We start from the raw sequence: 113,371 nt of genomic DNA, 5'->3' as shown, positions 1-113,371 counted from the left end.
TAAGTGAGCGTGTCATTGATCGCTTCCGACCAATTCCGCATCGTTGTCGGCCTCGGCAAGAGCGGCATGTCCCTGGTTCGCTTCCTGGCGAGCCGGGGCATTGCCTTTGCGGTCGCCGATACCCGCGAGCAGCCGCCGGAACTGGAAACCCTGCGTCGTGAATATCCGCAGGTGGAAGTGCGCTGTGGCGAGCTGGACGTGGACTTCCTGTGCCGCGCCAACGAACTCTATGTCAGCCCTGGCCTGGCCCTGGCCACCCCGGCCCTGCAGCAGGCTGCGGCCCGCGGCGTGACGCTGTCCGGCGACATCGAGTTGTTCGCGCGTCATGCCAAGGCGCCCATCGTGGCGATCAGCGGCTCCAATGCCAAAAGCACCGTGACCACCCTGGTCGGCGAAATGGCCGCCAAGGCGGGCAAGCGTGTGGCGGTGGGCGGCAACCTGGGTACGCCGGCGCTGGATCTGCTGGATGACACGGTGGAACTGTATGTTCTGGAGCTTTCCAGCTTCCAGCTGGAGACCACCGACCAGCTCAACGCTGAAGTGGCCACTGTGCTGAACATCAGCGAAGACCACATGGACCGCTACAGCGGCCTGCCGGCCTATCACCTGGCCAAGCACCGGATCTTCCGTGGCGCTCGCCAGGTGGTGGTCAACCGCCAGGATGCCTTGAGCCGGCCGTTGCCGGTCGAGGGCCGCCCGTGCTGGACCTTTGGCTTGAACGTTCCAGACTTCAAGGCTTTCGGCCTGCGTGAAGTGGACGGCGAGAAGTACCTGGCCTTCGAATTCCAGACCCTCATGCCGGTGCGTGAACTGAAGATCCGCGGTGCCCACAATCAGAGCAACGCCCTGGCCGCCCTGGCCCTGGGTCATGCCGTGGGCCTGCCGTTCGCGCCGATGCTCGAAGCGCTGCGTGAGTTCACCGGGCTCGCCCACCGTTGCCAATGGGTGCGTGAGCGCAACGGTGTCAACTGGTACGACGACTCCAAGGCCACCAACGTCGGTGCTGCCCTGGCGGCGATCGAAGGTCTGGGAGCGGATATCGACGGCAAACTGGTGCTCATCGCCGGTGGCGACGGTAAGGGAGCGGACTTCTCGGCATTGCGTGAGCCGGTGGCGCGTTTCTGCCGCGCCGTGGTCCTGCTGGGGCGGGATGCCGAGCGCTTGGCCCAGTCGCTGGGCGAGGGCGTGCACCAGGTTCGGGTCAAGACCCTGGATGAAGCCGTGCAGCAATGCGCCGAGCTGGCCGAGCCAGGCGATGCCGTGCTCTTGTCGCCGGCCTGCGCCAGCCTCGACATGTTCAAGAACTTCGAAGAGCGCGGACGTCTGTTCGCCCGGGCAGCGGAGGGGCTGGCATGATCTTCGGCATCCTCAAGCCTTATCCATCGCCGCTGATCAGCGGCCGCGGCATCGACCTGGACTTCGCCTTCCTCGCCGGTTGTCTGGCGCTGCTGGGCCTGGGCCTGGTGATGATCACCTCGGCCTCCTCGGAAGTGGCCGCAGTGCAGTCGGGCAACCCGCTGTATCACATGTTCCGCCATCTGGTGTACGTGGCCCTGGGCCTGGTCGCCTGTGGCGCGACCATGATGGTGCCGATCGCCACCTGGCAGCGCATGGGCTTCATGATGCTGGTCGGTGCCTTTGGCTTGCTGTTCCTGGTATTGGTGCCAGGCATTGGCCGGGAAGTGAACGGTTCCATGCGCTGGATCGGCTTCAGCTTCTTCAACGTCCAACCCTCCGAGATCGCCAAGGTTTTCGTGGTCATCTACCTGGCCGGCTACCTGGTACGTCGCCAGCAGGAAGTCCGTGAGAGCTGGATGGGCTTCTTCAAACCCTTCATCGTCCTGCTGCCCATGGCCGGCCTGCTGCTGATGGAACCGGACTTCGGCGCCACCGTCGTGATGATGGGCGCAGCCGCAGCCATGTTGTTCCTCGGCGGGGTGGGGTTGTTCCGCTTCAGCTTGATGGTGGTGCTGGCGGTGGTGGCGGTGTTCATTCTGGTCCAGGCCCAGCCCTACCGGATGGCGCGTCTGATCACTTTCACCGACCCCTGGGCCGACCAGTTCGGCTCCGGCTACCAGCTGACCCAGGCACTGATTGCCTTCGGGCGCGGCGAATGGCTGGGCGTGGGCCTGGGCAACAGCGTGCAGAAGCAGTTCTACCTGCCTGAAGCGCACACCGACTTCGTGTTCTCGGTCCTGGCCGAGGAACTGGGCGTGGTCGGCTCGCTGTGCACCGTGGCGCTGTTCGTCTTCGTCACCGTGCGGGCCCTGTACATTGGCCTGTGGGCGGAAAAGGCCAAGCAGTTCTTTGCCGCCTACATGGCGTTCGGCCTGGCGTTCCTGTGGATCGGCCAGTTCCTGATCAACATCGGCGTGAACGTCGGCCTGCTACCGACCAAAGGCCTGACCCTGCCGTTCCTCAGCTACGGCGGCAGTTCGCTGGTGATCTGCTGTGCCTGCGTGGGATTGCTGCTGCGCATCGAGTGGGAAAGCCGCACGCACCTGGGCAGCGAGGAGCACGAGTTCAAGGAAAGCGATTTTGCCGAGGAGACCTACCATGGCCGCTGACGGCAAAAACGTTCTGATCATGGCCGGTGGCACCGGGGGGCATGTCTTCCCGGCCCTGGCCTGCGCCCGTGAATTCCAGGCCCGTGGCTACAGCGTGCATTGGCTGGGTACCCCGCGCGGTATCGAGAACGAACTCGTGCCCCAGGCAGGTCTGCCCCTGCACCTGATCCAGGTCAGCGGCCTGCGCGGCAAAGGCAAGCTTTCGCTGCTCAAGGCGCCGTTCACGCTGGTCAAGGCAGTGCTCCAGGCGCGACGTATCATCCGTCAGCTCAAGCCGGTCTGCGTGCTGGGCTTTGGCGGCTACGTGACCGGCCCGGGCGGTGTTGCCGCGCGGCTGTGTGGTGTGCCGCTGGTCATCCATGAGCAGAACGCCCGCGCCGGTACCGCCAATCGGCTGCTGGTGCCGCTGTCGGCGCGAGTCTGCGAAGCTTTCCCGGACACGTTCCAGGCCAGCGGCAAGCGCCGCACTACCGGCAATCCGGTGCGCCCGGAGCTGTTCTTGGAGGCGCCACGCGCCCCGTTGGCCGAGCGCCGCGCACGCCTGTTGGTGCTCGGTGGCAGCCTGGGTGCGGAACCATTGAATAAATTGCTGCCTAAGGCCCTGTCGGAAGTGCCTGCGAGCCTGCGCCCCGAGGTGTTCCATCAGGCCGGCAAGCAACACGCGCCGATCACCGCCGAGCGTTATCGCGAGGCGGGGGTCGAGGCTCAGGTAGAGCCCTTCATCAAGGACATGGCCCATGCCTATGGCTGGGCTGACATGGTGGTATGCCGGGCGGGTGCCCTGACCGTCAGCGAACTGGCTGCGGCAGGCCTGCCCTCGGTGCTGGTGCCTTTGCCCCACGCCATCGACGACCACCAGACCCACAACGCCCAATACCTGGCTCGTGAAGGCGCTGCCTTCCTGATGCCACAAGCGACAACTGGCGCAGCGCAGCTCGCTGAACGCCTGAACGAGGTGCTGATGCAACCCGAGAAACTCAACACCATGGCCAGCACCGCACGGCGCCTGGCCAAACCTGCCGCAACCAGCACCGTGGTCGATATCTGCCTGGAGGTGGCCCATGGTTGAGAGCCAGAAAGCCATGCCCCAGCCGAAAATGGGCCGCATCCGTCGCATCCACTTCGTCGGTGTCGGCGGCGTGGGCATGTGCGGCATCGCCGAAGTGCTGCTGAACCTGGGCTACCAGGTGTCCGGTTCGGACCTCAAAGCGTCCCCGGTCACCGAGCGCCTGGAGTCGTTCGGCGCCGAGATTTTCGTCGGCCACCGTGCCGAGAACGCCGCCAACGCTGATGTACTGGTGGTGTCCAGCGCCATCAATCCGGCCAACCCGGAAGTCGCCACCGCCCTCGAGCGGCGCATTCCTGTGGTGCCGCGCGCCGAAATGCTCGCCGAGCTGATGCGCTACCGTCATGGCATCGCCGTGGCCGGTACCCATGGCAAGACCACCACCACCAGCCTGCTGGCATCGGTGTTCGCCGCCGGCGGCCTGGATCCGACCTTCGTCATCGGTGGGCGCCTGACCGCAGCCGGCACCAACGCCCAGCTCGGCACCAGCCGCTACCTGATCGCCGAGGCCGATGAGAGCGACGCCAGCTTCCTGCACCTGCAACCGATGGTCGCGGTCGTCACCAACATCGATGCCGACCACATGGCCACCTACGAAGGCGACTTCAACAAACTGAAGAAAACCTTCGTCGAGTTCCTGCACAACCTGCCGTTCTACGGTCTGGCCGTGATGTGCCTGGACGATCCGGTGGTGCGCGAGATCCTGCCACAGGTCAAGCGTCCGACCGTCACCTACGGCTTCAGCGAAGAAGCTGACGTGCGCGCCATCAACGTTCGCCAGGAAGGCATGCAGACCCACTTCACCGTGTTGCGCCGCGACTGCGAGCCGTTGGAGGTTTCGGTCAACATGCCGGGCAACCACAACGTGCTCAATGCCCTGGCCACCATTGCCATCGCCACCGACGAAGGCATCAGCGACGACGCCATCGTCCAGGGCCTGTCCGGCTTCCAGGGCGTGGGCCGGCGTTTCCAGGTGTACGGCGAGCTGCCGGTCGAAGGCGGCAGCGTGATGCTGGTCGACGACTACGGACACCACCCGACCGAAGTGGCCGCGGTAATCAAGGCCGTGCGTGGCGGTTGGCCGAGCCGGCGTCTGGTGATGGTCTATCAGCCGCACCGCTACAGCCGCACCCGCGACCTGTACGACGACTTTGTACAGGTACTGGCCGACGCCAACGTATTGCTGCTGATGGAGGTCTACCCGGCCGGCGAGGAGCCGATCCCGGGGGCCGACAGTCGCCAGCTGTGCCACAGCATCCGTCAGCGCGGCCAACTGGACCCGATCTACATCGAACGGGGTGTCGATCTTGCGCCGCTGGTCAAACCATTGCTGCGCGCCGGCGACATCCTGCTGTGCCAAGGCGCCGGTGACATCGGCGGCCTGGCCCCGCAACTGATCAAGAGCCCGCTGTTCGCTGGCGCCGTCGCCAGCCAGGAGAAGTCGAAATGAGCAGCGCCTACGACCAATTGCACTCGACCCTGGACGTAAAAGCCTTCGGTCGCGTCGCTGTGCTGTACGGTGGCAAGAGCGCCGAGCGCGAGGTGTCGCTCAAGTCCGGCAAGGCGGTGCTCGAAGCGCTGACCAGCGCCGGTGTCGACGTGGTCGGCATCGATGTGGGCGATGACCTGCTGGCACGCCTGCAGAGCGAGAAGATCGACCGCGCCTTCATCATTCTCCATGGCCGTGGGGGAGAAGATGGCAGCATGCAGGGCCTGCTGGAGTGCCTGGACATTCCCTACACCGGCAGCGGCATCCTGGCGTCTGCGCTGGCGATGGACAAACTACGCACCAAGCAGGTCTGGCAGAGCCTGGGCATTCCGACCCCGCGCCATGCCGTGCTGGGCAGCGAGCACGATTGTGTCGAGGCCGGTAAGGAACTGGGCTTCCCGTTGATCGTCAAACCGGCCCATGAAGGTTCCAGTATCGGCATGGCCAAGGTGAACAACGAGCAGGAGCTGGTCGCTGCCTGGCGCGATGCCGCCCGCTACGACTCCCAGGTGCTGGTCGAGCAGTGGATCCATGGTCCGGAGTTCACCGTGGCCGTGCTGCGCGGTCAGGTGCTGCCTCCGATTGCCTTGGGCACGCCGCACGTGTTCTACGACTACGACGCCAAGTACCTGGCCAACGATACCCAATACCGCATCCCGTGCGGCCTGGACAACGCCAAGGAACAGGAACTGATCGAACTGACCGCACGCGCCTGCGATGCCATTGGCATCGAAGGCTGGGGGCGTCTGGACGTGATGCAGGACGAGCAGGGCCGGTTCTGGCTGCTCGAAGTCAACACCGCACCCGGCATGACCGACCATAGCCTGGTGCCGATGGCGGCCCGCGCGGCCGGTCTGGACTTCCAGCAACTGGTGCTGGCGATCCTGGCCGAAAGCGTAGCGACGCGAGGTTAAGAGCCATGCACGGCGCGATGATACGTCAGCAGCAACCCGTTACCGGCCGTAGCAAGCCGGTGCCGCGTGGTGCCAGCCGACTGGTGGCCGACGAGCCCGTATCGGCGCGCCTGCCGCGGCCCAGCCTGGGCGGCCTCAAACGCTTGCTGTGGCCGGTGTTGCTGGTCGCTGCAGGCTTCGGGGCCTATGAAGGCGCCGTGCGCCTGATGCCGTATGCCGACCGGCCGATCACCAAGATCGCCGTGCAGGGCGACCTGAGCTACATCAGCCAGCAGGCAGTGCAGCAGAGGATCGCGCCGTACGTGGCCGCAAGCTTCTTCAGTGTCGACCTGACGGCGATGCGCCTGGAGCTCGAACAGATGCCATGGATCGCCCATGCCGAAGTCCGCCGGGTATGGCCGGACGAGGTGGTGATCCGCCTGGAAGAACAGTTGCCGGTGGCGCGCTGGGGCGACGAAGCCTTGCTCAACAACCAAGGCCAGGCCTTCACCCCGCGCGAACTGGCCAACTACGAGCACCTGCCGCAGCTGTTCGGGCCGCAGCGCGCTCAGCAACAAGTCATGCAGCAGTATCAAGTATTGAGCCAGATGCTGCGCCCCCTGGGCTTTTCCATCGCTCGCCTGGAGCTGCGCGAGCGAGGCAGTTGGTTCCTCACCACCGGCGCGGGTAGCGCCGGGCCTGGGATCGAGCTGCTGCTGGGGCGCGACCATCTGGTGGAGAAGATGCGCCGTTTCATTGCCATTTACGACAAGACACTCAAAGAGCAGATCACCAACATCGCCCGCGTTGATCTGCGGTACGCCAACGGGCTTGCCGTTGGCTGGCGGGAACCGATTGCACCGACGACGGCCCAACCCGCCGTTGCGAAGAATTAGAGAGAGGCAGGACCATGGCAAACGCGCATAGCGGCAAAATGATCGTCGGGCTGGACATCGGCACCTCCAAGGTGGTGGCGCTGGTGGGTGAGGTAGCCGCTGACGGCACACTGGAAATCGTGGGCATCGGTACCCATCCCTCCCGCGGCCTGAAGAAAGGCGTGGTGGTGAACATCGAGTCCACCGTGCAGTCGATCCAGCGCGCGGTGGAAGAGGCGCAGCTGATGGCCGGCTGCCGCATTCACTCGGCGTTCGTCGGCGTCGCCGGTAATCACATTCGCAGCCTCAACTCCCACGGCATCGTCGCGATTCGCGATCGCGAAGTCAGCACCGCTGACCTCGAGCGCGTACTGGACGCCGCCCAGGCCGTGGCCATCCCGGCAGACCAGCGGGTGCTGCACACCCTGCCGCAGGACTACGTGATCGACAACCAGGAAGGCGTGCGCGAGCCTCTGGGCATGTCCGGTGTGCGTCTGGAAGCCAAGGTCCACGTGGTCACCTGCGCAGTCAACGCCGCCCAGAACATCGAAAAGTGCGTGCGCCGCTGTGGTCTGGAAATCGACGACATCATCCTCGAACAACTGGCGTCGGCCTATTCGGTGCTGACCGATGACGAGAAGGAACTGGGCGTGTGCCTGGTGGACATCGGTGGTGGTACCACCGACATCGCCATCTTCACCGAGGGTGCCATCCGCCACACCGCGGTGATCCCGATCGCGGGCGACCAGGTGACCAACGATATCGCCATGGCCCTGCGGACCCCGACCCAGTACGCCGAGGAAATCAAGATCCGCTACGCCTGTGCCTTGGCCAAGCTGGCCGGCGCTGGCGAGACCATCAAGGTGCCGAGCGTGGGCGACCGCCCACCGCGCGAGCTGTCGCGCCAGGCCTTGGCCGAGGTGGTGGAGCCCCGTTACGACGAGCTCTTCACCTTGATCCAGGCCGAGCTGCGTCGCAGCGGCTACGAGGATCTGGTGCCGGCCGGCATCGTCCTGACCGGCGGCACCTCCAAGATGGAAGGCGCTGTGGAACTGGCCGAGGAAATCTTCCACATGCCGGTGCGCCTTGGCGTACCGCACAGCGTTCGGGGGCTCAGCGATGTCGTGCGCAACCCGATCTATTCCACCGGCGTGGGCTTGCTCACCTACGGCCTGCAAAAGCAGACCGAGGACCTGCCCCTGACCGGCAACAGCAGCAACAACAGCTATGGCGATGAACCGAAGGCTCCGGTGCTTGAACGATTCAAGCGTTGGGTCCAGGGCAACTTCTAAGTTTCAAAGCAGTAGTGGTAGGCGCAAAAACTAGAGAACAGTTAAGGAGAGGGAAAATGTTCGAGCTCGTAGACAACGTCCCGCAAAGTCCGGTCATCAAAGTGATCGGTGTCGGTGGTGGTGGTGGCAACGCCGTCAACCACATGGTCAAAAGCAACATCGAAGGCGTCGAGTTCATCTGCGCCAACACCGATGCCCAGGCGCTGAAGAACATCGGCGCGCGCACCATCCTGCAGCTGGGTACCGGTGTCACCAAGGGCCTGGGTGCCGGTGCCAATCCGGAAGTCGGCCGTCAGGCCGCGCTGGAAGACCGTGAGCGTATCGCTGAGGTGCTGCAGGGCACCAACATGGTCTTCATCACCACTGGCATGGGCGGCGGTACCGGTACCGGTGCTGCGCCGATCATCGCCGAAGTGGCCAAGGAAATGGGCATCCTCACCGTTGCGGTGGTGACCCGTCCGTTCCCGTTCGAAGGTCGCAAGCGCATGCAGATCGCCGACGAGGGCATCCGCATGCTGGCCGAAAGCGTCGACTCGTTGATCACCATCCCCAACGAGAAGCTGCTGACCATCCTGGGCAAGGATGCTAGCCTGCTGTCGGCCTTCGCCAAGGCCGATGACGTACTGGCTGGCGCCGTGCGTGGTATCTCCGACATCATCAAGCGTCCGGGCATGATCAACGTCGACTTCGCCGACGTGCGCACCGTAATGGGTGAGATGGGCATGGCGATGATGGGTACCGGCTGCGCCAGCGGTCCGAACCGTGCCCGCGAAGCCACCGAGGCGGCGATCCGCAACCCGCTGCTCGAAGACGTCAACCTGCAGGGCGCCCGCGGCATCCTGGTGAACATCACCGCAGGTCCGGACCTGTCCCTGGGCGAGTACTCCGACGTCGGTAGCATCATCGAAGCCTTCGCCTCCGACCATGCCATGGTCAAGGTCGGCACCGTGATCGATCCGGATATGCGCGACGAGCTGCACGTGACCGTGGTTGCCACTGGTCTGGGCGCACGTATCGAGAAACCGGTCAAAGTCGTCGACAACACTCTGCAGAGCGCGGCCGCCGCCTACGAGGCGTCCAACCCTGCACCGGTGCGTCAGGAGCAGCCTGCCGTCAATTACCGCGACCTGGAGCGTCCGACCGTGATGCGCAACCAGGCCCACGGAGGTGCCGCAGCAGCGGCTAAACTCAACCCACAGGATGATCTGGACTACCTCGACATCCCGGCGTTCCTGCGTCGCCAGGCCGATTAATGGAATTTATCAGGGGTATAGGGGTGATTGGTGTTCAGCAAAGGCCGGGTCTGTTATCATCCCCAGCCTTTGTTGATACCTGTTCGCAATTTGCGCTGAAGCGGCCAAAGCCATGATTAGACAACGCACCCTGAAGAATACCATCCGTGCCACAGGTGTCGGCCTGCACTCCGGGGAGAAGGTCTACCTGACCCTCAAGCCAGCGCCTGTGGACACCGGCATCGTCTTCCGCCGTGCCGACCTCGACCCCGTCGTCGAGATCCCGGCCCGTGCGGCCAACGTCGGCGAGACAACCATGTCGACGACGCTGGTCAACGGTGACGTAAAGGTCGATACGGTCGAGCACCTGCTCTCCGCCATGGCGGGCCTGGGCATCGATAACGCCTACGTCGAGCTCTCCGCCTCGGAAGTACCGATCATGGATGGCAGCGCGGGCCCCTTCGTATTCCTGATTCAATCCGCCGGCCTGGAAGAACAGGACGCCGCCAAGAAGTTCATCCGCATCCTGCGCGAAGTGACGGTGGAGGAGGGCGACAAACGCGCCACCTTCCTGCCTTTCGACGGGTTCAAGGTGAGCTTTGAGATCGACTTCGATCATCCGGTACTGCGCAACCGGACCCAGAGCGCCAGTGTCGACTTCTCCAGCACGTCGTTCGTGAAGGAAGTCAGCCGCGCCCGTACCTTCGGTTTCATGCGTGACATCGAGTACCTGCGCAAGCACAACCTTGCGTTGGGCGGCAGTGTGGAAAACGCCATCGTGGTCGATGAGGACGGCGTGCTCAACGAAGACGGCCTTCGTTACGAAGACGAATTCGTCAAGCACAAGATCCTCGATGCCATCGGCGATCTCTACCTGCTGGGCAACAGCCTGATCGGCGAGTTCAAGGGCTACAAGTCCGGACACGCGCTGAACAACCAGTTGCTGCGCAAGCTCATCGCTGAGAAGGACGCCTGGGAAGTGGTCACTTTCGAAGATGCCAGCACGGCACCGATCTCCTACATGCGCCCTGTTGCGGCCGTGTAAGTTCGAACACTCTCTAGTTCATTGAGGCCACCTTCGGGTGGCCTTTTTTATGGGGCGTTTTCAGCCCTTTTCCTTGCCTTGGGCATGCGCTGCCAGCCGTTCCAGGGCTGCCCGCAGCTTGGGGTCGGCGATGCCCTCGGCCGAATCGCGGATACTCTCGGCGGCCTTGCAGGACAGCTCCACACCTTGGCCATCCCGTTTGGCCGGCACCAGCGGGGGTTGCACCTTGAACAAGATGCGCTGCAAATTGCCGAATGCCTCCAGTGCCTGAAGCTGGCGTTGCAGGCGCTTCTGCTGATAGCGCAGACGCGTAGCCCAGTGACCGTCCGTCACCACCAGCAGCAAGGTGCCATCTCGCCAGGACGCCACATGGCAATGCTCGCGAGCGGCCGGTTGCAGCTGGCTTTCCAGCAGACGCTGCAAATGGGCCAAGCGCTCGGCCTGGTTGAGCAGCAGGCGCAGTGGCCTGGCCTGACGCAACAGCGCGGCCGGAGGCTGGGCGGGGGAGGGCTTGTAGGCCATGGGGGTACGCAGGTGGTTACAGATTGGCCATCTTAACAGAAGCCATGGCGCTGGACTGACCGCAGGACACTCCCGCTGTGGCGGTTTTATAGCTCAATTGAGAGGGCAGGCTGACCTGCAAGGGCGGCAACCCCATGATCTCTTTGGGAAATGTCCCTGAGACGTTTCATCTTCCAGCACCTTGAACTTGTTCGAAAAGGCCTTATGTTAGGAGGGCCCCCGCCAAAGCGCTGTGCCAGCATCGTGGAAATCCACCACTTTCCTCACCATCGTTTCCGGGTAGAATGCTCGTTCGCATGCGGCCTCAGGGCTGCACGGGCGACTCATGGGGCCGCCCTCCATCCCTACGTGTGGAAGATCCTGCCGATATGTTTGCGCCTTTGTTAAAAAAACTTTTTGGAAGCAAGAACGAGCGTGAAGTCAAACGCATGCTCAAGACGGTGAACATCGTCAATGCCTTCGAAGAGAAGATGGTGGCCCTCTCCGACGAGCAGCTGCGGAGCAAGACCGCAGAGTTCAAGGAGCGCCTGGCCAAAGGCGAGACCCTCGACCAACTGCTGCCGGAAGCCTTCGCCGTGGCCCGCGAGGCCGGCAAGCGTGTCATGGGCATGCGTCACTTCGACGTGCAGCTGATCGGCGGTATGACCCTGCACGAAGGCATGATCGCAGAAATGCGTACCGGTGAAGGCAAGACCTTGGTCGGTACCCTGGCGGTCTATCTCAACGCACTGTCCGGCAAGGGCGTGCACGTGGTGACCGTCAACGATTACCTCGCCCGCCGCGATGCCAACTGGATGCGCCCGCTGTACGAGTTCCTCGGTCTGTCCGTGGGCATCGTGTCGGCTTTCCAGCCGCCGGAAGAAAAGCGCGCTGCCTACGCCGCGGACATCACCTACGGCACCAACAACGAATTCGGTTTCGATTACCTGCGCGACAACATGGCGTTCAGCCTGGAAGAGAAGTTCCAGCGTGAGCTGAACTTCGCCGTGATCGACGAAGTCGACTCGATCCTCATCGACGAAGCCCGTACGCCGCTGATCATCTCCGGCCAGGCCGAGGACAGCTCCAAGCTGTACATCGAGATCAACCGCCTGATCCCGCGCCTGAAGCAGCACATCGAGGAAGTCGAAGGCCAGGTCACCCAGGAAGGCCACTTCACCATCGACGAAAAGAGCCGTCAGGTGGAGCTCAACGAAGCCGGTCACCAGTTCATCGAGGAGATGCTGACCCAGGCCGGCCTGCTGGCCGAGGGCGAGAGCCTCTACTCGGCGCACAACCTGGGCCTGCTGACCCACGTCTATGCCGGTCTGCGCGCCCACAAACTGTTCCATCGCAACGTCGAGTACATCGTCCAGGACGGCCAGGTCCTGCTGATCGACGAGCACACCGGTCGTACCATGCCGGGCCGCCGTCTCTCCGAAGGCCTGCACCAGGCCATCGAAGCGAAGGAAAACCTGAACATCCAGGCCGAGAGCCAGACCCTGGCTTCGACCACCTTCCAGAACTACTTCCGCCTCTACACCAAGCTGTCCGGTATGACCGGCACCGCTGACACCGAGGCCTTCGAGTTCGCCCAGATCTACAACCTCAACGTGATGGTCATTCCGCCGAACAAGCCGTTGGCGCGCAAGGACTTCAACGACCTGGTGTACCTGACTGCCGACGAGAAGTACGCCGCGATCATCGCCGACATCAAGGAAAGCATGAAGCAGGGGCGTCCGGTGCTGGTCGGTACCGCCACCATCGAGACCTCCGAGCACATGTCCAACCTTCTGAAAAAAGAAGGTATCGACCACAAGGTGCTCAACGCCAAGTACCACGAAAAAGAAGCCGAGATCATCGCCCAGGCCGGTGCGCCAGGTGCGCTGACCATCGCCACCAACATGGCCGGCCGTGGTACCGACATCCTGTTGGGCGGCAACTGGGAGGCAGAAGTCGCCGCCCTTGAGAACCCGAGCGCCGAGCAGATCGCCCAAATCAAGGCCGACTGGCAGAAGCGTCATCAGCAGGTGATCGAGGCCGGTGGCCTGCACGTGATCGCGTCCGAGCGTCACGAGTCCCGCCGTATCGACAACCAGCTGCGTGGTCGTGCCGGTCGTCAGGGCGACCCAGGCTCGAGCCGCTTCTACCTGTCTCTTGAAGACAGCCTGATGCGTATCTTTGCCTCCGACCGCGTGAAGAACTTCATGAAGGCGCTGGGCATGCAGTCCGGCGAGGCCATCGAACACCGCATGGTCACCAATGCCATCGAGAAGGCCCAGCGCAAGGTCGAGGGTCGCAACTTCGACATCCGCAAGCAGTTGCTCGAATACGACGATGTGGCCAACGAACAGCGCAAGGTGATCTACCACATGCGCAACAGCTTGCTGGCCGCCGAGAACATCGGTGACACCATCGCCGAGTTCCGCCAGGAAGTGCTCGATGCCACCATCAGCCAGCACATCCCGCCGCAATCGCTGCCTGAGCAGTGGGACGTGGCAGGCCTGGAGGCCGCGCTGGCCAGTGATTTCGCCATCAAGCTGCCGATCCAGCAGTGGCTCGACGAGGACGAGCGCCTCTACGAAGAGACCCTGCGCGAGAAGCTGCTCCACGAAATCACCACTGCCTATAACGAGAAGGAAGACCAGGCTGGCATCGAGGCCCTGCGCACCTTCGAGAAGCAGATCCTGCTGCGCGTGCTGGACGATCTGTGGAAAGACCACCTGTCGACCATGGACCACCTGCGCCACGGTATCCACCTGCGCGGTTATGCGCAGAAGAACCCGAAGCAAGAGTACAAGCGCGAATCCTTCACCCTGTTCCAGGAACTGCTGGAGTCGATCAAGCGCGATACCATCCGCGTGCTTTCCCACGTCCAGGTTCGCCGCGAGGATCCGGCCGAAGAAGAGGCCCGTCTGCGCCGCGAAGCCGAGGAACTGGCTCAGCGCATGCAGTTCCAGCATGCTGCTGCCCCTGGCCTGGAAAGCGAGCAGCAGCTCGCCGAGGAAGGCGCCGAGGTGGCTGTGGCTGCCGCGCCGGTACGCAACGAGCAGAAGCTGGGTCGCAACGAGCCGTGCTGGTGCGGTTCGGGCAAGAAGTTCAAGCACTGCCACGGCCAGATCGAGTGATCGGATAGCCCTGGCGCTGACTGTTGATTAGGGCTGCTTTGCAGCCCACCGCGACACAAGGCCGCTACCACAGGTGCAGCGCGTGACTCCAAAACGCTGCAACCTTGTGATAGCGGCCTTGTGTCGCAAAAGGGCCGCATAGCGGTCCCGCTCTTCCATCCGCGCGTTGGCCGCTATTAAGATCGTGCGGCATCGCCACATCCCCTTTGGTTTCTCTAGGAGCGCTTACATGGCTGTTGGTCTTGGTCCTTTGCCCACCCTGCACCCGGTTCCCGGTTTCGAACTCGGCATCGCCTCGGCGGGTATCAAGCGCCCTGGGCGCAAGGACGTGGTGGTGATGCGTTGCGCCGAAGGGTCCAGCGTCGCCGGTGTGTTTACCCTCAACGCCTTCTGCGCAGCGCCTGTGATCCTGTCCAAGCAGCGCGTGCAGGGCACCGTGCGCTACCTGCTGACCAACACTGGCAACGCCAACGCAGGTACCGGCGCACCGGGCCTGGCCGCTGCCGAGCGCACCTGTGCCAAGCTGGCGGAACTGGCGGGCGTGGAGGCCAGCGCTGTGCTGCCGTTTTCCACTGGCGTGATCGGCGAGCCGCTGCCGGTCGAGAAGATCGAGGGCGCGCTGCAAGCTGCCCTGGATGACCTGTCGGAAAACAACTGGGCCGAGGCCGCCACCGGCATCATGACCACCGACACCCTGCCCAAGGGGGCCAGCCGCCAGTTCCAGCACGACGGCGTGACTGTCACCGTGACCGGCATCAGCAAGGGCGCCGGGATGATCCGTCCGAACATGGCCACCATGCTCGGCTACATCGCCACCGACGCCAAGGTGGCTCCTGCGGTGCTCAAGGACCTTCTGCTCGATGGCGCCAACAAGTCGTTCAACCGCATCACCATCGACGGCGATACCTCGACCAACGACTGCTGCATGTTGATCGCGACCGGCAAGGCCGATCTGCCGGAAGTCACCCAGGCCAGCGGTGCGCTGTTCGAGGCCCTGAAAAAGGCTGTCTTCGAGGTGTGCATGGAAGTGGCCCAGGCCATCGTTCGCGACGGTGAAGGCGCGACCAAGTTCGTTACCGTTCAGGTCAACGGTGGTGGCAATCACCAGGAGTGCCTGGACGTCGGCTACGCCGTAGCCCACTCGCCGCTGATCAAGACCGCGCTGTTCGCCTCCGACCCCAACTGGGGCCGCATCCTCGCCGCCGTCGGCCGTGCCGGCGTGCCCGCGCTGGATGTCAGCCTGATCGACGTGTTCCTCGATGATGTGTGCATCGCCAGCAAGGGCGGCCGCAGCCCGAGCTACACCGAGGATCAGGGCGCCAAGGTGATGGCCCAGGAAGAAATCACCATTCGCATCGAGCTTGGTCGTGGCCAATGCAGCGAAACCATCTGGACGACCGACCTGTCCCACGAATATGTGAAGATCAACGCCGAATACCGCACCTGATGGCCTCTTCGCGGGTAAATCCGCTCCCATGCAGCATATGCAAACGTTGTGGGAGCGGGTTCGCCCGCGAAGCGCTGCACAGCAGTCCCTAGTATTCTGATCCAATGGAGCCGAACCATGAGCTATCACCTGATCATCGGCGACAAGCTGTACTCATCCTGGTCGCTACGCGGTGCCCTGGCCCTTGAGCTGGCTGGCGTGCCGTATGAAGAGACGCTGATCACCCTGAACCAGCCCGATACCCGCAAACGTATCCTCGAATTCTCCGCTACCGGCAAGGTGCCGCTGCTCAAGACCGAGCACGGCGTCATCGCCGACTCCTTGGCCATTGCCGAATACCTTGCCGAACGTCATCCCGAGGCCCAACTGTGGCCGGCGGACATCGCTGCCCGTGCCCAGGCGCGTTCAGCGTGTGCGCAGATGCACAGTGGTTTCATGGCGCTGCGCAGCACGATGCCGTTCGATCTGTCTCGCGATGAAGCGTTGGAGAACATGCCGCTGGACGTGCAAGTCGATATCGACCGAATCGTTGCCCTGTGGTCTGAGTGCCGACTGGCGGCCAAGGAGCCTGGGCCGTTCCTGTTCGGCAAGCCGAGCCTGGCCGATGCGTTCTTCGCGCCGGTGGCGGTGCGTCTGCGCACCTACCGCGTCGAAGTTCCGGCCGAAGCGGCCGCTTACATTGAAACCATTTATCAATGGCCGGCCTTCCAGGCCTGGCAGAAGGCTGGCCTGGCGGAGCGAGAAGGGTGAAACGGATTCATGTTGTTGCGGCGGTCATTCGTGGCGCAGACGGGCGCATCCTGATTGCCCGACGCGCCGATACCCAGCACCAGGGCGGCCTGTGGGAGTTCCCTGGCGGCAAGGTGGAAGAGGGTGAGGCCGTCGAGGTGGCGCTGGCGCGTGAGTTGCGCGAAGAGCTGGGTATCGAGGTGACGGGCTCGCGACCACTTATCAAGGTCAGCCACGACTACCCGGACAAACAGGTGCTGCTGGATGTCCGTGAGGTGGACGCCTTCACCGGCGAACCCCATGGCGCCGAGGGCCAGCCCCTGGCTTGGGTAGCGCCACGGGACTTGGGGCAATACGAGTTCCCTGAGGCCAACAAGCCGATCGTTGCTGCCGCGCGACTGCCGGACCAGTACTTGATCACCCCCGATGGCCTGGAGGCGCCCGAATTGCTGCGCGGCATCCAGAAGGCCATCGCAGGCGGCATCCGTCTGATCCAGCTGCGTGCGCCGGACATGTACGATCCCAAATACCGTGATGTGGCAGTGGATGCGGTCGGGCTGTGTGCCGGCAAGGCCCAGCTGATGCTCAAGGGACCGCTGGAATGGCTGGGCGACTTCCCGTCGGCGGGGTGGCACCTGACGTCCGCACAACTGCGCAAGTACGCCGCCAATGGGCGACCGTTCCCGAAGACGCGCTGGTTGGCGGCTTCGTGCCACAACGCTGAAGAGCTGGCCTTGGCCGAGCAGATGGGAGTGGATTTCGTCACCTTGTCGCCTGTGCAGGCGACCCAGACTCATCCAGAGGCTACCCCGTTGGGTTGGGAGGAGGCTGGGCGGTTGATCCAGGGGATCAATCATCCGGTGTTCCTGCTGGGAGGGGTTGGCGCCGGGGAGCGTGAGCGTGCCTGGGAAGCTGGTGCCCAGGGCGTGGCAGGTATCCGGGCGTTCTGGCCGCAGTCCTGATCTCGGTCATTGGCCGGTAAACCCGCTCGTACACGGTCAACACCTTCCCTGTATGAGCGGGTTTAGCTGCGATATCAGGCCTGCGGTTTGGCCGCAGCCTGCCACAGCACCTCTGCGACCCCTTGGCGACGCCCGATGATCCGCGCTGCGACGAACAACAGATCGGACAGCCGGTTGATGTACGCCAAGCCCACCCCATCCAGCGGCTCGATGGCATTCAACTGCTGGCACCGACGCTCTGCGCTGCGCGCCTGGCTTCGACACACGTGGGCCTGGGCCACCAGCGCCGAACCACTGGGCAGGATGAAGTTCTTCAGGGGGCCGAGCTCCTCGTTCCAGCGATCGATGGCCGCTTCCAGCCGCTCTACTTCGACTTGGTCCAAGGCTTGATAGCTGGGCATCGCCAATTCGCCGCCCAGGTCGAACAGCCGGTGCTGACAAGGCGCCAGAATCTCGATCAACTCCTCCAGCCCTTCGCTCTGCAGCCCGGCGAGCAGCACGCCCAGTTGACTGTTGAGGCTGTCCACCTCGCCGATCGCCTCGATCCGCGGATGATCCTTGGGTACCCGGCGACCGTCGCCAAGGCCTGTTTCGCCCTTGTCGCCGGTGCGGGTGTAGATCTTCGACAGCCGATAGCCCATGTCATGCCTCCGAGTTGGCCGACGCCATCGGTGCCGGCTGACCAAGGGGCAGGCGCAGGGTGAAACAGGTGCCCTGGCCGGGTGCGGAGTGAACCTCCATCTGCCCCTTGTGGTTGTTGGTGATGATGAAGTACGAAACCGACAGGCCAAGCCCTGTGCCCTGGCCGATCTCCTTGGTGGTGAAGAATGGTTCGAAGGTGCGTTTGCGCACCGACTCCGGCATCCCGACGCCGTTGTCTTCGACCTGGATTTCCGCCCAGGGCGGGTTGAGCCGGGTACGCAGGACGATACGCCCAGGTTCGGCTGGTTGTGGCCGTTGATGGATGGCCTGGGCTGCATTCTTGAGCAGGTTCAGCAGCACTTGCTCCAGCTCGTTGGCGGTGCAGGGCACCGGCCCCAATGCGGGGTCGAACTGGCGCACGATGTTTTGCCCTTTGAAGTCGAAACCGACCGTCAGGTCGAAGTCGTTGCCCGCGATTTCCACCGCCTGGTCGATCAGGGCCGGCAAGTCGCAGGGCACCAGTTGTCGGTTGCTGCGGCGGCTGAAGCTGAGCATGTGGGTAACGATTTTCGCCGCCCGTGCACCGGCCTGCTGGATGCCGTCGAGCAACTGCGGTACGTCGCGGCTTTCGAGGTAGCGGTTGACGGTCGCCAGGTCGATGTCCAGCTCCGCGGCCTGCTCCTGGTTGCGTGGCAGTTCAGGCGATAGCCGTCGGCGAATGTTCTGTACGTTGTGCAGGATGGCCCCGAGCGGGTTGTTGATCTCATGGGCCATGCCGGCGGCCAGCCCCCCCACCGACAGCATTTTTTCCGATTGCACCATCATCTCTTCGAGCGACAGACGCTGGGTGATGTCGTCGATTCGAATCACCACCCCCCGGCCTCCGCCGCCGGTCAAGGGGTAGAAGGTCAGGGCATAGTGGCGCAGGTCCTCGCCCTTGGGCCAGGTGACCCGTTCGATTTTCGCCACCCGGTGTTTCTCGACGCTTTCCTTGAGCTGCGGGAGGAACGGCTTGAGCGGTTCGAAGGCGATGAAGATCGGCTGGTTCAACGCCTCATCCAGGGGCGTGCCCGAGAGCACGGTCGCTTCGTGGTTCCATTGGGTCACGTAGAGCTGCTCGTCCAGGGCGATCAGGGCCGAGGGCATGGAGTCGATGATGCTGTTGAGGTAGTTCTGGAAGCCTGTGAGTTTTTTCTCGATCTTGCTGCGCACCTGGACTTCCAGCTCCAGCTTGCGGTTGGTATGGCGGGTTTCCTCGGCCAACCCCTGGGCTTGGTCATAGGCCATCTGGAACTCGTCACGCGTGCGCTTGAGCTGCTGCTCGCGCGCCTCGATGCGCGAGAGCATGGTATTGAACGCCTCGGCCAGGCTGCCGATCTCGTCGTCGTTGCCACGCTGGGCGCGCAAGGCGTAGCTCTCCTCGCGGGTGACCTGACGGCTGAGCTCCTCCAGCTGGTTGATCGGTTGGGTGATGAGGCGCTTGATTTGCCGGGCAATGACCATCCACAGCAGGATGCTGAACACCAGGATCGCCAGGCTGGCGGTCAGAGTGCCGGTGTAGAAGGCCACGGGCAATTCGCTGCTGGCCACCAGCAGCAGGTGCGCTGGCGGGCCGCCGTCGCGAGGCAGGCGGATCAGCTGGGTGCTGCGAAACTCCATCAGGCGCCAGCCATCGATGTTGCGAAAGCGTTTGGGCAGCGCCAGCGGCTCGCCGTGTTGCAGTTGGGCCAGCATGCGTCCGTCACTGCCGTACAAGGCCGCCGCACGCAACGGGGTGTAGCTGTCGAGCTCCTTGAGCAGTGCCGTGGCCGTTTGCGGTGAGTCGCCGGCGCGGGCCGACAACTGCGGGTTGGACACCAGCCGGCCGATGGTCTGCAGCGCTTGGGGCGCCATGCTTTCCTGGGTGATCCAGTAGGCGGCGCTGATGAACGTGAGGTTGGCCACCAGCAGGATGGTGACCAGCAGTACCAGCAGGGCCGCCAGCAGTTTCTGCCCGACCGGGAGATTTTCCAGGCGTTGGCGCAAGGTCATGGGCGAGGGTGCGTCCTCTGTGCGGTTGAAGGGCCAGCGTCAGTCGCTGGGCAGGCCACGGGCCTTCAAGTTATCGACCAGGCGCTGGTGCAACTGTTCCAGGTGCGGCAGCTCCAGGCCATGGCGGGCAGCGGCCCGGCAGGCGTGGCCAAGCAGGTAGTGCACTTCGGTGCGACGGCCATGGCGAACATCCTGGTACATGGAAGAGTAGTTGGCCGCGGTGGCCAGAATCACCCGTTGCACCTGTTCATCCAGGCCCTCGGCGGCTTCTGGCTGGCCGCAACGACGCAGCAGATCGGCCAGTTCGACGCACAGGGTGGAGACTTGCTCCAGGTGTGCCAGCAGACCACCGTTGTGGCAGTCGTGAAGTACAGTCAGCGGGTTGATTGCGCAATTGAGCGCCAGTTTGCGCCACAGGCGGGTGAGGATATCCACCGTCCATTCGGCGGGGATGGCGGCATCGTGCAGATCGTCGAACCATTGCGGCACGGACGGGTTCACGGGATCGCCCAGCCAGTTGAAGCCTTGCCCGGCAAAGCGTACGCGCCAGTCGTCCTCGCGGAAGGCGCCTTCGGTACTGGAGGCGAAGATGCACCGGGCGTGAGGCACCTGATCGGCCACTTCATCCTGGCTGCCCAGGCCGTTTTGCAGCAGCACCAATTCGGCGCCCGCGGCCAGGCGAGGCGCCAGACGGGCGATGGCAGGCGCGGCGTCATACGCCTTGCAGGCCACCAGTAGGCGGTGGATAGGCGCGTGGGCCTGGTCGGTTTCGGCGGGAATCGCGTAGTGGCTGGTCAGGTCCTGCTCCAGCAAGGTCAGGCCGCCGGCGGCCTGGTACGCGGCCAGGCGCTGCTCGTCACGCAGGATCAGGCGGACCGCCTTGCCCGCGCGGGCCAGGCGACAGGCCCAGAGGCTGCCGAGGCTACCGGCGCCGAGAATATGCCAGGTGCTGCTCATCTGCGTTTCGCAACCCGTTATAATGAGCCCGCATTTTAACCGTCAAACCTGGCGCGCTCCATCCGACCGAGCGCGCTTTTATTTTTGGAGAACAACCATGCCTTCGTTCGACGTGGTATCGGAACTGGACAAGCACGAAGTCACCAACGCCGTGGACAACGCGGTGAAGGAACTGGACCGTCGCTACGACCTCAAGGGCAAGGGCAGCTTCGAGTTCAAGGACAAGGAGCAGACCGTGCTTCTGACCGCCGAGGCGGAATTCCAGCTCGAGGCGATGATCGAGATCCTTCGCCTGGCACTGGTCAAGCGCAAGATCGACGTCAAGTGCCTGGAAGTCAAGGACGCCTACCCTTCGGGTAAGGAAATGAAGCAGGAAGCCAAGTTCCGCGAGGGCATCGACAAGGATCTGGCCAAGAAGATCGTTGCCACCATCAAGGACGGCAAGCTGAAGGTCCAGGCCGCCATCCAGGGCGAGCAGGTGCGCGTCACCGGGAAAAAGCGTGACGACCTGCAGGAAGCCATCGCCCTGCTGCGCACCAAGGAGTTCGACATGCCGCTGCAGTTCAACAACTTCCGCGACTGATCAGGTATCGCAGGAACCTTGATGGCGTATTGATGTCCATGAGGCCCTGAGGCCGCGGAATTTCCGCGGCCTGTTTTTTCGTGTATGTGTCATCCGGCATCAGGAGATGAATATGGATTTGAACGCTGAAGTCGATCAGCTGGTCCGCCAATCGCAGACCTGGATCCCTTTGATCATGGAATACGGCAGCCGTGTAGCGCTCGCGCTGGTGACCCTGGCCATCGGTTGGTGGGTCACCAACAAGCTCAGCGCTCGCCTGGGCAAGCTGGTTGGGATGCGCAACCCTGATCCGGCGCTGCAAAGCTTCATCAGTACCATCGCCAATATCGTGCTGAAGATTCTGCTGGCGATCAGTGTGGCTTCGATGATTGGCATCGAGACCACCTCGTTCGTGGCGGCCATCGGTGGTTCTGCCCTGGCCATCGGCCTGGCCCTGCAGGGTAGCCTGGCGAACTTCGCGGGCGGCGTGCTGATCTTGCTGTTCCGCCCGTTCCGTATCGGCGACTGGATCGAAGCCCAGGGCGTCAGCGGCACCGTCGACAGTATCCAGATCTTCCACACCGTGCTGCGCACCGGTGACAACAAGACCGTGATCATGCCCAACGGCAGCTTGTCCAACGGTATCGTCACCAACTTCAACCGCCAGCCCACCCGCAAGGTCGTGTTCGATGTGGGCGTCGATTATGACGCCGACCTGCAGAAAGCCCGCAATGTCCTGCTGGACCTGGCCAAGGATCCACGGGTCCTGCAGGATCCCGCCCCGCAGGCGGTGATCTCCACCTTGGGCGACAGTGCGATCACCGTGTCCCTGCGTGTGTGGGTCAAGACCGCCGATTACTGGGACGTGATGTTCATGCTCAACGAGCATGCTCGCGATCGCCTCAAGGCCGAAGGTATCGACATTCCCTTCCCGCAGCGGGTCATCCGCGTGGTGCAGGAGCCGGCTGTGCAGTAAGCTGCACCGCACGACGTACTGTCGCGGGGCAAGCCCGCTCCTACCGATGCAGCGCAAGTGGTCAGCGCGCATACGATCGGTGGAGTGGGGCTTGCCCCGCGATGCGTTTTCTCTCCATTACACTTGTTCACAGCCTGATCCTGTCATTTCTGGCATATAGGCTGATCCCTCCTGTTTCCAGCTGTTTTTCATCATGAAGCCATTGCTGCATATCACGCCCCTGCGAGCCTTGCTGTTCGCACTTACCCTGGCCCTGTTCGAATTGCTGACGTATCTCGCCAGCGATGCGGTCATGCCCGCCATGCCCGTGGTGGTCGACGACCTCAAGGCCAGCCCCGAGTACATTCCCCACGCCCTGAACTTGTACCTGCTCGGCGGTGTACTGTTGCAATGGCTGATCGGTCCGCTGGCCGATCGCTACGGTCGTCGCCCGCTGTTGCTGGCTGGTTGCGCGTTCTTTGGCGTGGCTTGCCTGGCCACGTACTGGGTACACGACATTGGCCTGTTCAATCTGCTGCGCTTGTTGCAGGGCGTAGGTCTGGGCTTCGTCGTCACGGTCAGCTACCCGGCGCTGAACGAGGCCTTCAGCGAAGCCGATGCGGTACGCATGATGGCCTTGTTGGCCAACATCGCCCTGCTATCGCCGCTATTGGGCCCATTGGTGGGCACCTTGCTGTTGCAATGGCTGGACTGGCGCTGGTTGTTCCTGGCGTTCGCCGCTGGCGCGGTGCTGACCTGGCTGCTGCTGTACCGGTTGATGCCGGAGACTCTGGGCGTAGAGCGGCGCGATGGCTCGCGGTTGCCCTTCACGCCGATTCACCTGTTGCCGCTGCTGGCGGGTTATGGCCAGTTGCTGGCCAACCGCCGCTTCGTCGCGGGCAGCGCGGCGCTGGGTTTGGTGGGCTTGCCACTGATCGGTTGGATCGGCCTGTCGCCTGTGCTGTTGATCAGTGACGAGGGCCTGAGCACGATGGAGTATGCGCTGTGGCAATTGCCAGTGTTTGGCGGGCTGATTCTGGGCAACTTGATCATCAACCGCATCGCCGACCGCTATCCGTTGCCCAGCCTGGTACGCGGTGCGCTGTGGCCCTACCTGGCGGGGCTGTGCCTGATGGTCGTGGCCACCTGGACCTGGCCGACGGTGACCAGCCTGGTCGCGGGGATGTCCCTGTATGCCTTGGGCCTGGGGGTGGCCAATGCGGTCCTGTACCGCATGACCCTGTTCTCCAGCGAGCAGAGCAAGGGGCTGGTATCGGCCATGCTGGGCATGATCACCATTGCCCTGTTGGGGCTCGGTGGCGCGTTGCTGGCGATGTTGGGGGCGGGGGCGAGCCTGCTGCACTTCGCGTTGGCGGCAGGTATTGCCGGGGCGCTGGCGCTGTGGCCGTTGTGGTACGTGGTGGGTGGGCGCCGGGACGAAGGAGCCGTGGCCTAGGCGCTGTACGAAATATTTCCGTACTCACTCACTGGAAAGCAAACCCTGGGTTTGGGGGGCCGCAAGGCGGCCCCTGTTCCTCAAGGGCGCTCGGCCGCGGAGTCTTCCACCGGCGCCTGTTTGCCTCGACCGGCTTCCTGATGCCAGTGCAAGGCGATCAGGATCAGGGTCGGCACGCCGAGCAGGGCGGTGATCAGGAAGAAGTCATGGTAGCCGAACTTCTCTACCAGCACGCCCGAATAGCCACCGATCAAACGTGGCAGCAAGAGCATGATCGAGCTCAGCAGGGCGTACTGGGTCGCCGAGAACTTCAGGTTGGTCAGGCTCGACAGATAGGCGACGAAGGCCGAGGTGGCAAGGCCCGAGCTGAAGTTGTCCAGCGAGATGGTGACCACCAGCATCTCCAGGTTCGGACCCATATCGGCCAGCATCAGGAACAGGATGTTGGTCGCTGCCGATGCCGCACCGCCGATGAACAGGATCGGCAGGATGCCGAAGCGTACGATCAACAGGCCGCCGATACCCGCGCCGACCAAGGTCATGATCAAGCCGAAGATCTTGCTGACGCTGGCGATCTGGTCCTTGGTAAAGCCTTGGTCGATGTAGAACACGTTGGCCATCACACCCATCACGGTATCCGACATGCGATAGGTGGCGATCAGGCCCAGCAGCAGCAGCGCCTGCCAGCGATAGCGCAGGATGAAGTCGTTGACCGGTGTCAGCACAGGCGCCAGGCCCCGCCGGCCCAGGGACGACAGGCAGGCCCAGGTCAGCAGCACATAGAGAATCAGGCGCAGGAAGGCACGGTCCTCGATCAGCAGGTCCAGAACCGTCGCGTCGCCGGAAATCACGCTCGACCATCCGGTATTGAACATCTGGGTGAAACTCGCCGGTACCGATACCAGCAGGATGATCAGCACGAACACCGACGCCAGCTGGTGTACCAGACCATAGCGCGCCGCCGACAGCTGGGTGCGCATGGGCACCGGCGGTTCGCGCATCACCAGCGTGGTGAACACAGCTGGCAGCATCAGCACGCCGAACAGTACGTAGGTGCCGGTCCAGGCCTGATGCAGGTAGCTAAAGCCGGTGGAACCGAACCATTCGGCGAAGAACAGGGCGCCGGCGGTGGCGAGCAGGGCGGCGACCCGGTAACCGGCCATGTAACTGGCGGCGAGGGCGGCCTGGCGCTGGTCATCGGCGATTTCCAGGCGGTAGGCGTCGACGGCGATGTCTTGAGTGGCCGAGGCAAACGCCACCAGCACGGCCAGGGCAATCAGCCAGGAAAGGTGCTTTTGCGGGTCGCACAGCCCCATGCCGACCAGGCCGATCATCACCAGCATCTGTGAAAGCAGCAGCCAAGAGCGGCGACGGCCCAGAGCGCCGAGCACTGGCAGGCGCCATTGGTCGAGCAACGGTGACCAGACCCACTTGAAGGCGTAGGCCAGGCCAATCAGGCTGGCATAGCCGATGGTTTCGCGGGCAACGCCGGCTTCCCGGAGCCAGACCGACAATGTCGAAAACACCAGCATGTAGGGCAGGCCGGCGGCGAAGCCGAGCAACAAAAGCACCAAGGTCGACGGGCTGGCATAGGCAGCGAGCGCAGCGCGCCAGGTTTTACGGGGCATGGGCCAACATCTGCCTCAAGTTTGCGAAAACAAAACGCGCACTCTAACCGCTGTGCTCCATTGGACGCCAGCCGTGACGCGACATATCCACGCGATTGTTCCTGACTGTCACGCCTTCTGCACGCAATCGTGCGCGCTGTTCGTCTCCTGACGGGGTGCCCAACGCCAGGCTCAGGCGACCGCCGGCTCCGAGCACCCGATGCCAGGGCAAGCGGGTGTCTGCAGGCAGTTGTCCGAGAGTGCGACCCACCCAACGCGCCGCGCGGCCGAGCCCTGCGAGCTCGGCCAGCTCACCGTAGCTGACCACCTTGCCGGGTGGAATCTCGCCGAGCACCGAGTACAGCGCCATTCGTCGGGCCTGGGCCTCGTCGGTGGAGGCGTGTGATGAACCGGACATCAAAGGCCCCCTGGCCTGCAGATGAAAGCGGACCAACGGTCGGGATAAATGAGAGTGGAACTCAACGGCATGGTCTGGGTCTGTCCTTGCTCTGGTCGTGGCGATCTGGATAATGCCCGGCTTTTTTCGTCAAATCGAACCTGTAGTCAGCTTATGTATTCTAGAACCCTGCTTTTCATTCTCGCTGTCTTGTCCTGCGTGCCGGCGTTTGCCGACACGGTATGGATGAAAAACGGCGACAGGCTCAGTGGCACGATCAAGGTCTTCGATGGTGGCAAGCTGTTGTTGCAAACCACTTACGGCGGTGCCATCGCCTTGGACTGGAAGCAAGTGCAGACCCTGGAAAGCGACCAGGAACTGCTGGTCAAGCAGGACGCCTATAGCGGTGAAAAGGCCAAGTCGCTCAAGGCCGCCGAGCCCGGCAAGGTCACCCTGGCCAATGGCGATGTCCCCAAGACCGTGGACCTTGCCAGCATCGAGCAGATCATGAAGCCTCAGCCGCTGGTCGAAGACTTCCTGTGGAAAGGCAATGTGGACCTGGCCATGGACTACAAGCGCGCCGAGAACGATACCGACGACTACGACATCAGCTTCAAGACCACCGCCCGCCATGGCCGCTGGCGGCACAACGCCGAAGGCGAGTACAACCGCGAGACCAAGGACGACGTCACCACCACCAATAACTGGAGCGCCGAATACGCACTGGACCGCTTCATCACCGACAAGTGGTTCTGGCAGGGGCGTATGGAATACAAGCGTGACCATGTCGAGGACCTGGCTCGCCAGCGCACCGTGGGTACTGGCCCGGGCTACCAGTTCTGGGACGACGAGTTGGGGGCTTTCTCCCTTGGCTCGCTGATCAACCGCACGGATTTCGAATACCGCGATGGCGGCAAGGACAATTTCTATTCCGCTGCCGTGAAGTGGGACTACAACCGCTATCTGATCGGCAAGAGTGTCGAGCTGTTCACCCGCGGCGAGGTGGGTAAACCGCTGGGCGGTGTGGCGAACTATGCGCTGGATGCCGAGGCAGGCCTGCGCTACAAAGTCACCGAATGGGCCTCGCTCAACCTCAAGGCAGAGAAAGACATCATCAGCGGCACGCGTGACAGCGACCTGGACAAAACCCGCTACACCGCAGGCTTTGGCGTGACCTGGTAAGCGCCTGGGCTGCCACGCAGCCCTTCGCGAACAGAGCGCCAGGGAGCAAGGCAGTGCGCCTTGGCGCGTGGGGAATCTATGGCACCCGACAGGGATAATGCTTATCTTGTCAGCCAACCAGTCCGCCACCAGGAGCGCCTTTCGTGAGTGACAACGCCCTGCGCCCCGCCCGAGAACTCCTGCTCAAGGAATACCGCGGCGTGCTTTCGACCCATTCCAAATCCATGCCCGGCTATCCGTTCGGCTCCGTGGTACCGTACTGCCTTGACGCCGAGGGGCACCCGCTGATCCTCATCAGCCGCATCGCCCAGCACACGCATAACCTGCAGAAAGATGCCAAGTGCTCTCTGCTGGTGGGCGAGCGCGATGCCGAGGATGTCCAGGCGGTAGGGCGCCTGACGGTGATGGCCGAGGCGCACAAGCTCACCGACGAGGCCGCCATCGAAGCGGCGGCCGAGCGTTATTATCGTTACTTTCCCGAAGCGGCCAACTACCACAAGGCCCATGATTTCGATTTCTGGGTCCTGCAGCCAGTGCGCCACCGCTACATCGGTGGTTTCGGCGCAATCCATTGGCTCGACCAGGTCACCTTGGCCAACCCCTTCGCCGGCAAGGTCGAGGCGAGCATGATCGAGCACATGAACAGTGATCACGCCAATGCCATTGCGCATTACGTAGCGCTGACCGACCTGCCGCGCACCGCACCTGCCGAGCTGGTCGGCATCGACAGCGAGGGCATGCACCTTCGCATCGGCCAGGGTATCCACTGGTTGGCTTTCCCCCAGGTTTGCAATACGCCGATACAGGTTCGCGAAGCCTTGGTCTTGCTGGCCCGCGCCGACCAATGGCCGGTTACGGCGAAAGTCGAGGGTTGAAATGCCGAGTCCACGCATCCATCTGGTGGTCGTAATGGAAGGTTTTCTTCCGCCGAGGATCCTTTGATGCGTGCTTTTCTATTGCTGTTTCTGATTTTTCCGGTGCTGGAGTTGTTCGTCTTCGTCAAGGTCAGTGCCGCCATCGGTTTCTTCCCGGCGCTGCTGCTGATCATCGCCGGTTCCGCTTTGGGTGTGCTGGTCATGCGGGTGGCCGGGCTGGCCACCGCCCTGCGCGCCCGTGAGAGTCTGCAGCGCGGCGAACTGCCCGCCGAGGACATGTTCCAGGGCATGATGCTGGCGCTGGGCGGTGGCCTGCTGTTGCTGCCGGGCTTCATCAGCGACGTGTTGGGCCTGCTGTGCCTGTTGCCTTTCACCCGTCATCTCGCCGCACGCAAGATGCGTCAGCGCGCCGAAGCCCAGGCCATGCGCCAGCGGGCCTTCCAGGATGACCCGTTCCAGCCTCGTCCCAACGATGCCGGCCATCGCCCCAATGTGATCGAGGGTGAGTACGAGCGGCACGACAAGTAACGTTCCAGGGGCCGCATCGCCTTCGATCGCAGGTAAAGCTGCGATGGAAGGCGATGCGGCCCTCGCTTTTTTCAAGTCGATGAAAAATTTTCCGAGCCAAGCCTTGTAATTGATTTTGCCGACCACATGTATGGGTCACCGCAAGGTTTCTGGTGGCGACACCAGACATATATACGGGGCTCGTCCCGTGCGAGCCCTGACCGGCAACGCCGGACCGTATCAACCCGCCGGTATCGACACCGGCCGATGAAAACCACAATTTGGGAGAGATCGACAATGAAGCTTCGTCCTCTGCATGACCGCGTCGTCATCCGTCGCAGCGAAGAAGAATCGAAAACCGCTGGCGGTATCGTCCTGCCGGGTTCGGCCGCTGAAAAACCAAACCGCGGCGAAGTCGTCGCCGTCGGCACCGGTCGCATCCTGGACAACGGCGAAGTTCGTGCCCTGGCCGTCAAAGTGGGCGACAAAGTGGTCTTCGGCCCTTATTCGGGCAGCAACACCGTCAAAGTCGACGGCGAAGACCTGCTGGTGATGAGCGAGAACGAAATCCTCGCTGTCGTCGAAGGCTGATTCCCCTCCCGGTTTCCAGAAGCATTCTAGAATTCAAGGATTAAACGATCATGGCTGCTAAAGACGTAAAATTCGGCGATTCCGCCCGTAAAAAAATGCTGGTTGGCGTTAACGTTCTGGCTGACGCAGTAAAAGCGACCTTGGGCCCGAAAGGCCGTAACGTTGTCCTGGCCAAGAGCTTCGGCGCTCCGACCATCACCAAGGACGGCGTTTCCGTTGCCAAGGAAATCGAGCTGAAAGACGCCTTCGAGAACATGGGCGCCCAGCTGGTCAAGGAAGTCGCTTCCAAGGCCAACGACGCTGCCGGTGACGGCACCACCACCGCTACCGTTCTGGCTCAGGCCATCGTCAACGAAGGCCTCAAGGCCGTTGCCGCCGGCATGAACCCGATGGACCTCAAGCGCGGCATCGACAAGGCCACTGCTGCCATCGTCGCCGAGCTGAAGAACCTGTCCAAGCCTTGCGCCGACTCCAAGGCCATCGCCCAGGTAGGTACCATCTCCGCCAACTCCGACAGCTCCATCGGTGAAATCATCGCCGAAGCCATGGAAAAAGTCGGTAAAGAAGGCGTCATCACCGTCGAAGAAGGCTCGGGCCTGGAAAACGAACTGTCCGTCGTAGAAGGCATGCAGTTCGACCGCGGCTACCTGTCGCCTTACTTCGTCAACAAGCCGGACACCATGGTTGCCGAGCTGGAAGGCCCGCTGCTGCTGCTGGTCGACAAGAAGATCTCCAACATCCGCGAACTGCTGCCAGTGCTGGAAGCCGTTGCCAAGGCCGGCCGTCCGCTGCTGATCGTTGCTGAAGACGTCGAAGGCGAAGCCCTGGCTACCCTGGTCGTCAACAACATGCGCGGCATCGTCAAGGTCGCGGCTGTCAAGGCACCTGGCTTCGGCGACCGCCGCAAGGCCATGCTGCAGGACATCGCCACCCTGACTGGCGGCCAGGTCATCTCCGAAGAAATCGGCCTGACCCTGGAAACCACCACCCTGGAGCACCTGGGTAACGCCAAGCGCGTCATCCTGTCCAAGGAAAACACCACCATCATCGACGGCGCAGGTTCCGACGCTGACATCGAAGCACGCGTCAAGCAGATCCGTGCCCAGATCGAAGAAACCTCTTCGGACTACGACCGTGAGAAGCTGCAAGAGCGTCTGGCCAAGCTGGCTGGCGGTGTTGCCGTGATCAAGGTCGGTGCTGGCACCGAAGTCGAGATGAAAGAGAAGAAAGCCCGCGTTGAAGACGCCCTGCACGCTACCCGCGCAGCCGTCGAAGAAGGCGTGGTGCCTGGCGGTGGTGTTGCCCTGGTTCGCGCTCTGCAGGCCGTTGCCGAACTCAAAGGCGACAACGAAGACCAGAACGTCGGTATCGCCCTGCTGCGTCGCTCGGTCGAAGCACCGCTGCGCCAGATCACTGCCAACGCCGGCGACGAGCCAAGCGTTGTCGCTGACAAGGTCAAGCAAGGTTCGGGCAACTACGGCTACAACGCCGCTACCGGCGAATACGGCGACATGATCGAGATGGGTATCCTGGACCCAGCCAAGGTCACCCGTTCGGCTCTGCAAGCCGCAGCTTCGATCGGTGGTCTGATGATCACCACCGAAGCCATGGTTGCCGACCTGCCGGAAGACAAGCCAGCTGCAGGCGGCATGCCTGACATGGGCGGCATGGGTGGCATGGGCGGCATGATGTAAGCCAGCCTCACCCCTGCATGAAAAAGCCCCGCCTAGTGCGGGGCTTTTTCTTGGGCGTGTGTTTTGCTCCGGTGGCGCAGCTTCTCGCGGGTAAACCCGCTCCCACAGATCGATGTGGCAGCTGGCGACAGCTTGCGATGGGGCGCACAGTGCTCCTTCAGGCCACGCTGCGTTGAGGCACTGCCTCCAGCGCAATGCCTCGGCGATACAAGACCAGGTAATAGCAGCCCAGCCCGATCAACCAGCAGAAAACCGCCGTCCATACGTTGTGCGACAGGAAGTGTGCCCCTTGCAGCATGCGGCCGATGGACAGCACGGTACCGGTCACGAACGCTACGGTGAAGGCTGCACGGGCCAGACGTGGTCTGCGATCGCGCAGCATGAAGAACAGCGCAAACAGGCTGAAACCCGTTGCCGCGTGGCCGCCTGGCCAGCAGCGGCCAGGCTTGTCGGTTTGCGGACGATGCTCCATCAATTTGCTATAGGTTTCCTTGCCGCCGAACTGGCTCAGGCTCCAGGGGCACTGGACTTCGGTCACCGCCTTGAGTGGGGTGACGAAGGAGGTGGAGAGCGCCAGCGCCAGTACCAGGCAACCCAGTTCGCGACGCCAGCCGAACAGGCGCGACCAGAAGAAGCTGGCGATGAAGGCGACAATGGACAGCAAACCCATGACGATCACGATCTGCTTGACCCGGTCATGCAGGATGTTTTCCAGAAAATAGCTATGACGGCCGATGAATGCCCCAGCCACTGGGTCGAAGGCCAGATTGGCCACGTCCATGTCCAAAGAGGTCCACTCACTCAGGAGCAGGGCCACCACGGTGGCCAGCGGAATACCCAGGTACAACCAGAGGTTGATCGGGCGGGGGCGGGTGGTTTCTTGCATGACGACTCCAGGGACGATAAATGCCGGGCATTGTCGGCCTGCGGCTATCCTGGGTTCGTGAAGGATCAGTGAAAAATACGTCAGCAACGGCCAAATGCCCTAAGGCTGGCGCGGCGCGGGCGATGGCCTTAAGCTGCGCCTGCCGCGCAGAGCGAAAGCGTCGTACAGGAGAAACCGATGCGCATTCTACTGGTTGAAGACAACCGCGATATCCTCGCCAACCTGGCCGACTACCTTGGGATGAAAGGCTATACCGTCGACTGCGCTCAGGATGGCCTGTCAGGGCTGCATCTTGCCGCGACCGAACACTACGACCTGATCGTGCTCGATATCATGCTGCCTGGGATCGACGGTTACACCCTGTGCAAACGCCTGCGCGAAGATGCCCGCCGTGATACCCCGGTGATCATGCTCACCGCCCGCGATCAGCTCGATGATCGCCTGCAGGGCTTCCGTTCCGGTGCCGACGATTATCTGCTCAAGCCTTTTGCCCTGTCGGAGCTGGCAGCGCGTATCGAGGCAGTGCTGCGACGCTCCCAGGGGGGCGGCCGACGCACGTTGCAGGTCGCTGATCTGAGCTATGACCTCGACACCCTGGAGGTCACTCGCCAGGGCCGCCTGCTCAAGCTCAACCCGGTCGGCCTCAAGCTGCTGGCCGTGCTGATGCAGAAGAGTCCGCACGTGCTGCGCCGCGAGGTGCTGGAAGAAGCCCTCTGGGGGGACGACTGCCCCGACAGCGACAGCTTGCGCAGCCATGTACACCAGTTGCGTCAGGTCATCGACAAACCCTTCGAGAAACCGTTGCTGCATACCGTCCATGGCGTCGGCTATCGCCTCGCCGAGGGCCGTGATGGAGTTTAAGCAAAGTCTTGCCCAGCGCATCATCATCGCCTTTGCGTTGATGAGCGCCCTGGTGGCCGGAGCCTTCGCTTTCGGCATCGTCGCCACGGTCCACCTGGTCGAGGAGCGTTTGATCTCCGCCGTGCTCGGTGGCGATCTGCAGCGCTTGTTGCGCATGGACAGCATCAGCGACTGGAGCCATCGGCCCCGTCCTGACCAGCTGTTCTACTTCAGTGGCGGGCGTGACGATTTCGAACTGCCCAAGGACTTGCGGCACCTGACGCCGGGCTTTCACGAGGTGTTCCGCGACCAGCTTTCCTATCACGCGATGGTCGAGATCGTCGATGGCCGGCGCTACGTGCTGCTGCAGGACCAGAGCGATTTCGAAGAGCGCGAGCGGGTGCTGTTCGCGGTCGTGGTGGTGGGCTTCGTGCTCAGCCTGGTATTGGCGGTGACCCTGGGCTGGCTGTTGGCAAGGCGAGTGATGGCCCCGGTGATCCGCCTGGCCCGGCAGGTCCGCCACCGGGACCAGTTGCTGGGCCTGGCACCCCCGCTGGCCCCGGACTATGCCGCGGACGAGGTCGGGCAGTTGGCCGTGGCCTTCGACGATACGCTCGGCCGCTTGCGCGATGCACTGACCCGCGAGCGGTTGTTCACCAGCGATGTCAGCCATGAGCTGCGCACGCCGCTGATGGTGCTCGCCACCTCCTGCGAACTGCTGATGGAGAATCCCAACCTGGACAGCCGTTCACGCAGCCAGGTGGAGCGCATCGCGCGGGCGACCGAGGAGATGCGTGAGCTGGTCAAGACCTTCCTGATGCTGGCCCGTGCCCAGCGCGATGAAGGCGCCGTCGCTTCGCAGGCGACCTTGAGCGAAGTGGCCGACGACCTGGTAGGGGTTTGGCGCGATACCATCGAACAGAAGGGCCTGACCCTTTATTACGACGGCCGGGTCAGTGCGAGCCCGGTGTTGTACAACGCGACGTTCCTGCAATCGGTGATGGGCAATCTCCTGCGCAATGCCGCCCACTACACCGACAGTGGCTACATTCGTCTGAGCCTGGAACCGAACGGTTTCAGCGTCGAGGACAGCGGTGTGGGGATCCCTGAGGAGCAGCGCGAAGCGATGTTCCGCCCCTTCGTGCGCGGTGACGAACGCCGTGGCGAGGGCCTGGGTCTGGGCTTGTCGCTGGTGCAGCGGATCTGCGACGACCAGGGCTGGCGCGTCACCCTGACGGCGACGTTGCCTCATGGCTGTCGCTTCCAGGTGGACCTGAGCAGGGGCAAGGCGATTACAGCGGACAGCGAGGCCGGCGACCAAGCCCCACTGTTGGGGTGATACCTGAAATATGCTGTTGCAGGCATGACGGATTTTTCACATGGGCATAACCTGATTCCAACGCTTCGCTCCGTAGAGTGGGTGGAATTGAATCAGGAGATGCCCAATGCGGAGCCCGATCAAACTCCCATTTTCCGAGAAGTATGACCGTCAGCATGCCCAGGAGTACTTCCTCAAGCATCAAGATGGTCTGGCACGCCGCCTTTCCCATTACCGTGACGAACAACTGGCCCGCCGCGCCCTGGCGCTTGCAGGGGAGCCTGGCCTGGTACTCGACCTGCCGTGTGGTGCAGGGCGTTTCTGGCCGCTATTGGCGGAAAAGCCCAATCGGGTGATCATCGGCGCCGACAATTCCGCCGACATGATCGAGACCGCCTGTACTTCCCAGCCGCCAGAGGTGGTTGCCCGGGTGCGACCCTTGCAGACTTCCGCATTCGCTATCGATTTGCCGGACAACGCGGTTGACAGCATTTTCTGCATGCGCCTGTTCCACCACATCGGCGATGCCGACCACCGCAAGACGATCCTCTCGGAGTTTCATCGGGTCAGCCGCGACAGCGTGATCCTGTCGCTGTGGGTCGATGGCAACTTCAAGGCCTGGCGACGCAAGAAGCTCGAGCATCGGCGCAGTGCGAAGGCCGCGCAGGGCAGTTATCAAAATCGCTTTGTGTTGCCGGTCGATACCATCGAAAATGAGTTTGTTACAGCCGGTTTCAGAATTCAGGACCGTCTGGATTTCCTGCCGTTGTATGCGATGTGGCGGGTATACGTATTACGCAAGGGGTAGGTGTTCATGGCAGTGGCCGGCAATGCGATGTCCGATTTCGAGTACTACTGGCAGCAACAGGGTGAATGGGTGGAGGAGCCCAACCAGCGGCGCGGTGGGGAGAGTGGTGTGCAGCGTCTGAGCGACGCGAAGGGCAAGGTCCTGTATGCCAAGCGTCAGGTCGGTCACATCTATCGCAGCCTGCGCCATCCGTTCGGCCGCCCGACGGTACTGCGTGAGCTGGATGCCCTGAACAGTTTCGAGCAGCTTGGCGTGCGTGTGCCGCGGTTGGTGTTCGCTGGCGCCGAGCGCGGCGCCGATCACCAATGGCGAGCCCTGCTGGTGAGCGAGGCGCTCGACGGGTTCGTCGACCTGGACACCTGGCATGCCGAAGGCGCCCGCGAGCGTTACCCGCAAGTGCTGCACGAACGCATGCTCAAGGAGCTGGCCGACAATCTGGCGCGCATGCACTTGGGCCATTGGCAGCACGGCTGCCTGTATGGCAAGCATGTGTTCGTCAAGGTCATCGGCGAGGGCGAGAAGGCCCGGGCCGAAGTCGCGCTGCTGGACCTGGAAAAGTGCCGCCGGCGCATCAGTTGCCAGCGCGCAGCCGCCAAGGACCTGCGCCAATTGCGGCGCCATTCGTCACTCAACGATGCACAGTGGCAGAGCCTGCTCTATTTTTACCAGATGGCGTTTGGCAGCGCTGTCAAAGGGTTAGAGCAATGAAACTAGAAATCGCTCGAGCTTTGTTCCTGGTCGCGGCACTGGCAGTGACCACCGCTGCTGTGGCGGCGTGGGAAGAGCCTAGACCGGCGGTGTTCAGCAAGGCCGAAATCGGTGGCCTGTGCGCGGTGCCCCGCGAAGTGAAGCAGCAGAATACGGCCCAGCCGGATCATGACCTGTTGCTGTTCCTGTTCGGTATGCGCCAAGGGCTGCGACCGTTCGGTTGATCGAGCGCGTGATGGTGAAGCGCCAGGGGCCCAATGAAGGGTCCCTGGCGTTTTTTATTGCCCGCCAATTTTGTTTGTGTCGACCGCATCGCGGGTAAAACCCGTTCCCACAGGGATCAGGGCGGACCTGGTGGCACCGGGGTTACCCGTGAAGACGTCGCCACGGTCCGGTGCGCCAAAAGCGTGTAGATGCTGGGCAACACGAACAGGGTAAACAGCGTGCCGATCGACATGCCGGTGGCGATGACCATGCCGATGTCGAAGCGGCTGACCGCACCGGCCCCGGTCGCCAGGATCAACGGCACCATGCCGAATACCATAGCTGCGGTGGTCATCAGCACCGGCCGCAGGCGTATGGCTGCGGCGACTTCTATGGCCTCGCGGGCATCCACGCCCATCCGCTCGCGCAACTGGTTGGCGAACTCGACGATCAGAATGCCGTGCTTGCTGATCAGGCCGATCAGCGTCACCAGCCCCACCTGGGTGTAGATGTTCATGCTCGAAACGCCGAGGAACAGCGGCAACAGGGCGCCGCAGATGGAGAGCGGCACCGTGACCAGAATCACCAGCGGATCCCTGAAACTTTCGAACTGCGCCGCCAGCACCAGGAAGATGATCGCCAGCGCCAGACCAAAGGTGACCCACAAGGCGCTGCCTTCCTGGACGAACTGCCGTGCGGTGCCAGCGTAATCGAACGAGAACCCTTCCGGAGCCTCCTCTTTGGCGATCGCCTGCACGGTCTGCAGCGCCTCGCCGACACTGACCAGTGGAAAGCCCTGGATGATCGCCGAGTTCAGTTGCTGGAACTGGTTGAGCTGGCGGGGCCTTGCGCGGTCGCTGACGGTGATCAGGGTCGACAAGGGCAGTAACTGGTCCTGATCGTTCTTCACGTAGTAGTTGTTCAGCCAGCCGGCGTTGTCCCGGTAGGGCCGTTCGACCTGGGCGATGACTTTGTAGCTACGCCCCTCAAGGGTGAAACGGTTGATTTCGCCCTCGCCCAGCAACGTTGCCAGGGTGCCGCCCAGATCATCCATGGACACGCCCATCTGCGCTGCCTTGTCCCGGTCGATGTCCACTACTACCTCGGGCTTGTCGAAGGCCAGGTCGATGTCGAGGAAGGCGAACTTGCCTGATGCCTGGGCGCGGGCCTTGATCCGTTCGGCCACCTCCAGCAGGGCAGGGTAGTCGCCTGCGGTATTGATCACGAACTGGAACGGCAGGCCTTCGCCTGTGCCCGGGAGCGACGGCAAGTTGAAGCCGAAGATCTGCAGTCCGCCGATTTCTTCCAGTTTGGCTTGCACCAGCGGCAACAACTCCATCTGGGTGCGCTCGCGTTCGTTCCAAGGCTTGAGCAGAAAGCCCCCGATACCGCTCTGCACCCCATTGAAGCCGTTGATCTGGAACGATGAGTAGTACTCGGGGAAGGTCTTGAACACCGGTGTGAACTGATCGGTGTAGGCGTTGAGGTAGTCCAGGTTGGCCGTTTGCGGGGCATTGCTCATCATGAAGATCACCCCCTGGTCCTCGTCCGGCGCCAGTTCGTTATGGGTGAACATCAAGAGCACCGGGATCAGGCACAACACGATCACGGCGAACACCAGCACCACCGGCCGGCTGTTCAGGGTGCCGTGCAGCAGGCGTTGGTAGCGGACCTTGAGGCCGTCGAACAGCACGTCCAGGCGATGGGCAAGACCGCTGGGGTTCTGTTCGTGGCGCAGCAGCAGGGCGCACATCATCGGCGACAGGGTCAGGGCGACGATGCCGGAGATGACTACCGCCCCGGCCAACGTCAGCGCGAACTCCTTGAACAGCGCGCCGGTCAGGCCTGTGAGAAAGCCGATGGGGGCATAGACCGCCGCCAGGGTGATGGTCATCGACACCACCGGCATGGCGATCTCCCGAGCGCCTTCCAGGGCGGCCTCGAAGGGCGTCTTGCCTTCTTCCATGTGCCGGTGGATGTTCTCCACCACGACAATGGCGTCATCCACCACCAGGCCGATGGCCAGCACCATGGCCAGCAAGGTCAAAAGGTTCAGCGAGTAACCCATCATCTGCATGAAGAACAATACGCCGATCATCGACAGCGGAATGGTCACCACCGGGATGAGCACCGAGCGCAGGGCACCCAGGAACAGGAACACCACGACAATGACGATCAGCACGGCCTCGCCGAGGGTCTTGATCACCTCATCGATGGAAGCCTGGATGAACAAGGTCGCGTCGTAGGCGATGGAGACCTTGAGATTCGACGGCAACTGCGCTTCCAGCGTCGGCATGATCCGCCGGACTTCCTTGATCACCTCCAGCGGGTTGGCGGCGGGGGTGGCCTTGATGCCGATGTACACCGAAGGCGTACCGTCGAAGGAGCTGACCGTGTCGTAGTTCTCCGCGCCCATTTCCACCCGCGCTACATCGCCCAGCAGCACACGCCTGTCGCCGACGGTCTTGACCGGCAGCTTGGCAAAGGCCTCGGCGGATTTGAGCTCGGTGGTGGCATTGATGCTGGTGACCACGTACTCGCCTTTGACTTCGCCGGCAGCGGAGAGAAAGTTGTAGCGGCGGACCGCGTTGGTCACGTCGGTGGCCGCCAGGCCAAAGCCTGCCAGCTTCACAGGGTCCAGCCAGATGCGCATGGCGAACACCTGGTTGCCGAGGATTTCCGCCTCGGCCATGCCAGGCAGTGTGGCCAGCTTGGGCTGGATCACACGCGAAAGGTAATCGGTGATCTGTGGGTTGCTCATCTGCTGGCTGTAGAAGCTGATGTACATCAGGGCCGAGGCGTCGGCGGCCTCTTTGCTCAGCACCGGGTCTTCGGAGTCCTGGGGCAGCTTGTTACGTACCTCGTTGGCCTTGGCCAGCAGTTGCGTGAACAGGCGGTCAGTGTCAGCGCCGATGCGTGCATAGACCGAGATCACCGAGAAGTTCTGGCGGCTCACCGAGGTCATGTAGTCGATGCCGTCGGCGCTGGCCAGGCTCTGTTGCAAAGGTTGGGTGATATAGCCCTGAATGGTCTCGGCATTGGCCCCGGGATAGGCGGTGGTCACCGTGATCAGGGCGTTTTCCATCTGCGGGTACTGGCGGATCTGCAGCTTGCTCCAGGCCTGGAAGCCCAGCAGCAGGATCAACAGGCTGACCACGCTGGCCAGGACCGGGCGGCGGATGAACGGGTCGGTGAACGCCATGCCAGCCTCCTGATCAGTTGGCGCCGGAGGCGCGCTGGCCATCCAGCTGGAGGGCTTCGTCGTGGCTGATGCGGATGGCCGTGCCAGGCGTGAGCTTCAGCTGGCCGGCGGTCACCACCTGTTCACCCGCCTTGAGGCCTTCGCCCACCACCACTAGACCATCACGACGTTCTCCGGTCTTGACGGTGCGCTGTTCGGCGACCAGTTGCGGCTGGCCGTCGGCGGCCTTTTCCACCTGGCCGTTCTTGTCCTTCTTCTGGGCGACCACGTACACCGAGTTGCCATAGAGCGTGTAGGTAATGGCGCTTTCCGGTACCACCACTTGAGGACGCGGGTCGGGCAACAGCACCAGCAAACTGGCGAACATGCCAGGCAGCAGCTTGCCGTCGGGGTTGGCCAGGGTGGCGCGCAGCAACAGGTTGCGGGTGCTTTCCTCGACCTTGGGGTTGATGGCGCTCAGGCTGGCAGGGAAGGTCTGGCCCGGGTAGGCCGCCACTTGCACCAGCACCTGCTGGCCGAGGCTCAGTTGGGGCAGGGTTTGCTCGGGCACGTTGAAGTCGACATACAGGCTGGAGAGATCCTGCAGGGTGGCGATCACTGTGCCGCTGGCGAGGTAGTCGCCCACGTCCACCTGGCGAATACCGATGGTGCCGCTGAAGGGCGCGCTGATGCTTTTCTTGGCCAGGGAGGCCTTGAGCTGGTCGACGACGGCCTGGTTGCGTCGGTACTGGGCGGTGAGGCGGTCGAACTCGCCGCGGGAAATCGCCGAATCGCCAACCAACTGGCTGCCCCGGCCGAAGTCCACCTTGGCCAGGCCCAGGTCTGCCTGGGCTGTGCCGAGCAGTGCGGTCTCCTGGTCGTGGTCCAGTTGCAACAGAAGCTGGCCGGCCTTGACCTTCTGGCCCGACTCGAAATGCAGCGATTTGACTGTGCCGGCCACTTCCAGGCTCAACTCGACGCCCTGGAACGCCTTGAGACTGCCGATCGCAGGCAGACGCTCCTGCCACTGGCGCTCTTCGGCCACTGCCGCAGCGACGCTGACCGGCGGTTTCGGTGCGGAGAACATCTGGATCTGCTTGTAGATCGAGAACGCCTTGATGCCACCTAAGGTCAATACGATCAGCAGGACCACGGCCAACATGATCAGCATGCGGCGGCGCAGCATAGTCCGGTTCCTTGGATAGTTGTTGTTCGTCTGGCACGACAACGGGCGATCCTGCCCACGTGCGGATGGGAGAAGTATTGCCTGTTTTTCAGGGATGGGGGAAGGCGGGGATGGACAGGTGGTCGCCGATGGGCGAACACGCAGGTTTGCAGCCCTTTCGCGGGGTGGCCGCGAAAGGGCCGTGCGGTCCCCTAGGCCAGGTGCAGGTGGTTGTCCCAGAACCCAGACGGCAGGTTCAGCGGCTGGGCGACCAGCTCTGCTTTGCGGCAGTCATAGAACCGGCAGCGCCCTTGGCCTGAGGTGACCACGAAACCGTCCTTCACCGCGCCCACGCCCGCACAGTCGGGCATCGGCGCGTCGAGCTTGACCGCACCGCTGTCCAGGTCCCAGATGAACAAGCGGTTGGCCCGTGGTGCGGTCAACGCCACCAGGCGCAGGTCGCTGTGGATGGCGACGCTGGCGGTGTACTGGGCCATCGACTGCAACTGTCGCTCGGGCACCGGGAAGGCCTTGAACGGTTCGCCTGGACGCTTGATCGCGAGCAATTCGGCGGTCTCGTGGGCATCGCCCATGAACTGCTGGCAGGCGGCGATGGTGCCGTCGCTGCCGACGGCCAGATGGCGCACGCTGTTCATCTGCTGGGCGAGGGTTTCCTTGCTCAGCAGGGTACCGTCGCGCCGCATCAGCACCAGGCTGGGCTCCATGGCGTCGAGGTTCATTTCCACCCGGCTTTCGGCCTCGGTGCGGATACCGCCGTTGGCCACCACCAGGGTTTCGCCGTCCGGCAGCCAGGATACCTGGTGCGGGCCGATGCCGTGAGTAGGGATCTCACCGCTGTGGACCAGGCGATCACCTTCGAAGCGGTAGATGCCCAGCACGCCACGCCCCGGATCGGTGGTGTCGTTCTCGGTGGCGTACAGCCACTCACCGCTTTTATGAATCACCGCGTGGCCGTAGAAGTGCCGGTCCGGTTGCGAGGTGACGGTCTGCAGCAGGCGCCCGTCGCGCAGGTCGATCAGGTAGCTTTCGGTGCCTGGTCGACGTGCCACGAACAGGGCGATCGGCCGCTCGGGGTGGTTGATGATGTCATGGCAACGCTGGGCCACCTGGGTGGCGAACACCTGGGTGCCGTCCAGACGGTAACCGACGGCATAGTGCCTGCCGTCGCCATCGTCGCGCGCCGAGAGCAGCAGGGGTTCGCTGGCGCTGTTGCGAAACAGGCTCCAGCCGCCCAGGGTGAGGGCGCTGAGCACGACGCTACCGAGTTTGAGGGCCTGGCGTCGCAGCATGATCAGTCACCGTCGTTGGCATTGAAGCCCAGCTGGATGTTGAGTGCCTTGGCCAGGTCACCTTCGTGCAGGCGGTGGACGGCGTTGAGGCTGTCGTAGATCTGGTCGAGGGTCTGTTTGCCAGCGTCGTCGGCCAACAGTTCGCCCAACGGCTTGTCGTTGGCCTCCAGCAGCTTGAGCGAGGCGGCGTAGGCGTCGTCGATCTTCTGCGCCAGGGCAGCCTGGTCCTTGCCCAGCAAGGCGCGCAGGCCCTGGTTGTCGACGCCGACCCAAACCGCCTGGGCGGCCTTGAGGCTGGCTTCCAGGCTCTTGAGCGAGGACTGGCTGCGCCAGGCTTCGGCCTGCAGCGGCTGGGCGATGCCCTTGCTCTGGCGGCCCATCGGAGCGCCAAGCTTCTTCTTCAGGGTGTCCAGGGCGGTGACCTGGGCACGCAGCAGGTCGGCGATCGCCTCGTGGGAATCGGCGTAGCGCTGGTTGGGGAACTTGGTCATCTGCGAGAGCATGCCATCGGTGCTGTTCCAGCCTTTGAGGATCTCCTCGGCCAGGGCCTTCTGGTGCTCGCCGATGGCCACCAGCAATGGGCAATAGCGGGCCTTCTGCTCAGGCGTGGCGACGTCCGGCTTGCTGTCGAACAGGATGTATTCGTAGGCGGACAGGCCGCGCACCACGACGCTGGACTTGCCCAGTGTCTCGGCGTCGATCGGCTTGTCGCCGGCGACCAGTTGCTCGACCTGACGGCCGACCAGGTTTTTCTTGTCGGGCCAGAACTGCACTTGCCAGGCGCGGTTACCTTCGGCCAGCGGGCCGACCAGCAGCGGTTGCAGCTCGGCCCAGGCCTTTTGGGCGTTGAGGAAATCGGCGCGCGCGGTCTCGAGCGACTCCTTGCCTTCGCAATAAGCCAGGGCGCTGGCGGCCAGCTGGCGGTCGGCTTCGACCCAACGGCTGTAGGTCGGCAGGATCACCTGCTTGGCGATGGCGGCGGAGGTCACAGCCTGCGGGTCCTGGGGCGAGCAGGCACCGAGGGCGAGTGCGGCGAGGCTGGTGAACAACAGTTTGGGTCGGAACATTGCCCGGCTCCTTGCGCGTTAAAGTGAGTTCAAAAAGGCCAGCAGCGCAGCGCGTTGCTCGGCATTGAAGGTCAGTACATGGTTGCGCGCCGCTTCGGCTTCGCCGCCGTGCCAGAGCACGGCCTCCAGCAGATTGCGGGCGCGGCCGTCATGCAGGAACTGGGTGTGGCCGCTGACCGTTTCGGTCAGGCCGATACCCCACAGTGGAGGGGTACGCCAATCCTGCCCGGAGGCTTTGAATTCGCTGCGGTTGTCGGCCAGGCCTGGCCCCATGTCGTGCAGCAGCAGGTCGCTGTACGGCCGGATCACCTGGTTGGCCAGTTCGGGTTCGTGGGTGTCGGGGCCGGTGGTGAACTGCGGGGTATGACAGCCTTGGCAGCCGGCCTGGAAGAACAGGTTCTTGCCGGCCAATACCTGGGGCGCGCCGACGTCGCGGCGCGCCGGCACGCCTAGATTACGGGTGTAGAAGGTGACCAGGCGCAGGATATTGTCGCTGACTTCTTTCTCGCCGCCTGTGCCGTCGCCGTTGGGGGCGGCCAGGCAATCGACCTGGGCAGGCGTGCAGTCATCGACCGGCTGCAAGGTGCTGGTCAGGCCCATGTCGCCGGCAAAGGCATGGACGTTCTGCTGGTTCACGTTGGGCTGCCCGGCTTTCCAGCCGAAGCGGCCGAGCACGGTCTTGTTCGTCGTCTGGTCCCAGACCTGGTTGGGGCGTCCACGGATGCCATCGCCGTTGCGATCGTCCGGATCGGCATTGGCAAGGATTGCGGCCTCCGGGATCGCCTCCAGCAGGCCCAGGCCGATCATCGGCGGGGCCACACGGGCGGAGAAACGGGTATCGGGGTGCATCGGTCCGTAGCCGAGCTGGGTGATCTGCAGCGCCGGACGACGCAGCTCCACCACATGGCCGTCCTCGAAGGTGACGGTCTCGCTGGTGTAATCCACCCGCACCTTGCCCTCCGGTGCCACGCCGGGGACGGCCATGTCTTGCAGTTGCGTGCCATACACCGGCTCCGGCACCACGCCCAGGCGTTCGATTTCCTTGGCGTATTGCGCCTGATCGGGAATCGACAGGCGCACCAGCATCGAGACCGCGTTGCTGGCGTTGGGCTCAGGTGGATGGCCACGCCCATCGCGCACATGGCAGTTCTGGCAAGCGTTGGTATTGAACAGCGGGCCTAAGCCATCACGGGCGGTGGTGGTGGAGGGGGCGATCACCCAGGGGTTGCGAAAGAAACTGTTGCCGACACTGAAGTCCAGGCGCCGCTCTGGCGAGAGATTGGCCGAGGGCAGGGAAAAGGCGTTGCGGTCGCTGCGCTGCACGGTGGCCTTGCCGGCGGAAAGGGCTTCGCCGGGCTCGGCCTGGGTGAAACGCGGGGCGTCATCACAGGCGGCCAGGGCGGCGACCAGCAGCAAGGGAGAGAGTCGGAGCAGCGACGCGGGCATCGAGGATCCTGGGTGAGTGCTAAAAAACCGGCGTGCAAGCTTAGCAGGGTGACGGAATTTGAATAAGAGCAATTTGCAATTGCCTTGATGAAATCGATGTCAGGTTGTCGTTGGCTCGCGTCTGCGGCAGTAGATTTTCCGGCCATGAAAAAGGCGGCCCGAAGGCCGCCCCTGTCGAACCACTGGATCCGGATCAGAATTCGTGATCGGCGGTGTCCGGGTTCAGGTTGGCGATGCCCAGCTTGCCGGCGGCTTGCTCGATCGAGCCGGTCTGTTTGACCAGGGATGCGATGGCGTCACGCACGATCTGGTTGCCAGCAGCGTTGTCAGCCGCGATCAGCTGGTCGTAGTGTTCGCCTTTGAGGGCGTGGTCGACCATGACCTGGATCTTCGCCTCGGTGGCTTCCAAGTCCGCCTTGAGGGTGGCGTCGGTGGCCGGATCGACCTTGGCGACCAACTCCGACAAGCTCGGGCCGCTCAGCTTGGAGCCGTCGGCGCGGGTGTACTCGCCCAGGTAGACGTTGCGGATACCCTTGGCGTCGTAGAAGTGCGAGTAGTGGGTGTTGTCGCTGAAGCAGTCCTGCTCGTCTTCTGGCGAGTTGGCCTCCAGGGAGACCTTCATGCGCTCACCGGCCAGTTCGCCCAGCGACAGGCTGCCCATACCGAACAGCATTTTGCGCAGACCATCGGCCACAGGCTCGGCCTCCAGCTTGGCGCGGTAGTTGTCGCTGACGTTCGGCGCCCAGTTGGCGACCATTTCTTCCAGATCCTGGACCAGCAGTTGGGTCACGGCCTTCAGGTAGGCGCGACGGCGCTCGTTGTGACCGCCAGTGGCGCCTTGGCCTTCCAGGTAGTCCGAAGCCGGGCGGTTGCCGGCGCCTGGGCCGGTGCCGTTGAGGTCCTGGCCCCACAGCAGGAATTCGATGGCGTGATAGCCGGTGGCGACGTTGGCCTCGGAACCGCCCAGCTCGTTCAGGCTGGCCAGTTTCTCAGGGGTGATGTCCTTGACGTCGACCTTTTCTTCGCCGACCTGGACTTCGGTGTTGGCAATGATGTTGGCGCTGGCCGCCGGGTTGCCCAGGGCGTGCTCGTAGCTCTTGTCGACGTAATCGATCAGGCCTTCGTCCAGAGGCCATGCGTTCACCTGGCCTTCCCAGTCGTCGATGATGGTATTGCCGAAGCGGAACACTTCGCTCTGCAGGTACGGCACACGAGCCGCTGCCCAGGCTTGCTTGGCAGCCATCAGGGTCTGGTCGTTGGGCTTGGCCAGGAAGGCGTCGATGGCGGTCTGCAGGGTCTTGGCGGTGCTCAGCGAGTCGCTGTAGACGGCGTGGACCATCTCGGCATAGTGCTTGACCACGGCCTTGCCGGCCGCTTCGTCGACAGCCCCGGGCGCTGCGGTGGCGCTTGCGGCAGCCGGTGCCTGGGCTTGCGGCGCGGCAGCCTTGTCATCCTTGCTCTCACCGCAACCGGCGAGGGCGATGGCGATGGCCAGCAGACTGGCGGAGGCCAGAGGCATTCGAATCATTGTAGGTATCCTGCGTCGTGAGGTTGGACAGTGTGGCCTGCGAAACCGCAACATAATGCGAAAGATTTGCATTTTGTGTAAAGGGGCAGGTGCGCAATTCATGCGCAAGGGTCGCTTTCGCGATCAAGCGGTCGCTGGGGTCAGAACGCGGTGACTTGGTTGCGCTGCGCGTGCTTGAGGAAGGCCGTCAGTTCGCGAGCCGACAGCGGCTTGCTGTAGTGGTAGCCCTGACCCTCATGGCAGCCCTGGGCGATGATGTAGGCTTCCTGCTCGGCGGTTTCCACGCCTTCGGCGATCACCTGCATGCCCAGGCTCTTGCCCAGCTGGATGACAGCCCGGACGATGGTGGCGTCGTCATCGTCATCCAGCAGGTCCTGGACGAAGCTCTTGTCGATCTTGATCTTGTCCAGCGGCAACGACTTCAGGTAGCTGAGCGAGGAGTAACCGGTCCCGAAGTCATCGATGGCGATCAGCGCCCCGGAGCGGCGCAGGCTCAGCAAGTGCTGGGCGGCGGTGCTGATGTCCTCCATCAGGCCGGTCTCGGTCACCTCCAGCTCCAGGCTGCGCGGGGGCAGGCGGTAGATCTGCAACAGGTTGTTCACCACCCGGGGCAGCTCGCTGTGGTGCAGCTGCACGGTGGACAGGTTGACGGCCATGCGCAGGTCGCTGAAGCCCAGGTCGTGCCATTCACGCAACTGTCGGCAGGCCTGGTCGAGCACCCACTCGCCGATGCCGATGATGCTGCCGTTCTGTTCGGCCAGAGGGATGAACTGGTCGGGCGGAACCATGCCCAGCTCTGGGTGCTGCCAGCGCAACAGGGCTTCGACGCCGACCACACGGTGATCGCGGTAGCTGATCTGGGGTTGGTACACCAGGTACAACTGGTTGCGCGGCAGGGCTTCGCGCAGGTCTTTTTCCAGCTCGCGGCGCCGACGCATCTCGCTGTCGACGCTGGCGATATAGAACTGGTAGCGGTTACGGGATCGGGCCTTGGCCAAGGTCATGGTCTGCTCGGCTTTTTGCAGCAGTTTCTCGGTGCTGTCGCCATCTTCGGGGAACAAGGTGATGCCGATGGTAGCGCGCAGCCGGATGTTCTGGTGATCCAGGGGGAAGGGCATTTCCAGGTCGTCGAGGATGCTCTGGGCGAGCTCGGCGGCCTCGTACGGTTGTTCGATGTCGGCCTGGACCAGGGCGAACTGGTCCCCACCGAGCCGCGCCAGGGCGCCGAGGCGGCCGCTGTGGGCACGCAGGCGGTCGGCCAAGGCCAGCAACAATTGATCGCCGACTTGATAGCTGAATTGCTCGTTGATGCCCTTGAAATCGTCCAGCCCCACGCACAACACCGCGACCCGGCGCTGCAGGCGGCCACCATCGACGAGAATCTTGTCCAACTGCTGCTGGAACTGCTGGCGGTTTGGCAGCCCGGTGAGGAAGTCGTACTGGGCCATGCGTTGTAGGCTGTTCTCGGCTTCGTGGCGCAGGTGGGTGTTGCGTTCGATGGAGGCCAGCAACTGGTTGGCGGTGTTGACCCACAGCCCCAGCTCGTTCTTTTCGTGGCCCTTGAGCAGCGGGATCTCATGCTGGCTGGGGCGGTCGGGATTGATCTGGGTGAGGTGCTCGATGAGCTTGGACAATGGCTTGGTCAGCAGCCAGTGATAGACCAGATACAGCACCAGGCCCATGGCGAGCGCGCGCAGCACCCCGGAAATGAAGATGATCACTGCATTGATCAGAAAGCCTTCGCCATAGGTGGCGGTGTCCAGGGTGATGCTCAGGTCGCCGTAATACTCGCTGTACGGCCCACGGCCGACCAGTTGGGTGGTGAAGGTCCTTTGCTGACCGAGGATCAGGTCGGTCAGCCAGCGTGCGGGCGTGTCCTGAAGCGGACGGGATTTTTCCGCGAGCATGGTTTCGTTGGGGTGGCCGATGGAGGCCGCGCGCACTGAAGCGTCCTGGAACAGGCCTTCCATGACCTGCATGCCCATCTCCCGGTCAAGGCTGTAGACCGCTTGGGTAGACGGGTCGCGGAACATGTCGAGGATGCGTTGGGCATCGTTGTTGACGGACTGGCGGGTCTTGTAGGCGTCATAGACGATCTGCGCGCAGCTGAGGACAACGCCGACAGCCAGCGCCGAGAGCAGCACGACCCTGAGCAACTTGACCGACAAGCTGTCCCGAAATTCCAGCTTCAATGGGGTTTCCTTAATCCATGCGCATGCCATTATTTTGCCATTACCCTTGGCAATACACTATCGACCGATTGTCGCGACAGGTGACGGCCGTCGTTCATCCTCTCATGGGCAATATATCGGTTGTGGGGACTGGCGACTTGAGTGCGCTGTATCAACTTTCCAGAAGATTCATGTTAGCGCGCTATCGGGTGTGGGCAAGCGCTGGCGAAGCGTGTGCGTGTGCGAGGGCCTCATTGGCGAAACCTGCACAAAAAAAATCCGACGCATGAGCGTCGGATTTCTTGGATCGAAGGTTACCCCAGGCATCAGGCCTTGAAGGTTTTGCCTTCGAACTGCTCGGCCACGAAGGCCCAGTTGACCAGGTTCCAGAACGCCTCGACGTACTTAGGACGCAGGTTGCGGTAGTCGATGTAGTAGGCGTGTTCCCAGACGTCGCAGGTCAGCAGCGGGGTGTCGCCGCTGGTCAGCGGGTTGCCGGCGCCGATGGTGCTGGCCAGGGCCAGGGAACCGTCGGCCTTCTTCACCAGCCAGCCCCAGCCGGAACCGAAGGTGCCGACGGAAGTCTTGGTGAACTCTTCCTTGAACTTGTCGAAGGAACCGAAAGCCTTGGTGATGGCATCGGCCAGGGCGCCGGTTGGCTGGCCGCCGCCGTTTGGCGACAGGCAGTTCCAGTAGAAGGTGTGGTTCCAGACTTGAGCGGCGTTGTTGAAGATGCCACCCGAGGAGGTCTTGACGATGTCTTCCAGGGACTTGCCCTCGAATTCGGTGCCTGGGACCAGGTTGTTCAGGTTCACGACATAGGTGTTGTGGTGCTTGTCGTGGTGATACTCCAGGGTTTCCTTGGAGATGTGCGGCTGCAGGGCATCGTGGGCGTACGGCAGCGGCGGCAATTCAAAAGCCATGGTGGATCTCCTGATTCAGGTCTGTTCGCGGTTTGCGCAAGGCCGATCACGGGCGGCCCGAGGTGCGTCAGCGCGTTTGACACGCTTTGCGACGCAAGGGCTGGATCATAGCACCGGCCCTTGCGCATAACCACGCAACAAACATAGGGAATAGTGGGCGCTGCGAGCTTCACGCAAGCGTCAAGCTTCAAGCTTCAAGCTGGAAGAGGGCGCCGTGTCTGCCTTTGGCTTGCAGCTTGCAGCTTAGAACTCACCCTTCAAGAAAAGATCAATTGCGCGGCGACGGCGAACATCATCACAGCCACCATCAGGTCCAGCAGGCGCCAGGTGGCTGGACGGGCGAGCCATGGCGCAAGCCAGGCCGCGCCCAGCGCAAGGGTCGAGAACCACACCAGCGAGGCACTGGCGGCGCCGGCCACATAGGCCCCAGGTACGGTCTGTTGGGCGCCCAGCGAGCCGATCAGCAGCACGGTGTCGAGGTAGACATGAGGGTTGAGCAGGGTCACTGCCAGGGCGCTGAGCAACACCGCGCGACGCGAGCGCATGCCTTGGCCTTGCTGGTGTTGCAGGCTCTGCTTGGAGCACGCGCTACGCAGTGCCTTGGCCCCGTACCAAATGAGGAACACCGCACCGCCCCAGCGTGCGACCGCCAGCAAGGTCGGGTTGTGAGCCAGGACCGTGGCCAGGCCGAACACCCCGGCGGCCACCAGGATGGCATCGCAGATGATGCACAGCGCGGCCACCGGCAAGTGATGCTCGCGGCGCAGGCTCTGGGCCAGGACGAAGGCGTTCTGTGCGCCGATGGCCATGATCAGGCCGAATGCCACCAGCATGCCGTTCAGATAGCTTTGCCACATAACAGGAACACTCCACTGACGCCGAACAAGCGCCGGCGTTGATTACCCAAGAAGATGCTGGCCATTGTGAGGAAATGCCCTGTATAAGAAAAACAAATAAAGCTGATCTGGCATTAGAGAAATAGATGTTCGACTACAAGCTGCTTGCCGCCCTCGCTGCCGTCATCGAACAAGGCGGTTTCGAACGTGCTGCTCAAGTTCTGGGCCTGTCGCAATCGGCCATTTCCCAGCGCATCAAGCTGCTCGAGGCGCGGGTCGGCCAGCCGGTGCTGGTGCGGGCCACGCCACCGAGCCCCACCGAGGTGGGGCGACAGTTGCTCAACCATGTGCAGCAGGTGCGTCTGCTTGAGCGTGACCTGCAGCGCCAGGTCCCGGCGCTGGACGAGGAAGGCCTGCCCGAGCGCCTGCGTATCGCCCTCAACGCCGACAGCCTGGCGACCTGGTGGGCGGGTGCGGTGGGGGATTTCTGCGCGGGGCAGCAGGTGTTGCTCGATCTGGTAGTCGAAGACCAGGAGGTCGGCCTCAAGCGCATGCGTGCCGGCGAAGTGGCGGCGTGCCTGTGTGGCAGCGAGCGGCCGGTGGCCGGCGCGCGCAGCGTGTTGCTGGGGGCCATGCGTTACCGGGCATTGGCCAGCCCCGCGTTCATGGCCCGGCACTTTGCCCAGGGGTTCGAGGCCCGGCGCCTGGCGCGGATCCCGGCAGTGGTGTACGGCCCGGATGATTTCCTGCAACACCGCTACCTGGCTTCGTTGGGCATCGAGGGCAGTTTCCTGTATCACCTGTGCCCTTCGTCCGAAGGGTTTCTGCGCATGACCGAGGCCGGTGTGGGGTGGGGGTTGGTGCCGGAATTGCAGGCCCGCGAACAACTGGCCAGCGGCCAATTGGTGGAAATCTGCACCGATACCCCCATCGACGTGCCGTTGTACTGGCATCATTGGCGCAATGGCGGGCAGTTGCTCGCTCAGCTGACCGAGCACCTGCGCCATACGGCGTCGAGCTGGCTGGTGCCCTTGTAGGCGCGGACGGCGTCAGCTGCATCTGTAATTTGGCAAGGCGGAGTGTTACATGCGAATTCTGGTCACCGGTGCGAGCGGCTTCATCGGCGGGCGCTTTGCGCGCTTTGCCTTGGAGCAGGGCCTGGAGGTGCGGGTCAATGGCCGGCGCGCCGAGGGCGTTGAGCATCTGGTCAAGCGCGGCGCCCAGTTCATTTCTGGCGACCTAGGCGATGCCGAGCTGGCCCGGCGGCTCTGTCAGGGTGTCGACGCGGTGGTCCATTGCGCTGGCGCCACCGGCCACTGGGGTCGCTATCAGGATTTTCACCAGGGTAACGTGGTGGTCACCGAGAACGTGGTGGAAGGCTGCTTGAAGGAGCACGTGCGGCGCCTGGTGTACCTGTCGTCGCCGTCGCTGTACTTCAATGGCTCCTCGCGTCTTGATATCCGCGAGGAGCCATTACCTCGGCGATTTCATGACCTTCAGGCGTCGACCAAGCGCCTGGCCGAACAGAAGGTCTTCGGCGCCCAGGAGTTCGGCCTGGAAGTGCTGGCCCTGCGACCGCAACGGGTCACCGGCGCGGGCGATGCCGGTTTCTTCCCAAGGCTCATGCAGCTGCAGCGCAAGCGCCGCCTGGCCATCATCGGCAATGGCCTTAACAAGGCCGATTTCACCAGTGTGCACAACCTTAACGAAGCCCTGCTCAGCGCTCTGTTCGCCGATGAGCAGGCGCTTGGCCAGGCCTACAACATCAGCAACGGCCAACCGTTGCCGCTGTGGGATGTGATCAATTACGTGATGCGCCAGATGCAGCTGCCCCAGGTTACCCGCTACCGTGGCTATGGCCTGGCCTACAGCCTGGGCGCGTTGAACGAGGCCGCCTGCCTGCTGTGGCCAGGCCGTCCACAACCGACCCTGTCGCGCCTCGGGGCGCAGATGATGAGCAGGGATTTCACTTTGGATATCAGCCGCGCGCGGCAACATCTGGACTACCGGCCCAAGGTCAGCCTGTGGACCGCGCTGGATGAATTCTGCGCCTGGTGGAAGAACGTGCCCGGCCAACAATGAACCCCGGCCGAGGATAATGGTCATCAGTGCGCCGCTCTGGCGGTTTATACTCATGCCTCTTTGCTATTACTGTGGTTGAAAGCCTCCATGCGTAACGACCCCCTCGACGATTTCGACGATGTGCCGACCCTGCGTGCCGGTACTCCGGATGATGATGAACTGCTCCCGGCGCACGTGGCACGGAGCCGGCGCAAGGCCGCGCGTCCGGCCAGCACGGGCCCGCTGTGGGCGCTGCTGGGGGCCTCGGTCATCGCCCTGGCGGGCCTGGGATGGTGGAGCTTCCAACAGATCTCGCTGATGGAGCAGCAGTTGGTAGCGACCCAGGAGAGCTTCGCCCGGATCAGCGAAGAAGCCGCGGGGCGACTTCAGGCGATCAGCGGCAAAGTCGAGGCCAGCGAGTCCAGTGTCAACACCGGTAGCGAGGCCTTGAAGCTGCAGATCCGCCAGTTGAAGGCGAGCTTGGCCGAGCAGAGCAAGCAGCAGCAGGGTGTGGCGGGCCAGGCGGGGGATCTGGGCAAGCGTCTGGAGCAGGTCTTGGCCGATACCCGTGCACAGCAAAAAGCGGTGACAGAATTGCAGAGCCAGTTGCAGGCGCAGCTCAAGGCGGTCAATGGTGAGTTGGCCGCGCTCAAGTCCGGCCAGCTCGATGGCGGCAAGCTCGACGGCCAGATCAAGAGCCTGAGCAGCGAAGTGGCGAGCCTGAAGAAACAGGGTAATCCCAGTGCGGCGATCGAGAGCCTGGAGCAGGATGTGCTGGTGCTCAAGAGTCAGATCGACAACCGCCCGGCACCTAGCGCTGGTGGGGCTTCGGTGCAGGAGTTCGATGCCTTCCGCAGCCAGGTGACCCGCAACCTCAATACCTTGCAGAGCCAGATCCAGAACCTGCAACAGCAGATCAACGCCCGGCCTTGAATCTACTGAGCTGTGTTCGCGGGTGAACCCGCTCCCACAAGGCTTGTAGGAGCGGATTTACGATCACATCCGCGGATAGTCGATGTAGCCCACCGGCCCTTTGGCGTAGAAGGTCTCCGGGCGCGGCTCGTTCAGCGGCGCATCGGCGGCCAGACGGGCGGGCAGGTCGGGGTTGGCGATGAATGGGATGCCAAAGGCCACCGCGTCGGCTTTGCCGCTGGCCAGCGCCGCGTTGGCACTGGCTTTGTCGAAGCGCTCATTGACGATGTACGGGCCACCGAAGGCTTCCTTGATCAGCGGGCCGATGCTGTCGTCGGCTTCTTTCTCCCGCGAGCAGATGAATGCGATGCCGCGCTTGCCCAGCTCCCGAGCGACATAGCTGAAGGTCTCGGCACGGTCGGCATCGCCCATGTCATGGGCGTCGGCCCGTGGTGCCAAGTGCACGCCTACACGATTGGCGCCCCACACCTCGATCGCCGCGTCGGTCACCTCCAGCAGCAGACGAGCACGGTTTTCCAGGGAGCCGCCGTAACGGTCGGTGCGCTGGTTGGTGCTGCTTTGCAGGAATTGATCGAGCAGGTAGCCGTTGGCCCCGTGGATCTCTACGCCATCGAAGCCGGCCGCCTTGGCATTTTCGGCACCGGTGCGGTAGGCCTCGACGATGTCGGCGATTTCTTCGGTCTCAAGGGCTCGTGGCGTCGGGTACTCGGTGATCGGACGGATCAAGCTGACGTGGCCCTTGGGCTGGATCGCGCTCGGGGCCACCGGCAGTTCGCCGTTGAGGTACTGGGTGTGGGAGATGCGCCCGACGTGCCACAGCTGCAGGAAGATGCGCCCACCAGCCCCGTGCACGGCCTTGGTGACGTTGGTCCAGCCGCGCACCTGTTCGTCCGACCAGATGCCGGGAGTGTCAGGGTAGCCAACGCCCATGGGGGTCACCGAGGTGGCCTCGCTGAGGATCAGTCCGGCGCTGGCGCGTTGCACGTAGTACTCGGCCATCAATGCGTTGGGCACTCGGCCTTCGTCGGCGCGGCAACGGGTCAATGGGGCCATGATGATGCGGTTGGGCAGTTGCAGGTCGCCCAGTGTGATCGGATCGAAGAGCGTGGTCATTGGCGTAGCCTCGCGAGGGTCAGTTGGAAGCGGTGGCCAGTTCGGCGTTGCCGCCGCGCTGGTGGAAGGTAATCAAGGTGACGATCAGCGCCAGGATCGCCAGGGCAGCCGCGGCCAAGGGCACGCGGGTCAGGCCGAAGCCGTGGGCGATGACACTGCCGCCGACCCAGGCGCCCAGGGCATTGCCCAGGTTGAAGGCACCGATGTTCAGGGTCGACACCAGGTTGGGTGCGGCCTTGCCGTAAGTCACCACGTTGACCTGCAGGGCAGGCACGGCGGCAAAGGCGGCGGTGGCCCAGAGGAACAAAGTGATCTCGGCAGGTACCAGGGCCGTGCTGGTCCAGCTCAACGCCGTGGACACCACTGCCATGGCGGCGAACACACCCACCAGAGTCGCCCCCAGGCGGCGGTCGGCGAGCTTGCCGCCGAGGATGTTGCCCACGGTCAGGCCCAGGCCGATCAACAGCAAGGTCCAGGTGACGCCACGTGGCGATACGCCGGTGACGTCGCCGAGCAGGGGGGCGACGTAGGTGAACAGGGCGAACATCGAGGCCGAGAACAGCACGGTCATGCTTAGCGACAGCCAGATGCCGGCCCCCTTGAGGGCGCCCAGTTCGGCGCGCATGTCGACTTTCTCTTCCTGGCGCTGCAGCGGCAGGTAGCGCACCAGGCCGATCAGTGCGATCACGCCGATGGCGGTCACCGCCCAGAAGGTCGAGCGCCAGCCAGCGGCCTGGCCCAGCGCAGTCCCCAAGGGCACGCCGAGCACGTTGGCCAGGGTCAAGCCGGTGAACATCAGGGCCACGGCCGAGGCGCGGCGGTTGGCCGGTACCAGGCTTGCCGCCACCACCGAGCCGATGCCGAAGAAGGCGCCATGGCACAGGGCGGTCACCACGCGGGCGAACATCAAAAGGTCATAGTCCGCGGCCACCGCGCAGAGCAGGTTGCCGACGATGAACACGCCCATCAGCGTCACCAGCGCGGCCTTGCGCGGCAGACGCGCAGTGGCCAGGGCCATGAACGGTGCGCCGATGGCCACCCCCAGGGCGTAGCCGGTCACCAGCCAGCCGGCACCGGGGATGGTCACCCCCAGGTCCTGCGCCACATCGGGCAGCAGGCCCATGATGACGAATTCGGTGGTGCCGATGGCGAAGGCGCTGAGCGCCAGGATCATCAGGGAAAGAGGCATTGCAAGGTCCTTGTCAGAGCTCTTGGCTCATCTGCTGGAGGAACGCCTGGATGGTGTCCTCGTTGCGTTTGAAGAAGTGCCACTGGCCGATCTTCTGGCTGCTGATGAGGCCCGCGCGCTGCAAGGTGGCCAGGTGGGCGGAGACGGTCGACTGCGACAGGCCGCAGCGTTGGTCGATTTGCCCGGCACAGACGCCGTATTCGGTGCTGTGCTGCTGGTCGGGGAACTGCGCAGCCGGGTCCTTGAGCCAGGTGAGGATTTCTCGCCTTACCGGGTGGGAGAGGGCTTTTATTATTTCGTCGAGATCAAGAGGCATGGTGGGACTCATGGTGTGTAGCGTTATATCGCGATGAGGCGAAATATAAATCGGTATTTCGCGATATACAAATATGAAGAGGTTCTTAGCTGAGCGCGAATCGCTATATCGCGTTATAACGATATGGTTCCCGTGAGTGCTAGACTGGGCGCCATGAACTACCTCGCACACCTGCATCTGGGCGGCCGAGAGCCGCAACAACTGCTCGGCAGCCTGTATGGCGATTTCGTCAAAGGTTCGCTGCAAGGGCGCTTCCCGCCGGCCCTCGAGGCTTCGATTCGTCTGCACCGCCATATCGACAGCTACACCGACAGCCACCCGCTGGTACTGGCGGCGCTGGCGCGCTTTCCCCGTGAGCGGCGGCGTTTTGCCGGGATCGTCCTGGATGTGTTTTTCGACCACTGCCTGGCGCGGCACTGGGACGATTACGCCGCACAGCCGCTGAGCGCCTTCACCGGAGACTTCTACCGCGTACTGCTCGCCGAGCCGGCACTGCCCGGGCGGCTGGCGCATATCGCCCCGTTCATGGCCGCAGACGACTGGCTGGGCGCCTATGGCGATTTCGACACGCTGGAGCAGGTGTTTCGCGGTATCGCCCGGCGGTTGTCACGGCCGGAAGGCATGGACGGGGTGATGGGGGAGTTGGAGGTGTTGTACGAGCCGTTGTTGGCGGATTTTCGCGAGTTCTATCCGCAGTTGCAGGCTTTTGCGCTGGCGAGTCGATGAACCTTCATACGACCGTACGGGCCTTTTCGCGGGTAAACCCGCTCCCACAAGGCACCGCCACCCTTATCGGAGCGGGTTTACCCGCGAAAGGGCCGATTGGACCGCCACACGACTCAGGCCGCCTTCGCTTGCCGTCGCGGCACCGCTTCCCACCCGTCGGCGCCATACAAGGCCAGCTGCACCGCCTGCTGCGCCTGGAACGCCAGCACCGCCCGCTCCTTGCCTAGGCTGGGGATCGGCTCCAGCAGCTGGATGATCACTTCCCCGTGCGGCTGGCGGAACAAACGCATCAGGTGAGACACCAGGTCGTCATCGCCAATAAACGGCGCGATCGGGTCCGCTTGACCGTTGCGCAGGTACTGGATCGCCACCGGCTGCACCGGGGTGCCTTGGTCGATGGCGCCGGCCAGCAGCCGGCCATGGAAGGTACGCAGGGCGCGGCCGTTGGTGGTGGTGCCTTCCGGAAAGATCAGCAGCGGCCGTTGCTGGGCCAACTGCTCACCGATCTGCTGAGACAGGCGCTGGCCGTCACCACCGCCACGGCGGATGAACAGGGTGCCGGCTTTTTCCGCCAGCCAACCGGCCAGCGGCCAGTGGCGCACTTCGGCCTTGGACAGGAACGACAGCGGCGTGAGCATGCCAAGCAGGGGGATGTCGGTCCAGGACACATGGTTGCTGACCCACAGCATCGGCTGTAACGGTAAAGGGCCAATCACTCGGACCTCGAAGGGCAGGGCGGCGACCAGATACCGCATGAACAGGCATGTCCAGCGCTGGCGCCGTTGGCAGGAAGGCTTCAGGCCCAGGCGTTCTCCCAGGGTGATCGCGCTGGCCATGACGATGCCCAGTGCCAGCACCAGCAGCAGACGCGACAGGCGGGCGAATGCCCGCAATCCAGGCATCACACCGCCGCCTTGAAGTGGCGGGCGTAGCGCGGGCAGAGGTCGTCGCGCTTGAGCAGGATGAACACATCGGCGACCTGGAAATCCTCGTCCCAGCACGGTTCGCCGCAGATCTTCGCGCCCAGGCGCATGTAAGCCTTGAGCAAGGGCGGCATTTCGGCGATGACGTTGTTCGGCAGGGCCAGGGTCGGCAGTGGTTTTTTCGGCTCGGCCCGCAGGTGCTCGGTGCACAGGTAGCGTTCGCGCAGGCGCTGCATGATGGCGTGGGCCTGCACGCCGCCGTCCTGCATGGGAATGCTGGCGCACCCCATCAAGTAGTTGTAGCGGCCTTCGTTGAGCACTTCGGCGAGCTCGCCCCAGAGCACGGCAATGGTGCCGCCATTGCGATAGGCCGGGTCGACGCAGGTACGGCCCAGCTCCAGGATCGGCCCCTGCAGTTCCAGCAGGCCGTGCAGGCTGAACTCTTCTTCGCTGTAGAAGCGTCCCAGGCTGCTGGCGGCCTGGTGGTCGAGCAGACGGGTAGTGGCGACCAGTTGGCCGGTGGCCAGGTCACGCACGCCGATGTGGCGACAATGGATGTCGTAGTCGTCCATGTCCAGGCCCAGTTCCGCGCCCTTGAGCTTGGCCTGGAATTCGGCGCTGAACACTTTGAAGCGCAGGGCCTGTGCTTCCTGAAGCGCCGTGGCGCCGACCAGGCGTTCGGCTTGCAGACGGCGTTCAGTGCTGGTGTCGCCAGAGCGTGCGGTCCGAGTCATTGCGAGTCTCCATGAGCCAGCCAAGGGTTGCGGCCGGTCGACTTTGTTGTGCAAAGTCAGCCTAGGTACGCGCGGTGTCACCCCCGTGAAGCTTTGGTGATGCTTGCGTGACAACCCCTGACGAGGAGCCTGAGATGCCCTGGTTGCAACGAGTCAACGACCCCTACCGCCAGCCCGAGGCCCAAAGCCTGGGTGAAGGCTACGCCGCCCTGCTCGAGCGTCTCGGGCCAGTCTCGCCCTTCGAGCTGGCGGTGCTCGGTGGGCGGGCGATGGCGACGCCGGGGCTGGCTTTTCTAGTCGGTTACCAAGCGGCCCTGCGTGTGCTCTGGCCCAGTGCCCCAGCCAGCCTGGGTGCCTTGTGTGCCACCGAGCGGCGCAGCGTGCGGCCGGCGGACATGCAGACCCGCCTGGAGAACCTGCGCCTGACCGGCAGCAAGGATTTCGTCACCGCCGGGCTGGACGCCGAATGGCTGCTGGTGGCGGCGCGCAGCGAGGCTGATGGCGAGAAGCCTCGACTGCAACTGGCGGTGGTCTACCCGGGTGAGGCAGGGGTGACGCTGGAGGCCTTGCCCACCTTGCCGTTGATGCCCGAAGTCGGCCATGCGCGCCTGCAGTTGCACCAGGCCGCCTGCGAACGGCTCGCCGGTGATGGTTGGGATGCCTACGTCAAACCCTTCCGCTCGTTGGAAGACCTCTACGTGCTCGCCGCGCTGGTGGCCTGGCTGTATGGCGTCGGTCAGGAAAGTGCCTGGCCCCAGGACCTGCGGCTGCGTTTACTGGGCCTGCTGGGTGGATGCGCCGAGGGCAGCCGACAGTGCGCCGACAGCGCCGCCTGCCACTTGCTGCTGGGCGGTCTGTTCGCCCAGTTCCATGCGCTGCGCGAGACGATCGACAAAGCCCTGGCGGGCGGGCCGCCTCACTGGATGCAGTTGTGGCAGCGCGATCAGGGCGTGCTGGCGCTGGCCACGGCGGCGCGGGAGAAGCGCCTGCACAAGGCCTGGGCCGCTGTCGGATTGTCATGAAACCCTGGCAGGCTCGCCCGTTCAGCCACGTGAGGGGCGGCCATGGGCAGGTTGGGGAAATTGCTGGGCATTCTGGCAGGGGTGAGCGTTTCGGCGTGGGCCGAGTCGTGGCCGGATCCGCAGTGGCAGCGCGAACCTGCGGCCATCGACTGGCAGGCGGTCGAGGCCTATGCCTTTCCCGACCGCGACGAGACCGGGCGCACGGGTGTGCGCAGCGATGCGCTGCTGGTCATCCGTGACGGGCGTATCCTGTATGAGCGCTACGTCGCGCCCACCCGTGCCGACACCACGCACCTGACCTGGTCGATCAGCAAGAGTGTGCTGGCCACTGTGCTGGGGGTGGCTTACGGCGAAGGGCGCTTTACCCTCGATGCGCCGGCATGGCACTACTATCCGCCGCTCAAGGTGCATTCGGAACTGCGCATCGTCGACCTGCTGCATTGGGCCAGCGGCCTGGCCTGGCAGGAGGACTACGAATACGCACCGCTCAAGTCCTCGGTGGTGGCCATGCTGTATACCCGTGGCCGTAAGGACATGGCTGCCTTCACCGCAGCGCAGCCGGCCGAGGTGGCACCGGGCGAGCGCTTTCGCTACTCCAGTGGCGACAGCAACCTGCTGGCGGCGGCCTTGCGCGGCATGCTGCCCCCCGACAGCCGTGATGCCTACCCATGGCAGGCGTTGTTCGAGCCCTTGGGTATTCGCCGCGCAGTCTGGGAGCGCGATAGCGCCGGCACCTACGTGGGCTCCTCCTATCTTTATTTGAGTGCGCGAGACCTGGCCCGCATCGGCCTGCTGATGCTGCGTGATGGGCGTTGGCAAGGGCGGCAACTGTTGCCCAGGGACTGGGTGGCGTTCAATCGGCAGCTGTTCGAGCGGGCCGAGGCGATCCCGGACGAGGCCAATCCTGGCGGGCACTGGTGGCTCAACCAGCCGTTGCCGGGCCAGCCGGCGCCATGGCCGGACGCTGCCCAAGACGTCTATGCCGCACTGGGTCATTGGGGCCAGGCACTTTATGTGGTGCCTTCGCAGAAATTGGTGATCGTGCGTTACGCCGATGACCGCGATGGCACCTACCAGCACAACGAACTGCTCAAGCGGGTGTTGGCGGCCGTTGCGGGGGAGGGCAGATGAAGCGCGTCCTGCTGTTGTTGATGGTGGCGTTGCTGGTGTGGGCGTGGCACGAGCGCCAGGCGTTGGCGGATTTTCCGAGCATCCTGTCGGCCTACTCGGCCAAGGAGTACTGCTCGTGCCGCTTCGTCATGGGCTTCGATGAGGTCTACTGCCGGGGTTATGTACAGCAGTACCTGCCCTTGGGCAGGTTGGAAGAGGACCACGCGCGACGTCGGGTGCTCGCTGAAGGCTTGGGACGGCGCAATCAGGCAGCCTGGGTGAACGCGCGGGAGGGCTGCCGCTTGCTGCCGTGAAGGCGGGCGGGTAAGGTTGACGGCCTTGTTACACGAGATTTCAAATGTTCAAACTGCCCCGTCTACTGCCTGCTCTGCTCATGGCCTTGTGCCTGCCTGCCCATGCCAGCTGGCACCTGGATGGCGAGTCCTCACGTTTGTCTTTTGTCACCAGCAAGAATGGTGACACCTCCGAGGTGCATCGCTTCCTGGTGTTCCATGGCAAGGTCGACGGCAAAGGCAATGCCCAGGTCAGCATCGAAATGGATTCGGTCAGCGGTGGCATACCGCTACGTGACGAGCGCATGCGCAACGAGCTGTTCCAGGTCGCCAAGTTTCCCGAGGCCCTTGTGCAGACGAAGATCGACCTGCGCCCCATCAACGACCTGGCCAATGGCGCCCAGGTCGAACTGCGTCTACCGGTGACTGTGACCCTGCACGGGCAATCGCACCGCTACGATACCTTGCTGCTGGCCACCCGTCTGGATGAACGTCGTTTCCAGGTGGTAACCCTGGAGCCGTTGATCCTGCGTGCCGAGGAGTTCGATCTGTTGCCGGGGCTGGCGTCCCTGCGCAAGCTTTCCGGTGTTGCGTCCATCAGCCCATCGGTGCCGGTGAGTGCGGTGCTGATCTTCTCCGCCCGCTGACATGCCGGGGCCGGTCTTCCCCTGGCGGGATGGCAACGAGTTCGAACTGCTGATCGACGGCCCCGAATTCTTTCCGCGCATGCTCCTGGCGATCGTGCGCGCCGAATTCCAGGTCGATCTGGAGCTCTATCTGGTCGAAGCCGGTCGCTGTGCAGATGCGGTGGTCGAGGCCTTGGAGCAGGCCGCCAGCCGTGGCGTGCGGGTTCGCTGCCTGTTCGACGACTATGGCTCGCTGGCCTTCCCCTCAGCGTTGCGCCAACGCCTGGAGGCGGCGGGCGTACAGGTGCGCTACTACAACCGCCTGCGTTGGCGGCGTGGGGTTCGCAACCTGTACCGGGACCACCGCAAGCTGCTGCTGGTCGATGAATGCTGGGCAGTGGTGGGCGGGACGGGCGTTACCGATGAATTCTGGACCCCAGGCGTCGACACCAGCGAATGGCATGAAGTGATGGTGCGAATGGAAGGCCCCATCGTCACCGACTGGCAACTGTTGTTCGATCGCCAGTGGCACGCCAACAATCGGCGCACCGCCTGGCGGCCAGCCGAGGGCTTTGGCCTGCCCCGCCTGCCGCGGGTGCCCGCCCAAGGCCAGGGCATGGGCCGGGTGGCCTACGCCGACGCCCGTCAGCATCAGGACATCTTGCACTCGCTGGTGCGTGCCCTCAACAGCGGCCAACGGCGCATCTGGCTGGCCACACCGTACTTCCTCCCGACCTTCAGTGTGCGTCGCTCCCTGCGACGAGCGGCGCAGAAGGGCATCGACGTGCGCCTACTGCTCACCGGCCCGCGCACCGACCACCCGGCGGTCCGTTACGCCGGGCACCGCTATTACCCCCGTCTACTGCGCGCCGGCGTTCGGATCTTCGAGTATCAGCCGTGCTTCCTGCACCTGAAGATGGTGCTGGTGGACGAGTGGGTCAGTGTGGGGTCCTGCAACTTCGATCATTGGAACCTGCACTTCAACCTCGAGGCCAATGTAGAAGCCCTCGACCCGCCCCTGACGGCGGCGGTGGCCGCCAGCTTCGAGCGAGACTTCGCCCTCAGCCAGGAAGTCGACCTGGCACGCTGGCATGCCCGGCCCTTCTGGCGTCGGCTGCAGCAGCGGCTGTGGGGGTGGCTCGACCGGCTGGTGGTCAATCTGCTCAATCGTCGCGACTAGACCTGTGGTGAGTACCCGTACACGCTGAAGCGGACTATCGTGCAGGGATTGTTCCCATGCAACGGAAGGGGTGGATGCGATGACGGCCAAGAAAATTCTCATGCTGGTGGGTGACTTCGTCGAGGACTACGAAGTGATGGTGCCGTTCCAGGCACTGAAGATGGTCGGGCATACGGTGCATGCGGTGTGTCCGGAGAAGTTGGCCGGGCAGACGGTGCGCACGGCGATCCATGACTTCGAGGGCGACCAGACCTACAGCGAGAAGCCTGGGCACAACTTTGCCTTGAACTTCGATTTCGTGCAGGTTCGGGCCGAGGGGTACGACGCGTTGTTGATCCCCGGTGGCCGGGCGCCTGAGTACCTGCGCCTGGATGAGCGGGTGCTGGCGCTGGTCAAGGCCTTCGACCAGGCGGGCAAGCCGATCGCGGCGGTGTGTCACGGGGCGCAGTTGCTGGCGGCGGCAGGTGTGCTGGAGGGGCGTGAGTGCAGTGCGTATCCTGCGTGTGCACCTGAGGTACGGTTGGCGGGGGGGCGGTTTGTGGATATCGCTCTGGACCAGGCGCATGTGGATGGGAATCTGGTGACGGCGCCTGCCTGGCCGGCGCATCCTGCCTGGTTGGCGGCGTTTCTGCGGGTGCTTGGGTAGTTTCTTGGGCTAGGTCGGTGTCGGTGTCGGTGGGTTCATTCATTTGAGTTGTCGACGCTGACTCACCGTTTCGCCCTTACGGCGGGTCACTTTTGCCCAAGAGCAAAAGTAGGTCGCCGTAAGGGCGAGAAGCGCCATCAGCGCCCCCACCAACATTGGATATTCACACGCTCCTCAAAAAGCTCAACCTACCTGCTCAACCCAATCATTCAAGTTGTAGTAATTGGTCACCCGAGCAATCTTCCCACAATGGATATAGAAGAACGCCCCCGCCGGCAGCACATACGTCTGTCCGTTGGCCGGTGGCAGCCCTTCGTCGTCGGCCAGGTACTCCCCATGTACGGTGAACTCCGCCGCCGCACGGCTCCCATCGGCATTCTGCATCACCACGATGTCCGCCAGACGCTCCCGGTAGCAGCGGTTCATCTTGTCCATGAACGCTGCAAACGCCGCTTTGCCCATCTGCCGCTCACCCTGGTTGATGTCGTGAATCACATCTTCGCTGAGCAATCCGAGGAAGGCGGGCATGTTGCCAGCATTGAAGGCTGCGTAATAAGCGTTCACAAGTTCGGTAGCGGTCATGGCAATGTTCCTGTCGTGTACGGGAAAGGGGATGGCTTGGGCCGGATGATAGGGTTTCCCCTCAAGCCCGGCTTAGCCGAGCGCGTCATCCACATCGACAAAACGACCGCTAAGCATGGAAATCCGCCTGTTGCACGGCGCCGCGATTGCGCCTTACATCGATGACCTCGCTCGCCTGCGCCTTTCGGTGTTTCGCGAGTTTCCCTACCTTTACGACGGTACGCCGCAGTACGAGGCCGACTACTTGTCCACCTACGCCCGCTCCGGGCGCAGCCTGGCGGTGCTGGCCATCGACCAAGGGCAGGTGGTGGGGGCCTCCACGGGCCTGCCTCTGGTCGACGAGACGCCTGAATTCCAACAGCCGTTCCTGGCCCAAGGGCGCGATCCTGCGAGCGTCTACTACTTCGGCGAGTCGGTGCTATTGCCGGCTTACCGGGGCCAGGGCTTGGGTGTGCGCTTTTTCATCGAGCGCGAGTCTTACGCTCACAAGCTCGCCGAATTCGACTACTGCGCGTTCTGCTCGGTCGAGCGGCCGGCCGGGCATCCCCGGCGTCCTGCCGACTACAAGCCCTTGCACGGCTTCTGGCGCAATCGGGGCTTCCTGCATGAGCCGTCGCTGCGCACGACCTATGCCTGGCGCGACCTCGACGAGGAGCAGGCATCGGCGAAGATCATGTCCTTCTGGCTCAAGGAACTACCCTTGTGATCCGTCTGGCCGCTTGCCAGTACGCCATCGAGCTGCACACGACCTGGGCGGCCTATGCCGAGCACCTCCAGAGCTTGTGCGCCGAGGCTGTCGAGGGCGGCGCGCAGTTGTTGCTGCTGCCTGAGTATGCGGGGTTGGTCCTAAGTGGCCAGTTGCCCTCTGAGCAACGGAGCGACCTGAAGGGATCGATCGCTGGGATCCAGCCGCTGATCGAGCCCTGGCTTGCCTTGTGCGAGGGAATCGCTCGGCGCTGGGGAATCTATCTGCAGCCAGGCAGCCTGCCGGTGCTCGAGACGGACGGGCGCTACCGCAACCGTGCCTGGTTGTTCGGACCGGACGGCGTGCTGGGTTATCAGGACAAACTGATCATGACCCGCTTCGAGCGTGAGCAATGGAACATCGCTGCTGGTGAAGGGCTCAAGGTGTTCGATACGGCGCTGGGACAATTGGGCATCCTGATCTGTTACGACAACGAATTCCCCCTGCTCGCCCGATACTTGGCCGAACGAGGCGCCGACTTGATCCTGGCCCCAAGCTGTACTGACACCGAGGCTGGTTATCACCGGGTGCGCATCGGTGCCCAGGCCCGAGCACTGGAGAATCAGATCGCGGTGCTGCAAAGCCCGACGGTGGGTATGGCGCCTTGGTCGCCGGCGCTTGACGAGAATATCGGACGGGCAGGGCTGTTCGTGCCGCCGGATTACGGCATGCCGAGTAATGGGGTGATTGCCGAGAGCGCCGAGCTTTGCCCTGATGGCAGTCGCTGGCTGCTGGGTAAAGTCGATCTGGAGGAAGTACGTCGGGTTCGACGCGAAGGACAGGTGTTCATCCGGCGGGACTGGCCGGAGCAGTTCGACAGAATTGGATAGGACAGTTGCGGCCCCTTCGCGGGTGAACCGGCTCCTACGAACGCTCCACTGTTTTGGAGTTCAGTGGATGCCCTGTGGGAGCGGGTCCATCCGCGAAGAAGGCGCCGCTGCTACATCAGGCTTACTTCACTTCAACCGCAAGGCTCTGCGCGATCTTGCTCTGCCACAGGGCGGGACCGGTGATGTGCACCGACTCACCGTTGCTGTCCACCGCGACGGTGACCGGCATGTCCTTGACCTCGAACTCGTAGATCGCTTCCATGCCCAGCTCGGCGAAGGCCAGGACCTGGGACTTGCGGATTGCCTGGGCCACCAGGTAGGCGGCGCCGCCAACGGCCATCAGGTACACCGCTTTGTTGTCCTTGATCGCCTCGATGGCGGTCGGGCCACGCTCGGACTTGCCGATCATGCCCAGCAGGCCGGTCTGCTCGAGGATCTGGCGGGTGAACTTGTCCATGCGGGTGGCGGTGGTCGGGCCGGCAGGGCCTACCACTTCGTCACCGACCGGATCGACTGGGCCGACGTAATAGATGAAGCGGCCTTTGAGGTCGACCGGCAGCTCTTCGCCGCGGTTGAGCATCTCGACCATGCGCTTGTGCGCGGCGTCACGACCGGTGAGCATCTTGCCGTTGAGCAGCAGGGTCTCGCCCGGCTTCCAGCTGGCGACTTCTTCCGGGGTGATCGCGTCGAGGTTGACGCGGCGGGCACTCGGGCCGGCTTCCCAGACGATTTCCGGGTAGGCGTCCAGCGACGGCGCTTCCAGCTCGGCCGGGCCGGAGCCGTCCAGCACGAAATGGGCGTGGCGGGTGGCGGCGCAGTTCGGGATCATGCAGACCGGCAGCGAGGCGGCGTGGGTCGGGTAGTCCATGATCTTGACGTCGAGCACGGTGGTCAGACCGCCCAGGCCCTGGGCACCGATACCCAGCTGGTTGACCTTCTCGAACAGCTCCAGGCGCAGTTCTTCGATGCGGTTCTGCGGGCCACGGGCCTTGAGCTCATGGATGTCGATGGACTCCATCAACACTTCCTTGGCCATGACCGCAGCTTTCTCTGCAGTGCCGCCGATGCCGATACCCAGCATGCCAGGCGGGCACCAGCCGGCGCCCATGGTCGGGACAGTGTTCAGGACCCAGTCGACGATCGAGTCGGATGGGTTGAGCATGGCCATCTTCGACTTGTTCTCCGAGCCACCGCCCTTGGCTGCGACGTCGACCTCGACCTTGTCGCCGGGCACGATGGAGTAGTGGATGACGGCCGGGGTGTTGTCCTTGGTGTTCTTGCGGGCACCGGCGGGGTCAGCCAGGATCGAGGCGCGCAGGACGTTTTCAGGCAGGTTGTAGGCGCGACGCACACCCTCGTTGATCATGTCGTCGACGCTCATGGTGGCGCCATCCCAGCGCACGTCCATGCCCACGCGCACGAACACGGTGACGATACCGGTGTCCTGGCAAATCGGGCGGTGGCCGGTGGCGCACATGCGCGAGTTGATCAGGATCTGGGCGATGGAGTCGCGCGCAGCGGGCGACTCTTCACGCAGATAAGCCTCGTGCATCGCCTGGATGAAATCGACGGGGTGGTAGTACGAGATGAATTGCAGGGCGTCGGCAACGCTCTGAATCAGGTCGTCTTGCTTGATCACGGTCATGCAGCGCGCTCCTCTTAAAGACGGGAACATTCAAAAAGGCTCTTCCGACACAGCCGACCAGCGCGTCGAAACACCTTGCAAGGCGCGCCGGCAGGCAGTGGCCGACGCAAAAGGGCGCGGCAGTATAGCGCGCATCGATGCCCGGCACACCTGCGCGTGGTCTGGACCAAGGTCGGCATGCTGTGGGCATCCTTTTTGCTCAATTGCCGGGCAAGCCCTAGAGTGGGCGCAGTGATGTGTGGAGATGTTTCGATCATGCCCGAACTTCGCGTCGGCGAGCACCGCTGGAGCGTGCCGGCCGCCAGCAACCTGCTCGACGCCCTCAACGAGGCCGGCTATGCCGTGCCCTACAGCTGCCGCGCCGGCAATTGCCACGCCTGCCTGGTGCATTGCCTGGAAGGCCAGCCCGAGGATGCCATGCCCGAGGCCTTGAGCAGTGAGCAGCGCGAGCAGGGCTGGCGCCTGGCCTGCCAGTGCCGGGTGAACGGCGATCTGCAGGTCGCCGTCTTCGACCCGCTGACCGACGGCTTGCCTGCGCGGGTCTGCGAGCTGGACTGGTTCGGTGACGTATTGCGTTTGCGTCTGCAACCCGAGCGGCCTCTGCGCTATCAGGCAGGCCAACATCTAGTGCTGTGGCAGCAGGGCGTTGCACGGCCTTATTCGCTGGCCAGCCTGCCAGGCGAGGACAGGTTTCTGGAGTTTCATCTGGACTGCCGCCTGCCGGGTGCCTTTTGCGATAAAGCCAGGCATTTGGTCGTCGGCGACGGACTGCGCCTGGGTGAGCTCAGGGGCGGTGCCCTGCACTACGACGCCGGGTGGCAGGATCGGCCGCTATGGCTGCTGGCGGCAGGGACAGGGCTTGGGCCGTTGTGGGGGATTCTGCGCGAGGCGCTGCGACAGGGGCATCAGGGGGAGATCAAGGTGATGCACGTGGCGCGGGATCGCCAGGGACATTATCTGGCTGGCCCCTTGAATGAGCTGGCGAGCCGTTATCCACAGGTGAATGTGTGCTGCGTGACCGCAGAGGCGTTGGAGGAAGCGTTGGCGGGGCTGTGCCCTTCGTCGCGACAGACGGTGGCGCTTGCGTGCGGAGCGCCGGGCAGTGTGGAGCAGTTCGCGCGGCGGCTGTTCATTGCCGGTGTGCCGAGGAACCAGGTGTTTGCCGATGTGTTCACCGAACATGCCTGAGTGAACAGAGGAGGGCGTTGCCCTCCTTTCGCGATGCAAGGCCGCCCCCACAGGTAAAGCGGTGGGCGCTGGCCAAGCCTGCGATGGGCCGCGAAGCGGCCCCAGGGTCCGACAACATCAGACCAGCGGATCACCCACGTGCAGGATCTTCATGCCGTTGGTGCCACCGATGGTGTGGTAGCTGTCGCCTTTGGTCAGGATCACCCAGTCACCCTGTTGCACCAAGCCGCGCTTGAGCAGTTCGTCGACGGCCGCCTGGCTGACCTTTTCGGCTGGCAGCGAGGCTGGGTCGAAGGCGATCGGGTAGACGCCGCGGAACAGCGATGCACGCGCCTGGGTGGCACGGTGCGGCGACATGGCGTAGATCGGCACGTGCGAACGCAGGCGCGACATGATCAGCGGGGTGTAGCCGCTCTCGGTGAGGGCGATGATCGCCTTGACGCCCGGGAAGTGGTTGGCGGTGTACATCGCGGCCAGGGCGATGCTTTCGTCGCAACGTTCGAACGTCGTGTGCAGGCGGTGGCTGGATTTCTGGCTGGTCGGGTGCTTCTCGGCACCTTGGCAGACGCGGGCCATGGCCTTGACCGCTTCGATCGGGTAGGCACCGGCGGCGCTTTCGGCGGAGAGCATGACCGCGTCGGTGTTGTCCAGCACGGCGTTGGCCACGTCGGACACTTCGGCGCGGGTCGGCATCGGGTTCTGGATCATCGACTCCATCATCTGGGTCGCGACGATCACCGCTTTGTTGTTGCGGCGGGCATGCTGGATGATCTTCTTCTGGATGGCGATCAGCTCGGCGTCGCCGATTTCCACGCCCAGGTCACCACGGGCGACCATTACCGCGTCGGAGGCTGCGATCAGGTTGTCCAGAGTCTCGTCGTCGGCGACGGCCTCGGCGCGTTCGATCTTGGCCACCAGCCAGGCGGTGCCACCGGCTTCGTCGCGCAGCTTGCGGGCATATTCCATGTCGCTGGCGTCACGCGGGAAGGAAACGGCCAGGTAGTCCAGGTCCATCTCTGCAGCCAGCTTGATGTCGGCCTTGTCCTTCTCGGTCAAGGCCGGCGCGGTCAGGCCGCCACCTTTGCGGTTGATGCCTTTATGGTCGGACAGCGGACCGCCGATGATCACCACGCAGTGCAGGGCGTCGGCGGTCGCGGTTTCGACGCGCATGACCACGCGGCCGTCGTCGAGCAGCAGCTCGTCGCCGACACCGCAGTCCTTGACCAGATCGGGATAGTCGATACCGACGATTTCCTGGTTGCCTTCGGTCAGCGGATGGGCGGTGGAGAAGGTGAATTTGTCACCGATCTTCAATTCGATGCGCTTGTTGCTGAATTTGGCGATGCGGATCTTCGGACCCTGCAGATCGCCCAGCAGCGCGACGTGGCGGCCATTCTTGGCGGCGATGTCGCGGATCAGGCGGGCGCGGGCCTTGTGCTCGTCTGGAGTGCCGTGGGAGAAGTTCAGGCGCGCCACGTCCAGGCCGGCGAGGATCAGTTGTTCGATCACTTCCGGTGAATTGCTGGCGGGGCCCAGGGTGGCGACGATTTTGGTACGGCGGATGGTCATGCACAGATTCCTATAGTGAAGCGCAGCGAAAGGCTACTCCTGAATATCGCTGTAGTCATTGTTCCGTTGCACTACCTCACCAGTTGGCAGGGTGGCGTTTGAACGGGCGGGGTATGCTTGCAGATGCATGTGAAGATTTGCCGCGCCAGGCCGATACACTGTCCATCAAAGGAGATCCCCATGCGAGCCCTGATCGTTTTAGCCGTCGCGGCCAGTGTCGTCGGCTGCACCCGCTGGTCGATGGACCATCACCTGAACAATGCCTACCGAGCCTATGACCGGGGCGACTGCCAGCGTGTGATGCTGGAGCTCTCGCAGGTGGACCGCACCAGCCGGGCACGGCCGTTCATCCATCCGGAAGTTTCGATGCTGCGTGGCCAGTGCCTTGAGCGTCAGAAGCTCTACATGGACGCGGCCCAGACCTATCAGTACCTGATGCAGCGTTATCCACAGAACGAGTATGCCTACCGCGCCAAGGCGCGCCTGCAGACCCTCGAACAGCTCGGGCACCTGCGTGGCGAGTCGGCGGTGGCGACGCCTGCGACCGGTACACCTTGGCGTTAACACCAAGGTGTTCTTGATTTCATGGAAATGCCGAGTCGCGCTGAGCTAATCTGTTAACCAGATGTAACGCTCACCGCCAGTACCTTGTCTTCCTGGCATCAGGTACGGATCGCGCCACGCCATGTTTATTCAACGCCATATAGAACGCCACCAGTTGCCTTGTGTCCTCAAGGTCTACAACCGGTTCACCGACCAGCAGATCGGCTACTTGGGCAATGCTTCGGAAGACGGCCTGATGTTGATCAGCCATCTGCCGGTACTGGTGGGGCCGGATTTCGAGTTGCAACTGCGCCTGCCGGTGGTTGGTGGCGGGGTGCAATGCATCAATCTTACCGCCAGTTGCCTGTGGTGCCGTGAGGATCAGACCCCCGGCCACTACGACGCCGGTTTCATGCTGTTGCAGCCCCCGCGCGAATACGACGACTTCGTCCGGGCTCTGCGCAACTACTTCAGCTTCCGCCCCATCAACGCCTCCGCCTGAGTCTTCGGCAACGCGCTGCAGCGAATTCGTGGGTGCGGACCGGCCTGTCAGGTCGCTAGACTCTGGTCGACCTTGTTACAGGAAGACCCCGTGAGCTCCAGCATCTTCTGGCACGACTACGAAACCACCGGCATCAATCCACGCTGCGACCGTCCGCTGCAGGTCGCAGGCGTGCGAACGGACTTTGAACTCAACGAGATCGAAGCGCCTATCAGCCTCTATTGTCGTCCCAGCGACGATATCCTGCCGCACCCGGCCGCCTGCCTGGTCACCGGCATCACGCCCGCGCAACTGGCCCGTGAGGGGCTATGCGAAGCCGAATTCATGACCCGGGTCCATGCGCAACTGGCCCGCCCCGGCACTTGTGGCGCGGGCTACAACACCCTGCGTTTCGATGACGAGGTCACCCGCTACAGCCTCTACCGAAACTTCTTCGACCCCTACGCCCGAGAATGGCAGGGCGGCAACAGCCGCTGGGACTTGATCGACGTGGTGCGCACCGCCTATGCCTTGCGCCCGGAAGGCATCGTCTGGCCGCAGCAGGACGGTCGCACCAGTCTGCGCCTTGAACTGCTGAGCAAGGCCAACGGCATCGACCATGGCCACGCCCACGAAGCGCTTTCCGACGTACGGGCAACGATCGCCTTGGCTCGCCTGATTCGCCAGAAGCAACCCAAGTTATATGACTGGTTGTTCCAATTGCGCAGCAAGCACAAGGTGATGGAGCAGATCCGTCTTTTGCAGCCGCTGGTACATGTATCTGGCCGCTTCTCTGCAGAGCGTAATTATCTGGGGGTGGTATTGCCATTGGCCTGGCATCCACGTAATCGGAATGCACTGATTGTGTGCGACCTGCACCTGGATACCTTGCCGTTATTGCAAGAGACCACAGAAACATTACGACAATGTTTGTATACCCGGCGTGACGAATTGCCTGATGGACAATTACCCGTTCCGCTGAAGTTGGTGCACATCAATCGTTGCCCGGTCGTGGCCCCGTTGACGGTATTGCGCCCTGTCGATCAGCAGCGGCTGGGTCTGGATATGTCGCAGTTGCAACGTCGTGGGGAACAATTGGCCGAGCAACAGCATATTTGGCAGGACAAGCTCGAAGGCATTTACAGCGGCGATGAGTTCGCGGCTAGCGAGGACCCTGAGCAACAGTTGTATGATGGTTTTCTGGGAGACCGAGATCGTCGCCTCTGTGATCAAGTGCGCGCCCTTGACCCTGTGCAATTGGGACAGGGGCACTGGATGTTCGATGACTCGAGGATGTCAGAGCTGTTATTCCGTTATCGGGCAAGAAACTTCCCCGATACCTTGAGTGCCGAGGAGCGGCAGCGTTGGTTCTCGTTCTGTCAGCAGCGTTTGAGCGACCCGCGACTGGGCGCGCCGAACACGCTGGGTGACTTCGAGCAGGCTTGCCAGAGCGCCCTGGCAACGGCAGATGCTGCCGGAAGGGGAGTATTGGAGGCGTGGCAGGCACATGTTCAGCAGTTGAAGGCGCAATATCAACGCTAAGGTGCACGCCCAATAAAAACGCCGGCAATTGCCGGCGTTTTTATTGGGCGTGTGAGAGGCAGCCAGCTGTCAGTCCAGCAGTGTTGCCCAGCCTTCAACCACATCGCCACCCCATTTGGCTTTCCATTCTTTCAGGGTCTTGTGGTTGCCGCCTTTGGTTTCGATCACTTCGCCATTGTGCGGGTTTTTGTACTGCTTGACCTTGCGAGCACGCTTGGTGCCAGTGGTCTTGACCGCACCGCGCGGAGCTTTGCTCAGTTTGGATTCTGGATCCAGCAGGGCAATCACGTCACGCAGGGACTTGGAATATTCGCCCATCAGTGCGCGCAGTTTGCCTTCGAACTCGAGTTCTTTCTTCAGTTTGTCATCTTGCGACAGGTTGGCCAGACGGGCCTGAAGTTCCTTGATGGCTTCTTCGGTAGCGCGGTATTCGTTGATCAGGGACATGGAGTGGTCCTTAGTGCAATGTTCAAAGAGAAACAGTTCGGGCCAATAATAGACAGGCGATACTCTCAAGTAAACAATTAAAAAGGCAATAAACTGTTAATTGTCGTGGGGCAATGCAGGCATTTGGTTAAGAAAATTTTACATATCGCCCGACAAATTCATCATTTCCTACGTGGTCGGCTCAATTGGCAGCTTTGCCCCTCGCGGGCCGAGCGTGTGTGCTGTAGCGGGCAATCATTACTGCGTTTTTTCTGGCGGGCCGCTAGAATGTGCGCCTTTGCGAAGTTTCCGGAGTCTCCTTCATGCGCACCTATCGACTGGTGATTGCCTGCCCCGACCGTGTCGGCATCGTGGCAAAAGTCAGTAATTTCCTGGCCCTGTACAACGGCTGGATCAACGAAGCCAGCCACCACTCCGATGAGCAGAGCGGTTGGTTCTTCATGCGCCATGAGATCCGCGCCGAATCCCTGCCATTTGGCATCGAAGCGTTTCGCGAGGCGTTCGCGCCGATCGCCGAAGAGTTCTCCATGACCTGGCGGATCACCGACTCGGCCCAAAAGAAACGCGTGGTGCTGATGGCCAGCCGCGAATCCCACTGCCTGGCCGATCTGCTGCATCGCTGGCACACCGACGAGCTCGATTGCGAAATTCCCTGCGTGATCTCCAACCACAACGACCTGCGCAGCATGGTCGAGTGGCACGGCATCCCGTTCTTCCATGTCCCGGTCGATCCCAAGGACAAGCAACCGGCGTTCGCCGAGGTCTCGCGTCTGGTCCAGGAGCATGGGGCCGATGTCGTGGTGCTGGCGCGCTACATGCAGATCCTGCCGCCGCAGCTGTGCCAGGAATACGCCGAAAAAGTCATCAACATCCACCACAGCTTCCTGCCATCGTTCGTCGGCGCCAAGCCGTACCACCAGGCGGCGCTGCGTGGCGTGAAACTGATCGGTGCGACCTGCCACTACGTCACCGAAGAGCTGGACGCCGGTCCGATCATCGAGCAGGACGTGGTGCGTGTCACCCACGCCGACAGCATTGAAGACATGGTGCGTTTCGGTCGTGACGTGGAGAAGATGGTGCTGGCCCGCGGCCTGCGCTACCACCTGGAAGACCGTGTCTTGGTGCATGGCAACAAAACCGTGGTGTTCGACTAAGCGCCGATGGCCGATCCCCGCGACAAGGCTGCGGCGGCGTCGCCGCCCACTCTGGGCGAGGGGTGCCTCGCTCGCTTCGATCTCGAGCGCTTGAGCGAAGAGGCTGGCACCCACTTCCCGGATGCCGCCGCGCTCTGGCGCCAGCTCAACTCGCCTGACGACGCCAGCGCTCCAGCAACGGACGCGCCAACAGGCAAACGAATACCGGGCCCCCGGCGATCAGATAGAAGTAATAAGTGACCGCGCGCCAGATCAGGATCGCCGCCGCCGCCGTAGAGCTGCCCACCAAGGGCGTCAGCAGGCTCGCCGAGGTCAATTCGGCGGCTCCGGCTCCGCCTGGCAGCAGGCTGAACTGCCCGGCGCTGAGTGACAGGATCTGCACCAGAAAGCTTGGAATCCACGAAAGCTCCACACCCAGCCCTCGCAGAACCAGGTACAGCACGCTGTAGCGCAGGCTCCAGTGCACACAAGTCAAACTGAAAACCAGAATCAGGATGCGCTTGGGCAGGCGCCAGGTGTCCGTCAGTGCATGGACGAAACGCAACAGCTTGCGCGCCCATTGCCGTCTGCGCCGCGCCGACATGCCCAAGCGGCGTAGTAACCGGCCGTTCAGGCGCATCACCGTGCGCCGGTAGCGCAGCAACGCGAGAATCCCAAGCAGCGCCGAACACAGCAACAGGGCGCTGCCCAACAGCATGCTCTGCTGGGTATGTCCCAGGCTGTGGAACAGGGCATAGCCTGCAATCGCCAGCATCGCGCAGAAGAAGAACACCAGATCGTTCAACTGATCCATGGCGAACACCGCACCGCTGCGCGCCGGGCCGATACGCTCGCGCGCCAGCAGGGCCATGAGGGTCAATGGTCCGCCGCTGCCGCCAGGGGTGGTACAGATGGCGAATTCGGTGGCCATGACCACACCCAGGCTGCGTACCCGGCCGAGGCGTGCCCCTTGTTGGCCGAGCAGCAGCCGCAGGCGCACGGCATTGATCACCCAGCACAGCAGGATCATGCCCAGTAGCACAGCCATCAGGCTCGGGGCAAAGGCGCGTAGGCGCGCCAGCAAATCGCTGCCACCGAGCAAGGTGGGTACCAGCAACGCCAGCAGCAGTGCCAGGCCCAGCCAGCCCAGGCGGTTCATGCCTGGACCTGACGCGCCAGCCAGGCGGATTTGGTCAGGGGTTGACGTCCCTGCGCTAGCAACGTTTGCAATGTCTGCAACCAGTAGTCGCGAGAGGCCGGATGACGCATATCCACGGGATGCAGGCCGAGGCGCAGCGTGGCTGCATTGCGCCAGCGTCGCCCTTGCCAGTCGCAGATCATCCGCGAAAGCCCCCGTCGCCAAGCACTGCGGGCGCTCCACACCAAGCCGGGGGCCTGGATGGCGGTGAACTCCGGGAGGCGATAGAGGTGCTGGGGCGTGCTGGTGTAGCGCAGCGGCAACCGACGTAGGGCCTGGCGTGTGCCTTCGCTCATCAACCAGGCCGGGGCGACGAAACCGGCCACCGGCCAGCCGTGGCGGTCGAACACTTCCAAGCCGGCTTCCAGGCGCAGCAGGGCCTCGGCCTCATCTAGCCCATAGAATTCGCCTTCATGGGTGTAGATTCGGCGCATGAAGAACTCGCGGGCGCTGCGCGGCGGGGGCCCATCATCAGCATGGAAATAGCCGTGCAGGGCCAGCTCGTCGCCCTGTGCCAAGCGTCGTTCGAGCAAGCGGCAGAAGGTCGGCGAGCGGGACAGGGGATTGCGATGATGGAAGTCCGGCACCACCAGCCATGTCATGGGCACGTTGCCCAGGCGTTCCACGGCCTGGACGAACGGCTGGTAGTCCGGCCAGGTTTCGGGCGCGACATCGTGCAGCACCAGCATCAGGCTACGCGGCGCGGCGTCTGTCTCAACCATGGGCGCGTACCTGCGGCTGGTGACCGAGCACGGCCTGGTAGTGCTCCAGCAGGCCATCGACCACATGGTCCCAGGCGTAGTGCAGTTCGACATGACGACGGGCCTGGGCTCCCAGCCGACGGACACCGGCCTCGAAGGTTTCGCGCACAGCGTTAGCCATGGCCTGGGCGTCATTGGGGGTGCACAGGCGTCCGCAGCGTTCATCGACGATTTCACTGAAGGCGCCGGCACGTACCGCGACCACGGGCAGGGCACTGGCCATGGCCTCGAGGATAACCAGGCCGAAGGTTTCCTGATCGCCTGCATGTACCAGCAGGTCCGCACTGGCGAACAGCCGGGCGACCTCTTGAGGTGGGCAGAAATGGTCGATGACACTGACATTGTCCGGCACATTGGCGGGCATGTTCGAGCCGACCAACAATAAATGATAGTGGCGGCCCAATCGCCTCATGCAGTCGAGCAGCACCGGCAGGTTCTTCTCCCGCGAGCCACGCCCGGCGAACACCAGCAGGCGCGTGGTGTCGGGGATTCCCAGTTCGGCCCGAAGGCCCGGATCGCGGTGTTCGGGGTTGAAGGTGCACAGGTCGACGCCCAGGTGTTGCACATGCACGTCCTTGACGCCTAGCCTACACAGCTTGTCAGCCATCACTTGGCTGGGCGCCAGCACGCGGTCGAAGTTGCCGTACAGTTTGCTGACATAGGCCTCGACGTTGGGGGTGAACCAGTTGCCCATGCGGTTGCTCACCAGCAGCGGCAAGTCGGAGTGGTAGAAGCCGATTACCGGTACGTCGAGCTTGCGCCGCGCTTCCAGGGCGGCCCAGGCCGTGAGGTAGGGGTCACCGACTTCGATCAGGTCAGGCTGCAGGCGCCGCAACACGTTGCACCAAGGGGCCAGGCGGACGGGAAAGCGGTAGCCGTTGCCAAAGGGCAGGGGCGGCGCCGGCACCTGGTAGATGCCATCGGCATCGGTGGCGCTGGCGCCAGGAATCAAAAGGCTGTGACGCACGCCGGGCCTGGCGTCGAGTCGGCGATGTTTGGCATCAAGATAGGTACGTACGCCGCCACTGGCCGGGGCGTAGAACATGGTGATGTCAGCGATGTGCACGATCAGCATCCCTCCGGGATCGTCTTCGGGTCTGTCATCGGGCTGCGATGAGCAGGCGATGACGCGCCTAAAGGTTGACCTTACTGAAGGATAGTTTGTTCGATCGGAGGGAGGCAGCGGTCAGCGTCAAGCTGCAGGGTGCGAGCTGCACGCTTCAAGCTGCAAGAGCCAGCGGCGCCCTGCCTGCTGTTCTTGCGGCTTGAAGCTCGAAGCTTGCGGCTTGAAGCTCTTAGATCCGGAAACTGCCGACCAGATGCTTGAGGCGGGTGGCTTGCTGTTCCAGGTCCGTGCAGGCGCGCAGGGTAGCCTGCAGGTTCTCGACGCCCTCCTGGTTGAGCATGTTGATTTCGTTGATGTCCATGTTGATCGAGTCGACCACGGCGGTTTGCTCCTCGGTGGCCGTAGCCACCGACTGGTTCATGCCGTCGATTTCGCCGATACGCACGGTCACGCTGTCCAGGCGCTCGCCGGCCTGGTTGGCGATCTCCACGCTGTCCTGGCTGTGGCGCTGGCTCTGACCCATGGTTTCGACCGACTCACGGGCACCGACCTGCAGCTCCTCGATCATGTTCTGCACTTGCTGTGCCGATTCCTGGGTGCGGTGGGCGAGGTTGCGTACTTCGTCGGCGACCACGGCGAAACCGCGGCCAGCCTCGCCTGCACGGGCGGCCTCGATCGCCGCGTTGAGCGCCAGCAGGTTCGTCTGTTGGGAAATGCTGGTGATCACCTCGAGAATCTGGCCGATGTTGACGGTCTTGTTGTTGAGCGTCTCGATGTGGGCGCTGGAGGTGACGATCAGGTCGGACAGGCGATTCATCGCCTCGATGTTGCGCTCCACCACCTGCTGGCCTTCTTCGGCCAGCAGGCGCGCCGAGGTGGCGTGCTGAGAGGCCTGGGCCGCGTTGCCGGCGATCTCCTGGGCAGCGGCGCCGAGCTCGTTGATGGCGGCGGCGACGCTGTTGGTGCGGTTGGCCTGCTCGTCGGAGTTTGCCATCGACGAGTTGGAGGCACTGATCACCCGCAAGGCCACTTCGTTGACTTGTTCGGTGGCCGAGGACACTTCGCGGATCGAGGCGTGGATACGCTCGACGAAGCGGTTGAACGCCGTGCCGAGGATGCCGAACTCATCGTGTTGATGGATCTGCAGGCGCTTGGTCAGGTCGCCTTCACCCTCGGCGATGTCTTCCATGGCACGGGTCATGGTGTGCAAGGGCTGCATCAGCACGCGGATCAGTAAACCCAGCAGGGCAATGATGATGACCACCGCCACGATCGTCGCGATCACCGCCGAGGTGCGGAAGGTGCTGAGCATGGCGAAGGCTTTGTCTTTATCTACCGACAGGCCGATGTACCAGTTGGCCGAAGGCAGCCCCTTGATCGGGGTGAAGGTCAGCAAGCGAGCCTGGCCGTCGGACTCGACTTCGGTCAGCTCGCCGGACAGCTTGGGTGTTTGCTGTGGGAACAGGTCCGACAGCGACTTCATCACCAAGTCTTTGTTCGGATGTACCAGGATCTTGCCTTGGTCGTTGACCAGGAAGGCGTAGCCCATGCCGCCGAAGTCCAGCGAATTGATGATGTCCACAAGGCCGTCGAGGGCCAGGTCCCCACCGACCACACCGACAGTGCTCGAGACCTTGCTGAGGATACCGATGACCATCTTGTTGGTGGTCAAGTCGATGTAGGGTTCGGTCAGCATGGCGCCACTGGCGTTCATGCCGTCCTTGTACCAGGGGCGCACGCGAGGGTCGTAGCCGTCGGGCATCTTGGAATCGGGACGCACGCTGAAGCCGCCGTCCACCTTGCCCAGGTAGACGGTGAGAAAGCTCGACAGTAGGGCTTGCTGACTCATGAAGGTTTCGGCATTGGCCGGATTCTGTGCGATGTTCTGCGACAGGTTTTCCACTAACTTGATTCGGCCATCGAACAGGTTGCGAATGTTGGTCGAGGTGGATTCGCCCATTTCAGCCAGATAACTCTCCAGGTCGGCGCGAATGGCATTACGCTGGAGATAATCGTTGTAGAGGGTGAACAGGCTGAAGGCGAGTATCACGATCAAAGACGCCGCCAAGAGAATCTTGTGGCTGAAACGTAGGCTTTTGTTCATGGCGTGGTCCGCTAAGGTTTTTATCGGGTCGTTCGCACGAAGGCAGCTTGAAAACAGTGCAACAATCACCGGAGGTCCTTTTCGGGATGTTCCTGTCTTTCAGAATGAGTAGCACCACGGGGTATCGGCCGTTATGCGGCAAAGCTTGAATAGAGGATGAAAGAAGATGTCGGATACTTCGCAAATAGTTGTGGGGGCGGGGCCTGACGGCCAGCCAGTGAGCCAAGCCATGCGCCTGGCCAACCGTCATGGGCTGGTTGCCGGTGCCACAGGGACGGGCAAGACCGTGACCCTGCAACGCCTGGCCGAGGTCTTCAGCGATGCGGGAGTTGCGGTGTTCGCCGCCGACGTGAAGGGCGACCTGTGCGGCCTGGGGGCAGCCGGAGCCCCGCAGGGCAAAGTGGCCGAGCGTATCGCCGCAATGCCGTGGTTGGGCCACCGCCCTCAGGCCTATCCCGTGACCTTGTGGGATATTGCAGGGGAGTCGGGTCATCCCTTGCGAACGACACTCAGTGAAATGGGGCCTCTGTTGTTGGGCAACTTGCTGGAACTGACCGACAGCCAGCAGGCAGCACTATACGCAGCCTTCAAGGTGGCTGACCGCGAAGGGCTATTGCTCCTGGACCTCAAGGACCTCAAGGCGCTGCTCGGGCACTTGAAGGACAACCCGCAATTGCTGGGTGAGGACAGCGCATTGATGACCACGGGCTCCACCCAGGCCCTGCTACGTCGCCTGGCGACTCTGGAGCAACAGGGGGCCGAGGCCCTGTTCGGAGAGCCGGCCCTGCAACTGGAGGATCTACTGCGCCCGGACCGCGATGGGCGAGGGCGCATCCACTTGCTCGATGCCAGCCGGTTGGTGCATGAGGCGCCGAAGGTCTACGCCACCTTCCTTTTATGGTTGTTGGCCGAGCTGTTCGAACAGTTGCCCGAGCGTGGTGATGCCGACAAACCGGTGTTGGCGTTGTTCTTCGACGAGGCGCATCTGCTGTTCAACGGCACCCCCAAGGCCCTGCAGGATCGCCTCGAGCAAGTGGTTCGACTGATCCGCTCCAAAGGCGTAGGGGTTTATTTCGTGACCCAGTCGCCAGGGGACTTGCCCGATGCCGTGCTGGCGCAGTTGGGGCTGCGTATCCAGCATGGGCTTCGTGCGTTCACCGCCAAGGAGCAGAAGTCGCTCAGGGCCGTGGCCGACGGATTCCGTCCTAACCCGGCATTCGATGCACTCGCCGTGTTGACCGAACTGGGTATCGGTGAGGCATTGGTAGGGACCCTGCAGGAGAAAGGCACGCCGGAAATGGTCCAGCGGGTACTGGTAGCGCCACCGCAGTCGCGTATCGGGCCGTTGACCGAGACCGAGCGCAAAGCGCTGGTTGCAGCCTCGCCACTGGCGGGACGTTATGACAAACCAGTCGACCGTGAATCGGCTTATGAGATGCTGACCGCTCGCAAGGGCGAGCCGGTGGAGCCCGTGCCGCAGCCCAAGGCCGATGAGGAGAGCTTCGCCGACAAGGCTGGAGAGTTTTTGCAGAGTGCTGCGGGGCAGGCGATCAAGTCGGCAGTGCGCCAGGCGGCCAATCAGTTGGGGCGCCAATTGGTGCGTGGCCTGATGGGCTCGCTGCTGGGCGGCAAACGGCGGTAGTGGCCAGTGGCGCCAGCACTCACAGGTGCTAGGCATCGTGAACCCATGAAAAAGGCGCCCGAAGGCGCCTTTTTCATGACAGCGGTATCGATCAGCCGATCGCCTTGGAGGCCAGCCAGAACAGGCCGGCGGCCAGGCCCATCGAAGCCGGCAGGGTCAGGACCCAGGCCAGCAGGATGGTCTTCACGGTGCCGCCTTGCAGGCCGCTCTTGTTGGCGACCATGGTGCCGGCGACACCCGACGACAATACGTGGGTGGTCGAGACCGGCAGGCTGAAAACGTTGGCCAAGCCGATGGCGCAGGCTGCGGTGATCTGCGCCGACATGCCCTGGGCGTAGGTCATGCCTTGCTTGCCGATCTTCTCGCCGACGGTCAGCACCACGCGCTTCCAGCCGACCATGGTGCCCAGGCCCAGGGCCAGGGCGACAGCCACGATCACCCAGAACGGTGCGTATTCGGTGGTGGCGGTCAGGTCTTTGCGCAGCTTCTCGAGGTCGGCCTTTTCACGGCTTTCCAGTCCTGGGAGCTTGCCGACCTTCTTGGCGGTGTCATCCAGGCAGAGCAGATAGCGACGGACTTCGACGCGCTTCTCCGCGCTCAGGTCGCGGTAGTCGGTGACACCGTGCAGCGACGATTGCAGGGCGGCGATGGTCGGTTCGGTCTGCTGCGGATTGCAGCTGAACTGCTCCGGCAGGTCGGTCGACTTGGCCTTGCCCAGTGCCAGGAACTCGCCCAGGGTGGCGGCGTTGCGCTGGTAGAACTGGCTCATGTGCAGGGTGGCGTCGCGGGTACGCTCGATCTGGTAGGTGGTGCTATTCAGGTCGAGGACGAACTTGGCAGGAACGATACCGATCAGGACCAGCATGATCAGGCCGATGCCTTTCTGGCCGTCGTTGGAGCCGTGCACGAAGCTGACGCCCATCGCGGAAATCACCAGCACCAGGCGATTCCAGAATGGCGGATGCTTCTTGTCGTCCAGCTTGCGGCGTTGTTCCGGTGTCTTGTGCATCTTCGACAGCGGGCGCCACCATTTGAGGCCGATCAATACCAGGGCCGCGACGGCGAAGCCGGCCATGGGCGAGATCACCAGCGACATGGCGATGTCGATCGCTTTCTGCCAGTTGACGCCATCGCCGAGGGGGATGTCGTTGAGCAGGGCATTGGCCAGGCCCACGCCCAGGATCGAGCCGATCAGGGTATGAGAGCTGGATGCGGGGATGCCGAAGTACCAGGTGCCGAGGTTCCAGGTGATGGCCGCGGCCAGCAACGAGAAGACCATGGCCAGCCCGTGTCCGGTGTTCACATTGATCAGCAGTTCGACTGGCAGCAGGTGGACGATGGCATAGGCCACCCCGACGCCGCCGAGCAGAACCCCGAGGAAGTTGAACACACCGGAGAAGAACACGGCCAGGTGCGGTGGCATGGCTTTGGTATAGATGACGGTGGCTACCGCGTTGGCGGTGTCATGAAAGCCATTGATGAACTCGAATGCGAGCACGAAGGTCAGAGCGAGCAGCAAGCTCACCAGCACCCACGCATCCAGTCCGCTGAATAAATCGATCATGAAGGTTGTCTGGCGGTCATAGGGGGGCGCGATTATGCCAGAAAACCTTGGCAATCGATGCCCCTGCAACCGATCGACGAGATGGGAAGCATCCCAGGGAAGCGGCGATTCGATGCAAGATGGGTGGGGTTTTTCACGACTAAAATCGCTAAAAACCACAAAAAAGCAGGTAAAACCCGCAATCATGAATATGGTGGTTATTTCAAACGATCGTATGAAATTTGTGTAATTCCATTTCATCATGGCGCATCGATAAAAGGACCGCTGCGCACCACCGCGTTGAAGGCGGTGGTGCGCCGCTTCGCAAGGCACACCGGGTCAGGTGTTCTCGCTGCGCAGTTCCTTTTCCATTTTTTCCAGCTCTTGGGCGAAGACCTGGTCCTGGACAGTGGCGCGCTTGCGCCAAGGTTTGCGCTCTGGTTCCAATTGCGCGGCGTAAGTGGTCACTTCACCACCGTATACTTCCTTGTAACGTTCAGCCTGGCGCTCGAGTTCCGCGCGCAGTTCTTCTTTCGTCACAGTCATACCCGAATAGGTTGAAATTTTGCCTTGGCCTTCATCATGCAAAGTTATGCAGACGGCTACGTCGCCAAGGCGAACATGCTGTCGCAGCGACAGGATCCATGAGGTACATGGCACTTGGATTAACGGGGTAGGCCCTGAGCCCTGCACCTGACTGGCGGCGTCTCCGTGGGAACGTCGACGAATATTGTTCTGAATGAACGATCCGGCCAGCGCATTCGATTATAGCAATCGATAAGTCAATGGCCATCATTCTTTAGCGGCACGTGCCAAACATTCAAAGTTATGTAGTGGGCACAATGGCGATAATCAGACTGGCCGTGAAAGTTTGAGGTGTGCTCGTCCATGAAAGTTCGGGCGAACAACAAGAAAAACAAAAACGGCCTCGTGGGAAACGAGGCCGTTGCCTGGGACTTCTACGGTGGGTACCTGACCAGTCTCTCCAAAGAAGCCACATGTGGCAGGAGAAAGGTATAAGTAAAAGTGTCAGCGGTCAATTGCGATTATCGGCCGTTGGTTCGATAATCGCACAAGCGACCGTTTTTTTTGAGGTTCACCATGAGCGAAGAAACCCAGGACAAGGCTTCCGCCAATCCGGAGCCGGGACGTACCGCAGCGCCTGCACTGGCCCCGCCGATCGTGGCCTCGCCCGCCAAACGTATCCAGGCCTTTACCGGCGACCCGGATTTCATGACTTCGCTGGCCCGTGGGCTGGCGGTCATCCAGGCCTTCCAGGAGCGCAAGCGCCACCTGACCATCGCACAGATCAGCCATCGCACCGAGATTCCCCGGGCGGCGGTGCGCCGCTGTCTGCATACCCTGATCAAACTGGGTTACGCGACCACCGATGGGCGCACCTATTCGTTGTTGCCCAAGGTCCTGACCCTGGGGCATGCGTATCTGTCCTCGACACCTCTTGCGGTCTCCGCGCAGCCTTACCTGGATCGGATCAGCGATCAGTTGCACGAAGCGGCCAACATGGCGACGCTCGAAGGTGACGACATTTTGTATATCGCCCGTTCGGCAACGGTGGAGCGGTTGATCTCGGTCGACCTTTCGGTGGGCGGCCGCTTGCCGGCCTACTGCACCTCGATGGGGCGTATCCTGCTGGCAGCACTGGACGATGCCAGTCTCTGGGAATACCTCGAACGCGCCGACCTCAAAGCCCGCACCAGTCGAACCCTGCACGATCCGGACTCACTGTTCGCCTGCATACAGCAGGTGCGCGCCCAAGGCTGGTGCGTGGTGGACCAGGAGCTGGAACAGGGCCTGCGCTCGATCGCGGTGCCGATCTACGACGCCTCGGGGCAGGTACTGGCCGCGCTCAACGTCAGTACTCACGTGGGTCGGGTGACGCGCAGCGAGTTGGAGCAGCGCTTCCTGCCGATCCTGCTGGCGGCCAGCCGCGACCTCTGCCACCAGCTATTTGGATAGCAATGCCCAGGGCCGCTTCGCGGCCCATTCACGGTCTGCATTTATCCACAGGCCGAACGGCGCCACGCGTTTCTTGTTCGATTAACGCACAGTCTCGTTTTCCATGAATTGCGCACCTGGGATGCGCTGATTAATGTCTTGCGCAACGGTCGGTTTGCCGACCGGACAATAACAACATTCGAGACGCACCCCATGAGCATTGTCCTTTCGCTGTCGCGGCCGCACCCGCCTGCAGCGTCGCCGCTTTCCGGCTGATCCACCGACGCATTCGCTTATCCTGCTCCCTGCACATCCTCCGTGTGCAGTGGCCTGTCTGCGCCTCATTTTCCGGACAACAACAATGAATAAACCGCAAACCGCTGTCGGAAACTGCCTCGACGTCCAGTCCTTCATCAACGACCAGCCACTGTCCCGCTGTCAGTGGCGGGTGGTGATCCTGTGTTTTCTGATCGTCTTCCTCGATGGCCTGGATACCGCGGCCATGGGTTTCATCGCGCCGGCCCTGTCCCAGGAGTGGGGCATCGATCGCGCAAGCCTTGGCCCGGTGATGAGCGCTGCGCTGATTGGCATGGTGTTCGGTGCCCTGGGGTCGGGGCCTTTGGCTGACCGCTTCGGGCGCAAGGGCGTGCTGGTCGGGGCGGTGCTGGTGTTCGGCGGCTTCAGCCTGGCCTCGGCCTATGCCACCGACGTCGATCAACTGCTGGTGCTGCGTTTTCTCACTGGCCTGGGGCTGGGCGCTGGTATGCCCAATGCCACCACGCTGCTCTCCGAGTACACCCCCGAGCGGCTCAAGTCATTGCTGGTCACCAGCATGTTCTGTGGCTTCAATCTGGGCATGGCAGGCGGTGGTTTCATTTCCGCCAAGCTGATCCCCGCCTACGGCTGGCATAGCCTGCTGGTGCTCGGTGGCGTGCTGCCGCTGCTGTTGGCGGTGGTGCTGCTGGTGTGGTTGCCGGAGTCCGCGCGGTTTCTGGTGGTGCGCAATCGCGGGATCGACAAGGTTCGCAAGGCCTTGGCTCCGATCGCTCCTGCCAAGGTAGCTGAGGCGGCGAGCTTCAGTGTGCCGGAACAGAAGGCGGTGGCCGCCGGCAACGTGTTCACGGTGATCTTCTCCGGCACCTATGGTCTGGGCACCGTTTTGCTCTGGCTGACCTACTTCATGGGGCTGGTCATCGTCTACCTGCTGACCAGCTGGCTGCCGACCCTGATGCGTGACAGTGGTGCCAGCATGGAGCAGGCCGCGTTCATTGGCGCCTTGTTCCAGTTCGGTGGCGTACTCAGCGCGGTTGGCGTGGGCTGGGCGATGGACCGCTTCAACCCGCACAAGGTCATTGGTCTGTTCTATCTATTGGCGGGTGTGTTCGCCTACGCAGTCGGGCAGAGCCTGGGCAACATGACTCTGCTGGCCACCCTGGTGCTGGTGGCGGGCATGTGCATTAACGGCGCGCAATCGGCCATGCCCTCGTTGGCAGCGCGGTTCTACCCCACTCAAGGGCGTGCCACCGGGGTGTCTTGGATGCTCGGCATCGGCCGGTTCGGCGCAATCCTCGGGGCCTGGAGCGGCGCGACGTTGCTGGGACTTGGCTGGAACTTCGAACAGGTGCTGACCGCGCTGCTGGTGCCAGCGGCGCTGGCCACCGTGGGTGTGGTGGTCAAAGGGCTGGTGAGCCACGCCGACGCGACCTGATCGCTCAGGGTGGAGGAGCGATTTACCCGCAGATGGGAGGGTGCACCTCACCGATGTTTCGCGGTTAAACCCGGCTCCACGCAGGTGTGCCCTGGGTCTGGGACGAATGGATAGCAGAACAACAAATGGTTCGATAATCGCACAAAAGTGCGATTATCGGATTGTAAGCACCCCGGCGTCCTCCTTAATCTGAGCCCATCGCAGCGATGCATCGGCCCGCTGCTCCCTGACCCGACTCGTCCTGACCAGGAGTCTCCAATGGCAGCAATCCTCTCGCTTCATGATGCCGTGAAGCAATTCATCCAGGATGGCGACACCGTCGCCCTCGAAGGTTTCACCCACCTGATCCCGACCGCCGCCGGCCATGAGATCATCCGTCAGAACAAGCGGGACCTGACCTTGGTGCGCATGACCCCGGACCTGATCTACGACCAATTGATCGGTGCCGGTTGCGCGCGCAAGTTGATCTTCTCCTGGGGCGGGAACCCCGGTGTGGGCTCGCTGCACCGCCTGCGCGATGCGGTGGAAAAACACTGGCCTCACGCCATCGAAATCGAAGAGCACAGCCACGCCGACCTGGCCAATGCCTACGTCGCCGGTGCTTCGGGCTTGCCCTTTGCCGTGCTGCGCGCCTACGCAGGTTCCGACCTGCCGAAGGTCAACCCGCTGATCAAGAGCGTGACCTGCCCGTTCACCGGCGAAGTACTCGCCGCCGTGCCTTCGGTGCGCCCGGATGTCACCGTGATCCACGCACAAAAAGCCGACCGCAAGGGCAACGTACTGCTCTGGGGCATCCTGGGCGTGCAGAAGGAAGCGGCCCTGGCGGCCAAGCGCTGCATCGTCACGGTCGAGGAAATCGTCGATGACCTGCAGGCCCCGATGAACGCCTGTGTACTGCCGACCTGGGCGCTCAGCGCCGTATGTCTGGTGCCCGGCGGCGCCCATCCGTCCTACGCCCATGGTTACTACGAGCGCGACAACCGCTTCTACCAAGCCTGGGACCCGATTGCGCGCAACCGTGAGTCGTTCACTGCCTGGATCGACACCTACATCCGTGGCACCGCTGACTTCAATGAATTCAAGGCCAAGCTGGCCAGCACCGCGGAGGCTGCGCAATGAACTATTCCACTTCCGAGATGATGACTGTCGCCGCAGCCCGTCGCCTGCGTAACGGCGCGGTCTGCTTCGTGGGGATCGGCCTGCCGTCCAAGGCCGCCAACCTGGCACGCCTGACGTCCTCCCCGGACGTGGTGCTGATCTACGAATCCGGCCCGATCGGTGCCAAGCCCAGCGTGTTGCCGCTGTCGATCGGCGACGGCGAGCTGGCTGAAACCGCCGATACCGTAGTGCCAACCGCCGAGATCTTCCGCTATTGGCTGCAAGGCGGGCGCATTGACGTGGGCTTCCTTGGCGCTGCCCAGGTCGACCGCTTCGGCAACATCAACACCACCGTTGTCGGTGACTACCACGCGCCCAAGACGCGCCTGCCGGGTGCTGGCGGCGCACCGGAGATCGCCGGTTCCGCCAAGCAGGTGCTGATCATCCTCAAGCAGTCGCCTCGTGCGTTCGTCGAGAAACTGGACTTCATCACGTCGGTCGGTCACGGCGAGGGCGGCGATTCGCGCAAACGCCTGGGCCTGCCGGGCGAGGGCCCGGTCGGGATCATCACCGACCTGTGCATCATGGAACCGGAAGCCGGCACCCATGAGTTCGTGGTCACCTCGATTCATCCAGGCGTGACCCGCGAGCAGATCATTGCCGCCACCGGTTGGCCGATCCGCTTTGCCGACAGCGTGCAGACCACCGATGCCCCCACCGAGGTCGAGCTGGGCGCGCTGCGCGACCTTGAGGCCCGCACCGCCGCCGCCCATGGCCAGACGGCAGGAGAAGCCTGATGCGTGACGTATTCATCTGCGACGCCATCCGCACCCCCATCGGCCGCTTCGGCGGCGCCTTGGCCGGCGTGCGTGCCGATGACCTGGCGGCGGTGCCGCTCAAGGCATTGATCGAGCGCAACCCGCAGGTCGACTGGACGCAGCTCGACGAAGTGTTCCTGGGCTGTGCCAACCAGGCCGGCGAGGATAACCGTAACGTGGCGCGCATGGCGCTGCTGCTGGCCGGCCTGCCACAAAGCGTTCCGGGCGTGACCCTCAACCGCCTGTGTGCCTCGGGAATGGATGCTGTCGGCACCGCGTTCCGCGCCATCGCCAGCGGCGAGATGGAGCTGGCCATCGCTGGCGGGGTGGAGTCCATGTCCCGTGCTCCTTTCGTCATGGGCAAGGCCGAGAGCGGCTACTCGCGCAACATGAAGCTTGAGGACACCACCATCGGCTGGCGCTTCATTAACCCGCTGATGAAGGCCCAGTACGGCGTGGATGCCATGCCCGAGACGGCCGACAACGTGGCGGACGACTATCAGGTTTCGCGCGCCGACCAGGACGCTTTCGCCCTGCGCAGCCAGCAGAAGGCTGCGGCAGCCCAGGCGGCTGGGTTCTTCGCCGAAGAGATCGTACCGGTGCGTATCGTTCACAAGAAGGGCGAGACCCTGGTCGAGCAGGACGAGCACCTGCGCCCGGAGACCACTCTGGAGGCTCTGGCCAAGCTCAAACCGGTCAATGGCCCGGACAAGACGGTCACTGCCGGCAACGCTTCGGGCGTCAACGACGGTGCGGCCGCGTTGATCCTGGCGTCGGCTGAAGCGGTGAAAAAGCACGGCCTCACCCCGCGTGCACGGGTGCTGGGCATGGCCAGCGCCGGTGTGGCGCCTCGGGTGATGGGAATCGGTCCGGTGCCTGCGGTGCGCAAGTTGACGGAGCGGCTGGGCATTGCGGTGACAGATTTCGATGTCATCGAGCTGAACGAAGCCTTCGCCAGCCAGGGCCTGGCCGTACTGCGCGAGCTGGGTGTCGCCGATGACGCCCCTCAGGTCAACCCCAACGGCGGGGCCATTGCCTTGGGCCATCCGCTGGGCATGAGCGGGGCCCGCCTGGTGCTGACCGCACTGCATCAGTTGGAGAAGCGCGGCGGGCGCAAAGGCCTGGCGACCATGTGCGTGGGCGTTGGGCAGGGGCTGGTATTGGCGATCGAGCGCGTTTGATCGGGTGTTTGGACCCATCGCGGGGAAATCGGAGCGGCGGTTTAGCGCTCCGATTTACCCGCGAATAGGGACTGCCGGAACCTCGCTCCACGTAAGGTGCAGGCCGGGCTGCGGAACGAGACTGTTACTGGGTGTGTCTAGACTTAGCAATGGCCTTCCAGGAGTAAGCACGTCATGACCTCTAGCTATTACACAGGCGAAGAACGCAGTAAGCGCATCTTCGCGATCGTCGGTGCCTCCTCGGGCAACCTGGTGGAATGGTTCGACTTCTACGTCTATGCCTTCTGCGCGATCTACTTCGCCCCGGCGTTCTTCCCTTCGGACGATCCCACCGTGCAGTTGCTCAATACTGCTGGGGTGTTCGCCGCAGGCTTCCTGATGCGTCCGATCGGAGGTTGGATCTTCGGCCGTCTGGCTGACCGCCATGGGCGCAAGAATTCCCTGATGATCTCGGTGCTGATGATGTGCGGCGGCTCGCTGATCATCGCTTGTCTGCCTACCTATGCGAGCATCGGCACCTGGGCGCCGGCCCTCCTGTTGCTGGCGCGGCTGATCCAGGGCCTGTCGGTGGGCGGTGAATACGGCACTACCGCGACCTACATGAGTGAAGTGGCACTGCGCGGGCAGCGCGGCTTCTTTGCCTCTTTCCAGTACGTCACGCTGATCGGTGGGCAGTTGCTGGCGGTGCTGGTGGTGGTGATCCTGCAGCAGTTGCTGACCGAGGATGAGCTGCGTGCCTATGGCTGGCGTATCCCGTTCGTGGTGGGCGCCATCGCCGCGCTGATCTCGCTGATGCTGCGCCGTTCGCTGAAAGAGACCAGCAGCGCCGAAACCCGCCAGGACAAAGAGGCCGGCACCATCAGCGGGCTGTTCCGTAACCACGCCGCGGCGTTCATCACCGTGCTGGGCTATACCGCCGGCGGTTCGCTGATCTTCTACACCTTCACCACGTACATGCAGAAGTTCCTGGTCAACACCGCCGGGATGAACGCCAAGAGCGCCAGCTTCGTGATGACCGGGGCGCTGTTCCTATTCATGATCCTGCAGCCGCTGTTCGGCATGTTGTCCGACCGCATTGGCCGGCGTAACTCGATGATGTTGTTCGGCGCCTTGGGGACGCTGTTCACCGTGCCACTGCTGATGGCGCTCAAGACCGTGACCAGCCCATTGCTGGCCTTCGTCCTGGTGACGCTGGCGCTGTGCATCGTCAGTTTCTACACCTCGATCAGCGGCCTGGTGAAAGCCGAGATGTTCCCCACGCAAGTGCGTGCCTTGGGCGTCGGCCTGGCTTATGCGGTGGCCAACGCGGTATTCGGCGGTTCAGCCGAATACGTGGCCCTGGGCTTGAAAACCCTGGGAATGGAGAACACCTTCTACTGGTACGTGACCGCCATGATGGCGGTGGCCTTCCTGTTCAGTCTGCGCCTGCCGAAGCAGGCTGCGTACCTGCACCATGATCATTAAGGACGTTGCATGACCCACCAGCTCTTCGACGTTTACTTCACAGCGCCCGCCATGCGCGAGATCTTCTGCGATCGCGGTCGCCTGCAGGGCATGCTCGATTTCGAGGCTGCCCTGGCGCGCGCCGAAGCGGCCGTCGGGCTGGTACCGCACAGTGCCGTGGCGGCCATCGAGACCGCCTGCCATGCCGAGCGCTATGACATCCGCGCCCTAGCCGAGGCCATCGCCACGGCGGGCAACTCGGCGATTCCCTTGGTGAAGGCCTTGGGCAAAGTGATCGCCAGCGGCGTACCGGAGGCCGAGCGTTACGTTCACCTGGGCGCGACCAGCCAGGACGCGATGGATACCGGTCTGGTGCTGCAACTGCGCGATGCCCTGGCGCTGATCGAGGCCGATCTTGCCAAGCTGGCCGAGACCCTGGCGCGCCAGGCCCTGCTACATGCCGATACCCCTTTGGTAGGGCGCACTTGGTTGCAACACGCCACGCCCGTCACCCTGGGCATGAAGCTGGCCGGTGTGCTGGGCGCGTTGACCCGCCATCGTCAGCGTCTTGCAGAACTGCGTCCACGGCTGCTGTGCCTGCAGTTCGGCGGTGCTTCCGGCAGTCTTGCGGCCTTGGGCAGCAAGGCTCTGCCGGTCGCTGAAGGGCTTGCTGCGGACCTGGGCCTGAGCCTGCCCGAGCAACCTTGGCATACCCAGCGCGATAGGCTGGTGGAGTTCGCCTCGGTACTGGGGCTGGTGGCCGGCACGTTGGGCAAATTCGGGCGCGATGTGAGCTTGCTGATGCAGACCGAGGCGGGGGAGGTGTTCGAGCCCTCCGCGCCGGGCAAGGGCGGCTCTTCGACCATGCCGCACAAACGCAACCCGGTAGGCGCCGCGGTGCTGATCGGCGCCGCCACGCGAGTGCCGGGCTTGGTATCGACGATGTACGCCGCCATGCCTCAGGAACACGAGCGTAGCCTGGGCCTGTGGCACGCCGAATGGGAAACCCTGCCGGAAATCTGCTGCCTGGTGTCCGGCGCCCTGCGCCAGGCCCAGGTGATCGCCGAGGGCATGGAGGTCAATGCTACGCGCATGCGCCGCAATCTGGATTTGACCCAAGGCCTGGTGCTGGCCGAGGCGGTGAGCATCGTCCTGGCCCAGCGCCTGGGGCGTGATCGCGCCCACCATCTGCTAGAGGACTGTTGCCAACGTGCGGTGGCCGAGCAGCGCCATCTGCGCGCGGTGCTGGGCGAGGACGCGCAAGTCAGCGCCGAGCTGAGCGCCGAAGAACTCGACCGTCTGCTCGACCCTGCCCACTACCTGGGCCAGGCCCGCGTCTGGGTGGCGCGGGCCGTGGCCGAACATCAACGTTTCACTGCCTGAAGGAGACCGCTGTGGCGCAACTGCAACTGGCCGATGGCGTTTTGAACTACCAACTCGACGGCCCAGAGCACGCCCCGGTGCTGGTGTTGTCCAACTCGCTGGGTACCGACCTGCACATGTGGGACACCCAGATTCCGGCGTGGTCCGAGCATTTTCGCGTGTTGCGCTACGACACTCGTGGTCATGGCGGCTCGCAGGTCACCGAAGGCCCTTACCGCATCGAACAGCTAGGCCGCGATGTGCTGGCGCTGCTCGATGCGCTGGATATCCCGCAGGCCCACTTCGTCGGCCTGTCCATGGGCGGCCTGATCGGCCAGTGGCTGGGCATCAATGCCGGCCACCGCCTACTCAGCCTGACCCTGTGCAACACTGCGGCCAAGATCGCCAACGACGAAGTGTGGAACACCCGTATCGACACGGTGCTCAAGGGCGGTCAGCAGGCGATGGTCGATTTGCGTGATGCCTCTATCGCGCGCTGGTTCACCCCAGGATTTGCCCAGGCCCAACCCGATCAGGCTCAACGTATCTGCCAGATGCTCGCGCAGACTTCCCCTCAGGGGTACGCGGCCAATTGCGCCGCGGTGCGTGATGCGGATTTTCGTGAGCAACTGGTCAGCGTCAAGGTGCCGACCCTGATCGTCGCGGGGACCGAGGATGTGGTGACCACCCCGGAACACGGTCGCTTCATGCAGGCGCAGATCCAGGGGGCAGCCTATGTGGAGTTTGCTGCGGCGCACCTGTCCAATGTCGAGATCGGCGCACCGTTCACCCGCCGGGTGCTCGATTTTCTGCTGACCTGCTGAGGAATTGGCGATGGATGAGAAACAACGCTACGAGGCAGGCATGCAGGTGCGCCGCGCCGTACTTGGCGATGCCCATGTGGACCGCAGCCTGGAAAAGCTCAACGACTTCAATGGCGAGTTCCAGGAGATGATCACCCGGCATGCCTGGGGCGATATCTGGACGCGCCCGGGTTTGCCCCGGCATACCCGCAGCCTGATCACCATCGCGATGCTGATCGGCATGAACCGCAACGAGGAGCTCAAGCTGCACCTGCGTGCGGCCGCCAATAACGGCGTGACGCGAGAGCAGATCAAGGAAGTGATCATGCAGAGTGCGATCTATTGCGGGATCCCGGCGGCCAATGCCACCTTCCACCTGGCTGAGTCGGTGTGGGATGAGCTTGGGGTCGAGTCGCGGCAGTGAAACCTGGCGGGGTCGCATTGCGGCCCCTCGCAGGTGTGTGACGTCAGGCTGTCGCTTTCTTCTGGCGCACCGCCACCGGACCTGCCTTGGTTTCCACGGCGCGCTTGAGCGCCGGACACAGCCCCAGCATGAACGCCAGCTCCGCCACCACGAACAGCGGCCCGATGATCAGCCCGCTGATATCGTCCACGAACGCCGGCTTGCGGCCTTCGTAATAATGGCCGACGAACTGGATGATCCAGCCCACCACGAAGGCGCCGAGCCCGGCGCTCAGCCACAGCCCGGTGGCCTGCACCGCAAGTGTCTGGCCAACCCACAGGCACCCGCCCAGTAACGCGCCCATCACCAGCCCGAAGCGCACATCCAGACGCAGGTAGAACCACACCGAGGCGGCGGCGACCAGCAGCGCCGGGGAAAGCCACACCCCCAGCATTGAGCCGCCGGGGCGTGACAGCAGGATGGTCACCGCCAGCACGATCAGCGGAATACCGACGAAATGGGTGGCGATATTGCGTGGGTCACGGTGGTAGCTGGCGTACTGGCTCAGGTGGTCGACGAGGGTTTTCATTGTTGTTTCTCCCTGGGGGCCTGATTGGCTGATGCCTGTCCCGGCGTTTTCGCAGGTTTACCTGCGAAAGGGCTTGTCTGAGCATAGCGCCCGGACATCATGGCCGGAACCTGGTGCAGGTGATGGCCTGTTATCACCGCAGCGAATGGCGTTACCCCAGGCTGCGGGCGGAGGGCTGTGCGGGCGTGTCGAGTCTCACCAGGGTCTCGATCATGGCCCGCGCCGCAGGCGACAGCCGGTAGCCACTGCGGCTGATCACCCCACATCGCAGGCTCAGCACCTCCAGCCCTGGCGGCAGGTTGCGCCAGTGCAGCCGAACCAGGCGGCCGGCTGCCAGGTCCTCGGCGATCGCCTCTTCGCTGGCGTTGCCGATGGCGTCGCTGGCCAGCACGACACTGCGCAGCACGGCCAAGTGTTCGGTTTGCAGGTGAGGCGTGAAGTCGCTGCGCCCGCTCAAGTTGGCCAGTCGTTTGCGCACACCGGAAACGAGCAGGGCGCTGGCCAGTGGATAGGCGAACAGGTCGTTGGTCGACAGGCTGTCCTTGGCCAGCAAGGGGTGCCCGGGGCGGCAGAAGAACAGGCCAGGGCGTGGCGTCAGCGGTTCGGTATGAAAGTACGGGTCGGCCTCGAAGGGGCGGATGTCATCGACGAAGAACTCTATTTGCTCACGGCGAAGTGCCTGGCCCAGCTGCTCTGCATTGTTCACTTGCAAGCGGGTGAGGATCCCTGGGTGGGTCTGGATGAAATGGCTCAGAGCCTCGGGCACCAGACGCGCAGCCAGGGCCGGCCCGCTGCCGAAATGCAGCTCGCCGGCGTCGAGCTTGGTCATCTGGAGCACATCGTTGCTCAACTGCGCGGCACCCTGGACCAGTCGCCTGGCATGTTGCAGTACCACCTGCCCTTCAGGGGTGGGCTGCAGCGCCTTGCTGGCGCGGTCGACAAGCGGGCAACCCAAGGTCTGCTCCAGGCCCTGGATGGCGCGGCTGAAGGCCGGCTGGGTAATGCCCATGGCTTCGGCGGCGCGAACGAAACTGCGATATTCGGTCAGGGCAATGAAGTAGCGCAGTTGGCGAAGGTCCATGTTCGGGCTCTGGTGCGGGGATCAGGGCTCGGTTTTAGCGGGTCGTTACATATAGCGTCAAAGAATTTTATTTGATTTGGTTATTCTTTTTGGTTATTTGCCGGTGATCAGACGATGCGCGGTGTGAACCCGCTCCCACAAAGTCGACGGTGATCTTTGTTGGAGCGGGTTTACCCGCGAAGTGTCCTGGCTAGAGCAGGTTCAGCGGGTAGCTGATGATCAGTCGATTCTCGTCGAACGCGTTGGTGCTGAAATCCCGGCGCATGGTGGAGTTGCGCCATTTAAGCGACAGGTCCTTGAAGGAACCGGCCTGGATCACGTAGGCAAGCTCGGTTTCCCGCGCCCACTCCTTGCCGTCGGTGACGCCGCCGGCCTGCACATTGTCGCCTTTGATGTAGCGGTTCATCAGGGTCAGCCCGGGCACGCCGAGGGCGACGAAGTTGAAGTCGTGTCGCACCTGCCAGGAGCGCTCTTTGGCGTTGTCGAAGCTTGAGTTGTAGCTGTCGTTGGCCAGGGTGCCGCCGCTGGTCCCGTTGACCCGCATCCAGGCGTCGTCACCGCTGACCTTCTGCAGGCCCAGGTAGAACGTATGACCCTGGTAGCGTGCCGAGAGCATGGCCGAGGCGGTGCGGTTGTCCAATTTGCCAGCGCGCTCGGCACCGTCCTCGCCGCCGACGAAATAACCGAGGTTGGCGCCCAGGGTCCAGTCGCCCAGAGGCTGGCTGTGCACCAGGTTGACGTACTGTTGGCGGTAGATGTCCTTGAGCTGGGCATTCCACAGGCCAACCAGCGTGCGCTTGTCGTTGAAGGTGTATTCGCCGCCGGCGAAGTTGAACCGGTCGGAGGTGAAGGCGGCGCGGCCATTGAGCGACATGTCTTCCATGCTGGCGTCGTTGCGCGGGCTGTTGCCACGGAACTGGCCGGCATACAGGGTCAGCCCGGCGATCTCCTGGGAGGTGAGCTGGCCGCCGCGGAAGGTCTGTGGCAGTGAGCGGCCATCGTCCGAGCGCAGGATCGGTAGCACAGGCATCCATTCACCGACCTTCAGTTCGGTCTGCGACGCCTTGGCTTTGAGCGCGATGCCAAGGCGGCCGAAATCATCGGCGGGGCGGCCGTCGTCGTGCACGGGCAGCAGGTGAGTGCCGGCTGTGCCTTTGCCGCCATCGAGCTTGATCGAATACAGCCCGAGCACGTCCACGCCGAAACCGACGGTGCCTTGGGTGAAGCCGGAGCGGGCATCGAGGATGAAGCTCTGGGTCCATTCCTCGGCTTTGCTCTGGCGATTGACCGGGTCGACGAAGTTGCGGTTGATGTAGAAGTTGCGCAGGTTGAGGGTGGCCTTGGCGCCTTCCACGAAACCGCTTTCAGCGGCCAGGGAGGGCAGGGCGCAGAACAGGGCCAACAGGCCGGGCAGCAGTTGGCGTGCGGGTTGCAAAGTGCTCATCGGTTGCGGATCTCTTGTTTTTATTCGGGCGAGCCGGTGCGCTGCGGGTGCGGGCCGCAGGGTGTGGCGTCTTTTGTGAGAGCGTGTGCAACGTTGCGTGGGCGATGGTGCGGTGCAAGGTGAGGGCGAGGCAATTCGCCCAGTGCGGAACGGGGCGATTATCGAACGGAATGTCGACGTGGTTAATTCGGGGGCGCGGTGGGGCTGTCCCATAAAAAAAGCCCACCGCGAGGGTGGGCTTGATGCTGCTAGCGGGTCGCTCAGCCTTTCGGTGTTTCCACCGAAGCCTGCTGGTTGGCCTGCCCGGTCTGCTCGTACCAGCCGCCACCGAGGGCCTTGTACAGGTTGACCTCGCTGACCAGCTGCGAGAGCCGGTCGTTGATCAGCGACTGCTGCGAACTGAACAGGTTGCGCTGGGCATCGAGGAAGGTCAGGTTGCTGTCGATCCCGATGCGGTAGCGGCGCTCGGCCAGGCGGTAGTAGTCCTGGTTGGCGGCCACCAGGTCGCGCTGGGCCTGCAGCTGCTCCTCGAAGGTCTTGCGTGCGGCCAGGCCATCGGAGACTTCCTGGAAGGCGGTCTGGATGGTCTTTTCGTACTTGGCGACGTTGATGTCCTTCTGGATCTTCGAGTAGTCCAGGCTCGCTTTCAGGCTGCCGGCGTTGAAGATCGGCAGGTTGATCTGCGGCTGGAACAGCCAAGTGCCCGACCCGCCCTTGAACAGCCCGCCCATGTCCGGGCTCAGGGTGCCGGCGTTGGCGGTCAGGCTGATGCTCGGGAAGAACGCAGCGCGGGCCGCGCCGATATTGGCGTTGGCGGCTTTGAGCAGGTGCTCGGCTTCCTGGATGTCCGGACGCCGTTGCAGCAGATCCGATGGCAGGCCGGCCGGGACCTCGGCCAGTTGATCGGCGTCGAGCTGAAGCGGTGCCGGCAGGTCAGCCGGCACGCCAGTGCCCAGCAGCACGGTCAGGCTGTTCAGGTCCTGGGCGACCAGGCGCTGGTACTGCGCGAGTTTGACCCGCGCGCCTTCAACGGCGGTGCGGGCCTGGCTCACATCGAGCGCTGAGGCAACACCCACCTCATTGCTACGGCGGGTGAGGTTGTAGCTTTCGACGTAGGTCTTGAGGGTCTCTTCGGTCAGCTTGAGCTGCGCTTGGTCGGCCTGCCAGGTGTAGTAGGCATTGGCCACGCTGGCGACCAGGCTGATTTGCGTGGAGCGGCGGGCCTGCTCGCTGGAGAGGTAGGTCTCCAAGGCCTGCTCGGTGAGGCTGCGCACACGGCCGAACAAGTCCAGCTCATAGGCGCTGACACCCAGGGTGGCCGAGTACTGGCTGGTGATGCCCGCTTCGCCGGTCTGCGACATGTTCGCCGGTACCCGCTGGCGGCTGCCACTGCCATTGGCCGATACCGCCGGGAACAGGTCGGCCCGCTGGATGCGGTACTGGGCCCGGTAGGCATCGATGTTCAGGGCGGCGACGCGCAGGTCGCGGTTGTTGACCAGCGCGGTCTGGATCAGTTGCTGCAGCGCAGGATCATGGAAGAACTGACGCCAGCCCTGCTCGGCCGCGGCTACGTCGGCCGACTGGGTCGGCGAGTACGCAGGGCCTTGCGGCCACTGCGCCGCCACTGGCGATTCAGGGGTCTGGTAGTCAGGGATCAGCGAGCAGCCGCCAAGGATGAAAGCGGTTACCGCCAGGGATAACAAAGACTTGGTCATTGCCCAGCCTCATAACGAGTAGTTTCAGGGGTGGCGTCGGATTCAGGCTTCTTGCTGCCGAACAGCGACGACACTGCAACGAAGAACAGCGGTACCCAGAAGATGGCCAGCACGGTCGCACTGATCATACCGCCGATCACCCCGGTGCCGATGGCGTGCTGGCTGCCCGAGCCTGCGCCGCTGGCGATGGTCAACGGTACCACGCCGAGGATGAACGCCAGCGAGGTCATGATGATTGGGCGCAGACGCATGCGGCAGGCCTCGATGGCTGCGTCATACAGGCTGCGGCCCTGCTCGTGCAGTTCCTTGGCGAATTCGACGATCAGGATCGCGTTCTTCGCCGCCAGGCCGATAGTGGTCAGCAGGCCGACCAGGAAGTACACGTCGTTGGACAACCCGCGCAGGCTGGCGGCGATCAGCGCACCGATGATACCCAGCGGTACGACAAGCACGACGGCGATCGGAATCGACCAGCTTTCGTACAGCGCTGCCAGGCACAGGAACACGAACAGGACCGAGAGGGCGAACAGCGCCGGCATCTGCGAGCCGGAGAGTTTCTCCTCGTAGGACATGCCGGTCCAGGAATAGCCGATGCCAGCTGGCAGTTCGCCCGCGATGCGCTCGACCTCGGCCATGGCTTCGCCGGTACTGTAGCCCGGTGCCGGGGCACCGAGGATTTCGACCGCTTCCACACCGTTGTAGCGCGAGAGCTTCGGCGAGCCATAGCTCCATTCGCCCTTGGCGAAGGAGGAGAACGGCACCATCTCGCCCGCGCCATTGCGCACGTACCACTTCTGCAGGTCTTCCGGGCTCATCCGGGCGCTTGGTTCGCCCTGGATGTACACCTTCTTGACCCGACCGCGGTCGATGAAGTCGTTGACGTAGTTGCCGCCCAAGGCGATCGACAGGGTGGCGTTGATGTCGGCGATGGTCACGCCCAAGGCGCTGGCACGTTCGTCATCGATGATCAGCTGGTACTGCGGCTCGTCGTTCAGGCCGTTCGGACGCACCGCGGTGAGCACCTTGCTCTGGGCGGCCTTGGCCAGGAACTGGTTGCGTGCTTCCATCAGTTTTGCGTGGCCGACACCGGCGCGGTCCTGGAGGAACACGTCGAAGCCGGTGGCGTTACCCAGTTCGAGTACCGCAGGTGGCGCGAAGGCGAACACCATGGCGTCACGGAAGCTGAAGAAGTGCTGCTGGGCGCGGGCCGCGAGGTTGAACACGCTGTTTTCCGCCGAGCGTTCGTCCCATGGCTTGAGCATGATGAAGGCCATGCCCGAGCTCTGGCCGCGGCCAGCGAAGTTGAAGCCGTTCACGGTGAAGACCGAGGAGACGGTGTCAGCTTCGTCCTTGAGCAGGTACTCGCGCATCTGGTCGACGACCACCTGGGTACGTTGGGCACTGGAGCCGGCCGGGGTCTGAACCTGGGCAAACAACACGCCTTGGTCTTCCTCGGGCAGGAACGCTGTGGGAATGCGCATGAACAGCCAGACCATGCCGACCACGATCAGGGCGTAGGCCAACAGGAACGGGAACTTGTTGCGCAGGATGCCGCCGACGCTGCGCTCATAGCCTTGCACGCTGCGGTCGAAGTTGCGGTTGAACCAGCCGAAGAAGCCGCGCTTGGCCACATGATGCTCGCCCTTTTTCAGGGGTTTGAGCATGGTGGCGCACAGTGCCGGGGTGAAGATCAGCGCCACCAGCACCGACAGGCCCATGGCCGAAACGATGGTGATGGAGAACTGACGGTAGATCACACCGGTGGAGCCGCCGAAGAAAGCCATCGGCAGCAGTACCGCCGACAGCACCAGGGCGATACCCACCAGGGCACCCTGGATCTGTTCCATGGAGCGCTTGGTGGCCTCCTTGGGCGGCAAGCCCTCTTCGGACATGACCCGCTCGACGTTCTCCACCACGACGATGGCGTCGTCCACCAGCAAGCCGATGGCCAGGACCATGGCGAACATGGTCAGGGTGTTGATGCTAAAGCCCGCGGCGGCAAGGATGCCGAAGGTACCCAGCAACACCACCGGTACGGTCATGGTGGTGATGATGGTGGCGCGGAAGTTCTGCAGGAACAGGTACATCACCAGGAACACCAGGACCACCGCCTCGATCAGCGTGTGGATCACGCCGCTGATGGATTCAGTGACCACCGGAGTGGTGTCGTAAGGGAACACGGCCTTCACGCCCGGCGGGAAGAACGGCTCCAGGTCGCTGATGGTCTTGCGCAGCGCCTTGGCGGTATCCAGGGCGTTGGCCCCGGTGGCCAGCTTGATCGCCAGGCCCGAGGCCGGGAAACCGTTGTACTGGGCGCTGATGGCGTAGTTCTCACCGCCCAGGCCGACCTTGGCGACATCGCTCAGACGCACCTGGGAGCCGTCGCTGTTGACCTTGAGCAGGATCTTTTCGAACTGCTCGGCGGTCTGCAGGCGGGTCTTGCCGATGATGGTGGCGTTGAGCTGGGTACCGGGCATGGCAGGTAGACCGCCGAGCTGACCGGAGGATACCTGCACGTTCTGCGCGCTGACCGCGTTGCGCACGTCGACCGGAGTCAGCTGGAACTTGTTCAGCTTGGCCGGATCGAGCCAGATACGCATGGCGTACTGGGCACCGAACACCTGGAAGTCACCCACGCCGGCAGTCCGCGAGATCGGATCCTGCATGTTGGAGACGATGTAGTTGGACAGGTCGTCCTTGGTCATGCTGCCGTCTTCGGACACCAGGCCGATCACCAACAGGAAGTTCTTCACTGCCTTGGTGACGCGGATACCTTGCTGCTGCACTTCCTGCGGCAGCAGCGGGGTAGCCAGGTTCAGCTTGTTTTGCACCTGGACCTGCGCGGTATCAGGGTTGGTGCCCTGCTCGAAGGTGGCGGTGATGGTCATGCTGCCATCGGAGTTGCTCTCCGAGGAGACATAACGCAGGTTGTCGATACCGTTGAGCTGCTGCTCGATGACCTGTACCACGGTGTCCTGCACCGTTTGCGCCGAGGCGCCCGGATAGGTCACGGCGATCGCGATGGCCGGCGGTGCGATGCTCGGATACTGGTTGATCGGCAGCTTCAGGATGGAGAGCGCGCCGACCAGCATGATGACCAAGGCGATCACCCAGGCGAAGATCGGGCGATCGATAAAGAACTTCGACATGGTTTACTCCGCTTTGGCGTCTACTTTCGCAGTGCTGGCCTGGTCTGGGCTGCCTGGCTTCTTGACGTTGGTGGCTTCGCTGACCTTGACCTCGACACCAGGGCGCACGAACTGCAGCCCTTCGGTGATGAGGCGGTCGCCTGGGTTCAGGCCTTCCTCGATCAGCCAGTCGCTGCCCAGGGTACGACTGGCCTTGAGCTGGCGCAGTTCGACCTTGTTTTCCTGGTTGACCACCAGCGCGGTGGGGGTGCCCTTCAGGTCACGGGTCACGCCCTGTTGTGGTGCCAGGATGGCGTTGGCATTGACCCCGGCCTTCAGGCGGGCGTGAACGAACATGCCCGGCAGCAGGGTGTGGTCAGGGTTGGGGAAGATGGCGCGCAAGGTCACGGAACCGGTGGTTTCGTCGACCGCGACTTCGGAGAACTCCAGCCGACCTTGCTGTTTGAACAGGCTGCCATCCTCAAGTACCAGCTGGACGGAGGCGGCGTTCTCGCCGGCCTTCTGCAACTGGCCGCTTTCCAGGTCGCGTCGCAGCTTGAGCAGCTCGGCGGTGGACTGGGTGACATCGACGTAGATCGGGTCGAGCTGCTGGATGGTGGCCAACGCGTTGGCTTGGCCATTGCTCACCAGGGCACCTTCGGTGACGGACGAGCGCCCGACACGACCGCTGATCGGCGCCAGAACCTTGGTGTAGCGCAGATCGATCTGGGCGCTTTTGAGCGAAGCCTCGGCCTGCAATCGTTTGGCATTGGCGTCGTCGTATTCCTGCTTGGAGACAGCCTGCTCGTCGATCAGTTGCTTGTAGCGCTCGGCCAGCGAACGGGTAGCTTGCAGGTTGGCCTGGGCATTGGCCAGGTTGGCTTCGTAGACGGCCGGGTCGATCTGATACAGCTGCTGACCTTCCTTGACGTCACTGCCTTCCTTGAACAGGCGCTTGAGAATGATGCCATTGACCTGTGGGCGGACCTCGGCGACGCGGAAGGCGGTGGTACGCCCCGGTAGCTCGGACGTCAGGGTATAGGCCTGAGGCTGGAGAGTGACAACGCCGACCAGAGGAGCCTGCGCCGCAGGCGCTGCTTCTTCTTTCTTACAGCCACTTAGCAGGGTTGCCAGGGCGACGGCGGAAACCAGGGCGGTGACGGCTGGCTTGAATTGCATAGGATCCTCGGGTCGCTAGAGCAGGGAGACGCTCAAGAATAATTGAAGTGTTTTCAGAAAAGGTGCTATCCGGTGGATAAATAGCTTACTAACGAATATACTTACATTCATGCTTGTTTGTAAATACCGCAGTCAGCCTTGAACGGGCGCTGCGGATCCGTCGAATACTCCCCGGGAGACGCCCTTAAAGAGGCGACCCCGGCCTGAACCCCGCGCGCCGGTCGAGCCTGCGGGTCGTGATGAGGTTGAGCTGCCATGGTCCGTCGAACCAAAGAGGAAGCCCAGGAAACCCGTGCCCAGATCATCGAGGCAGCGGAAAAGGCCTTCTACAAGCGCGGGGTTGCGCGAACCACCCTGGCCGACATCGCTGAACTGGCGGGTGTGACCCGTGGGGCGATCTATTGGCATTTCAACAACAAGGCCGAGCTGGTGCAGGCGCTGCTGGACAGCCTGCATGAAACCCATGACCACCTGGCCCGCGCCAGCGAGAGCGAGGACGAACTCGACCCGCTTGGCTGCATTCGCACCCTGTTGCTGCAGGTGCTCAATGACCTGGTGCTCGATGCCAGGACCCGACGCATCAATGAAATCCTGCACCACAAATGTGAATTCACCGACGACATGTGCGAGATCCGCCAGCAGCGCCAAGGCGCTGTGCTGGACTGCCACGAAGGCATCGCCTTGGCCATGGCCAATGCCGTGCGCCGTGGGCAGTTGCCCGAGGATCTGGATGTGCAACGTGCCGCTGTTGCGTTGTTCGCCTATGTCGATGGCCTGATCGGGCGCTGGCTGTTGCTGCCGGACAGCTTCGACCTGCTGCGCGATGTGGAGCGTTGGGTCGACACAGGGTTGGATATGCTGCGCTTGAGCCCTTCCTTGCGCAAATGACACTTTGTGAATGATTGTGATGAAGTGTTTCCCCCTTTCATTAAGGGGGAGTTAATGGTTATGCGCAGCCCAATGCAGTGTGGCAGATGACATCAACGTCCTCGTAGTTGCCGGTCGGGCATGACCAGCGCGGCGGCTAGGCCCAGAAGCGACAGGGCGGCACTGGTCATCAGCAAGTGACGGAAGGTTCGCAACAGCCGCGCTTGGGTCAATGGGTCCGGTTCGCCTGCCTGCAGGCTACCCAGCAGCGGATTGCCCAACGCCTCGAAACCGTCCTGATGCAGCAGCGCCAACAGCAAACTGGACATGCAGGCCACCCCCATGGCGCCGCCCAGGGCGCGGAACAGGTTGGTGGTACTGGTGGCAACGCCGATGTCCTTGTGCTCCACCGCGCTCTGGGTCCCCACCAAGGAGGTCGGGAACTGCAAGCCGCAGGCAATACCGGTCAACAGCATGAACACCGCGCCGAGCAGCGCCGATTGCGGTGGCGTGAGGGCCATGCCGAGGATAGCCAAGGGCATCAGTACGAAACCGATAACGATTTGCGGGCGATAGCGACCTGTGCGACTGGTCAGGCGTCCACCGGTGAAGGCGCCCAGGGGCAGCCCCATCGCCAGCGGCAACAGATAAAGCGCGGCGCTGTCGGCGCCTGCGCCGGTGATGCTCTGGTAGCGCAGAGGCATCAGCATGGTCAGCGAGATCGATTGGAAGCTGGCGAAGAAGATCGCGCACCAGCACAGCATTGCAGTGCGGTTGCCGAACAACTTGAGCGGCAACAGCGGCTCTGGGCAGCGCCGCTCATGGCCGATGAACACCACAAGGCCCAGCAGGGCACCGCCCAGCAGTGCCAGCACCGGCGGCGATAGCCAGGCGTGGCCCTGACCGACCAAGGTGATACCCAGCAGTAGGCTGCCCAGGCCCAGGATCAGCAGCAGCGCACCGAGGTAATCCACCTGGGCCTCTCGGCGCTGTACCGGCATGCCGGCCAGGGCACGGCGGATCGCCCACAGGGCGAACAGACCCAGGGGCAGGTTGATCCAGAACACCCAGCGCCAGGACAGGTATTCGGTCAACCAGCCACCGAGCACCGGTCCGGCGACGCTGGCCAGGGCGTACATGCTGCTGAAATAGCCTTGGTAGCGGCCGCGCTCGCGAGGCGGCACGAAATCGCCAATGATCGCCTGGCTCACCGAAACCATGCCCCCTGCGCCAATCCCCTGGACCACCCGCGCCAGTACCAACTGCTGCATGTCCTGGGCCAGGGCGCAGGCCACCGAAGCCAGGGTGAACAAGGCCGTGCCCGTGAGGATCATGCGCCGCCGGCCATACAGGTCGCCGAGCTTGCCGTAGATCGGCACGGCGATGGTCATGGCTACCATGTAACCGGAGATGACCCAGGCCAGCAGACCGACATCGTTGAACTGTGCGGAAATCGCTGGCATGGACACGGCGACAATGGTCTGGTCCAACGCACCGAGAAAAATCGCCAGCATCAGGGCGGTGAGGACTGTGCGCAGGACAGTAGGGGGCAGGGCGGCAGTCACGGAAAATACCTTGTCGTGGTCGCTGTCTGGGGAGGTTGGCCGCGCCTCAGCCAAGCGCGGAGCAAGGCCGCATTGTAGCTGAGTTACGTAGCTTCCTATGTACTATGCGCATCCCCTATGCAAGATCGGCATTGGCGCATCCATCCAGTAGCGCATGGCTGCGTGATATCGTGATCTGACCGCAACGGCTGAAATCCGGGCTTTGCACCAGCATGGTGCAGCCATTTACGTGCGGATTTCATGCTGTTGTACCCCACACCTTCTATTCCTCTGCCTGCATGTCGAGCATGACCGCCCTGATGGCGACGGTTGGAACAGGTCAGGTAGACCCGATTCAAGGGTCAGTAGTCAGCCCGTTCAAATTTCCTGTTATTGCGGAGTGATCATGCCCAAGGCTTCCCACCACGATCTGCGTTTTGCCTTCCGTGAACTGCTTGCGTCCGGTTCGTGCTATCACACCGCATCGGTGTTCGACCCCATGTCGGCCCGCATCGCCGCTGACCTGGGTTTTGAGGTCGGTATCCTCGGTGGTTCGGTTGCCTCGCTGCAGGTACTGGCCGCGCCGGACTTTGCCTTGATCACCCTGAGCGAGTTCGTCGAGCAGGCCACCCGCATTGGCCGTGTCGCACAGTTGCCGGTGATCGCCGACGCCGACCATGGCTATGGCAATGCGCTCAATGTCATGCGCACGGTGATCGAGCTGGAGCGCGCCGGTGTCGCCGCGCTGACCATTGAGGACACCCTGCTGCCGGCCCAGTTCGGTCGCAAATCCACGGACCTGATCTCAGTGGAGGAGGGTGTCGGCAAGATCCGTGCGGCCATCGAGGCGCGGGTCGACTCGGCGCTGTCGATCATCGCCCGGACCAACGCCGGTGTGCTGTCGACCGAGCAAATCATCCATCGCACCCAGAGCTACCAGAAGGCTGGTGCCGACGGTATCTGCATGGTAGGCGTCAAGGATTTCGATCAACTGGAGCAGATCGCCGAGCACCTGACGGTGCCCCTGATGCTGGTGAGCTACGGCAACCCCAACCTGCGTGACGATGCGCGGCTGGCGAGCCTGGGGGTGCGGATCGTGGTCGATGGCCATGCCGCCTATTTCGCCGCCATCAAAGCCACCTATGACTGTCTGCGCCTTCAGCGTGGGCAGCAGAACAAATCCGACAACCTCAACGCGACCGAGCTTTCCCACACCTATACCCAACCTGAGGATTACATCCGTTGGGCCAAGGAGTACATGAGCGTCGAGGAGTGACCGGCGACTGACTCGGCGCAGCCGCTTGCAGGTCAGAGGTCTTCATCCCACTGCGGCTCATCGGTGAACCGCTGCGCGAGAAAATCCAGCATGCTGCGCAGGGTTGCCGGCATGTGCTTACGCGAGGTGTACACGGCATTCAGGTTCAGCTCGCGCGGGCGCGCCTCGGGCAGCAGACGGACCAGTTCTCCACTGCGTAGCGCTCCTGCCGCCTGGTAGGTCGGCAGCATGGCGATGCCGGCACCGGCCAGCGCGGCCTTCTGCAAGGTCATGGCCTCGTTGGCGCTGATGTTGCCTTGCACCGGCACGGCCACATGCCGCCCCCCGACTTCGAACTGCCACAGGCTATGCCCGAAGTAGGCGTGGGTCAGGCAATTGTGCTGGCTCAGTTCTTCGACCTGCTGCGGCATGCCATGTTCGGCCAGGTACTTCGGCGCGGCGCATACCACTGAGCGACACACTGTCAGGCGCCGGGCGATCAGGTTCGGGTCCAGGTCGTTGCTGGTGCGGATCGCCAGGTCGATGCGTTCGTCCACCAGGTTGACCGTACGATCGAGCATCTGCAGTTCCACCCTCACTCCCGGGTAACGCCGTACGTAGTCGGCCACCGCATCCACCAACTGGGCCTGGCCGAACGAGGTGCTGACGCTGATGCGCAGCTCACCGCGTGGCGCGTCGTCCGGCTGGCGTACAGCGGCCTGTAGATCACCGGCCAGCTCCAGCAATTGGCGACAGCGCGGCAGGGTTTGCTGGCCGGCGGCGGTGAGGCTGAGCTTGCGTGTGGTGCGCTGCATCAGACGCGCACCGACCCAGTCCTCCAGTTCCGCCAGATAGCGCGACACCACAGGCCGAGAGAGTTGCAGATGGTCGGCCGCGGCTGACTGGCTGCCCAGGTCGACCACGGTGACGAAGACGCGCATGGCGTTTAGACGGTCCATGATTTGTCCGCTTTCAGAAACAAACTATGTCTGAGCATCGCATTTTTTGTGATGGATTGGGCAACTATGCTGTTGCTCACTCTCCCGTTCACAGGAATGTCCGATGTCGCTCATCTCCACCCTGCGCAGTCTGGTACTGGCCAGCCTCGCCCTGGCCGGCCAGGCGTTGGCCGCCGAACCCCTTCAGCTCGAGGTGTACAACCCAGGCCATGAGGCGATCTTCCCGGTCAGCTCGGTGATCGTCAGTGGCAAGCACGATGCCATCCTGGTTGACGCCCAGTTCGGCAAGGCCCAGGCCGAGCAACTGGTACAGCGCCTCAAGGCTGGTGGCAAGCGATTGACCACCATTTATGTCAGCCATGGCGATCCGGACTATTACTTTGGGCTGGACACCCTGACGCGTGCGTTTCCCCAGGCCCGAGTGGTCGCCTCGGCCGCCACTGTGGAGCATATCCGCAAGACCATGGACGCCAAGCTGGACTACTGGGGCCCGCAAATGGGCAGCGACAGGCCCGCGAAACTGGTCGTGCCGCAGGTGCTGGTGGGGGATCGCCTGGCGCTGGAAGGGCAGACGCTGGAAGTCGTCGGTCTCGATGGGCCACAGCCAGACCGTAGTTTCGTGTGGATTCCCTCGATCAAGGCTGTGGTCGGTGGCGTGGTCGTGGCCGAGCACATTCATGTCTGGATGGCCGACACCCAGACCGCCCAGTCCCATGCCGATTGGCTTGCCACCCTCGAGCGCATCGAGCGGCTCGCTCCGCGCACAGTGATCCCCGGCCACTACCTCGGGCAGAGCAGCCGCTCGCTGGACGCAGTACGTTTCACCGCCGGTTACATCCGCGCCTTCGACGCCGAAGCAGCCAAGGCCGCCGATGCCGATGCGCTGATCAAGGCGATGGAGCAGCGGTATCCAAAGCTGGGCGACGCCAGTTCGCTGGAACTCAGCGCCAAGGTCGCCAAGGGCGAAATGCAGTGGTAGTTCTTTTCAACTGATGGAGTGTGTCCCCATGAGCAAGATCGCAATCATCGGTGCCACCGGTCGTGCCGGTAGCCAGTTGCTGGAAGAGGCTCTGCGCCGCGGCCATCAGGTCGTGGCCATCGCCCGTGACCCGTCGAAGCTGGACGGGCGTGAAGGCGTTACCGCCAAGGCGCTGGACGCCAAGGACAGTGCAGCCCTGCAGGCCGCCGTGGCCGGGACGGACGCCGTGCTGAGCGCGGCGCATTTCGCGACGATCGAGCCCCAGGCAATCATCGAGCCGGTCAAGCGTGCGGGCGTGGCCCGCTTGCTGGTGGTGGGCGGTGCCGGCAGCCTGCTGCTACCCTCCGGGCAACGGGTCATCGACAGCCCGGACTTCCCCGAGGCCTACAAAGCCGAAGCCAGCGCCGGCGTGCGTTTTCTCGACGCATTGCGTCAGACGTCGGGCCTGGATTGGACCTTCCTCTCGCCCTCGGCGGAGTTCGTCGAAGGTGCGCGAAGCGGGCACTACCGTCTGGGCAAGGATCAGTTGCTGATCGGTGCCGATGGCCGGAGCTGGATCACCTTCGCTGACTACGCTATCGCAATGATCGACGAATTGGAGAAACCAGCCCATTCACGGGAGCGGTTCACGGTGGGGTACTGAGTCGTCTGGTCTGGCCTGTGCCTGGAGCCAGTCCAGCAATTCGACCAACCCCGGCGGCAGGCTCCGGGCAGGGCTGACCAGGTAGTAGCCTTTGCCCGTGAGCACCTTCAGCCCGAACGGCATGCACAGCCTGCCACTGCGCAGGTCATCGCCGACCAATGCCCAATCGCCGATCGCGACTCCCGTACCCTGGGACGCCATGGCCATCGCCATGTCCAGCGTCTCGAAATGCTGGCGCGGCCCATTGAGCTCGATACTGGCGCCTGCAGCCTGCAGCCATAGGCGCCAGTCGTGCTCGTCCCGTGACGGATGCAGCAGCATGTGACGGGACAGGTCTTCGAGCCGCGTTAGCGGCAACTGCCCTTCGAGCAGCGAGGGCGCGCACATCGGCGTCAGTTGCTCATCGAACAGCTTGCGTACTTGCAGTCCCCCGTTGGGCAGTGCGCCATACACCACGGCGGCGTCGAAGCCCTCGCGACGGAAATCCACGCCATGCTGCACCGTGGTGGTCAGCTCCACCGGCACGTCCGGACGCAATGCCTGCCATTCCATCAGCCGCGGCAGCAACCAGCGCATGACACAGGTGGGCGCCTTGAGCTGCAGCGTGGCACTGTGGCGGCCGACCTCGCGCACACCCTGTTCGATCAGGGCGAAAATCTGCTGTACCCGCGGCAGCCAGTCCTGACCCTCCCGGGTCAGGCTCAGGCCACGCGCCTGACGCTGGAACAGCGCATAGCCCAGGTGCTCTTCCAGCCCGGCGATCTGCCGGCTGACTGCACCTTGAGTGATGTGCAACTGCTGGGCTGCCCGGGTGAAGTTGCAGTGCTGGGCGGTGATCAGGAAGGTGTGCAGGGCGGGGAGGGGCGGGAGGCGTTTCATCGATGTGAGCCATGATCCTGAGACATGGCTAGTATGTGTTTTTTTGCATTGTGGCGATAGCTGCGCCTTGGTTCCATAAACACAGATTTTCAACAAGAACCAGGGTGAATCCGATGGCAACCTGCGGCGAAGTATTGGTCAATCTCCTCGAAGGCTATGGCGTGGACCATGTCTTCGGGATTCCGGGCGTGCATACCGTGGAGCTCTACCGGGGCCTCGCGGGTTCCTCCATCCGCCACATCACCCCTCGTCATGAACAGGGCGCTGGGTTCATGGCCGACGGCTATGCCCGTACCCGCGGCAAGCCCGGGGTCTGCTTCATCATCACCGGCCCGGGCATGACCAACATCACCACCGCCATGGGTCAGGCCTACGCCGACTCGATTCCGATGCTGGTGATTTCCAGCGTGCAGTCCCGGGACCAGCTTGGTGGTGGTCGCGGCAAACTGCATGAACTGCCCAACCAAGGTGCGTTGGTTGCCGGCGTGGCGGCGTTTTCCCACACCCTGATGAGCGCTGACGACCTGCCGCAAGTGCTGGCGCGCGCCTTCGCGGTGTTCGAGGGCGCACGTCCTCGGCCTGTGCATATCGAGATCCCCCTGGACGTGCTGGTCGAGCCCGCCGACCACCTGTTGCCGGCGCGGCCTGTACGCACCGCTCGTGCGGGGGCAGCGCCCCGGACTGTGGCGCTGATGGCCGAGCGCCTGGCCAAGGCCCAGCGTCCGCTGATCCTGGCCGGTGGCGGTGCGCTGGCGGCAGGCCCTGCACTGGCGGCGCTTGCCGAGCACCTGCAGGCACCGGTGGCCCTGACCATCAATGCCAAGGGCCTGTTGCCGGCCAGCCATCCATTGCAGATCGGCTCGACCCAATCGCTGGTCGCGACGCGCGCGTTGGTGGCGGAGGCCGATGTGGTGCTGGCGATCGGCACCGAGCTGGCCGAAACCGACTATGACGTTACCTTCAAGGGCGGTTTCGAAATCCCGGGTAGTTTGCTGCGCATCGACATCGATCCCGACCAGACCGTGCGCAACTACCTGCCGGAGCTGGCACTCGTCGCTGACGCCGAACAAGCCGCCGAGGCGCTGCTGGCTGCCTTGCAAGCGCTGCCTACACCCGCGCTGAACGCCGCCTGGGGTAGTGCCCGTGCCGCACGCCTGCGCAGGGACCTGGCCAGCACCTGGGACCAGCCGACCCTGAGCCAGACCCGTCTACTCACCGGCATTCTCGAGGCCCTGCCTACGGCAATCCTGGTGGGCGACTCGACCCAACCGGTGTACACCGGCAATCTCACGCTGGACATGTCCCAGCCACGGCGCTGGTTCAACGCCTCGACCGGCTACGGCACCCTGGGCTACGCCTTGCCGGCCGCCATGGGCGCCTGGCTCGGCAGCGCCGAAGACGCAGCGGACCGATCGCCCGCGGTTTGCCTGATCGGCGATGGTGGCTTGCAGTTCACCCTGCCGGAGCTCGCCAGCGCGGTGGAGGCCCAGGTGCCGTTGATCGTGCTGCTGTGGAACAACCAGGGGTACGAGGAAATCAAGAAGTACATGGTCAACCGAGCCATTGAGCCGGTGGGTGTGGACATCCATACCCCTGACTTCATCGGCGTGGCCCAGGCGCTGGGCGCGGCGGCATGCAATGTGGGCGATGTCGCGCAGTTGCAGGCGGCGCTGCACAAAGCGGTCGAGCGCAAGGGACCGACCTTGATCCAGGTCGACCAGACGCAGTGGCAAGCTGCGGTGGCAGGTTGAGGGCGAACACCAGCCCTGAGGTCATGTTCGCGGATAAAGCCGCTTCCACTGGGTCTCCTTAGGCAGGCCTTGCTGGAAGCGGCCTTGCCTCAACTGGCGTTGGCCCGCAGCCGCGCCACGTCCCGAATCGGCGGCGCCCCATACAACCGGCTGTATTCACGGCTGAACTGCGAGGGGCTTTCATACCCCACCCGATAGCCCGCCACGGCGGCTTCCAGTCCGTCATTGAGCATCAGCCGACGGGCTTCCTGCAGGCGCAGCTGTTTCTGGTACTGCAAGGGGCTCATCGAGGTCACGGCCTTGAACCTGTGGTGCAAGGTCGAGGTGCTGAGGTTCACTTCCCGGGCCAGGTCTTCGATGCGCAGCGGCTGCTGATAGTGGCGGTTGAGCCAGGTGATGGCTTGGCAGACGCGGTGGGTCTGGCTGTTGGCCAGGGCGATTTCATACAGGCGATGGCCCTGCGGGCCGCGCAGTAACCGGTAGAGAATCTCGCGGCGAATCAGTGGCGCCAACACCGGGATGTCCCTTGGAGAATCGAGCAACCGGAGCAGGCGCAGCAAGGCGTCGAGCAACTGCGGATCGGTCCTTTCCACATACAGGCCCCGGCCAGACGGTAGGTTGGGCACCATCATCGGGCTGCTTTCGGCGATCAGCTGGCTGATCTGCGCCGGATCGATGTCCATGCGAAGGCCAAGGCTCGGGTTCTCGGGGCTGGCTTCGAGCAGCGCACCGCTGATCGGCAAGGTCACCGACACCACCATGTAATGCAGCGGATCATAGGCGTAGCGCTCATCGCCCAGGAACAAGGTCTTGCTGCCCTGGGCCAGGACGCACAACGCCGGCTGCGCCAGAGCCGGCATCGAGCGCACGCTTTCGCGGTAGCGGACCAGGTACAGATCCTCGATGGCCGATGCCGGACCATAAGGCTCGCCGGCATGGCGGCCAATCAGGTCGGCCAGCTCCTGGCGCTGGGCCTCGAGGGTGGGTTCCAAGGGTGTTGCGGGCATGGCGGTTTCCTCTGCTGACCGACGCAGCATAGGTTTGGGCAATGACAGGCGCTAGTCGAAAGCTGCCGCTCGATTGCCTGATCCTGCCGCGCGGCAGGATCAGGCAATCGAGCGGCAGTAATGACCTAACGTCGCGCGAGGGCGGGGCACTAACCTTGGCAGCCTGGTTTTTCCGTCCGCATGCTTCAAGGAGATCGTTCATGACCCAGCCACAACCGGTCACTCACCTGGCTTTCATCCGTGCCAGCAGCGGTCGTTCGGCGGAACTGGGCGCGCGTCTGCGCGACCTGCTGGAGCCTTCGCTGCGTACCCCGGGTTGCCTGAGTTTTACCGTACAGCGGTCCCAGGCCGACGACGACCTGTGGTTGCTCAGCGGCAGCTGGAGCGATCAGCAAGCCATGAGCGGCTACTTCGCTTCGCCGACCCTCGAGGTGTTTGGCGAGCTGGTGCAGGCCCAGGTGGTGAGCAGCCTGGACCTGCATACGTTTGCCTGATGTCTATGCATGGACTTTTTGCGGGCAAACCTGCTCCTACAGAGGCGTGAAACTTCATCCGTGATTGAGGGGTAGAATGGCGGCCCTCGTTTTTCGGATGCGGATTTGCAGCATGGCACGTAGAGAGTTTTCCCACTTCGAAGCCGTTTCGGCGATGGTCCCTGTACAAGGCGGTGGTTACAACGCGGCCATCGCCGTAAAAGCCCTGGGCATGGGCGGCGCGCCGCGCTTTCACAAGGTGCTCGATGGCCAGGTGTTTCAGAGTGCAGTGGCGGCCGACGAGGCCGCCTGTACCGAACTCGCACGCCTGCAAGGCGTGGGCGAGGAAGGCGAACTGATTTTCTGATCAGACCTGCGGGCGGGCCATCTTGAACAGATTGCCCAGCTCGAAGTAGTCCGCTGGGCCTCCTCCCCGCAGGATCGGCTCGGCGGCGGCGGTGTCGTAGATGCCATCTTTGAGCAGATGCTCGGCGATGTGCACGGCCACGACTTCCCCCAGGATCAGCCAACTGGGCACCAGCGCCTGGTCGGCCCGCTTGAGCTGCACGATCTGGCTCACCTTGCATTCGAAGGCCACCGGGCTTTCGCCTACTCGAGGTACACCGACGATGCGCGATGCCGTCGGCGTCAGACCGCTCAATTCGAACTCATCGACATCCGCGGCTACCGCCGCGCAGCTTTGGTTCATCGGCTCGGCCAGTGTTCGGGTCGCCAGGTTCCAAACGAATTCGCCGGTCTGCTCGATATTGTTCAGGCTGTCTTTGCGCCCAACGCTGCAGAAACCGATGATCGGTGGAATGTAGTTGAAGGCGTTGAAGAAACTGTAAGGCGCCAAATTGAGGCGGCCTTGCTGGTCCTGGGAAGAGATCCAGCCGATAGGGCGGGGGCCAACGATGGCATTGAACGGGTCGTGGGGCAGGCCATGGCCTTTGGCGGGTTCGTAGTAGTACATCTGCGCAAGGCCCGTAGGCCCTTTCCTTGTTGTGAACGAGGTGCCTAGTGTGCCAAGGCTCCAGCCCGCTGGAAATGATCAAGCCCGGCCGAAGCCGGGCTGGGCGCTCGCATCGGATCAGCTGATGCGGTGGGCATTGGTGCGGTCGAAGCCGTCTTCGGCGAAGCGCTGTGCGCCGGTGCGGTCGTAGCCATCTTCGGCGAAGCGCTGTGCGCCGGTTCGGTTGAAGCCGTCTTCGGCGAAGCGCTGTGCGCCGGTGCGGTTGAAGCCGTCTTCGGCGAAGCGCTGTGCGCCGGTGCGGTCGTAGCCGTCTTCAGCGAAGCGCTGTGCGCCGGTGCGGTCGTAGCCGTCTTCAGCGAAGCGCTGTGCACCGGTGCGGTCGTAGCCGTCTTCAGCGAAGCGTTGTGCGCCGGTGCGGTCGTAGCCATCTTCGGCGTAAGTTGCCGATTGGGTCTGGGCGGCGGCGAAGCTGTGGGCGCTGGTACGGTCGAAACCGTCTTCGGCGAATGCACCGGTAGCCAGTGCCGACAGAGCCAGGGTCAGGATCAGTTTGCTTTTCATGGTCGTTGCTCCAGTGAGATTCGCGGGTTGTTTGTTTCTATGGGTTTAATGCTACGCCGATTAATTTGATTAAAAAGCGCAAAAAATCACGCATAAAAATCGATTTAATCGATGTGTTTGGGCGCGCTTTCGTCTTTTAAACGACAGAGGTGCTGCGAGACAGGCGCTTTGCGCCCTCGTCTCTCCACGGTTCAAGGATGCGGGAGGGGAATTAATCCCGAGTTAAATGAAACCTTCGATGAACGAACGCTTTTTTCATGCTCCACCAACCGTTTTTTCAAACCCGCCCGCTCAGCATCGCGCCCACTCAACCCAGGAGCGGCAAACAATGAATAAACTTCCGCAAATCACCTTGGCCTTCTGGGTCATGAAGATCTGCGCCACCACTTTGGGCGAGACGGCGGGCGACCTGCTGTCGATGACCCTCGATATTGGCTATGCCATGAGCTCGCTGCTGTTGATCAGCGTGTTTCTGGTGACATTGCTCACCCAGCTTTACTCTCGTTCATACAATCCCTGGCTCTACTGGCTGGTCATCCTATCCACCAGTACTGCGGGCACCACGATGTCCGATTTCATGGACCGTACCCTGGGCCTGGGCTATGCCG

General features: G+C 63.1%; 105 protein-coding genes and 1 pseudogene (2 of these 106 running past the window's edge). 62 read left to right on the top strand and 44 right to left on the bottom strand.

The window, feature by feature from the left end; all coding sequences use genetic code 11:
- From mraY to lpxC, 10 genes are all read left to right on the top strand, one after another.
- Window positions 1–3, top strand: the 3' portion of a protein-coding gene (gene mraY, locus J5X93_RS21540; protein ID WP_043207506.1) for a phospho-N-acetylmuramoyl-pentapeptide-transferase. It extends 1,080 nt beyond the left edge of the window; only the last 3 of its 1,083 coding nucleotides appear in the window; the start codon falls outside the window, past its left edge; the stop codon is at window positions 1–3.
- 6 nt (window positions 4–9) lie between these two features.
- Window positions 10–1,356: a UDP-N-acetylmuramoyl-L-alanine--D-glutamate ligase gene (gene murD, locus J5X93_RS21535; RefSeq protein ID WP_043207556.1), complete on the top strand. Its 1,347-nt coding sequence runs from the start codon at window positions 10–12 to the stop codon at window positions 1,354–1,356.
- Window positions 1,353–2,567, top strand: coding sequence for a putative lipid II flippase FtsW (gene ftsW / locus J5X93_RS21530; RefSeq protein ID WP_043207508.1), 1,215 nt, complete (start codon window positions 1,353–1,355; stop codon window positions 2,565–2,567). The genes murD and ftsW overlap by 4 nt, the downstream gene beginning before the upstream one ends.
- A complete protein-coding gene (gene murG, locus J5X93_RS21525; RefSeq protein WP_043207510.1) occupies window positions 2,557–3,636 on the top strand; it encodes an undecaprenyldiphospho-muramoylpentapeptide beta-N-acetylglucosaminyltransferase in 1,080 nt (359 codons plus the stop codon). The genes ftsW and murG overlap by 11 nt, the downstream gene beginning before the upstream one ends.
- Entirely contained in the window at window positions 3,629–5,083 is a 1,455-nt protein-coding gene (gene murC / locus J5X93_RS21520) for a UDP-N-acetylmuramate--L-alanine ligase (protein WP_102081629.1), read from the top strand. Before murG ends, murC begins: the two co-directional genes overlap by 8 nt.
- On the top strand, window positions 5,080–6,036 hold the full coding sequence (locus J5X93_RS21515) for a D-alanine--D-alanine ligase (protein WP_043207514.1): 957 nt from the start codon (window positions 5,080–5,082) through the stop codon (window positions 6,034–6,036). Before murC ends, J5X93_RS21515 begins: the two co-directional genes overlap by 4 nt.
- 5 nt (window positions 6,037–6,041) lie before the next feature.
- Window positions 6,042–6,911 carry a cell division protein FtsQ/DivIB gene (locus J5X93_RS21510; protein WP_043207518.1) on the top strand — a complete coding sequence of 290 codons (870 nt, stop codon included), beginning with the start codon at window positions 6,042–6,044 and terminating at the stop codon, window positions 6,909–6,911.
- Between the two features lie 14 nt (window positions 6,912–6,925).
- The gene (gene ftsA, locus J5X93_RS21505; protein WP_043207521.1) at window positions 6,926–8,182 is read left to right on the top strand and encodes a cell division protein FtsA; all 1,257 of its coding nucleotides are present in this window, start codon (window positions 6,926–6,928) and stop codon (window positions 8,180–8,182) included.
- A 56-nt stretch (window positions 8,183–8,238) separates the two neighbouring features.
- Window positions 8,239–9,435, top strand: coding sequence for a cell division protein FtsZ (gene ftsZ, locus J5X93_RS21500; protein ID WP_043207523.1), 1,197 nt, complete (start codon window positions 8,239–8,241; stop codon window positions 9,433–9,435).
- Window positions 9,436–9,547: 112 nt separating this feature from the next.
- Entirely contained in the window at window positions 9,548–10,459 is a 912-nt protein-coding gene (gene lpxC / locus J5X93_RS21495) for a UDP-3-O-acyl-N-acetylglucosamine deacetylase (protein WP_070092350.1), read from the top strand.
- 60 nt (window positions 10,460–10,519) lie between these two features.
- Here lpxC and J5X93_RS21490 read toward each other — a convergent pair whose 3' ends face one another.
- A complete protein-coding gene (locus J5X93_RS21490; RefSeq protein WP_043207527.1) occupies window positions 10,520–10,981 on the bottom strand; it encodes a DUF721 domain-containing protein in 462 nt (153 codons plus the stop codon).
- 368 nt (window positions 10,982–11,349) lie between these two features.
- Between J5X93_RS21490 and secA the strand changes: the two genes are divergently transcribed.
- The 4 genes from secA to J5X93_RS21470 all read left to right on the top strand — a co-directional run bounded on the left by secA (window position 11,350) and on the right by J5X93_RS21470 (window position 17,226).
- On the top strand, window positions 11,350–14,088 hold the full coding sequence (gene secA / locus J5X93_RS21485) for a preprotein translocase subunit SecA (RefSeq protein WP_043207530.1): 2,739 nt from the start codon (window positions 11,350–11,352) through the stop codon (window positions 14,086–14,088).
- Between the two features lie 229 nt (window positions 14,089–14,317).
- Window positions 14,318–15,535, top strand: coding sequence for a bifunctional glutamate N-acetyltransferase/amino-acid acetyltransferase ArgJ (gene argJ, locus J5X93_RS21480; RefSeq protein ID WP_043207533.1), 1,218 nt, complete (start codon window positions 14,318–14,320; stop codon window positions 15,533–15,535).
- Window positions 15,536–15,652: 117 nt separating this feature from the next.
- Entirely contained in the window at window positions 15,653–16,285 is a 633-nt protein-coding gene (locus J5X93_RS21475; RefSeq protein ID WP_043207534.1) for a glutathione S-transferase family protein, read from the top strand.
- Window positions 16,282–17,226: a Nudix family hydrolase gene (locus J5X93_RS21470; RefSeq protein ID WP_182816336.1), complete on the top strand. Its 945-nt coding sequence runs from the start codon at window positions 16,282–16,284 to the stop codon at window positions 17,224–17,226. Before J5X93_RS21475 ends, J5X93_RS21470 begins: the two co-directional genes overlap by 4 nt.
- Before the next feature lie 74 nt (window positions 17,227–17,300).
- Here J5X93_RS21470 and J5X93_RS21465 read toward each other — a convergent pair whose 3' ends face one another.
- The 3 genes from J5X93_RS21465 to J5X93_RS21455 are packed head-to-tail and all read right to left on the bottom strand — an operon-like array spanning window position 17,301 to window position 20,856.
- A complete protein-coding gene (locus J5X93_RS21465; RefSeq protein ID WP_043207538.1) occupies window positions 17,301–17,867 on the bottom strand; it encodes a cob(I)yrinic acid a,c-diamide adenosyltransferase in 567 nt (188 codons plus the stop codon).
- A 1-nt stretch (window position 17,868) separates the two neighbouring features.
- A complete protein-coding gene (locus J5X93_RS21460) occupies window positions 17,869–19,899 on the bottom strand; it encodes a sensor histidine kinase (RefSeq protein ID WP_043207541.1) in 2,031 nt (676 codons plus the stop codon).
- Window positions 19,900–19,938: 39 nt separating this feature from the next.
- A complete protein-coding gene (locus J5X93_RS21455) occupies window positions 19,939–20,856 on the bottom strand; it encodes a putative 2-dehydropantoate 2-reductase (RefSeq protein WP_090344903.1) in 918 nt (305 codons plus the stop codon).
- A gap of 97 nt (window positions 20,857–20,953) precedes the next feature.
- On the opposite strand from J5X93_RS21455, the gene J5X93_RS21450 reads away from it, so the two are divergent.
- The 3 genes from J5X93_RS21450 to J5X93_RS21440 all read left to right on the top strand — a co-directional run bounded on the left by J5X93_RS21450 (window position 20,954) and on the right by J5X93_RS21440 (window position 23,829).
- Complete coding sequence (locus J5X93_RS21450; RefSeq protein ID WP_043213519.1) at window positions 20,954–21,439, top strand: YajQ family cyclic di-GMP-binding protein; 486 nt, start codon at window positions 20,954–20,956, stop codon at window positions 21,437–21,439.
- 112 nt (window positions 21,440–21,551) lie between these two features.
- Window positions 21,552–22,394 carry a mechanosensitive ion channel family protein gene (locus tag J5X93_RS21445; RefSeq protein WP_043213521.1) on the top strand — a complete coding sequence of 281 codons (843 nt, stop codon included), beginning with the start codon at window positions 21,552–21,554 and terminating at the stop codon, window positions 22,392–22,394.
- Window positions 22,395–22,587: 193 nt separating this feature from the next.
- Window positions 22,588–23,829: an MFS transporter gene (locus J5X93_RS21440; RefSeq protein WP_070576162.1), complete on the top strand. Its 1,242-nt coding sequence runs from the start codon at window positions 22,588–22,590 to the stop codon at window positions 23,827–23,829.
- 80 nt (window positions 23,830–23,909) lie between these two features.
- On the opposite strand, the gene J5X93_RS21435 is transcribed toward J5X93_RS21440, so the two are convergent.
- Entirely contained in the window at window positions 23,910–25,457 is a 1,548-nt protein-coding gene (locus J5X93_RS21435) for an AmpG family muropeptide MFS transporter (protein ID WP_043213525.1), read from the bottom strand.
- Between the two features lie 43 nt (window positions 25,458–25,500).
- On the bottom strand, window positions 25,501–25,854 hold the full coding sequence (locus J5X93_RS21430; RefSeq protein ID WP_070576155.1) for an MGMT family protein: 354 nt from the start codon (window positions 25,852–25,854) through the stop codon (window positions 25,501–25,503).
- A gap of 153 nt (window positions 25,855–26,007) precedes the next feature.
- Between J5X93_RS21430 and J5X93_RS21425 the strand changes: the two genes are divergently transcribed.
- The 5 genes from J5X93_RS21425 to groL all read left to right on the top strand — a co-directional run bounded on the left by J5X93_RS21425 (window position 26,008) and on the right by groL (window position 30,682).
- Window positions 26,008–27,015 carry a DUF481 domain-containing protein gene (locus tag J5X93_RS21425; protein WP_043213529.1) on the top strand — a complete coding sequence of 336 codons (1,008 nt, stop codon included), beginning with the start codon at window positions 26,008–26,010 and terminating at the stop codon, window positions 27,013–27,015.
- Window positions 27,016–27,158: 143 nt separating this feature from the next.
- Window positions 27,159–27,890 (top strand): HugZ family pyridoxamine 5'-phosphate oxidase, encoded by a 732-nt coding sequence (locus tag J5X93_RS21420; protein WP_090344909.1) that lies wholly within the window; start codon window positions 27,159–27,161, stop codon window positions 27,888–27,890.
- Window positions 27,891–27,956: 66 nt separating this feature from the next.
- Complete coding sequence (locus tag J5X93_RS21415) at window positions 27,957–28,418, top strand: FxsA family protein (protein WP_043213533.1); 462 nt, start codon at window positions 27,957–27,959, stop codon at window positions 28,416–28,418.
- 276 nt (window positions 28,419–28,694) lie between these two features.
- Window positions 28,695–28,988, top strand: a complete 294-nt coding sequence (locus J5X93_RS21410; protein ID WP_009395550.1) for a co-chaperone GroES — start codon at window positions 28,695–28,697, stop codon at window positions 28,986–28,988.
- Between the two features lie 50 nt (window positions 28,989–29,038).
- The gene (groL, locus tag J5X93_RS21405) at window positions 29,039–30,682 is read left to right on the top strand and encodes a chaperonin GroEL (RefSeq protein WP_043213539.1); all 1,644 of its coding nucleotides are present in this window, start codon (window positions 29,039–29,041) and stop codon (window positions 30,680–30,682) included.
- Window positions 30,683–30,839: 157 nt separating this feature from the next.
- Here groL and J5X93_RS21400 read toward each other — a convergent pair whose 3' ends face one another.
- Window positions 30,840–31,568 (bottom strand): phosphatase PAP2 family protein, encoded by a 729-nt coding sequence (locus J5X93_RS21400; protein WP_043213542.1) that lies wholly within the window; start codon window positions 31,566–31,568, stop codon window positions 30,840–30,842.
- 177 nt (window positions 31,569–31,745) lie between these two features.
- On the opposite strand from J5X93_RS21400, the gene colR reads away from it, so the two are divergent.
- From colR to J5X93_RS21375, 5 genes are all read left to right on the top strand, one after another.
- Window positions 31,746–32,429, top strand: a complete 684-nt coding sequence (gene colR / locus J5X93_RS21395; RefSeq protein ID WP_043213544.1) for a two-component system response regulator ColR — start codon at window positions 31,746–31,748, stop codon at window positions 32,427–32,429.
- Window positions 32,419–33,747, top strand: a complete 1,329-nt coding sequence (locus J5X93_RS21390) for a sensor histidine kinase (protein WP_043213545.1) — start codon at window positions 32,419–32,421, stop codon at window positions 33,745–33,747. Before colR ends, J5X93_RS21390 begins: the two co-directional genes overlap by 11 nt.
- 106 nt (window positions 33,748–33,853) lie before the next feature.
- Window positions 33,854–34,534 carry a class I SAM-dependent methyltransferase gene (locus tag J5X93_RS21385; protein WP_182816332.1) on the top strand — a complete coding sequence of 227 codons (681 nt, stop codon included), beginning with the start codon at window positions 33,854–33,856 and terminating at the stop codon, window positions 34,532–34,534.
- A gap of 6 nt (window positions 34,535–34,540) precedes the next feature.
- Window positions 34,541–35,242 carry a lipopolysaccharide kinase InaA family protein gene (locus J5X93_RS21380; RefSeq protein WP_043213550.1) on the top strand — a complete coding sequence of 234 codons (702 nt, stop codon included), beginning with the start codon at window positions 34,541–34,543 and terminating at the stop codon, window positions 35,240–35,242.
- Entirely contained in the window at window positions 35,239–35,466 is a 228-nt protein-coding gene (locus J5X93_RS21375; protein WP_070576137.1) for a hypothetical protein, read from the top strand. Before J5X93_RS21380 ends, J5X93_RS21375 begins: the two co-directional genes overlap by 4 nt.
- 116 nt (window positions 35,467–35,582) lie before the next feature.
- On the opposite strand, the gene J5X93_RS21370 is transcribed toward J5X93_RS21375, so the two are convergent.
- The 9 genes from J5X93_RS21370 to J5X93_RS21330 all read right to left on the bottom strand — a co-directional run bounded on the left by J5X93_RS21370 (window position 35,583) and on the right by J5X93_RS21330 (window position 49,094).
- Complete coding sequence (locus tag J5X93_RS21370; RefSeq protein WP_250033969.1) at window positions 35,583–38,648, bottom strand: multidrug efflux RND transporter permease subunit; 3,066 nt, start codon at window positions 38,646–38,648, stop codon at window positions 35,583–35,585.
- Between the two features lie 13 nt (window positions 38,649–38,661).
- A complete protein-coding gene (locus J5X93_RS21365) occupies window positions 38,662–39,813 on the bottom strand; it encodes an efflux RND transporter periplasmic adaptor subunit (RefSeq protein ID WP_043213557.1) in 1,152 nt (383 codons plus the stop codon).
- 191 nt (window positions 39,814–40,004) lie between these two features.
- A complete protein-coding gene (locus tag J5X93_RS21360; RefSeq protein WP_043213559.1) occupies window positions 40,005–41,102 on the bottom strand; it encodes a DUF1513 domain-containing protein in 1,098 nt (365 codons plus the stop codon).
- 2 nt (window positions 41,103–41,104) lie between these two features.
- Window positions 41,105–42,169, bottom strand: a complete 1,065-nt coding sequence (locus J5X93_RS21355; protein ID WP_043213561.1) for an imelysin family protein — start codon at window positions 42,167–42,169, stop codon at window positions 41,105–41,107.
- An 18-nt stretch (window positions 42,170–42,187) separates the two neighbouring features.
- Entirely contained in the window at window positions 42,188–43,615 is a 1,428-nt protein-coding gene (locus J5X93_RS21350) for a di-heme oxidoreductase family protein (RefSeq protein WP_090344917.1), read from the bottom strand.
- A gap of 193 nt (window positions 43,616–43,808) precedes the next feature.
- The gene (locus J5X93_RS21345) at window positions 43,809–45,143 is read right to left on the bottom strand and encodes an imelysin family protein (RefSeq protein WP_102081634.1); all 1,335 of its coding nucleotides are present in this window, start codon (window positions 45,141–45,143) and stop codon (window positions 43,809–43,811) included.
- Between the two features lie 140 nt (window positions 45,144–45,283).
- Entirely contained in the window at window positions 45,284–47,335 is a 2,052-nt protein-coding gene (locus tag J5X93_RS21340) for a putative bifunctional diguanylate cyclase/phosphodiesterase (RefSeq protein ID WP_090344922.1), read from the bottom strand.
- Window positions 47,336–47,640: 305 nt separating this feature from the next.
- Window positions 47,641–48,237, bottom strand: a complete 597-nt coding sequence (locus J5X93_RS21335; RefSeq protein ID WP_043213571.1) for a superoxide dismutase — start codon at window positions 48,235–48,237, stop codon at window positions 47,641–47,643.
- Window positions 48,238–48,494: 257 nt separating this feature from the next.
- Complete coding sequence (locus J5X93_RS21330; protein ID WP_043213572.1) at window positions 48,495–49,094, bottom strand: LysE/ArgO family amino acid transporter; 600 nt, start codon at window positions 49,092–49,094, stop codon at window positions 48,495–48,497.
- Window positions 49,095–49,219: 125 nt separating this feature from the next.
- Here J5X93_RS21330 and J5X93_RS21325 point away from each other — a divergent pair, with 125 nt between their 5' ends.
- The 3 genes from J5X93_RS21325 to J5X93_RS21315 all read left to right on the top strand — a co-directional run bounded on the left by J5X93_RS21325 (window position 49,220) and on the right by J5X93_RS21315 (window position 52,067).
- Window positions 49,220–50,110 carry a LysR family transcriptional regulator ArgP gene (locus J5X93_RS21325; RefSeq protein ID WP_070576115.1) on the top strand — a complete coding sequence of 297 codons (891 nt, stop codon included), beginning with the start codon at window positions 49,220–49,222 and terminating at the stop codon, window positions 50,108–50,110.
- A 49-nt stretch (window positions 50,111–50,159) separates the two neighbouring features.
- Window positions 50,160–51,155: an NAD-dependent epimerase/dehydratase family protein gene (locus tag J5X93_RS21320; RefSeq protein WP_090344926.1), complete on the top strand. Its 996-nt coding sequence runs from the start codon at window positions 50,160–50,162 to the stop codon at window positions 51,153–51,155.
- Window positions 51,156–51,242: 87 nt separating this feature from the next.
- A complete protein-coding gene (locus J5X93_RS21315) occupies window positions 51,243–52,067 on the top strand; it encodes an ATPase (RefSeq protein WP_043213579.1) in 825 nt (274 codons plus the stop codon).
- Window positions 52,068–52,130: 63 nt separating this feature from the next.
- On the opposite strand, the gene J5X93_RS21310 is transcribed toward J5X93_RS21315, so the two are convergent.
- The 3 genes from J5X93_RS21310 to J5X93_RS21300 are packed head-to-tail and all read right to left on the bottom strand — an operon-like array spanning window position 52,131 to window position 54,685.
- Window positions 52,131–53,180, bottom strand: coding sequence for an alkene reductase (locus J5X93_RS21310; protein WP_090344928.1), 1,050 nt, complete (start codon window positions 53,178–53,180; stop codon window positions 52,131–52,133).
- A gap of 19 nt (window positions 53,181–53,199) precedes the next feature.
- Window positions 53,200–54,369 (bottom strand): MFS transporter, encoded by a 1,170-nt coding sequence (locus J5X93_RS21305; RefSeq protein ID WP_090344930.1) that lies wholly within the window; start codon window positions 54,367–54,369, stop codon window positions 53,200–53,202.
- A 13-nt stretch (window positions 54,370–54,382) separates the two neighbouring features.
- On the bottom strand, window positions 54,383–54,685 hold the full coding sequence (locus J5X93_RS21300; protein WP_043213583.1) for an ArsR/SmtB family transcription factor: 303 nt from the start codon (window positions 54,683–54,685) through the stop codon (window positions 54,383–54,385).
- 153 nt (window positions 54,686–54,838) lie between these two features.
- Between J5X93_RS21300 and J5X93_RS21295 the strand changes: the two genes are divergently transcribed.
- Window positions 54,839–55,411: an acyl carrier protein phosphodiesterase gene (locus tag J5X93_RS21295; protein ID WP_090344932.1), complete on the top strand. Its 573-nt coding sequence runs from the start codon at window positions 54,839–54,841 to the stop codon at window positions 55,409–55,411.
- 113 nt (window positions 55,412–55,524) lie between these two features.
- Here J5X93_RS21295 and J5X93_RS21290 read toward each other — a convergent pair whose 3' ends face one another.
- Together J5X93_RS21290 and olsB are read right to left on the bottom strand one after the other, a co-directional pair.
- Window positions 55,525–56,313, bottom strand: a complete 789-nt coding sequence (locus J5X93_RS21290) for a lysophospholipid acyltransferase family protein (RefSeq protein ID WP_090344934.1) — start codon at window positions 56,311–56,313, stop codon at window positions 55,525–55,527.
- The gene (gene olsB / locus J5X93_RS21285) at window positions 56,313–57,068 is read right to left on the bottom strand and encodes an L-ornithine N(alpha)-acyltransferase (protein ID WP_090344936.1); all 756 of its coding nucleotides are present in this window, start codon (window positions 57,066–57,068) and stop codon (window positions 56,313–56,315) included. The genes J5X93_RS21290 and olsB overlap by 1 nt, the downstream gene beginning before the upstream one ends.
- A gap of 134 nt (window positions 57,069–57,202) precedes the next feature.
- On the opposite strand from olsB, the gene J5X93_RS21280 reads away from it, so the two are divergent.
- From J5X93_RS21280 to J5X93_RS21255, 6 genes are all read left to right on the top strand, one after another.
- Window positions 57,203–58,090, top strand: a complete 888-nt coding sequence (locus tag J5X93_RS21280; RefSeq protein ID WP_043214961.1) for an acyl-CoA dehydrogenase middle domain-containing protein — start codon at window positions 57,203–57,205, stop codon at window positions 58,088–58,090.
- 42 nt (window positions 58,091–58,132) lie between these two features.
- Window positions 58,133–59,221: a serine hydrolase domain-containing protein gene (locus J5X93_RS21275; protein WP_411268929.1), complete on the top strand. Its 1,089-nt coding sequence runs from the start codon at window positions 58,133–58,135 to the stop codon at window positions 59,219–59,221.
- Window positions 59,218–59,514, top strand: coding sequence for a hypothetical protein (locus J5X93_RS21270; RefSeq protein WP_043214957.1), 297 nt, complete (start codon window positions 59,218–59,220; stop codon window positions 59,512–59,514). Before J5X93_RS21275 ends, J5X93_RS21270 begins: the two co-directional genes overlap by 4 nt.
- Before the next feature lie 44 nt (window positions 59,515–59,558).
- On the top strand, window positions 59,559–60,140 hold the full coding sequence (locus J5X93_RS21265) for a YceI family protein (RefSeq protein ID WP_043214956.1): 582 nt from the start codon (window positions 59,559–59,561) through the stop codon (window positions 60,138–60,140).
- 1 nt (window position 60,141) lies between these two features.
- On the top strand, window positions 60,142–61,299 hold the full coding sequence (locus tag J5X93_RS21260; protein WP_070576082.1) for a phospholipase D-like domain-containing protein: 1,158 nt from the start codon (window positions 60,142–60,144) through the stop codon (window positions 61,297–61,299).
- 79 nt (window positions 61,300–61,378) lie between these two features.
- A complete protein-coding gene (locus J5X93_RS21255) occupies window positions 61,379–61,945 on the top strand; it encodes a DJ-1/PfpI family protein (protein ID WP_070092394.1) in 567 nt (188 codons plus the stop codon).
- Between the two features lie 183 nt (window positions 61,946–62,128).
- On the opposite strand, the gene J5X93_RS21250 is transcribed toward J5X93_RS21255, so the two are convergent.
- A complete protein-coding gene (locus J5X93_RS21250) occupies window positions 62,129–62,527 on the bottom strand; it encodes a nuclear transport factor 2 family protein (protein WP_102081635.1) in 399 nt (132 codons plus the stop codon).
- A 115-nt stretch (window positions 62,528–62,642) separates the two neighbouring features.
- Here J5X93_RS21250 and J5X93_RS21245 point away from each other — a divergent pair, with 115 nt between their 5' ends.
- Together J5X93_RS21245 and J5X93_RS21240 are read left to right on the top strand one after the other, a co-directional pair.
- Window positions 62,643–63,233 (top strand): GNAT family acetyltransferase, encoded by a 591-nt coding sequence (locus tag J5X93_RS21245; protein ID WP_043214941.1) that lies wholly within the window; start codon window positions 62,643–62,645, stop codon window positions 63,231–63,233.
- On the top strand, window positions 63,230–64,102 hold the full coding sequence (locus J5X93_RS21240) for a carbon-nitrogen hydrolase family protein (protein ID WP_102081636.1): 873 nt from the start codon (window positions 63,230–63,232) through the stop codon (window positions 64,100–64,102). The genes J5X93_RS21245 and J5X93_RS21240 overlap by 4 nt, the downstream gene beginning before the upstream one ends.
- A 121-nt stretch (window positions 64,103–64,223) precedes the next feature.
- On the opposite strand, the gene J5X93_RS21235 is transcribed toward J5X93_RS21240, so the two are convergent.
- Window positions 64,224–65,747 (bottom strand): fumarate hydratase, encoded by a 1,524-nt coding sequence (locus J5X93_RS21235; protein ID WP_250033968.1) that lies wholly within the window; start codon window positions 65,745–65,747, stop codon window positions 64,224–64,226.
- Between the two features lie 255 nt (window positions 65,748–66,002).
- On the opposite strand from J5X93_RS21235, the gene J5X93_RS21230 reads away from it, so the two are divergent.
- Complete coding sequence (locus J5X93_RS21230; protein WP_102081637.1) at window positions 66,003–66,935, top strand: iron-sulfur-binding ferredoxin reductase; 933 nt, start codon at window positions 66,003–66,005, stop codon at window positions 66,933–66,935.
- A gap of 117 nt (window positions 66,936–67,052) precedes the next feature.
- On the opposite strand, the gene pyk is transcribed toward J5X93_RS21230, so the two are convergent.
- Window positions 67,053–68,504 (bottom strand): pyruvate kinase, encoded by a 1,452-nt coding sequence (gene pyk, locus J5X93_RS21225; protein ID WP_043214932.1) that lies wholly within the window; start codon window positions 68,502–68,504, stop codon window positions 67,053–67,055.
- Window positions 68,505–68,684: 180 nt separating this feature from the next.
- Here pyk and J5X93_RS21220 point away from each other — a divergent pair, with 180 nt between their 5' ends.
- The 3 genes from J5X93_RS21220 to sbcB all read left to right on the top strand — a co-directional run bounded on the left by J5X93_RS21220 (window position 68,685) and on the right by sbcB (window position 71,070).
- A complete protein-coding gene (locus tag J5X93_RS21220; protein WP_043214930.1) occupies window positions 68,685–69,068 on the top strand; it encodes a tetratricopeptide repeat protein in 384 nt (127 codons plus the stop codon).
- A 121-nt stretch (window positions 69,069–69,189) separates the two neighbouring features.
- Window positions 69,190–69,549 carry a PilZ domain-containing protein gene (locus tag J5X93_RS21215; protein ID WP_070576060.1) on the top strand — a complete coding sequence of 120 codons (360 nt, stop codon included), beginning with the start codon at window positions 69,190–69,192 and terminating at the stop codon, window positions 69,547–69,549.
- Window positions 69,550–69,639: 90 nt separating this feature from the next.
- Window positions 69,640–71,070: an exodeoxyribonuclease I gene (sbcB, locus tag J5X93_RS21210; RefSeq protein WP_102081638.1), complete on the top strand. Its 1,431-nt coding sequence runs from the start codon at window positions 69,640–69,642 to the stop codon at window positions 71,068–71,070.
- Between the two features lie 69 nt (window positions 71,071–71,139).
- Here the strand turns inward: sbcB and mvaT are convergent, their stop codons facing one another.
- Complete coding sequence (gene mvaT, locus J5X93_RS21205; RefSeq protein ID WP_043206401.1) at window positions 71,140–71,517, bottom strand: histone-like nucleoid-structuring protein MvaT; 378 nt, start codon at window positions 71,515–71,517, stop codon at window positions 71,140–71,142.
- Window positions 71,518–71,819: 302 nt separating this feature from the next.
- On the opposite strand from mvaT, the gene purU reads away from it, so the two are divergent.
- Complete coding sequence (purU, locus tag J5X93_RS21200) at window positions 71,820–72,671, top strand: formyltetrahydrofolate deformylase (RefSeq protein ID WP_043206402.1); 852 nt, start codon at window positions 71,820–71,822, stop codon at window positions 72,669–72,671.
- 145 nt (window positions 72,672–72,816) lie between these two features.
- Here the strand turns inward: purU and gpgF are convergent, their stop codons facing one another.
- From gpgF to J5X93_RS28635, 5 genes and pseudogenes are all read right to left on the bottom strand, one after another.
- Window positions 72,817–73,809, bottom strand: a complete 993-nt coding sequence (gene gpgF, locus J5X93_RS21190) for a glucosaminyl phosphatidylglycerol flippase (RefSeq protein WP_043206403.1) — start codon at window positions 73,807–73,809, stop codon at window positions 72,817–72,819.
- On the bottom strand, window positions 73,806–74,570 hold the full coding sequence (gene gpgD / locus J5X93_RS21185) for an N-acetylglucosaminyl phosphatidylglycerol deacetylase (protein ID WP_090344953.1): 765 nt from the start codon (window positions 74,568–74,570) through the stop codon (window positions 73,806–73,808). The genes gpgF and gpgD overlap by 4 nt, the downstream gene beginning before the upstream one ends.
- On the bottom strand, window positions 74,563–75,675 hold the full coding sequence (gene gpgS, locus J5X93_RS21180; protein ID WP_371906704.1) for an N-acetylglucosaminyl phosphatidylglycerol synthase: 1,113 nt from the start codon (window positions 75,673–75,675) through the stop codon (window positions 74,563–74,565). The genes gpgD and gpgS overlap by 8 nt, the downstream gene beginning before the upstream one ends.
- A gap of 229 nt (window positions 75,676–75,904) precedes the next feature.
- Window positions 75,905–76,669, bottom strand: coding sequence for a methyl-accepting chemotaxis protein (locus tag J5X93_RS28640; protein ID WP_371906703.1), 765 nt, complete (start codon window positions 76,667–76,669; stop codon window positions 75,905–75,907).
- A gap of 90 nt (window positions 76,670–76,759) precedes the next feature.
- Window positions 76,760–77,779: pseudogene (locus tag J5X93_RS28635) on the bottom strand (HAMP domain-containing protein); the annotation flags it as partial.
- A gap of 166 nt (window positions 77,780–77,945) precedes the next feature.
- Between J5X93_RS28635 and J5X93_RS21170 the strand changes: the two are divergent.
- The gene (locus J5X93_RS21170; protein WP_043206407.1) at window positions 77,946–79,421 is read left to right on the top strand and encodes a helicase HerA-like domain-containing protein; all 1,476 of its coding nucleotides are present in this window, start codon (window positions 77,946–77,948) and stop codon (window positions 79,419–79,421) included.
- Between the two features lie 91 nt (window positions 79,422–79,512).
- Here J5X93_RS21170 and J5X93_RS21165 read toward each other — a convergent pair whose 3' ends face one another.
- Both J5X93_RS21165 and J5X93_RS21160 read right to left on the bottom strand, forming a co-directional pair.
- Window positions 79,513–80,985, bottom strand: a complete 1,473-nt coding sequence (locus J5X93_RS21165) for an inorganic phosphate transporter (protein WP_043206408.1) — start codon at window positions 80,983–80,985, stop codon at window positions 79,513–79,515.
- A 318-nt stretch (window positions 80,986–81,303) separates the two neighbouring features.
- Window positions 81,304–81,504, bottom strand: coding sequence for a hypothetical protein (locus J5X93_RS21160; protein ID WP_043206523.1), 201 nt, complete (start codon window positions 81,502–81,504; stop codon window positions 81,304–81,306).
- A 561-nt stretch (window positions 81,505–82,065) separates the two neighbouring features.
- Between J5X93_RS21160 and pcaR the strand changes: the two genes are divergently transcribed.
- The 9 genes from pcaR (at window position 82,066) to pcaC (ending at window position 91,757) form a co-directional block, all read left to right on the top strand.
- Window positions 82,066–82,941, top strand: coding sequence for a pca regulon transcriptional regulator PcaR (gene pcaR / locus J5X93_RS21155; protein WP_070576040.1), 876 nt, complete (start codon window positions 82,066–82,068; stop codon window positions 82,939–82,941).
- Between the two features lie 340 nt (window positions 82,942–83,281).
- Window positions 83,282–84,628, top strand: a complete 1,347-nt coding sequence (gene pcaK, locus J5X93_RS21150) for a 4-hydroxybenzoate transporter PcaK (RefSeq protein WP_102081794.1) — start codon at window positions 83,282–83,284, stop codon at window positions 84,626–84,628.
- A gap of 258 nt (window positions 84,629–84,886) precedes the next feature.
- Window positions 84,887–85,747, top strand: coding sequence for a CoA transferase subunit A (locus J5X93_RS21145; RefSeq protein ID WP_043206410.1), 861 nt, complete (start codon window positions 84,887–84,889; stop codon window positions 85,745–85,747).
- Window positions 85,744–86,523: a CoA-transferase subunit beta gene (locus J5X93_RS21140; RefSeq protein ID WP_043206411.1), complete on the top strand. Its 780-nt coding sequence runs from the start codon at window positions 85,744–85,746 to the stop codon at window positions 86,521–86,523. Before J5X93_RS21145 ends, J5X93_RS21140 begins: the two co-directional genes overlap by 4 nt.
- Window positions 86,520–87,725 (top strand): 3-oxoadipyl-CoA thiolase, encoded by a 1,206-nt coding sequence (pcaF, locus tag J5X93_RS21135; RefSeq protein WP_250034914.1) that lies wholly within the window; start codon window positions 86,520–86,522, stop codon window positions 87,723–87,725. The genes J5X93_RS21140 and pcaF overlap by 4 nt, the downstream gene beginning before the upstream one ends.
- Window positions 87,726–87,899: 174 nt before the next feature.
- Window positions 87,900–89,189: an MFS family transporter gene (locus J5X93_RS21130; protein ID WP_043206413.1), complete on the top strand. Its 1,290-nt coding sequence runs from the start codon at window positions 87,900–87,902 to the stop codon at window positions 89,187–89,189.
- 9 nt (window positions 89,190–89,198) lie between these two features.
- Window positions 89,199–90,551: a 3-carboxy-cis,cis-muconate cycloisomerase gene (locus J5X93_RS21125; RefSeq protein WP_102081795.1), complete on the top strand. Its 1,353-nt coding sequence runs from the start codon at window positions 89,199–89,201 to the stop codon at window positions 90,549–90,551.
- Between the two features lie 11 nt (window positions 90,552–90,562).
- Window positions 90,563–91,354, top strand: a complete 792-nt coding sequence (gene pcaD / locus J5X93_RS21120; RefSeq protein WP_102081796.1) for a 3-oxoadipate enol-lactonase — start codon at window positions 90,563–90,565, stop codon at window positions 91,352–91,354.
- A 10-nt stretch (window positions 91,355–91,364) separates the two neighbouring features.
- Window positions 91,365–91,757, top strand: coding sequence for a 4-carboxymuconolactone decarboxylase (gene pcaC / locus J5X93_RS21115; protein ID WP_043206417.1), 393 nt, complete (start codon window positions 91,365–91,367; stop codon window positions 91,755–91,757).
- A gap of 43 nt (window positions 91,758–91,800) precedes the next feature.
- Here the strand turns inward: pcaC and J5X93_RS21110 are convergent, their stop codons facing one another.
- From J5X93_RS21110 to ttgA, 6 genes are all read right to left on the bottom strand, one after another.
- On the bottom strand, window positions 91,801–92,325 hold the full coding sequence (locus J5X93_RS21110; RefSeq protein WP_102081797.1) for an Mpo1 family 2-hydroxy fatty acid dioxygenase: 525 nt from the start codon (window positions 92,323–92,325) through the stop codon (window positions 91,801–91,803).
- A gap of 151 nt (window positions 92,326–92,476) precedes the next feature.
- On the bottom strand, window positions 92,477–93,406 hold the full coding sequence (locus tag J5X93_RS21105; protein ID WP_102081798.1) for a LysR family transcriptional regulator: 930 nt from the start codon (window positions 93,404–93,406) through the stop codon (window positions 92,477–92,479).
- A gap of 190 nt (window positions 93,407–93,596) precedes the next feature.
- Window positions 93,597–94,850, bottom strand: coding sequence for an OprD family porin (locus J5X93_RS21100; RefSeq protein WP_102081799.1), 1,254 nt, complete (start codon window positions 94,848–94,850; stop codon window positions 93,597–93,599).
- 260 nt (window positions 94,851–95,110) lie between these two features.
- Window positions 95,111–96,565 (bottom strand): AdeC/AdeK/OprM family multidrug efflux complex outer membrane factor, encoded by a 1,455-nt coding sequence (locus J5X93_RS21095; protein WP_070576017.1) that lies wholly within the window; start codon window positions 96,563–96,565, stop codon window positions 95,111–95,113.
- Complete coding sequence (gene ttgB / locus J5X93_RS21090; RefSeq protein ID WP_043206423.1) at window positions 96,562–99,714, bottom strand: multidrug efflux RND transporter permease subunit TtgB; 3,153 nt, start codon at window positions 99,712–99,714, stop codon at window positions 96,562–96,564. The genes J5X93_RS21095 and ttgB overlap by 4 nt, the downstream gene beginning before the upstream one ends.
- Window positions 99,715–99,717: 3 nt before the next feature.
- Complete coding sequence (gene ttgA / locus J5X93_RS21085; protein WP_070576014.1) at window positions 99,718–100,872, bottom strand: toluene efflux RND transporter periplasmic adaptor subunit TtgA; 1,155 nt, start codon at window positions 100,870–100,872, stop codon at window positions 99,718–99,720.
- A gap of 255 nt (window positions 100,873–101,127) precedes the next feature.
- Here ttgA and J5X93_RS21080 point away from each other — a divergent pair, with 255 nt between their 5' ends.
- Window positions 101,128–101,760: a TetR family transcriptional regulator gene (locus tag J5X93_RS21080; protein WP_043206425.1), complete on the top strand. Its 633-nt coding sequence runs from the start codon at window positions 101,128–101,130 to the stop codon at window positions 101,758–101,760.
- A gap of 92 nt (window positions 101,761–101,852) precedes the next feature.
- On the opposite strand, the gene J5X93_RS21075 is transcribed toward J5X93_RS21080, so the two are convergent.
- Window positions 101,853–103,304, bottom strand: a complete 1,452-nt coding sequence (locus J5X93_RS21075; protein WP_102081800.1) for an MDR family MFS transporter — start codon at window positions 103,302–103,304, stop codon at window positions 101,853–101,855.
- A 385-nt stretch (window positions 103,305–103,689) separates the two neighbouring features.
- Here J5X93_RS21075 and J5X93_RS21070 point away from each other — a divergent pair, with 385 nt between their 5' ends.
- The gene (locus J5X93_RS21070; protein WP_043206426.1) at window positions 103,690–104,559 is read left to right on the top strand and encodes an oxaloacetate decarboxylase; all 870 of its coding nucleotides are present in this window, start codon (window positions 103,690–103,692) and stop codon (window positions 104,557–104,559) included.
- A gap of 32 nt (window positions 104,560–104,591) precedes the next feature.
- On the opposite strand, the gene J5X93_RS21065 is transcribed toward J5X93_RS21070, so the two are convergent.
- Complete coding sequence (locus J5X93_RS21065; RefSeq protein WP_102081801.1) at window positions 104,592–105,497, bottom strand: LysR family transcriptional regulator; 906 nt, start codon at window positions 105,495–105,497, stop codon at window positions 104,592–104,594.
- 103 nt (window positions 105,498–105,600) lie between these two features.
- Between J5X93_RS21065 and J5X93_RS21060 the strand changes: the two genes are divergently transcribed.
- Window positions 105,601–106,476 carry an MBL fold metallo-hydrolase gene (locus J5X93_RS21060; protein ID WP_090344970.1) on the top strand — a complete coding sequence of 292 codons (876 nt, stop codon included), beginning with the start codon at window positions 105,601–105,603 and terminating at the stop codon, window positions 106,474–106,476.
- A gap of 28 nt (window positions 106,477–106,504) precedes the next feature.
- Complete coding sequence (locus J5X93_RS21055) at window positions 106,505–107,119, top strand: NAD(P)-dependent oxidoreductase (RefSeq protein WP_102081802.1); 615 nt, start codon at window positions 106,505–106,507, stop codon at window positions 107,117–107,119.
- Here the strand turns inward: J5X93_RS21055 and J5X93_RS21050 are convergent.
- Window positions 107,090–107,998: a LysR substrate-binding domain-containing protein gene (locus tag J5X93_RS21050; protein WP_052352311.1), complete on the bottom strand. Its 909-nt coding sequence runs from the start codon at window positions 107,996–107,998 to the stop codon at window positions 107,090–107,092. The two genes, J5X93_RS21055 and J5X93_RS21050, sit on opposite strands and share 30 nt — an antisense overlap.
- A 113-nt stretch (window positions 107,999–108,111) precedes the next feature.
- Between J5X93_RS21050 and J5X93_RS21045 the strand changes: the two genes are divergently transcribed.
- Window positions 108,112–109,749 carry a 5-guanidino-2-oxopentanoate decarboxylase gene (locus J5X93_RS21045; RefSeq protein WP_090344977.1) on the top strand — a complete coding sequence of 546 codons (1,638 nt, stop codon included), beginning with the start codon at window positions 108,112–108,114 and terminating at the stop codon, window positions 109,747–109,749.
- Window positions 109,750–109,838: 89 nt separating this feature from the next.
- Here J5X93_RS21045 and J5X93_RS21040 read toward each other — a convergent pair whose 3' ends face one another.
- Complete coding sequence (locus J5X93_RS21040) at window positions 109,839–110,756, bottom strand: AraC family transcriptional regulator (protein ID WP_090344979.1); 918 nt, start codon at window positions 110,754–110,756, stop codon at window positions 109,839–109,841.
- A gap of 200 nt (window positions 110,757–110,956) precedes the next feature.
- Between J5X93_RS21040 and J5X93_RS21035 the strand changes: the two genes are divergently transcribed.
- Both J5X93_RS21035 and J5X93_RS21030 read left to right on the top strand, forming a co-directional pair.
- Entirely contained in the window at window positions 110,957–111,250 is a 294-nt protein-coding gene (locus J5X93_RS21035) for a putative quinol monooxygenase (protein ID WP_043206432.1), read from the top strand.
- A 112-nt stretch (window positions 111,251–111,362) separates the two neighbouring features.
- Window positions 111,363–111,596, top strand: a complete 234-nt coding sequence (locus J5X93_RS21030) for a hypothetical protein (protein ID WP_090345107.1) — start codon at window positions 111,363–111,365, stop codon at window positions 111,594–111,596.
- On the opposite strand, the gene J5X93_RS21025 is transcribed toward J5X93_RS21030, so the two are convergent.
- Window positions 111,597–112,202 carry a flavin reductase family protein gene (locus tag J5X93_RS21025; protein ID WP_043206434.1) on the bottom strand — a complete coding sequence of 202 codons (606 nt, stop codon included), beginning with the start codon at window positions 112,200–112,202 and terminating at the stop codon, window positions 111,597–111,599.
- Window positions 112,203–112,319: 117 nt separating this feature from the next.
- Window positions 112,320–112,763 (bottom strand): heme utilization protein, encoded by a 444-nt coding sequence (locus J5X93_RS21020; RefSeq protein ID WP_102081803.1) that lies wholly within the window; start codon window positions 112,761–112,763, stop codon window positions 112,320–112,322.
- A 328-nt stretch (window positions 112,764–113,091) separates the two neighbouring features.
- Between J5X93_RS21020 and J5X93_RS21015 the strand changes: the two genes are divergently transcribed.
- Window positions 113,092–113,371: the start of a COG4705 family protein gene (locus tag J5X93_RS21015; protein ID WP_102081804.1), read on the top strand. The gene runs 470 nt beyond the window's last position; only the first 280 of its 750 coding nucleotides appear in the window; its start codon is at window positions 113,092–113,094; its stop codon lies beyond the right edge, outside the window.

Origin of the sequence: Pseudomonas sp. BYT-1 (assembly GCF_023611805.1) — a bacterium.
Taxonomy (GTDB): Bacteria; Pseudomonadota; Gammaproteobacteria; order Pseudomonadales; family Pseudomonadaceae; genus Aquipseudomonas; species Aquipseudomonas guariconensis.
The sequence above is the reverse complement of the archived record's forward strand: the minus strand, read 5'-3'. Positions and strand labels throughout refer to the sequence as shown.

Coding starts and splice junctions, on each gene's coding strand:
- ftsW (WP_043207508.1), top strand. CDS start 1,353: ATGATCTTCGGCATCCTCAAGCCTTATCCATCGCCGCTGATCAGCGGC.
- murG (WP_043207510.1), top strand. CDS start 2,557: ATGGCCGCTGACGGCAAAAACGTTCTGATCATGGCCGGTGGCACCGGG.
- murC (WP_102081629.1), top strand. CDS start 3,629: ATGGTTGAGAGCCAGAAAGCCATGCCCCAGCCGAAAATGGGCCGCATC.
- J5X93_RS21515 (WP_043207514.1), top strand. CDS start 5,080: ATGAGCAGCGCCTACGACCAATTGCACTCGACCCTGGACGTAAAAGCC.
- J5X93_RS21510 (WP_043207518.1), top strand. CDS start 6,042: ATGCACGGCGCGATGATACGTCAGCAGCAACCCGTTACCGGCCGTAGC.
- ftsA (WP_043207521.1), top strand. CDS start 6,926: ATGGCAAACGCGCATAGCGGCAAAATGATCGTCGGGCTGGACATCGGC.
- ftsZ (WP_043207523.1), top strand. CDS start 8,239: ATGTTCGAGCTCGTAGACAACGTCCCGCAAAGTCCGGTCATCAAAGTG.
- lpxC (WP_070092350.1), top strand. CDS start 9,548: ATGATTAGACAACGCACCCTGAAGAATACCATCCGTGCCACAGGTGTC.
- J5X93_RS21490 (WP_043207527.1), bottom strand. CDS start 10,981: ATGGCCTACAAGCCCTCCCCCGCCCAGCCTCCGGCCGCGCTGTTGCGT.
- secA (WP_043207530.1), top strand. CDS start 11,350: ATGTTTGCGCCTTTGTTAAAAAAACTTTTTGGAAGCAAGAACGAGCGT.
- argJ (WP_043207533.1), top strand. CDS start 14,318: ATGGCTGTTGGTCTTGGTCCTTTGCCCACCCTGCACCCGGTTCCCGGT.
- J5X93_RS21475 (WP_043207534.1), top strand. CDS start 15,653: ATGAGCTATCACCTGATCATCGGCGACAAGCTGTACTCATCCTGGTCG.
- J5X93_RS21465 (WP_043207538.1), bottom strand. CDS start 17,867: ATGGGCTATCGGCTGTCGAAGATCTACACCCGCACCGGCGACAAGGGC.
- J5X93_RS21460 (WP_043207541.1), bottom strand. CDS start 19,899: ATGACCTTGCGCCAACGCCTGGAAAATCTCCCGGTCGGGCAGAAACTG.
- J5X93_RS21455 (WP_090344903.1), bottom strand. CDS start 20,856: ATGAGCAGCACCTGGCATATTCTCGGCGCCGGTAGCCTCGGCAGCCTC.
- J5X93_RS21450 (WP_043213519.1), top strand. CDS start 20,954: ATGCCTTCGTTCGACGTGGTATCGGAACTGGACAAGCACGAAGTCACC.
- J5X93_RS21445 (WP_043213521.1), top strand. CDS start 21,552: ATGGATTTGAACGCTGAAGTCGATCAGCTGGTCCGCCAATCGCAGACC.
- J5X93_RS21440 (WP_070576162.1), top strand. CDS start 22,588: ATGAAGCCATTGCTGCATATCACGCCCCTGCGAGCCTTGCTGTTCGCA.
- J5X93_RS21435 (WP_043213525.1), bottom strand. CDS start 25,457: ATGCCCCGTAAAACCTGGCGCGCTGCGCTCGCTGCCTATGCCAGCCCG.
- J5X93_RS21430 (WP_070576155.1), bottom strand. CDS start 25,854: ATGTCCGGTTCATCACACGCCTCCACCGACGAGGCCCAGGCCCGACGA.
- J5X93_RS21425 (WP_043213529.1), top strand. CDS start 26,008: ATGTATTCTAGAACCCTGCTTTTCATTCTCGCTGTCTTGTCCTGCGTG.
- J5X93_RS21415 (WP_043213533.1), top strand. CDS start 27,957: ATGCGTGCTTTTCTATTGCTGTTTCTGATTTTTCCGGTGCTGGAGTTG.
- J5X93_RS21410 (WP_009395550.1), top strand. CDS start 28,695: ATGAAGCTTCGTCCTCTGCATGACCGCGTCGTCATCCGTCGCAGCGAA.
- groL (WP_043213539.1), top strand. CDS start 29,039: ATGGCTGCTAAAGACGTAAAATTCGGCGATTCCGCCCGTAAAAAAATG.
- J5X93_RS21400 (WP_043213542.1), bottom strand. CDS start 31,568: ATGCAAGAAACCACCCGCCCCCGCCCGATCAACCTCTGGTTGTACCTG.
- colR (WP_043213544.1), top strand. CDS start 31,746: ATGCGCATTCTACTGGTTGAAGACAACCGCGATATCCTCGCCAACCTG.
- J5X93_RS21390 (WP_043213545.1), top strand. CDS start 32,419: ATGGAGTTTAAGCAAAGTCTTGCCCAGCGCATCATCATCGCCTTTGCG.
- J5X93_RS21385 (WP_182816332.1), top strand. CDS start 33,854: ATGCGGAGCCCGATCAAACTCCCATTTTCCGAGAAGTATGACCGTCAG.
- J5X93_RS21380 (WP_043213550.1), top strand. CDS start 34,541: ATGGCAGTGGCCGGCAATGCGATGTCCGATTTCGAGTACTACTGGCAG.
- J5X93_RS21375 (WP_070576137.1), top strand. CDS start 35,239: ATGAAACTAGAAATCGCTCGAGCTTTGTTCCTGGTCGCGGCACTGGCA.
- J5X93_RS21370 (WP_250033969.1), bottom strand. CDS start 38,648: ATGGCGTTCACCGACCCGTTCATCCGCCGCCCGGTCCTGGCCAGCGTG.
- J5X93_RS21365 (WP_043213557.1), bottom strand. CDS start 39,813: ATGCTGCGCCGCCGCATGCTGATCATGTTGGCCGTGGTCCTGCTGATC.
- J5X93_RS21360 (WP_043213559.1), bottom strand. CDS start 41,102: ATGCTGCGACGCCAGGCCCTCAAACTCGGTAGCGTCGTGCTCAGCGCC.
- J5X93_RS21355 (WP_043213561.1), bottom strand. CDS start 42,169: ATGTTCCGACCCAAACTGTTGTTCACCAGCCTCGCCGCACTCGCCCTC.
- J5X93_RS21350 (WP_090344917.1), bottom strand. CDS start 43,615: ATGCCCGCGTCGCTGCTCCGACTCTCTCCCTTGCTGCTGGTCGCCGCC.
- J5X93_RS21345 (WP_102081634.1), bottom strand. CDS start 45,143: ATGATTCGAATGCCTCTGGCCTCCGCCAGTCTGCTGGCCATCGCCATC.
- J5X93_RS21335 (WP_043213571.1), bottom strand. CDS start 48,237: ATGGCTTTTGAATTGCCGCCGCTGCCGTACGCCCACGATGCCCTGCAG.
- J5X93_RS21330 (WP_043213572.1), bottom strand. CDS start 49,094: ATGTGGCAAAGCTATCTGAACGGCATGCTGGTGGCATTCGGCCTGATC.
- J5X93_RS21325 (WP_070576115.1), top strand. CDS start 49,220: ATGTTCGACTACAAGCTGCTTGCCGCCCTCGCTGCCGTCATCGAACAA.
- J5X93_RS21320 (WP_090344926.1), top strand. CDS start 50,160: ATGCGAATTCTGGTCACCGGTGCGAGCGGCTTCATCGGCGGGCGCTTT.
- J5X93_RS21315 (WP_043213579.1), top strand. CDS start 51,243: ATGCGTAACGACCCCCTCGACGATTTCGACGATGTGCCGACCCTGCGT.
- J5X93_RS21310 (WP_090344928.1), bottom strand. CDS start 53,180: ATGACCACGCTCTTCGATCCGATCACACTGGGCGACCTGCAACTGCCC.
- J5X93_RS21305 (WP_090344930.1), bottom strand. CDS start 54,369: ATGCCTCTTTCCCTGATGATCCTGGCGCTCAGCGCCTTCGCCATCGGC.
- J5X93_RS21300 (WP_043213583.1), bottom strand. CDS start 54,685: ATGCCTCTTGATCTCGACGAAATAATAAAAGCCCTCTCCCACCCGGTA.
- J5X93_RS21295 (WP_090344932.1), top strand. CDS start 54,839: ATGAACTACCTCGCACACCTGCATCTGGGCGGCCGAGAGCCGCAACAA.
- J5X93_RS21290 (WP_090344934.1), bottom strand. CDS start 56,313: ATGCCTGGATTGCGGGCATTCGCCCGCCTGTCGCGTCTGCTGCTGGTG.
- olsB (WP_090344936.1), bottom strand. CDS start 57,068: ATGACTCGGACCGCACGCTCTGGCGACACCAGCACTGAACGCCGTCTG.
- J5X93_RS21280 (WP_043214961.1), top strand. CDS start 57,203: ATGCCCTGGTTGCAACGAGTCAACGACCCCTACCGCCAGCCCGAGGCC.
- J5X93_RS21275 (WP_411268929.1), top strand. CDS start 58,133: ATGGGCAGGTTGGGGAAATTGCTGGGCATTCTGGCAGGGGTGAGCGTT.
- J5X93_RS21270 (WP_043214957.1), top strand. CDS start 59,218: ATGAAGCGCGTCCTGCTGTTGTTGATGGTGGCGTTGCTGGTGTGGGCG.
- J5X93_RS21265 (WP_043214956.1), top strand. CDS start 59,559: ATGTTCAAACTGCCCCGTCTACTGCCTGCTCTGCTCATGGCCTTGTGC.
- J5X93_RS21260 (WP_070576082.1), top strand. CDS start 60,142: ATGCCGGGGCCGGTCTTCCCCTGGCGGGATGGCAACGAGTTCGAACTG.
- J5X93_RS21255 (WP_070092394.1), top strand. CDS start 61,379: ATGACGGCCAAGAAAATTCTCATGCTGGTGGGTGACTTCGTCGAGGAC.
- J5X93_RS21250 (WP_102081635.1), bottom strand. CDS start 62,527: ATGACCGCTACCGAACTTGTGAACGCTTATTACGCAGCCTTCAATGCT.
- J5X93_RS21245 (WP_043214941.1), top strand. CDS start 62,643: ATGGAAATCCGCCTGTTGCACGGCGCCGCGATTGCGCCTTACATCGAT.
- J5X93_RS21235 (WP_250033968.1), bottom strand. CDS start 65,747: ATGACCGTGATCAAGCAAGACGACCTGATTCAGAGCGTTGCCGACGCC.
- J5X93_RS21230 (WP_102081637.1), top strand. CDS start 66,003: ATGCCCGAACTTCGCGTCGGCGAGCACCGCTGGAGCGTGCCGGCCGCC.
- pyk (WP_043214932.1), bottom strand. CDS start 68,504: ATGACCATCCGCCGTACCAAAATCGTCGCCACCCTGGGCCCCGCCAGC.
- J5X93_RS21220 (WP_043214930.1), top strand. CDS start 68,685: ATGCGAGCCCTGATCGTTTTAGCCGTCGCGGCCAGTGTCGTCGGCTGC.
- J5X93_RS21215 (WP_070576060.1), top strand. CDS start 69,190: ATGTTTATTCAACGCCATATAGAACGCCACCAGTTGCCTTGTGTCCTC.
- mvaT (WP_043206401.1), bottom strand. CDS start 71,517: ATGTCCCTGATCAACGAATACCGCGCTACCGAAGAAGCCATCAAGGAA.
- purU (WP_043206402.1), top strand. CDS start 71,820: ATGCGCACCTATCGACTGGTGATTGCCTGCCCCGACCGTGTCGGCATC.
- gpgF (WP_043206403.1), bottom strand. CDS start 73,809: ATGAACCGCCTGGGCTGGCTGGGCCTGGCACTGCTGCTGGCGTTGCTG.
- gpgD (WP_090344953.1), bottom strand. CDS start 74,570: ATGGTTGAGACAGACGCCGCGCCGCGTAGCCTGATGCTGGTGCTGCAC.
- J5X93_RS28640 (WP_371906703.1), bottom strand. CDS start 76,669: ATGGCAAACTCCGACGAGCAGGCCAACCGCACCAACAGCGTCGCCGCC.
- J5X93_RS21170 (WP_043206407.1), top strand. CDS start 77,946: ATGTCGGATACTTCGCAAATAGTTGTGGGGGCGGGGCCTGACGGCCAG.
- J5X93_RS21165 (WP_043206408.1), bottom strand. CDS start 80,985: ATGATCGATTTATTCAGCGGACTGGATGCGTGGGTGCTGGTGAGCTTG.
- pcaR (WP_070576040.1), top strand. CDS start 82,066: ATGAGCGAAGAAACCCAGGACAAGGCTTCCGCCAATCCGGAGCCGGGA.
- pcaK (WP_102081794.1), top strand. CDS start 83,282: ATGAATAAACCGCAAACCGCTGTCGGAAACTGCCTCGACGTCCAGTCC.
- J5X93_RS21145 (WP_043206410.1), top strand. CDS start 84,887: ATGGCAGCAATCCTCTCGCTTCATGATGCCGTGAAGCAATTCATCCAG.
- J5X93_RS21140 (WP_043206411.1), top strand. CDS start 85,744: ATGAACTATTCCACTTCCGAGATGATGACTGTCGCCGCAGCCCGTCGC.
- J5X93_RS21130 (WP_043206413.1), top strand. CDS start 87,900: ATGACCTCTAGCTATTACACAGGCGAAGAACGCAGTAAGCGCATCTTC.
- J5X93_RS21125 (WP_102081795.1), top strand. CDS start 89,199: ATGACCCACCAGCTCTTCGACGTTTACTTCACAGCGCCCGCCATGCGC.
- pcaC (WP_043206417.1), top strand. CDS start 91,365: ATGGATGAGAAACAACGCTACGAGGCAGGCATGCAGGTGCGCCGCGCC.
- J5X93_RS21110 (WP_102081797.1), bottom strand. CDS start 92,325: ATGAAAACCCTCGTCGACCACCTGAGCCAGTACGCCAGCTACCACCGT.
- J5X93_RS21105 (WP_102081798.1), bottom strand. CDS start 93,406: ATGGACCTTCGCCAACTGCGCTACTTCATTGCCCTGACCGAATATCGC.
- J5X93_RS21100 (WP_102081799.1), bottom strand. CDS start 94,850: ATGAGCACTTTGCAACCCGCACGCCAACTGCTGCCCGGCCTGTTGGCC.
- J5X93_RS21095 (WP_070576017.1), bottom strand. CDS start 96,565: ATGACCAAGTCTTTGTTATCCCTGGCGGTAACCGCTTTCATCCTTGGC.
- ttgB (WP_043206423.1), bottom strand. CDS start 99,714: ATGTCGAAGTTCTTTATCGATCGCCCGATCTTCGCCTGGGTGATCGCC.
- ttgA (WP_070576014.1), bottom strand. CDS start 100,872: ATGCAATTCAAGCCAGCCGTCACCGCCCTGGTTTCCGCCGTCGCCCTG.
- J5X93_RS21080 (WP_043206425.1), top strand. CDS start 101,128: ATGGTCCGTCGAACCAAAGAGGAAGCCCAGGAAACCCGTGCCCAGATC.
- J5X93_RS21070 (WP_043206426.1), top strand. CDS start 103,690: ATGCCCAAGGCTTCCCACCACGATCTGCGTTTTGCCTTCCGTGAACTG.
- J5X93_RS21065 (WP_102081801.1), bottom strand. CDS start 105,497: ATGGACCGTCTAAACGCCATGCGCGTCTTCGTCACCGTGGTCGACCTG.
- J5X93_RS21060 (WP_090344970.1), top strand. CDS start 105,601: ATGTCGCTCATCTCCACCCTGCGCAGTCTGGTACTGGCCAGCCTCGCC.
- J5X93_RS21055 (WP_102081802.1), top strand. CDS start 106,505: ATGAGCAAGATCGCAATCATCGGTGCCACCGGTCGTGCCGGTAGCCAG.
- J5X93_RS21050 (WP_052352311.1), bottom strand. CDS start 107,998: ATGAAACGCCTCCCGCCCCTCCCCGCCCTGCACACCTTCCTGATCACC.
- J5X93_RS21045 (WP_090344977.1), top strand. CDS start 108,112: ATGGCAACCTGCGGCGAAGTATTGGTCAATCTCCTCGAAGGCTATGGC.
- J5X93_RS21040 (WP_090344979.1), bottom strand. CDS start 110,756: ATGCCCGCAACACCCTTGGAACCCACCCTCGAGGCCCAGCGCCAGGAG.
- J5X93_RS21035 (WP_043206432.1), top strand. CDS start 110,957: ATGACCCAGCCACAACCGGTCACTCACCTGGCTTTCATCCGTGCCAGC.
- J5X93_RS21030 (WP_090345107.1), top strand. CDS start 111,363: ATGGCACGTAGAGAGTTTTCCCACTTCGAAGCCGTTTCGGCGATGGTC.
- J5X93_RS21025 (WP_043206434.1), bottom strand. CDS start 112,202: ATGTACTACTACGAACCCGCCAAAGGCCATGGCCTGCCCCACGACCCG.
- J5X93_RS21020 (WP_102081803.1), bottom strand. CDS start 112,763: ATGAAAAGCAAACTGATCCTGACCCTGGCTCTGTCGGCACTGGCTACC.